This is a genomic window from Streptomyces sp. NPDC030296 (genome assembly GCF_055572815.1).
On the sequence record NZ_JBVICQ010000001.1, the window covers coordinates 842,289 to 942,230 of the forward strand.

Consider the following 99,942-nt stretch of genomic DNA (forward strand, 5'->3'; position numbering starts at 1 on the left):
TCTCACGGGCGTCGGATCGGACCACGAGATCTCCCCTTGCTAAGTGGAGAGCTCTCCACTACGTTATTCGGAGAGCTCTCCACTTACATTAGAGGGGCACCATGCACTACATCAAGCTCGGCACCACCGGCCTGGACGTGTCACCGATCGCCATCGGTGCCATGACCTACGGCGAACCCGACCGCGGGCACCCCGTCTGGTCCAAGGGCGAGGAGGAGGCCCGCCCGCTCATCAAGCACGCCCTGGAGGCGGGCATCAACTTCTTCGACACCGCGAACCTGTACTCCAACGGCTCCAGCGAGGAGATCCTCGGCCGCGCGCTGAAGGACTACGCCGACCGCGACGCCGTGGTCATCGCCACGAAACTGCGTCACCCGATGCGCCCGGGCCCGAACGGACGCGGACTGTCACGCAAGGCGATCATGACCGAGGTCGACCACTCCCTGCGCCGCCTCGGCACGGACTACATCGACCTCTACCAGATCCACCGCAACGACCACTCCACCCCCTGGGAGGAGACACTCCAGGCCCTCAGCGACCTCGTGCAGGGCGGCAAGGTCCGCTACCTCGGCGCCTCCTCCATGCACGCCTGGGAGTTCGCCAAGGCCCTCCACCTGCAGAAGCAGCACGGCTGGGCGCGGTTCGTGTCGATGCAGAACCACTACAACCTCCTCGCCCGCGAAGAGGAACGGGAGATGATCCCGCTGTGCCTGGACGAAGGCGTCGGCACCCTCATCTGGTCGCCGCTGGCCCGCGGCCGCCTGGCCCGGGCCTGGGACGACGCCCGCTCCACCCAACGCTCCGAAACCGACGGCGCCTACGCCGATCTGCTCTACACGCCCGCGCAGGAAGCGTCCAACAAGGCGATCATCGACGCGGTCGGCCAGGTGGCGGACGCGCACGGCGCGAGCCGCGCCCAGATCGCGCTCGCCTGGCTGCGCCGCCGGCCGGTCGTCACCGCGCCCCTGGTCGGCGCCGGCTCCATCCGCCAGATCGACCAGGCCGTGGCCTCCCTCGACATCCACCTCACCGACGACGAGGTGCGTGCCCTGGAAGCCCCGTACACCCCGCGCCACGACTGGCAGGGCGTCTCCGACGAAGCCGAGCTGGAGGCCATCCGCCGGCGCATCCCCGGAATGGCCCTGTCATGAACACCATCGTCCGCTCCGGCCCGGCCGCCCGCGCCGGGGGCCTCCTCATCCTGCTCGGCCCGCTGGTGTCCTGGCTGGCGGAGTTCGTCACCGCCGCCGCATGGCAGGACCCGCCGTACTCGCCCTTCCACAACTGGGTCAGCCACCTCGGACTGACCGGCCCGCCCCAGACCGCGTTCGGGCAAGTCGCCCACTCACCCCTCGGCGCCGTCATGAACACCGGCTGGGTGGTCTACGGCATCCTCCTGGCCGTCGGCGCGTTCCTCGTGTTCGACCCGCGCAAGGGCGTCCGCCCGACCATCATCGTGATACTCGCCGTCCTGGCGGGCGCCGGAGTCGGCCTGGTCGGCATCTTCCAAGGCTCCAACGCCAACGTGGACAACGGCCTGATCGCCCTCCACACCCTCGGTGCGCAGACCGTCATGCTCGCCGGCAACGTCATGGCGATCGCCGTCGGAGCCAACGGCGCACGTATCGGCCTCAGCCGACGCCGCTCGACCGCGAGCATCGCCTTGGGCACCGCGGGCCTGATCGCCTTCCCAGTCTTCATGGCCGACGCCCTCACCGGCTGGATGTGGAACATCGGCCTGCTCGAACGCGCCGTCATCTACCCGATCATGATCGGCCACGCCCTCCTCGCCAGCAGCATCGCCGCCCGACGACTGCCCGTGACACCCCCACCCACCCCCCTTCCCGCAGGATGAAGGCTGGGCCGCAGGCCCATGCCTCCAGAGGCGCGGGGAACTGCGCGATCGGCCCCCACCCACCCGCACCCGCCAACGAACACGAGCGCCCCGAGCTATGAGGCCGAGCCCACCTCGTAGGCGCCCGCGCCCGCCCCCTCCCCCCGTCCCCTCCCCCCACTCCCCGACGGCCGCAGCGTCCCCAGCGTGGACGTACACGCCACCCGGGGCAGCAGCAGTCGCCAGAAGCGGGACAGGGAGTCCCCGGTGAGCCACCGCGGATCGTGCCGGCCGAGGGATTCGAGGCCGGCGGTCGCGGCGACGACCACCGCGGCCGCGTCCTCCGCGGAGACCCCGTGCGCGAGCGCCCCCTCCATATCGGCCTTGGCCAGCACTTCCTCCACCCACTCCTGCCAGGCCCGACGCAACCCGGCGCCGGAGCGCACCTGGCCGACCCCGTCGCCGAGGTCGAACCCGGCGCGCAGCACGGCGTCATGGCCGAGCGCCCGCACGAGGGCGTAGGTGGCGTCGATGAGGGACTGCAACGCGTCGCCGGAGTCCTGGGTGGTGATCCGGCCCAGTCGCAGGGCCGCCGCCTGACCGACCGCGTCGGCGAGGTCCGCTTTGCTGGCGAAGTGGAAGTGCAGCGCGCCACTGCTGACCCCGGCCCTGGCGCTGATCATGGACAGGGACGCCGTTTCGAAGCCTTCCCGGTCGAACAGCTCGGCGGCGGACTCGATGAGCGCGTTACGCGTGCGCACCGCGCGCTCCTGTTTGGCCATGGGGCGCTCCGTTATCACGCAGGGGAACCAGGTGGACCGACGCTCGGGACGCCCCCGCGGGCCAGCAAGCCCTTCCCTCACCCGAGGAGATTATCAAACCGTCTTCGCGGTTTCTAGATGCCCCCTGAAATGAGCCGACTGTAGGTGCACACCCCATGACGTTATGTATACGGAACCCGGCCCCGACCCGCACCGAATTCGTCACCTCTCCTCAGGAACCGTCGACAAGCCACACATCGGCACACAGACCACCAGTGCCCAGACAACACACACGACAACACACACGACAGCGCGCACGACGGACACGACGACGCCCCGCGGCCGAATCGGCCGCGGGGCGGGTTCATCACTCTGCGTCAACACCCCGTGGGGGGCGACGGTTCACTCGGGGCGGAGCACCACCGGGACGGAGGCGTAGCCGTTGATCAGGAAGCTCGGCACCGGTGCCAGCTCCCCGACGGGACGGGTGAGCCGCATGTCGGGGAACCGCTCGAAGAGGCCCGCGAGGCCGATGGTGACCTCCATCCTGCCGAGCGCGGCACCGAGGCAGCGGTGCACCCCGTGGCCGTAGGCGAGCAGGTCGCGGTCGGTGCGCAGGACGTCGAAGTCCGCGGCGTCCTCCCCGTGCAGTTCGGGCTCCAGCCCGCCCGCCGCGAAGTTGACGATGATGGCGTCGCCCTTCTTGATGGTGACGCCGTCCAGGTCGATGTCCTCGACGGCGAAACGCATCGGAGAGTAGGCGCCGGGGGTGTGCGTGCGCGCCGCCTCGTCGACCGCGTCCTCCCAGGTGGCGCGGCCGGCGCGGATGTGGGCGAGCTGGTCGGGGTGGGTGAGCAGCGCGGCGACGGCGTTGGCGAGGAGCGTACGGGCGCTGTCCTGGCCGCCGGTGAGCACGAGGAAGAGGGTACCGAGGAGTTCTTCCTCGCTGAGCCGGTTGCCGTCGTCGCGGGCCTCGATGAGCAGGGAGGTCAGGTCGTCGCCGGGCTCCGCGCGCTTGGCCGCCACGAGGGCGGACAGCAGGCCGAACGCCCGCATCCGGGCCGCCTCCATCTCCTCGGCACTGACCGTGGTGCTGAACACCGTGTGCATCGCCGCGGACAGGGCGTCGGTGTCGGCCCCCCGGGCGACCCCGAAGAGTTCACAGATCACCCGCATCGGCAGCAGCTTGGCGTAGGTGTCCCGGAGGTCCACCTCCTGGCCGGCGGGCAGGGCCGCGAGGTCGTCGAGCAGCTCCGTGGTGAGTCGCTCGACCCGGGGCCTCATGGCCTCGGTGCGCCGACCGGTGAAGGCGTGCGCCACCAGGCGGCGCAGCCGGGTGTGTTCGGGCCCGTAGGCGAACAGCATGTTCTTGTTGGCCACCCAGGGGTACAGCGGCCAGTCGGCCGTGATGCGCCCCTCGATGAAGTCCGGCCAGTGCTGCCGGGCGTCCTTGGACACCCGTGGGTCGGTCAGCAGCTTCTCGACGTTGCGCTGCCGCAGCACCGCCCAGGCGACGACCCCGCCCGGCAGCTCCACCTCGACCGCCGGTCCCCGCTCCCGCAGCATCGCGGATTCCCCGGGGAGGTCGGTCCCGGAGGCGTCGAGGGCGTACGGGCAGGCAGTTGCTTGCATCTGGTGCACTCCGTCCAGTCGGTTTCGGGCCGTCAGCGGCCCTGTCCAGTGCGTGCGCACGGAAGGGACCGGGTCCCTTCTCCATCTCCCCCTTGATGGACCGGTGACGGACTGCCCGTGGGGCGGACGCCTCTCAGACCGACGCGGGTTGCCCCGCCTCGCGCAGTTTCAGGGCGGCCTCGTAGACCCTCTCCCCGCGGTCCGGCGAGAAGTCGAGCCGTACGAGCACGGCGGGGACCGCGATGGAGGTCATCAGATGGCGATACAGGTCCATCACCCGGTCCGTCATGTCCGCGTGCCCGGTCATGATCTTCGAGAGCATCTGCACCCCGGTGAAGGCGCCGACGAACATCCGCGCGACCGCGTCGACGTCGATGTGGGGCAGCACTTCCCCGCTTTGTTTCGCCTTCCCAAGGAGGTCTACGTTGTGATCGATCCAGCCCTGCATGGGGATCCTGCGGTCCAGGCCGTCACCCGGCGCCACCTGGTCGACGGTGAGCCGGATACTGCCTCGGACCATCGGGTCCCCCTTCGCGAGCAGATACGCGAGCACCAGCGTCTCGTCGAGCCCCTGCTGCAGCACCAGATCCTGGGGCGGCGCCGGGGGCACCGACGCGAGCTGGTTGGCGAGCACCGCCTGCGCCAACTCCTCCTTGGAGGAGAAGTGGAAGTACAGCGCGCCCTTGGTCACCCCGGAGCGCTTGAGGATCTCGGAGATCGTGGCCGCGTCGTACCCGACCTCGTCGAAAACCTCAGCCGCTGCGAGGAGAATCTTCTCCCGCGTCCTGATCGCTCGTTCCTGCTGCGCCACCACACACCTCCAAGCACCCCCCGACGAGCGTAAAAAAACCGTCAGGTTCGTATGCTAGCACCGGTAACACTCCGTAGGCAGTGTGCGCGACAAGAGCGGCGGATCACCGGTGGACTCGATGGCCGCCACTCCCTCGAAACCAACCGGCGAGGGGAACAATAAAACCGGTGGCCCGGTTTTTCAACCCCTCGGCCCCACCAGGTGCCAGACCCGCCGAACCTCCGCCCCCGGCCGCAAAAGGGCACGTCATAGGTGGAATATCAGCTTCAGCTCGCCGCCCCGGCAAACCTGACGCCCTCACGCCGCGTCTCACCACGTGGACATGAAGAACCCGTAAACCAGCCAAAGCAGTCTTGAATAAAAACCGGTTGGTCCGTATCTTCTTGGCTTGCGTTCCCATCAACAGGGTTCCAAAACAGGGGGAAGAGGTCTTGACCATGGCCTTGCTGACGTTCCACAAGAATGCCTCTGGTAGCAGAGACGCAGAAGAAACCGACCCCGTTGCCCAGTCGCCGGCCGCCACTGACCATTTCGGCCCGCACTCGCTCACCACCGCGGATCTGGCCCATCTCCTCTTCGACCGGCAGAACCGCGGCAGGGTGCACGAGCCCTGGCGCAAGCTGATCCGCACCGAGGCGTTCTCCCGCCGTCGTGATCTCGCTCCCCTCACCCGGACCGAGCTCTCCTACGACCGTCTCCAACTGGTCAACGCGGCGGTCGACAACCCGGAGTCCCTCGCCTCTGACCCGGCGCGCCTGGCCGCGCTGCACGAGTGGACGGGGTTCGTCGACAGCGGGCTGTGCACCTTGTCGAGCATTCACTACAACTTGTTCCTGGGCAGCATCCTCGACCACGACGGCTATGGGCGGAACCTGTCCGACTTCACGACGCTGCGCCGCACGGGCACGTTCCTCTGCACGGAGCTGGCCCATGGCAACGATGCCGCCGCTCTGGAGACCACGGCGACCTTCGATCCGTCGACCGGCGGTTTCGTCCTGCACACCCCCACTCCCGGCGCCCGGAAGTTCATGCCGAACACCAGCCTGACCGGCGGCCCCAAGAGCGCGGTGGTCGCCGCCCGGTTGATCGTCGGCGGTGAGGACCGGGGTGTCTTCCTCTTCCTCACCCCGCTGAGCGACGAGAAGGGCCACCTGCCGGGCGTCGAGGTGCGGGCGCTCCCGGAGCGGGCGGGCAGCCCGGTGGACCACTGCCTCACCTCGTTCGATCAGGTGCGCCTGGACCGGGCGGCACTCCTGGAGGCCGAGCACGGCCAACTGGCCCCGGACGGCACCCTCGACAGCAATGTGGGCAACCGGCGCAAGCGGTTCCTGCGTTCGATCGGCCGGGTCACCACGGGGAAGCTGTGCATGAGCGCCGCGGCCGTCGGCGCCTCCCGCACCGCGCTGGCCATCGCGGTCCGGCACGCCCACCTGCGTCACATCAGCGGCCCGCGGGTGGGCGACCGCGTCCCGCTGGTCGCCCACCGCAGCCACCACGGGCGCCTGCTGAACGCGCTCGCCCAGACCTACGCCATGACGTTCCTGCACCGCGAGGCCGTGACCCGGTGGACCGAGCACACCGCCGCGGACCGGGACGACGCGGAGCGTCTGGTGGCCGTCGCCAAGGGCTGGATCACCTGGCAGGCCCGTGACGTGATGACCGAGTGCCGGGAACGCTGCGGAGCGCAGGGCCTGTTCGCGGTCAACGCCCTGGCCGGCCTGCAGGCGGACAACGAGGGCACCATCACCGCGGAGGGCGACAACCTGGTGATCTGGGTGAAGGCCGCCGCGGAGATGGTCCTCGGGCACCGCACCGACACGGCCGAGAAGACCGAGACCCCCGCCACGGACGGCGACCTCGACGACGTGGACTTCCTGCGCGGCCTGCTCGCCGCCGCCGAGTCGCTGTGGCGGGCACGCGCCCGCGTCGCCCTGCGCGAGGGCCCGTCCGGCAACCCGGTCGCGCGCTGGAACGGCGCCAGCGAGGCCGCGCTCACCATGGTCGCGGCGCACGCCGAGACCCGGGCCGCCGACGCCCTGCGGGCGGCGGCCGAGCAGGCCGCGGACCCCACCGCCCGCTTCCTCCTGGACGGCCTGTGCCGGCTGTTCCTGCTGCGCCGGATCCGCCAGCACACCGGTGACCTGCTGGCCGAGGGACATCTGACCGTACGGCACGTGCGTGAGCTCCCGCAGGCCGTCGACGCCGTCATCGCCGCCCTGGCGCCGCACATGACGACTCTGGTCGAGGCGTTCGACATCCCCGACGAGGTCCTGTCGGCCATACCCCTCGCGAACGGCTCCTCGATCGTCGACGACGCCGCGCCCCTGCCGGCCCTCGCGGGCTGACCGGCCGAGGCAAGGCCCCCGCGGCCACGGGCACCCGGCTGCACGCCCGAACCCGAGCCCGCGACACCCCACCGCAGTCGCACCACACGCGTATCGCACACGCTCGAAGCGCACCACAGCTCACAGAGATCACCCCGTCGACCGTCACTGAGCGGCGCACGGCGACCACGAACCGACCGTGGTCCAGCGGCCGTGCCCGTCCGGAACGGTCTGGGGACGCACCCACTCCTGCCAGTTGTCCGGCAGGGAGGAGAGGACCGCGGGGCGGATCCACGCGGACCAGTCGGTCCACCCGTACGACAGCGAGGTGACGGCGGGGCGCGGGCGGCGGATCGGGTACCCGGCGCCCCGGGCCGCCTCGGGGAGCCGGCCGCCCGTCGCCGCGGCCGGCTTCCCCGCGGCGAACACGACGACGCGGAGCACCACGAACCGCCCGACGCCGGCCAGCGCGCTCGCGCCGAGGTAGACGGCCTGCTCCACGAGGACACCGGGGGCGGAGTGCACGAGGTGCAGGACGGCCATGGCCGCGCAGGTCACGCCGTACGCGGCGGCCGCCGACCCGGCCGACTGGAGGTGCTCCCGCCGTCCGGCCCGGCGCCCGGCGCCGAAGGTGAAGCGGGCGTGGAGCTCGGTGGCCAGGACGGTCGACACGACCGTCACGACCGCGTTCGCCACGGCCCACGGCAACAGCACGGCCAGCAGCGCGACGGCCCCGCTGGACAGGACGCCGACTCCGCCGCCACACGCGACGAACCGCACGAACGAGGAGAACGCCCGGGAGGACTCGGGGAGTTGGCGCGTCATGTGCTCCGTCTGCTCCATCACGAACCTTCCGTCCCCTCATGGCGGCCCACCGTGTACGTACGGCGTGCGTCGTTGAGAACAGCGTACGTGAAGGCGAACACTGTTCGCAAGGGGGTACGGTGTGCCGCAGGCGGTCGATCTGCCCGCCTGCGGACACATGACAACGGGGTTCGCTAAAAGGAGACTTGGACCAGGAGACTTGAACGGGGTCGCACTCGGGCACCCGCGTTCATTCGGGAAGGTCGTGTCGATCAGGCTTCCCGCGTGGAGGCGAGGTGAAGGAAAACAGTAGAGGGCGTGTGGGCTGCCCTGTTACGGTCCGGAGGCCGGCCGCGGGACTTCGGTGCGACTTCCGGAAAATGCCATTTCAGCACTGATTCGCAGTTCGTGCCCCCATTCCCCGGCCGGCATCCGCACTCTTGAGGAAAGAACGGGATGGATTCGTACGGGGACCTCGTCGCAGCCGACGATGTACTGCTCTTCGTCAACGCGGCAACCACCTCCACCGGCCAACGTGAATTCCACAGCGACGAGGGCGAGCAGCGGCTGTCCTTGGGCTTCCTCCATGCATACATGCTGGGTAACTACCGTGACCTGTACGCCGGAGTGCTTGCGCTCGACATCAACGACTACAACGCGGTCCTCATCATCAGACAGTTGCTGGAGACCACCCGTGAGGCCACTGCCGACCAGCGTCGCAGCGAGGGCCGACTGATCGCGTGCCGTCTGGCGACGCTGCCGCCGCAACGCGTGTACGGGCTGTTCAATGCCTTACGCCGGGCCGGGGTGAACAACCGTCGCACGCGCGCGATCATGCGTGACTGGCTGTCCGCCCGCCCGGACCTGGCGTTCGATGCCGTGAAGTACCGCAGCGGCCTCAAGCGAGCCCTTCGCCACGCACACCTGGTCCCTGCCACCGAAGAGCTGGGGGCGTTCGTCTTTGCGCCGCTGTCCCGCAAGCACTACGCGACTCCTCTCTTGGAGACGTGGCGCCGCGCGCACTACGAGCAGGCCGCCCTGTACGAGCTGCCCTATACGGCTGCCGAGGGCTTCGCCGCCAAGCACAAGATCCCCCGAAAGGTTTTCCTGGAGCGCATAGCCCCGCGGATGACCCGCCAGGAGACCTTGCGGTTGCAGGAGTCCGCGCGCAAGAGCGGGATCGCGGGAGTACAGGCAGACCTGTCCCGGATGCCGCTGACCCGGTTGGCGACCTATGTGCTTTCGCTGCCGGTCGAGGACCGCCTGCGCCGACGTGCCGAGCTGACCCACGCCCTGGAATCGGCCGCCGACCGGGCGGCCGGCCGCCACCGGGGGAGCTGGGGCAAGGTCACCGCCGTCCTGGACGACAGCTTTTCCGCCTTCGGTTCGGTTCACAAGCGTCGTCGACCGCTGGCCGTGGCACTGGCCTGCCACTATCTGCTCGCGGCTCTTTCCGGCACCTACACCGCGCTGTGGACGTCCGGGCGGACCGACGCACTGCTGACCCGCCCGTACGGGCCGACGCCGTTGGGCCGGCGGATCCTCGACGCGCTGGACACCACACCGTCCAGATTGGTGATCGTTTCCGACGGATGGGACAACGCACCTCCTGGCCTGGCCGCCGAGGTGCTGCGCATCTGGCGCACTCGGCTCGACCCCAAGCGTCGCACCAGCATCGTCCATCTCAACCCCGTCTACGACGCGGCCGATTTCGACGTACGTCGGCTGTCCCCGACGGTGCCCACCGCGGGTATCCGTGACGCCGAGGACCTTCCCGCGCTGGTGGAACTCGCCCAGTTCGCGGAAGGCCGGACCGGCCTGGCCGAACTGGTCACGTACATGAACACCCGTGCCGCTCACATGCTGAGCGGACACCAGCAGGAGCAGGCGCGATGACCACACTGGACCTGACCGGCCTGACCGCCCGCCCCTCACAGGTCTGGGGTGCCGTCCGTCTGGTGCCGCTCGTACGTGACGAACCTATCGCCGACCTCCGCCTGCGGCCTCAGCTCTACGGCGGTGCGACCGGTCTGGTCGAGGTCGGCCCACGCGCCGTCTATACCTCCTACATCCCCCATGGATTCGTCGCCACATGGACTGACGACGGCACGCCGGCAGCCGCCTACGGCACCCAGCTTTCCACTGACGGCAAGGCGGCGCCCGCCGCCACCATGGGCCTGCACATCCACCGCAGGATGGCCCGCCGCCAGGCCAGAGACCGGCTGCGGTTCCTCCCCATGCACCTGGCAATGGAAGGCTACCTGGCACTGCACTTCGGCGGCCCCTCCATCGCCTGGGAGGAGTGGTCGCAGCGTGCGATCAGCCGAGGGCTCTCCCCGCGCGTCGAGGAAGCCTATGTGGGTGCCGAAGTAAGCGGACTCGCCGACGCACTGCGCATCTTCGAGATCCACCCCGATCAATGCGGTGTGATGGTCTACGTCGCCGACGCACTCGCGTCCGCCTTCGTGGTCCCGCATCCCGACGACTACCGCGCCCTCCACCCCACACTCCTGCAGGACATGTACGGCGACCTGATCTACACCTACGCCATGCTGATGCCACCGGTACGTGATTTCCGGGCCCGCATCTCCGACTCGCAGATCCGCTCCCTGGCCCACCTGCGCACGGCAGTTGCCGAGCAGGAACATGCTTGGACGGATTTTCACGACACAACCATGGCGGCCGGCCTGCTGGAGCACGCGTATACCTGGCAGACGGTCTACCAAATGCGGGGCTTCACGCTCTCCCGCTTCTTGCCGCAGTTCCGTCCTCAGCAGGAGAACCACATCGGTGAAACCATCACCGACCACAAGGGCAGGATCGCCTACCTCAAGACGTTTCGTCTGTCGGAGACCCAGGTCCGTCGCGGTCACCTTCTCAGCAGGCTTGCCGCCAACGACTGGCACCTGGCGAACACCGCACACGAACTTGGCATCGAGGGCTATCAGCTGGGGATACGCCTGGCGTCTGTCGGCTTCGATTTCCTGCTCCGCCAGGACATTATGGATGGATACCGCAAGCAAGCACGAACCCGGACCGGCTGAGCGCCTGATCGGTACGCCCGCCCCGGCGTCGACTCGCTCGCCCGGCACGTGGCGGAGCGCGGCCCCTCACGCGACGTCCCCGCCCACCTCGAACCACATCAGCTTGCCCCCGCCCCACCCAAGGCTCCCGCCCTCCAACGGCCAGCACCCCCACCGGTCCGCGCACTGCCGGACGAGGAAGAGACCCCGCCCGTGCTCGACATCCGCCGCCGGCGGCGAGGGCACGCGGGGGCTGACACCCACCTCGCCGAACGAGGGCGGCACGTACGGGCTCCCGTTTCACACGAAGACGCGCAGCCGCCCGCCGTGCAGGGCGACCAGCCGCACCGACGAGGGCCCCTTCGTGTGCCGGTACGCGTTTCCGACCAGTCGTACGCCCGTGCCATGGAGCGCAGCTTGTCGGCGCTTCCCGCGCTGCTGCAGACCACCGATCACGCCCGAGCCCTCTTCCGGGCGGTGGTGCCGCCGATGCGGCAGTACGAGATCGAGCACCGGCTCACGTACCGGATCAAGCGGCAGGGCATCATGCACCGCGACAGCCCGCCCCCGTACACCGCGATCATCCACGAGACCGCTCTGCGCATGGGCTTCGGCGGCCCCGCCGTCACACGCGGCCAGCTCAAGCACCTGTTGGAGATGAGCGAACTGCCCCCGGCACCATCCTCACCACAAGCCCAGTGCCGTTCGGTCACCTCATACGCGCGCTCAAAGCAGCCGATCAGACTCAGACGTGAATACGTCCGGATAGGGTCGGGCGATGCCCAGTCTGATACGGCTGCATGCCGGCCGCGCCCCGGCGGTCCTGGCCTTCGAGTTGGCGAACCGCGCCTACTTCGCCGCCTCGATCCCCGACCGCGGTGACGACTTCTTCGACCGGTTCACCGACAGGTACGACGCCTTGTTGGCCGAGCAGGAGACCGGCGCCTGTGCCTTCTACGCGCTCGTCGACGAGGACGGCTCCGTGCTCGGCAGGTTCAACCTGTACGACCTGGAGGACGGCACCGCCAGACTCGGGTACCGGGTCGCGGAGCGGGCCGCCGGCCGCGGTGTGGCGACCGCGGCCGTCCGGGAGCTGTGCCGGATCGCGACAGTGACGCACGGCCTGCGTGAACTGCGGGCGGCCACCTCCCACCAGAATGCCGCCTCCCGAAGAGTCCTGATCAAGGCCGGGTTCGTTCCGGTCGGCCCCGCCGACCCGGCCGATCTCGGCGGCGACTCAGGCACCTGGTACCGGCATGACCTCCAGCCATGGACCGTGAACTGACTCGCCCGCTGTCGCTCGCCGGGCGCGTCAGCCCGACGCCTCCCCCACGTAGCTCAGCTTGTCCGTGCCGCCGCCGTCCTCCCAGGTGATGACGACGTCGTTGCCGGAGCGGCGGACCGTGGCGAAGGTGATGTCCTTGTCGTCCACGTTCTCCGAGGCCATCGGCCGCAGCGCCATGCGGAAGTTGTTCTCGTCGCGGTACTTGCCGACACCCGTCAGGATGCCCTTGCCGCCGACCATGTCGATGTACGACAGCGGGTGCTGGCCCTGGAGGTCGCCGGAGGACTGCTCCTTGCCGATCGTCAGGGTGCGCGCCTCGTCGTCCTGCCACTGGCCCTCGACGCCCGTGCGAGGCGCCGTGGACGCGTCGCCGCCGGCGTCGGTGTCCTCGGGGGTCGGGGAGTACTCCTCGGTGGGCTCGGAGGTGGGCGTCTTCGACTCGTCGGCCCGCGCCGACACGCTCTGCCGGGGCTTGGCCGCGGTGTCGTCGCCGTCGTCGGAGGTGAGCAGGAAGATCCCGCCGCCGATCACCGCGAGGGCGGCCACCGCGGCGACCACGATCAGCGCGATCTTGCCGCCGTTGCCGCCCGAGGGCGGAGGGGGCGGATAGCCGCCGTACTGCTGACCGTAGTTCGGCGCGCCGGGCGCACCCGGCATACCCGGCGCGCCGTAGGGCGGCTGAGCCGCGCCGTACGGCTGCTGCGGGGCGGTCGTGTAGGGGTTCGGCGGGGGGCCGGGGTGACCGGGAGCCTGACCGGACGCCCCCGGCGGGGTCCCGTACGGCCCCGGGTACGGCGGTTGCTGCGGCTGCTGGGCCCCGTAACCGTCGTACGGCGGCTGGCCGGGAGGCTGAGTCATCGGCGGGTGTCACTCCTCGGGTCGCTTCGGCGAGGCAAGGAACGCCTGCCTCCAGCGAGCCCAACATCCATCACCAGCTCAGTCGTACGCAAGTGCGTATCCCGGTTGGTTACGGGGTCACTACATGACCGGACGGGGCGGCCACGATGTCGCCGCCCCCGGGGGCGGTCAATGCCTGCGCGCGCCCCGACCGGCCCGGCGGCCGCCGTTCGGCCACAGTCTCGGCGGGCGGCGGGCCGCCAGGTCCTCCGCCCAGCCGAAGGCGACGACACAGCCGACGATCAGCACCCAGGTGAGGGCCAGCACGGGCCAGACGCTCTCCAGGAGCCAGGGCACGTTCTGTTCGAGGACCACCACCGACCACAGCCGGTCCCACTGGGTCGCGGCGACGAGGATGCACGTGTTGTGCCACAGATAGATCGTCACCGCACGGGAGTTGAGGAAGGTGATCACCCCGTCCCAGCGGCGCAGTCGGCGCGGCCACTCGGACCACGACGGGCTGAGGTGGAGCAGCAGCGCCACCGTGCCGAGGGACCACAGCGCCTGGGCGAACGGCATGGAGTCCAGGTCGTTGCCGTTGCCGAAGTCGTGGTTCAGGGCGTACCAGAGGCCCGTCAGGGCCACGGCCGGGGCGACGGAGGGGACGATGTAGCGGGGCAGACGCCTGAGGATGCCCTCCTGGTGGGCCATGCCGAGGATCCAGCACGCGCCGAAGGTGCTGAAGTCCGTGAGCCCCGACGCGAACCGCTCGCCGGGCAGGGACAGATAGCCCAGTTCGAGCACGGCCGACAGGGCGACCGGGAAGAGGAGCGTCACCACGGGCACCGCCCTCAACGCGCGCAGCAGCACCGGGGACAGGACGACGTACCAGAGGTAGGCGCGGACGTACCAGAGGGGCCCGGCGAGTTCCACGGCCCAGTCGGCGCCGATGAAGCCGTGCGCGCCGGGCAGGCCCTCGGCGTACGGGGGGTCGCTGATCGGGAGGATCCAGAACGTGAGGTGGGACCACCACCACGCGGGATGCCCCTCCGCGTCGGGCGCCCAGCCCTGCGCCACCATGCCGGTCACACCGATCACGCCCAGCAGCCAGACGGGCGGCAGCAGTCGGCGCAGCCGGCCCTTGACGACCTGGAGGGCCGGACGCTTCAGCGAGCGGGCCATCAGGTTGCCGGCCAGCGCGAACATCACGCCCATGGAGGGGAAGACCAGCGGCAGCCAGGCCCAGCCGGTGAGGTGGTAGAGGACCACGCGGAAGATGGCGAGGGCCCGCAGGAAGTCGAAGTAGCGGTCGCGGGCGGGCGCGGGCGGCGCCTTCGGGGTCTCCTCCGTCGTGGTCTGCGTCAGGGTGCTCATCCGACCGGGCTCCCCTCGCGCGGCTTGGTCCCGGCGTCGGGCGCGCTCGTCCCGCCGGTTCCGCCGGGATCACCCGGCAGTCCCACCGCGCCGGTGCGCCGCAGCTTCTGCCAGCGCAGCCGGCCGCCGGTCAGGGCGGTGATCCACGACTGGAGCAGGACGACGTACATCAGCTGGCGGTAGAGGAGTTGTTGCAGCGGCAGGGAGATCAGATGGGTCATGCGTTCCTTGTCGAGGTGGAAGGCGTACGCCGCGCACACGGCCTGGACGGCCAGGACGCCGAACCACGCGCCGATCGTCTTCTCCGTCGGCCCGAACACCAGCCCGTACAGGAGGAACACGTCGATGAGCGGGGCCAGCAGGGGCGCGACCACCATGAACAGCGACACCAGCGGCAGGCCCACCCGCCCGAAGCGGCCCGAGGGGCCCCGTTCGAACAGGGCCTTGCGGTGCTTCCAGATCGCCTGCATGGTGCCGTAGCACCAGCGGTAGCGCTGTGACCACAGCTGCTGCACGGATTCCGGGGCCTCGGTCCAGGCGCGGGCCTTCTCCGCGTAGACGACGTGCCAGCCGTCGCGGTGCATGGCCATGGTGATGTCGGTGTCCTCGGCGAGGGTGTCCTCGCTCATGCCGCCGACCCGTTCGAGGGCCTCGCGGCGGAAGGCGCCGACGGCGCCGGGGATGGTGGGCATGCAGCGCAGGACGTCGTACATGCGGCGGTCGAGGTTGAAGCCCATCACGTACTCGATGTGCTGCCAGGCGCCGATGAGGGTGTCGCGGTTGCCGACCTTCGCGTTGCCGGCGACGGCGCCGACGCGCGGGTCGGCGAACGGCTGGACCAGTTCGCGGACGGTGGACGGTTCGAAGACCGTGTCGCCGTCCATCATCACGATCAGGTCGTGCCGGGCGTTGGCGATGCCCCGGTTGAGGGCGGCGGGCTTGCCCGCGTTGAGCTGCCGCACGACCCGCACGTCGGGCAGGTCCCGGCTCAGCTCCTCGACGATCCGGGCGGTGCCGTCGCTGGACCCGTCGTCGATGACGAGGACCTCGATGGGATGGTCGCTGGCCACCAGCGAACGGACGGTCTTCTCGATGCACTTGGCCTCGTTGTAGGCGGGGACGAGGACGGACACCGGTTCGGTGACGGGGCCGTCGGGGCCCCAGCGGAAGTTCCTGCGGCGGACCTTGCGGGCGTGGCACACCGACAGGATGAGCATCAGGCCGAAGCGGGTGAGGACGAGGACGCCGACGACCGAGAGGGCCACGACGAGGATGCCCGTGATCCGCTCGGACGCCTGGACGAGCGCCACCCACGCCTTGCCCTTCCACAGGCCGACCCCGGTGACCTCGGTGTGCGCGCTGGGCGCGTCGAGCGCCCCGGTGAGGGTGTGGAACGCGTAACCCTGGTCGCGCAGCCCGACGATGAACCGGTCTAGCGCGGCGACGGTCTGCGAGCGGTCGCCGCCGGAGTCGTGCATCAGCACGACCGCGCCCTCGCCGCGCTTCGGTGTGGCCCGGCGGATGATCTCGTCGACGCCGGGCCTGCTCCAGTCCTCGCTGTCGGTGTCGCTGACGACGGTGATGTAGCCGCGGCTGCCGATGTACTGCGTCACCGGCCAGGACCGGTTGTCCATACGGCCCGAGAACGACGAGTACGGGGGCCGGAACAGCGAGGTCCGGATGCCCGCGGCGCCCGCGAGCGCCATCTGGTTCTGGGACAGCTCCCAGTCGATGCGGCCCTTGGACTGGAGCGAGAGATCGGGGTGGTTGAAGGTGTGCAGCCCGATCTCGTGGCCCTCGTCGACCATGCGCCGCACCAGGTCCGGGTAGCGCGAGGCCATGGTGCCGGTGATGAAGAAGACGGCGTGCGCGTCGTGCTTCCTCAGCACGTCGAGGACCTTGGGCGTCCACACGGGGTCGGGGCCGTCGTCGAAGGTGAGGACCACCTCGCGGTCGGGTACGTCGAGGCTGGCCGCACGGCCCGAGCGGGTGTCGATCACCGGCCCGCCGTCGAGGATCCGTTTCGGCACGCGGTCGTTCGACACGGGCGGACGGACCCGGTGGTCGGCGAGGATCTCGCTGTGCACGTAGCCGCGCAGCATCAGCATCGCCATCAGGGCGACGAGGAACAGGCACGGCAGGATGTGACGGAGCGGCAGCCGCACGGTCCGGCGCTTCGGTGAGCGCTTCGACGAGCCCTTCGGCGGGCGCTTCGACAAGCCGTTCGACGAGTTCTTCGACGAGTCCTTCGGCCGGCCCTTCGGGGGGCTTACGGCCGTGCCGTCGGCGGCCTCGGGCGAACGGGGTGTGCGGGTACGGCGCTCGGCGGCGGCACGCGAAGGTGTGCCGCCGCGCCTGAAGCGGGTCATTATGCGGGGGTCTCCGAGGTCTGCGGGGCCTGCGGGCTCTCCGGTGCCGCGGTGGCGGGCTCGACCGGTGCCGGGGTCGGCGGACCGCCGGCGACGGTGTCCGTGCCGGATCCCGGGCCGGGAGCGGGGCCGCCGGACTCGGAGGGTGTGGGCGTCGGGGTGGGTGTGGGGCTGGAGCCGCCGCCCGCCGGCTGGGACGCGGAGACCGAGGGCTCGGGCTCCTTCACACCGGTGGTCGGCTTCGGCCGCGGGCCGGCGCTCGCGCCGCCGCTGGGCCGGGCACTCGCGGAGGCCTCCGGGACCTTCTTCTTCCCGTCGTCGCGGGCGTCGCCGCGGGCGTCGCCGCGGCCCGGCGCGGGCGCCACTCCCGGGGAGACCGACCCGGCGCTCGGCGGCGGCACGACCCCCTCGGCGGTGTCGGCGACATCGGCCGACGCGGCCGGCTGCGGCGGGGTGTCCACCTTGTCCGCCGGTGCCTCGTCCTTCTGCATGGGCATCGGCAGCCAGGGCGCGTCCGAGTTGCCCGACACCAGCGTGCCGACGATGACGACGGCGTACGCGGCGCAGACGGTGCCGACCGCGATGCCGAGCTTGCGGTAGCGGTTGCGGCGGCGCCCCGACTCGTCGACGAAGACCGGCCCGTCGGGCTGGCCCCCGGCGGCCTTGTCCGGGTTCTTGCCCGCATGCCTGCCCGGACCGTCCAGTTCCCGTCCGACGCCGTCGAGTTGAATGGTCACCTCGTGCGGGTCGTGGGTGCGGCCGGGCTGGTCGGGCTGCTCCCAGGGGGACGCCACGGTGCCCGGCCGGCCTGCCTCGCGCCCGGCGGCGCCGGGTTGCCGGGGCACACCGGCGAAGGCGGTCGACGGCCGGGGCACGGATCCCGTTCTGCCGACGGCCTCGGGCCACACCACCTCGTCACCGGTGGCGCCGGTCCGGGCGAACGGGTCGGTACCGAGGGCACCCTCGACGTCACCACGGTGTTCGTCACGGCTGTCACCGTCGGACCGCTCCGGCTGGGTGCCTTTCGGCCAGTTCTCCACGTGCACGCGCTTCCCCCCACGGGTTGCGGATGCGTGTTCGATGCCGGACTCTCGCACTTTTCCGTACCGGACCGGGCCCCCACCCGATCCGGGGCGCCCCGCCCATCACACGCACCCGGGGGCCCGAATGTAGGGGACGGGAGAGATGTGACATCTGTGCTATCAGATGAAACTCATCATGATGAGTGCATCTGTAGCCGGAATCCACCCGTCCTCCGGATATGAAAGCCATACTTCCGCGCCCGCTCGTTCGGTGGCGGCCCGCCGCAGGGCATCGAGCCCCGGGTGCGTGAACCCCTTCCGCCACACCAGCGAGACGGGGGACAGCGGGACGGGGTCGACGAGCGGCCGCAGCACACTGCGCGGCATGGGCGGGAAGTCCACCACCGCCAGCACGGGCGTCCGCGTCTTGGCCATGACCCGCGCGAACTCCTCCTCGCCCACCACCAGGGGCGCCGCGGGCGCGATCTCGATCCCCCGCCCCGCGAACAGCTGCCGCGCCAGCTCCGTCCACTCCGGCGTACGGGGATTGCCGGCACCCGCGTACACGGTCTCGCCCCTCAGCTCCGCCAGCGGCACGGCGTCCAGCGCGGCCAGCCGGTGGTCCTCGGGCAGGATCACCGCCATCGGCTCGTACCGCACGGGCTGTTGTTCCAGCCGGGCCCGCACCGCCGGGTCCAGCCCCGCGAACCTGCCGAACGACACGTCCAGCCGCCCGGCGAGGATCTCGGCGGCGGCGTACGTGAGCCCGCTCTCGTACCGCGCCAGCAACTCCACGTCGGGCACCAGCTCCCGCGCCCGCCGCAACACCCGTACGCCGGTGGCGAGCCCCGGCGAGTTCAGGTCCACCAGCAACGGCCGGGCCTGCCGGAACGCCCCCACGAGCGCGTCCTGCGCCTCCAGCACGCGCCGCGCGTGCGGCACCAGCCGCTCCCCGTCGGGCGTCAGCGCCACCTGCCGGGTCGTCCGCACGAACAACTCCACGCCCAGCTCCCGCTCCAGCCGCCGCACATCCCGGCTGAGCGCCTGCTGGGCGACGTAGAGCCGGGCGGCGGCCCGGGTGAAGTGCAGCTCGTCGACGACAGCGAGAAAGGCACGCAGCAGCCGCGGCGCGACGGCATCGGAAGCGAGGGACATCCGCCGAACTTACAACCAGGGTGCGTGAATCACCACGGAGTAGGTGTTGGACGGTGGATCAAGAACGAAAGCAGGCTTGATCCCATGCCAGCCGACGTCCACCCCCGCCGACCCAAGGGGCGCGGGGAACTGCGCGACCAGCCGCAACACGCCCGAACCCGCCGACGCAGCGACACGCCCACCCCCTCAGGCGCGCCCGAACCCACCCGCGCCCTCTCCTACCGCCACCTCTTCCACATCCCCGGCACCCGTGCCTTCACCCTCGGCGCCCTCCTCGCCCGCCTCCCCATGGGCATGTTCAGCGTGAGCGCGATCCTGATGATCGCCCCCGCCCGCGACTCCTACGCCCTCGCCGGCGCCGTCGTCGCCACCGGCCTCGCCGCCACCGCCCTGGTCGCTCCCCTCACCGCCCGCCTCGTCGACCGCCACGGCCAGGCCCGGGTCGCCGTCCCGGCCACCGCCCTCGCCCTCCTCGGCGGCCTCTCCCTGACCGCCTGCGTCCACTGGGACGCCCCGGCCTGGACCCTCTTCGCCTCCTACGCCGCCACCGCCACCGTCCCCAACACCGGCGGCATGGCCCGCGCCCGCTGGGCCCACCTCCTGAAGGACGACCCGGCGGCCCTGCACACCGCGAACTCCTTCGAACAGGCCGCGGACGAACTGTGCTTCATGGTCGGCCCCGTCATCGCCGCGTTCCTGTGCACCTCCCTGTTCCCCGAGGCCGGCACCCTGTTCGGCGGCATCGTCGTCCTGACCGGCGTCCTGGTCTTCGCCGCCCAGCGCGCCACCGAGCCGCCGCCGAGCGGCCGTACGGCCGCCCGGTCCCCCGTCCGGGCCCCCGGCGTCCCCGCCCTCCTCGCCGTCTTCCTCGCCATGGGCGCCGTCTTCGGCTCTCTGGAGGTCGTCACGGTCGCCCACGCCGACGCGCACGGCGACGCCGCCGCGGCGGGTCTGATCCTCGGCCTCCAGGCGGCCGGCTCCTGCGTCGCGGGCCTGGCGTTCGGCGCGATACGGGTGACCCGTTCCGCCGACCGCCGCTTCCCGCTCTGCCTGGCCGCCATGACGGCCCTGATGACCCTGCCGTGGCTCACCGCCTCGTCCACCGGCTCGCTCCTCCCCCTCGCCCCCGCCCTCCTGGTGGCCGGCATGGCCACCGCGCCCACCATGGTCACGGCGATGTCCCTGATCCAGGAGCGCACCCCCGAGGGCCAGTTGAACGAGGGCATGACCCTCGCGGTCACCGGACTCCTCGGCGGCATCGCGGGCGGTTCCGCGCTCGGCGGCTGGATGGTGGACCACGGCCCGGGCCCGGCCACCACCGGCTTCGCCGTGCCGGCGGCCGCCGCCGCCCTTGCCCTGCTGCTGTCCCTGGCCGCGTCCAACCGGCGCCCGACCGTTTTCCGCACACCCCATTGACGTGTCCACGTCCCGCCCTTACCTTCGCCCGTCGAAGCGCTTCGCCGCGGAGGGGGGCGACGTGACGTTCACCGTCGTACGGGAGGGGAACGTCCTGCGGGCCTCCTGCGGTGACCCGAGGGCCCCGTGGGCGGACGGGCGGGAGGTCCGGGCGGCGTCCGGCACGGGCTTCCTGACGTTGGACGTGGAGCCGGGCCCGGAAGGCGGGGGATCGCGGTGACGGTGAAGATCACGGATGTGGCGCGGCACGCGGGGGTCTCCCCCAGCACCGTGTCGTACGCGCTGAGCGGGAAGCGCCCGATCTCCGCGGAGACCAGGGCACGGGTGGAGGCGTCCATCCGTGAGCTGGGCTACCGCCCGCACGCCGGTGCCCGCGCCCTGGCCAGCAGCAAGTCGAACGTGCTGGCGATGGTGGTGCCGTTGCGGGCCGGGATCCATGTGCCGGTGGTGATGGGCTTCGCGGTGTCGGTGGTGACGTCGGCCCGCGCGCACGACCACGATGTGCTGCTGCTGACCCAGGAGGAGGGCGAGGAGGGGCTGCGCCGGGTCGCGGACACGGCCCTCGTCGACGCGCTGATCGTGATGGACGTCCAACTCCACGACCCACGGCTGCCGTTGCTGCGCACCCTGGACCGTCCTTCCGTGCTGATCGGCTTCCCCGCCTCGGCGGACGGGCTGACCTGCATCGACCTGGACTTCCGGGCGGCGGGCGAGTTGTGCGTGGACCATCTGGCCGGCCTGGGCCACCGGACCGTGGCCCTGATCGGCTCGCCGCCCGAGGTGTACGTCCGTCGGACGTCGTTCGCGCAGCGGGTCCTCCAGGGCTTCACGGCCGCCGCCACCCGCCACGGCATGACGTCCACGGTCCACCCGTGCGAGGCCACGCCCGCGGCGGCCCGCGAGGTCGCCGAGCGGCTGCTGCGCGAACACCCCGCCCTCACCGGCGTGGTGGTCCACAACGAGGCCGTTCTGGACCCTCTGTTGGACGCCTTCGAGCACCTCGGTCTCCGTGTCCCGGCCGACCTCTCGATCACGGCCCTGTGTCCCGAGGACCTGGCCACGTCGCCGCGTGTCCCCCTCACGTCGGTCGCCGTCCCGTCGACCGAGCTGGGCGAGCAGGCCGTGGCCCTGCTGATGAGGAAGCTCGACGGCGCCCCCGTCCCCGAGGCCACCCTGCTCCCCGCCCGCCTGACCCCACGGGCGAGCACGGCCCGCCGGCCGGCGGGCTGAGGGGCGGGCCGGGAGCCGACGGCTCGGGCGAACGACGCAGCGGGGCCCGGTGGTCTGGTCGACCACCGGGCCCCGCTGTTCATGCGTCACATGGGAATTGTGGAGATGGCGGGAATCGAACCCGCGTCCAACGGTGCGGAACCAGGGCTTCTCCGTGTGCAGTTCGCTATGAGTTTCTCAGCCCCGGCGATCACGCGAACAAGTCGCCGACGGGCTCAGTCACTGTTTGATTTCCCTCTTCACCCCGTGACCGGGATCAAGGTTTAGTCCCCTAGCTGATGCCAGGATCCGGGTCGGGAACAGCCCCGGGCTGACACTCCCTTTAAGTGAGAGGCTCGGTCTCGCTACCTGAGATCAGGCGGCGAGAGCGAAGCGCTGCTCGGGAGAATCGCTCTTAACAGTGGCGATTATTTTTTTCGGCCTGTGGTTTACGAGATCATGGCCGCTTCCTCGACACGCTTCCCCTGCTTCGACATCCGCTGTCGAAACCGATCATCCCCATGTTGTGTTTTCAACCCCTCCGAGGAGGGCGCTCGCACCCGCTGTGAGGTGCGGATGCCATCGTACGTGACCAACGCGAGCGCATGCCACCGTATTCCCGGCGGCCACGCGCGCGTCACCCCGGCTACGCCCGCTGCTTGCGCTTCGCCGCGGCGATGGCGCGGTCCGACTCCCGCCGGTCCTGCTTCTCCCGCAGGGTCTGCCGCTTGTCGTACTCCTTCTTGCCTCGGGCGAGCGCGATCTCCGCCTTGGCGCGGCCGTCCTTGAAGTACAAGGAGAGCGGCACGATCGTGTGCCCCGTCTCCTGTGCCTTGGACTCCAGCTTGTCGATCTCCTCGCGGTGCAGCAGCAGCTTCCGCTTGCGGCGCGCGGAGTGGTTGGTCCAGCTGCCCTGGTGGTACTCCGGGATGTGCGCGTTGTGCAGCCACGCCTCTCCCCGGTCGATCTGGACGAAGCCGTCGGTCAGCGAGGTCCGGCCCTCACGCAGCGACTTGACCTCGGTGCCGGTCAGGACGAGCCCGGCCTCGTAGGTGTCGATGATGGCGTAGTCGTGGCGGGCCTTCTTGTTCTGGGCGACGATCTTGCGCTTGCCGCCCTTCTCGCCGTCCCTCGCCTTGGCGGCCGCCCCGCCCTGCTTGGGCTGCGACTCCTTGGGTACGTACATTCCCTTGCTCATAGTGCCGTCCATTTTCGCACTACGCGGGGGTGCCGGGGAAAGCCGATTACTCGTACTCGCCGAGCCCGCTCAGCACCGTCTCCGCCCGCTGGAGGGCGTCGTCGTCGGCGTCCAGGTCGGGCGTGATGCCCCGGCCGTCGACACCGCGGCCGGAGGGGGTGCGGTAGTGGCCGACGGTCAGCTCGGCGACGGACCCGTCGGGGAGGCGGCTCGGCATCTGCACGGAGCCCTTGCCGAAGGTGCGGGAGCCCACGACCACCGCGCGGCCGCGGTCCTGGAGCGCTCCGGTGAGCAGTTCGGCCGCGCTCATCGTGCCGCCGTCGACGAGCGCGACCAGCGGTCTGGTGCTGTCGCCGCCGGCGTCCGCGTGCAGGGCGCGCTGTTCGCCGTTGACGTCGTAGGTGGCGACGAGGCCGCCGTCGAGGAAGGCGGAGGAGGCGGTGACGGCCTCGGCGACCAGGCCGCCGGAGTTGCCGCGGAGGTCGAGCACGAACCCGGTCGCGTCGGCGGCCTGCTCGACGGCCGCGCGCACCATGTCTCCCGAACCCTTGGTGAACGCGTCGACCTTGATCACGGTGATCCCGTCGGCAAGGCTGCTGACGGTGACGTCCTCGGTGGAGAGACGGGCCCTGCGCAGGGTCTCCTGCCAGGTCCGGGTGCCACGTTGCAGGCCCAGCGACACCTTCGTACCGGCGGCGGCGTCCTCGGCGGTGTCTTCTCCCCCGTCGATCGCGTCGCCGCGCAGTAAGGAGACGACGTCCGTGACGGGGCGGCCGTCGACCTTCTCGCCGTCGACGCTGACGAGCCGGTCCCCGGCGCGGATCCCGGCGCCGGCGGCGGGCGAGCCGTCCTGGACGCGGGTGATCTCGACCCGGCCGTCGCGCCGCAACCGCGCCCACAGCCCGACGCCGGTGTACTCGCCGTCGAGGGCCTCCTGGAACTCCTCGTACTCGCCCTCGGAGTAGACCGCGCCCCAGCGGTCGCCGCTGCGGCTGACGGCCCGCTCGGCGGCCTCCAGGGGGGAGGTGCCCTCGGCCATGGCCTCGGCGGCGGCCTCGGCGACGTCCTGCTGCCGGGCGGCCGGGGCGGAGCGTGGTGCGCCGGAGGCGTCGTCCTTGCGGTAGGGGTCCTCGAAGGAGCCGGTCGCGGTGCCGGTGGCGAGCACGCTCGCGAAGACCAATGTCAGGGCCGCCCCGCGGCGGATGCGGCGGGGCTGGGAGAACAGGTCGCGGCCTGACATGTCGGCGAGTCTAGGACAACGGGAGGGGCCGTAGCGGTCCTTGCCGGTACGGCCCCATTGGCGTGCGTCACACCATCAGATATGCCGTGACGTGCGGCACACTTTCTTCCCGTCCGGTCACACCAGGTTGTACTCGGCGGCCTTGGCGAGGTTCACCGCGTACGCGCCCCACATGCCCCTGGCGAAGAGCCGGTTGGACTTGTCGGTGATGGGGTGCTTCTGCCAGACCGCCTTGGGACCGTGGGCCGACACGTCGAGGACGAGGTAGCCGTTCCTCTTCACCAGCTTGAAGGTGATGATCTTGCCGGCCCCCTCCAGGTGCCCGGGGAGGGACTTGAGGGTGAAGTAGGTCTTGCCGACCGCGGTGACGCGCACCGGGTTGCAGTCCTTGACCATCTTCAGACAGATCTTCTGATTCTTCTTGACCGTCTTCGGCATGCCCTTGATCGGGAACACACCGTTCATGATCTTGTTCATCTTCTTGAACGACACCTCGGCGGGCGTCGTCTTGCGGATGACCCGGTATGTGTAGTGGTACTTGTACTCGCCGCCCTTCGCGGCGACAGCCGGAGCCGTCGCCGCGGCCGGAGCGGCCGGAGCGGCCGGCGCGGCCGAGGCGGGTACGGCCGGCAGCAGCAGGGCCGCCCCGATGGCGGCCGCCACCGCCGTACCGGCCATCCGCTTGCCTGCGCCCCCGTTGAGTGCGTGCATGATCGCTCGTTCCCCTCGTTCACTGTCATTGCTTCCGGGAACCGGAGGTCCACCGGAAGCGCGATCGGTCGGAACGAGCTTAACGATCAAGATTCGCGCAGGTAATGGCGATCGTGTCCCTGAATCGTCATGATCGCGCAACGGGCGTCAGACCCGGAGGTACTTCCGCAACGCAACGAACGCGGCCATGGCCGGCATGAGCAGTCCGATCGCCAGGACCAGCGGCAGCTTGGTCAGCACGACGTCCCAGCCGATGAAGTTGACCAGCGGGATCTTCTCCGCGAGCCACTGGTCGACCAGGAAGTACTTGCCACCGACGATCAGCGTCCCGGCGAAGCCCGCGCCGATCAGGCCCGCGATCGCGGCCTCCATGATGAACGGCGCCTGGATGTAGAAGCCCGACGCGCCCACGAGCCGCATGATGCCGATCTCCCGCCGACGGCTGAACGCGGAGACCCGCACCGTGTTGACGATCAGCAGCAGCGCCACGACCAGCATCAGACCCATCACCCCGAGCGCCGCGACGTTCATGCCGCCGAGCAGGTTGAACAGGTTCTCCAGCACGTCCCGCTGGTCCTCGACCGACTGGACACCGGCCCGCCCGGAGAACGCGGTGTCGATCACCTTGTACTTCTCCGGGTCCTTCAGCTTGATCCGGTACGACTCCTGCATCTGGTCCGGGGTGAGCGAGGCGGCCAGCGGGGAGTCCTTGAACTGCTCCTTGTAGTGCTTGTAGGCCTGGTCCGCCGACTCGTAGTAGACCTGCTCGACGATGTCGAGCTTGCCCAGGTCGCTCTTGATCTGCTGCTTCTGCTCCGAGGTGACGGCGCCCTTGGAGCAGTTGGCGTCCGCCTCCGCGTCCGCCTTGTTGCACAGGAAGATCGACACCTGGACCTTGTCGTACCAGTAGCCCTTCATCGAGCTGACCTGGTCCCGCATCAGCAGGGAGCCGCCGAACAGGGCGAGGGAGAGGGCCACCGAGATGACGACCGCGAAAGTCATCGTGAGATTGCGGCGGAGACCCACACCGATCTCCGACAGGACGAACTGCGCGCGCATGGCGTCTGGTCAAGCCTTTCCGTGGACGGTCGTCGAGCAGTGGTCAGTGCTGGTAGCCGTAGACGCCGCGCGCCTGGTCGCGGACGAGACGGCCCTTCTCCAGCTCGATGACGCGCTTGCGCATCTGGTCCACGATGTTCTGGTCGTGGGTGGCCATGACCACGGTCGTACCCGTCCGGTTGATCCGGTCGAGCAGCTTCATGATGCCGACGGAGGTCTGCGGGTCGAGGTTGCCGGTGGGCTCGTCGGCGATCAGCAGCTTGGGCCGGTTCACGAAGGCCCGCGCGATGGCGACGCGCTGCTGCTCACCACCGGACAGCTCGCCCGGCATCCGCTCCTCCTTGCCGCCGAGGCCGACCAGCTCCAGAACCTGCGGCACGGACTTGCGGATCTCGCCGCGCGACTTCCCGATGACCTCCTGCGCGAAGGCGACGTTCTCGCCGACCGTCTTGTTCGGCAGCAGCCGGAAGTCCTGGAACACCGTCCCCAGCTGGCGGCGCATCTGCGGCACCTTCCAGTTGGACAGCCGCGCGAGATCCTTGCCCAGCACATGCACCTGACCCTGGCTGCACCGCTCCTCGCGGAGGATCAGCCGCAGGAAGGTGGACTTTCCGGAGCCGGAGGACCCCACGAGGAACACGAACTCGCCCTTCTCGACCTCCAGGGACACATCCCTGAGGGCGGGGCGGGTCTGCTTCGGGTAGACCTTGGACACGTTGTCGAATCGGATCACGGATGCACCACAGGCCGTCGGGGAATGGATGGTCGAGACTGTACCGCTACCCGTCCTCGTGAGGGGCGCGGGGAACTGCGCGAGCGACCTCGGCGATCCCGGCGCCGTGCGACGAACGGCACCCGCCCCTTTTCCGGGCGCCCGCGCACGCACCGGGGGAACCTGGCACAGTGGAGGAGAAGGGGACCGGCGAATCAGCGGAACGCACCGGTTCCGCGAAGCGTTGAGGTGTGTGTGAGGCCATTGCAAGGAGGGCGAGGCGCATGACGTACGACCGGTTGGTGTGCGCGAACTGCGCGTCGCCCGTCGCCGAGGGCCGCTGCCATGTGTGCCGGGCCAGTCGCGAGCGGCTCCAGCAGGAGAATCCGTTCGCGGGCCTGAGCCCGATGACCCTGATCGCCCTCCTGGCGATCCTGATAACGGCTCTGGCGCTGCTCGCGCACCAGACGACGGCCTAGGGCGACGACAGCGGACACATGAGTGACCGGCGGGTACGCCCCGCCGGCGCGATCGGACACGACGAAGGCCCGGGGCTTGTCGCCCCGGGCCTTCGAACGTGCGGGGTGCCGTGCGTGATCGCGAGGGATCAGGCCGCGGCGCCGCGACCGCCCATCAGGCGGGGCAGCAGGCGGAAGCCGATACCGCCGACGATCATCGTGGCGGCGCCGACCAGCAGGAACGTGGTCTCGGCGGCACCCGTCTCGGCCAGCTCACCGCTGCCGGCGCCCTGAGCCTCGGCCTCGGAACCGGTGTCGGTCAGTTGCGAGGAGCCCTCTTCCTGGACGACCTCGTCGTTGCCGCCGTCGGGCTCGGTCCCGCCGGAGGTGGCGTCACCGCCGCCGGTGGTGGAGGAACCGCCACCCGAGGTGGAGTCACCACCGGTGGAGCTGTTGCCACCGGAGTTGCCGTTGCCACCGGTGGAGCTGTTGCCACCGGAGTTGCCGTTGCCACCCGAGTTGCTGTTACCGCCCGAGTTGCCGTTGCCACCCGAGTTGCCGTTACCGCCGGAGTTGCCGTTACCGCCCGAGTTGCCGTTGCCACCGTCGGTGCCGGTCGTCCCGGTCGTGCCGGTCGTCCCGGTCGTGCCCGTGGTACCCGTCGTGCCCGTGGTACCAGTCGTGCCGGTGTCACCGGTCGTGCCCGTGGTGCCCGTCGTACCGGTGGTGCCCGTGTCCCCGGTCGTACCGGTGGTGCCGGTCGTGCCCGTGGTGCCGGTGTCACCCGTGGTGCCGGTGTCACCCGTCGTACCGGCGGTGCCAGTGGTGCCCTGCGTGGCACCGATGGACGTGCCGTCCGTGTCACCCTCGGTGTCGACCGAGACACCGACGTCGGCGGAGACGCCGTTGCCGGTGTTGACGCCGATACCGACGCCGAGGTCGAGCGCGGAAGCGGCACCTGCGGCGGTCAGCGACGCGCCGGCGGCGATCACGGCACCCGCGGCTATTCGCGCCACGCGGATCCGCGTCTTCTTCGTCATATGGCTGCTACCCCCAGTAGCTCATCAGTAAATGGAGCAGCGCCCGGGGCCGCGATCAGCGGGGGCAGTCGGTAGCCTGCAAGATCCCCCGGTTCACATGCGTCCCAGTAATGCGCATGCCACGCGTCAGCCTTCCCAGTTTTCGAAGCAACGTCAAGGTCGTTGCGTACGCGATGTCCTGTTCATCGGGTTTGACCGCGGGAACGTCGTGTGAGTGTGACGTAAAACCCAGACATCCCCCTACAGAGAAGGCAACTGCCATCGCGTGGATGGCAGTTGCCTTATCGACAAAGCGCTGAGATTGTCCGGGACTTGGGGCGTGGCCGCGTCCCTTACTTCTCCTGCTGCTTGCGCCAGCGAATTCCGGCCTCGAGGAAGCCGTCGATCTCACCGTTGAACACGGCCTCGGGGTTGCCGACTTCGAAGTTGTTCCGCAGGTCCTTGACCATCTGGTACGGGTGCAGCACGTACGAACGCATCTGGTTGCCCCAGGAGTTGCCGCCGTCGCCCTTGAGGGCGTCCATCTTGGCCTGCTCCTCCTGCCGACGGCGCTCCAGCAGCTTGGCCTGGAGGACGTTCATCGCGGTCGCCTTGTTCTGGATCTGCGAGCGCTCGTTCTGGCAGGAGACGACGATGCCGGTGGGGATGTGGGTGAGGCGCACCGCCGAGTCGGTGGTGTTGACACCCTGGCCGCCGGGGCCGGACGACCGGTACACGTCCACGCGCAGTTCGGACTCGTCGATCTCGATGTGGTCGGTCTGCTCGACCACGGGGAGGATCTCGACGCCCGCGAAGGAGGTCTGGCGGCGGCCCTGGTTGTCGAAGGGCGAGATCCGCACGAGGCGGTGCGTGCCCTGCTCGACGGAGAGGGTGCCGTAGGCGTAGGGGACCTGCACGGCGAAGGTGGTCGACTTGATGCCGGCCTCTTCGGCGTACGAGGTCTCGTAGACCTCCGTCTTGTAGCCGTGCTGCTCGGCCCAGCGCAGATACATCCGCTGGAGCTTCTCCGCGAAGTCGGCGGCGTCGACGCCACCGGCCTCGGCGCGGATGTTGACGAGCGCCTCACGGGAGTCGTACTCGCCGGAGAGGAGCGTGCGGACCTCCATCTCGTCGAGGGCCTTCTTCACGGAGGCGAGCTCCGCCTCGGCCTCGGCGCGGGTGTCCGGGTCGTCCTCCTCCTCGGCCATCTCGAAGAGGACACCGAGGTCGTCGATACGACCACGGAGCGTGTCCGCCTTCCTGACCTCGGCCTGGAGGTGGCTCAGCTTGCTGGTGATCTTCTGCGCCTCGTCCGGGTTGTCCCACAGGGACGGCGCGGCCGCCTGCTCCTCGAGCACGGCGATCTCTGCCCTCAGCTTGTCGAGGTCCAAAACGGCCTCGATCGACTCCATGGTCGACGAGAGGGACTTCAGCTCTTCGGATACATCGACGACTGCCACGCCCCCAGCGTAACGGCTACGGCAACGTATCCCTCCCGGGTGGTTGCGAGCGCCTGTGAGCTCGGGGGTGCGCGGTTCGTCGGCGGGTGCGGGTGGGTGGGGGTTGTCCGCGCAGTTCCCCGCGCCCCTGAGAAGCGACCGGGGCTGCGCCCCGTGCCTTTCAGGATGACGGGCGGGCCGCAGGCCCGTTCCCTTCAGGGGCGCGGGGAACGGCGCGACCAGCCACACACACCCGCGGACGCCCCACCACAGCGGCCCCCGAGCTATTGGGCGCCCGGTCAGGGAGAACCCGGCGCTGAGTTCTTCGTGTCGGACGGCGCCCCGCGCTCCTCGTCCCCGGAGGTGACCGCCCACGTCCCCACTCCCACCGCGGCGATCAGCGCGACCGCCGCCGCGCCGAGTGTGATCCGGCGGCGGCGGGCGGTCGCCCGGTTCCGTGCGGACCCCGGCCGGGGCGCCCCCGCCGCCCGGGGCACCCGCGCGGTCCCGTGCGCACCCCCGGCCAGCTCGTCGGGCGCCGGCACCCGCATCGACGTGTGGGTGTCCCGGTTGGAGTCCGGCTTCGCGCCCGGCACCAGCGGCACGGCACCCCGCCGCACCCGGTCCCGGGGGGCGGCGGCCTCCGCCGGCGCCTCCTCGTACGCGTCCTGCGTCTCCGTGCCCGGCTCGTCGACGTCCAGCGGCGGCATCCCGGCCAGCAGCGGCAGCTGCTCCCGCAGCCGGGCCGCCAGCTCCGACGCCCGCAGTCGGGAGGCCGGGGCCTTGGCCAGGCACTGCACGAGCAGCTGCCACAGCTCCTCGGGGATGCCGGGCAGGGGGACGACGGTCTCGGTCACATGGCGGCGCAGCACCGCCCCCGGGTGGCCCCCGCCGAACGGGGTGAAGCCCGCCAGCAGCTCGTACAGGACCGTCGCGAGGGCGTAGATGTCCACGGCCGCCCTGGGCGGCAGGCCCTCGACGATCTCCGGCGCGAGATAGTCCGGCGTTCCGATGATCTTCGTGGCGCGGGTGCGCCGCGGCGAGTCGATCAGCTTCGCGACGCCGAAGTCGGTCAGCAGGGCGGGGTGGGAGCCGCCGGGGCCGAGCGGGCCCTGCATGTCCAGCAGCACGTTCTCCGGCTTGACGTCGCGGTGCACGATGCCGGCCGCGTGGGCCGCCGCGAGGCCGTCGGCCACGTCGGCCACGATGGCGACGGCCGCCTCGGGGGCCATACGGCGCTCCCGGTCCAGCCGGGTGCGCAGATCGGTGCCCCGGACGAGGTCCATGACGAGGGCGAGGTCGTTGCCGTCGACGACGAGGTCGCGCACGGACACCACGTTCGGGTGGTCGAGACCCAGCAGCGCCGTGCGCTCCTGGACGAAGCGGCTGACGAGCTCCTGGTCGGACGAGAGGTCCTCGCGCAGCAGCTTGATGGCGACGGGGCCCTCGGGACCCTCACCCAGCCACACCGTGCCGGCGCTGCCCCGCCCCAGAATCTGGTTCGCGGTGTACCGGCTTCCGATCTTCCGTCCCAAGACTGCTCCTACAGGCCGCGTGTTGGCGACAAAGCTACGCGCCCCGGGAGCCAACCTTCACCGCCGAGGCGGAAATCACCCCTCAGATGTCGACAAATCCCCAACACCGGCACCGCGCGGGCCAGTCGTCGCCCTCGCGGTCGTCACGGTCGTCGCCTACGCGGTCGTCGCCGCCGCGGTCGTCACTGGCCGGAACCGGATCCTCCGGAACCGGAGCCCGAGTCGCCCAGCTCGCCGATCCACTTGGTCGCCGTGTCGAACCAGTCCTTCAGCTGCTCCCAGTAACCCTTGCCCGTGCCGATCCACCCCTGGAGCGGGGTGAACTCCCAGATCAGCCAGCCCCCGACGAAGAGCAGGACGATCATGAAGAGGCAGCCCTTGAGGCAGCCGAGCCCCGGGATCCGCATGGGGTTGGCGCTGCGCTGACGCGGCTCGCGTGGCGGCCTCGGCTCCCGCTGCGGGCGCGGCGCGGGCTGCTGCGGCTGCGGGGCGGGCGCGTACCGCTGCGGCTGCTGGCGCTGCGGGGCGGGGGCGTACGGCTGGTGCTGCTGCGGTTGGCCGTAGCCGGGGGCGGGCTGCTGGGGGCGGCGCTGCTGGCGCTGCTGCCCGCGCGGCGGCTGCTGCGGCTGCGGGGGCTGCTGCGGCCGCTGGGCCTGCCGCTGGGGGCGGCGGCGCAGCGGGTCCTCGCCGGGGTCGAGGTACTGGATCTGGGTCTGTTCGTTGCGGTCGCGGGCCGCGCGCAGCTGGTTCTGCCAGGGGTGCGGCTCCTCCGGTCGCGGCCCGGCCGGGTCGTGCGGCGGCACGGGCGGCATGACGGAGGTCGGGTCGGCCCCGCCGGTCTGCGGGAGGACGGCGGTGGGGTCGGCCGCGCCCGCGGGCTGGTTGCCGGGACCCGAGGTGTGCGGGAGCACGCTGGTCGCCGCGTTCGGGTCGTACGCGCCGGCGCCGTGCGGCAGCACCTGGGTCGCGTCGGACGAGCCGAACGGCTCCGGGGCGCCACCCGGTACCGGCGCGGGGGCCGGGTCGGGGAGGAGGAGGTGGCCGACGCCCTCGGCGGCGGCGATCTGGAGGGAGTTGGCGTGCACTCCGACGCCCTCGGCGACGACGCGGAGCGCGCGGGCGAGGTTGACGGCGCTGGGCCGTTCGTCGGGGTTCTTGCGCAGACAGCGCTCAATGACCGTCCACAGCGGGTCGGGGACGGTGGAGGGGCGGCGCGGCTCGGCACTGAGGTGCTGGTGCAGCACTTCGAGGGCGCTCTGGCCGGCGAACGGCGGACGCCCGGTGACCAGCTCGTACAGCAGGATGCCGGCGCCGTAGATGTCGACGGCGGAGGTCTGCGGGCGGCCCTCGGCGGACTCGGGGGCGACGTACGCGGGCGTGCCGACGAACTCGCTGGTGCGGGTCAGCCCCGGGGAGTCGGCGAGGCGGGCGATGCCGAAGTCGGTCAGCATCGGGTGCATCTGGCCCGCGTCCTGCTGGAGCAGCACGTTGGCGGGCTTGAGGTCGCGGTGGACGACGCCGTCGGTGTGGCTGGCGGCGAGCGCGTCGGCGATCTGCGCGGTGAGCAGCGCGGCGGCGACGGGCGTGAACGGGCCGTTCTCGCGCAGGTAGCGGTGCAGGTCCGGGCCGTCGATCAGGTCCATGACGAGGGCCAGGAGATCGCCCTCGACGACGAGGTCGCGCACCCGGACGATGTTCGGGTGGGTGAGCCTGAGGAGGACGGAGCGCTCCCGCAGGAACCGCATCACGATGTCCGGGTCGCCGGCGAGCTCCTCCTTGAGGACCTTGATCGCCACGGTCTCCCCGGGGTGGCCCGGCACGGCCGCCTCGGCGCCCGCCGTCTCCCGCTGGCGGGCGCGCCAGACGGTGCCTGTGGCGCCGCGTCCAAGCGGCTCCTCCAGGAGGTACTTGCTCCCTACCGGCCGCACGTCATGCGCTCCCTGCTGCTTGCTTGCCCGACCCTGTCCCGCGGGTGTTCCGACCCACTGTAGTGCGGCCATCCCGGGACCAGGGGTCCTGTCGTCCTGTGCCTGCTGTGGCTTGCTGTGGCTTGCTCAATGTTCCCTGCCGTCCCGCGTACGCGGATACGTACGGGTTCCCCCGCACGTTCGATGGAAAGACGCTCTCCCCAGGCGCTCGGTTGCCCAAATCGGGCATGGGACAGACGTGACCGATCTCAAGTGATCAATTGGCGGGCACTGGTCAGGCACTTTTGGGGGCAGAGCCGACCAATCAAGATCACTTGGCGCCGGGCGGCGGGCGTGTTGTCGGCGGCAGGTGCGAGGATGCCTCCAGTACTGGCCGACGTGCCCGTGAGCGGTGGGGGAAGTCTGCGGTGGGGACCGCGCAGTCTCGTCCTCGTCGTCGCGGGTGCCCGCGCGGAAGGGACCGCAGACGGCGATGCAGATCCGGCTGACCGTCGTAGACCCGCTGGGACCGACCTCGGAGCCGCGAGGACGCGCCACGGCCTGCGACGTGCTGGTCACGGCGCCCGCGGGGACGGCGCTCGCCGCCGTGGCGTCGGGCCTCGCCTCCGCGGTCGGGGACGGCGGCGCCGCGCAGCCGGAGCGCGGCCGGGAGGCGGGCGGCCAGGTCGTGCTGTACGCGGGCGCCGAGCGCCTCGACGTCCAGCGCTGCACCCTCGGCGAGCCGCCCCTGATCGACGGCGCCGTGCTCTCCCTCGGCGCCCCCTCCGAGCCGGGCCCCGAGGTCGACGAGGCCGCCGCCCAGCTGCATGTCGTGGCCGGACCCGATGCCGGCGGTGTCCATCTGCTGCACGGCGGCAAGATCCACATCGGCCGCTCCTCCGACGCCGACGTCCCCCTGGACGACCCCGACGTCTCCCGCCTCCACTGCGCGGTCACCCTCTCCTCCGACGGCCGCGTCACCGTCGTCGACCTCGGCTCCACCAACGGCACCACGCTCGACGGCGAGCAGGTCGGCGACCGCCCCGTCCGCCTCACGCCGGGCGCGCTGCTGCGGATCGGCGAGTCGGCCCTCCGCCTGGCCTCCTCCTCCGGCACCCGCGGCGTCGCGACCACACCCGACGGCGAGGGCCACGTCCGCGTGACCGTGGCGGCCGAGGGCGGCACGGGCCACGGGGGTGTTTCCGGAGGCGCTTCCGGGGGTGACGGCACGGCGGAGGCGGCACGGGCCGCCGGGCAGCAGCGTACGGAGCAGAGGACGGAGCAGAGGCTGGTGCCCGGGCAGGGCGGGGCACCGGGGATCGAGCGGGCGGCGGGAGCGGCGGGGTTCGCGGGCGGGTCCGGGTCCTGGTCCGGCGGCCGGGATGCGGGGCAGGAGGGCGTGGGCGGGGGCTTCGGCGGCTCCCACGGCCCTGACGCTTCCCCGGGTGCCGGCGGCTCCGGGTCCCGGGGCGGTCCCGGGGACTCACGCGCGTCGCACCGGCCAGGCGGCCATGACGGTCCGGGCGGCGGGAGCGGCGCCGTCGACCTGCCGGGTCAGCGGGGGTACGGCGAACCCGACGACCTCCCCGGGTCCGGTGCATACGGCGGACCCGGTGCACCCGGCGCTTCCGGCGCACCTGGCGCTTCCGGCGCACCCGGTGACCTCGGTGAGGGCGCCGACACGCTGGGACCCGCCGGTTCCGGCACCCGTAAGGGCACGCCCCTGCGGGGCACGGACGTACCGCGCGGGGTGCGCAAGCGGGGCGGGTTCGGGGCCTGGGCTCGACGGCTGGCCGGGGGACGCGGGCAGACGGGGGCGGAGCACGACCCGTACGAGTACGACACGGAGTACGACGAGGACGAGCGCGGCGCCCTGGCGTCGCTGCTCCCCGCCGGGGGCGCGCGGCTGCCGGAGACCTGGCCGGACCCCGCCGCGCTGCTGCTGACCGCGCTGGGCCCGGGGCCCCGGCTGTGGGAGCGGGGGCCGGGCCACCCGGAGGCGCTGTCGGTGCGGCTGGGCACGGCCGACCGGGCCACGCCGGACGGCTCGGGTCTGCTGCCGGCGGTGCCCGTGACCACCGGGCTGCGTGAGGTCGGCGCGCTCGGGCTGGCCGGGCCGCGCCCGCGTCTGATGGGCCTGGCCCGTGCCGTCGTGGCCCAGCTCGCGGCGCTGCACTCCCCCGACACCCTCGAACTGACCCTGATCAGCGCCGACCGCTCCCGCCCCGCTGAGGAGCGCACGGCCGACTGGTCCTGGCTCGGCTGGCTCCCCCATCTGCGCCCCGCCCACGGCCAGGACTGCCGTCTTCTGCTCGCCTACGACCGCGAACAGGCCACGGCCCGGCTGGACGAGCTGCTGCGCCGTCTGGAGGACCACGCGGCGGACATGGCGGGCGAGCCGGGCACGGCGGGCCTCACAGGCCCCGGCGCCGACGGCGTGCCCGGCGGACGCCCCGCCCGACGGCCCTCGTGGGCCAAGGACGACCGGGCGGCCGGCGGCTTCCCGGGGCCGTACACGGTGGTGGTCGTCGACGGGGACCCCGGCGGTGCCGATGTGCGGGAGGCCGTGGTGCGGCTGGCGCAGGACGGGCCGGCCGCCGGGATCCATGTGGTGTGCCTCGCCGAGGCGGAGGCCGCGTCGCCCGCCTCGCCGGTGACGGAGACGTACGGGGCGGCCTGCGCGATCTCGCCCGCGTTCCGCGCGTGCGGGGCCGTCGCCCTGCTGAGCGGGGACGTCGCCACGGCGTTGCGGCTGCTGCGTGTCGCGCCGGCGCAGACCGCCGCGAGCGCCCCCGTCGGCGGCGTCGCGGCTCAGGCCCCGGCGTCGGCGCGGGGCGGGTCCGTGCGAGGTGGGGCCGAGCGCCTCGATCCGGTGGAGCACGCGCGCGGGGGCGGGGGGCGGCCCGGCTCCGAAGCCGTGCCGAGCCGTTCCCGTTCCGAGCGCCCCGGTGATCCGGGCCAGGCCGGCCGTCCGGCCCGCCCCGAACACTCCGGCCGTACCGGCGGGGCGGACTCCGGTTCCACGGGCCGTACGCACCCGCACATCGACCTCACGGGGGCCGTGGGGGCGGTCGGGGCCGTGGCGGACGAGCGCGCGCGACCCGGCGGCCACACCGACCGGCCCTCGCCCGACCCGAACCCGCCGGGACTGCTCAACCACGGCACGGTGGCCACGCTGGACGCGGTGTCCGCGGCGTGGGCGGAGCGGTTCGCGCGGGCGCTGGCGCCCCTGCGCACGGACGGTTCGGCCGGGGACCGCCAGACGCGCGTGTCGGCACCGTTGCCGCAGTCGGCCAGGCTGCTGGACGAGTTGGGGCTGGCGCGGGCCACCCCGGCGTCACTGATGGCCCGTTGGGCGGACGCCGCCGACGACACGACGGCGCTCGGCGGCCGGGCCTGGGCCGTGCTCGGCGCGGGACCGCGCGGGCCGGTGTCCGTGGACCTCGTGGCCGAGGGCCCGCATCTGCTGATCGAGGGGCCCGTGGGCAGCGGCCGTACGGAGTTGCTGCGGTCCGTCGCCGCCTCCCTCGCCGCCGCCGAGCGGCCCGACCGGCTGGGCATCGCCCTGGTGGACGGGCGGGACGGGAGCGGCGGCGGGGCTGCCGGGCGCGGCGGGGAGGGGCTGGGCGTCTGTACGGACCTGCCGCACGTGGGCACGCATCTCATGGCCAACGACCCGGTCCGGATGCGGGAGTTCGCGCAGTCGCTGAGCGCCGAGCTGAAACGGCGGTCGGAGCTGCTGGGCGGGCTCGGCTTCGCGGAGTGGCACACCCGGCGTGAGGTGGCGGGCCGGATCGTCCCCCAGCGTTCGGCGAGGTCGGTCTCCCGGTCCGCGCCGGGCACGCCGGGTTCCCCGGCGGCGGCCGGGGCGGCGGGCGGCGGCCAGGACGGCGCCGGGTCACCCGGCCGCGGGCCGACGGGCGCCGGGACCACCGGCGGTGGCATGGCCGGTGGTGGCGCGACCGGGAGCAGCGGCCCGGCCGGTGGCGGTGGCCTCGCCGATCGGGTGTCGGCCGCCGGGGGTGCCGCGGATCTCGACTCGTCGTCCAGTTCCACGCTGCGGCTGCGGCCGGGCGCGGGGCGCAGGGCCGCCGAGCAGGACGGGCAGCCGGGTGGGAGGGGCACCGAGCTGCCTCGGCTCGTCGTGATCGTCGACGACCTCGACGCGCTGCTGTCACCGCCGCTGGGTTCCACGGGCCGGCCGGCCGCCGGATCGGTCGTACGGGCGTTGGAGGCCGTGGCCCGGGAGGGCGAGCGGCTCGGGGTGCATCTCGTGGCCGCCGGTGCGGGGGGCCGGATCGGCGAGAGCGAGCTGGGGCGGGCGGCCGGGGGCCGGATCGTCCTCAGCGCGCCGCTGCCGGGGCCGGAGGAACCGTCGCCCGGCCGGGGCGAGTTGGTCACGCAGGGGCGTACGGCCCCCATCCCGTTCCAGGCGGGCCGGGTGACGGGGCGCATCCCCCGCACGGCGACCCTGCGGCCCACCGTCGTCCCCGTCGACTGGGCCCGCATGGGCGACCCGCCCACCCGCCGCCCCGTCCGCGAACTGGGCAACGGCCCCACGGACCTGGCCCTCCTCGCCAGCGCCCTCGACCGCGCGGCGAAAGAGGTGTCGGCGACGGAGGTTCCGTCCCTGCTGTAGTCCTCGGGGCCAAGGGACGCGTCCCCAAGGGGCGCGGGGAACTGTGCGAGCAACCACGGCACCACCCGCGCCCGCCACTCGCCAGTCCCCTCTCCCCCCACGGCGATCAGGCGCCCGCCCCCTCCCCGACCCTACCCATGGTCACGACGCGGTCACGATCAGGGAGTTGAGGGGGCAGGCGCTCTTGCCGCCCCCTGGCGCGCGGCGTAGACCAGAGCGCACGGGACAGCGCTTCTACGTTCGACGACGCACGGAGAACGGGGTCAGTGATGCGCAGCACGCTTCGTACACGCAACGCGAGGACCGAGCACGACGCCTTAGCCGCACCCAGGTGCGAGTCCAGGTCCAGTTCCAGGTCCACGACCAGAGCTCTCGCCGCACTCGCCGCGGGCCTCCTCGCCGTCTCCCTCTCCGCCTGTGGCGGGGACGACGGCGGTGACGGCGACAAGGGGACCGGCGGTGACGGCGGCGGCAAGCCCACCGTCCAACTCCCCGAGCTCGACGGCCAGAAGCTGGAGGTCGCGGCCGTCTTCACCGGCCCGGAGCTGGACAACTTCCAGAAGGTGCTGGACGAGTTCGAGAAACGCACCGGCGCCACGGTGAGCTTCGTACCGACCGGCAACAACACCTCCACGTTCCTCGGTACGAAGATCGAGGGCGGCAAGCCACCGGACGTGGCGTTCCTGCCCCAGGTCGGCGTGCTGCACCAGTTCGCCGAGAAGGGCTGGATCAAACCGCTCGGCAGCGAGGCCCAGGCCCAGCTCGACAAGAACTTCTCGGACGGCTGGAAGGACCTGGGCGCGTACGAGGGCAAGCAGTACGGCGTGTACGCGAAGGCCGCCAACAAGTCCCTCGTCTGGTACAACAGCTCGGCCTTCGAGGCGGCCGGCGTCACCGAGGAGCCCAAGACCTGGGACGACTTCCTCAAGACGGCGCAGACGCTGTCCGACGCGGGCTCCCCGGCCGTCTCCATCGGCGGCGCCGACGGCTGGACGCTCACCGACTGGTTCGAGAACGTCTATCTCTCCCAGGCCGGCCCCGAGAAGTACGACCAGCTGGCCAAGCACGAGATCAAGTGGACGGACCCCTCCGTCAAGGAGGCCCTCACCACCCTCGCCGAACTGTGGGGCAAGGACGAACTGATCGCGGGCGGGGCGTCCGGCGCCCTCCAGACGGAGTACCCGAAGTCGATCACGCAGACGTTCAGCGGTGACACCCCGGCCGGCATGGTCTTCGAGGGCGACTTCGTGGCCGTCACCATCAACGGCGACACGGACGCGAAGATCGGCTCGGACGCCAAGGTCTTCCCGTTCCCGGCGGTCGGCGACGCCTCCCCGGTGGTCACCGGCGGCGACGCGGCGGTGGCGCTGAAGGACGGCAAGGGCGCGCAGGCGCTGCTCACCTTCCTCGCCTCGACCGACGCGGCGGAGATCTGGGCGGCGCAGGGCGGCTTCCTCTCCCCCAACAAGGAGATGGACCAAGCGACGTACAAGGACGACGTCACCCGGGAGATCGCCAAGGCGCTGCTCGCGGCGGGCGACGACTTCCGCTTCGACATGTCCGACCAGGCGCCCGCGGCGTTCGGCGGCACCCAGGGCGTCGGCGAGTGGAAGGACCTCCAGGACTTCCTGAAGAACCCCGACGACGTGGCCGGCGCCCAGAAGAAGCTGGAGACGGACGCGGCCAAGGCCTACGGGAACGGCTGACGCCGTCATGCCGTCCGCCGTGGCGAAGACGGCGGGGGGTGCCGGCGCACTGCCGACGCCCCCCGCCGCACCGCGCAAGAGCGTGACGGGCACCCGGCTGTGGGTGGCGGTGCTGTTCCTGCTGCCCGCGCTGGTGCTGCTCGGCGCGCTCGTGGTCTACCCGATCGGGTACTCGGTCTGGCGGAGCCTGTTCGACGCCAGCGGCTCGGGCTTCGTCGGCCTCGACAACTACGCGGAGATCTTCACCGACGACGCCACCCTCGTCGCCGTCCGCAACACCGCGATCTGGGTGGCGGTGGCCCCGGCCCTGGTCACCGCACTCGGTCTGATCTTCGCGGTGCTGACAGAACGGGTGCGCTGGGGAACGGCGTTCAAGCTGATCGTCTTCATGCCGATGGCGATCTCGATGCTGGCCGCGGGCATCATCTTCCGGCTGGTGTACGAGCAGGACCCGGACCAGGGGGTCGCGAACGCGGTCGTGACATCCGTGCACGACGTGTTCGCCGACGAGTCCGTGTATCCGAAGGCGCGCCCCAACGCCCAGGTCAGCGATCTGCGGCCGTCCGGCGGCGGGTCGTTCACCACGGAGGGCGCCGTCCGCGCGGGCACCCCGGCGCTGCTGCCGCTGGTCGGGATCGCGCCGAACCGGCTGCCGGGCGACCCCGAGGACGCGAAGGCACCCAGCGGGAGCGGTGTCACCGGGACCGTCTGGCTGGACTTCCGGCTCGGCGGCGGCGGTGAGAAGGGCGCCGTCGACCGGGGCGAGAAGGCGCTGGAGGGCGTCAAGGTGGAGGCGGTGAAGGACGGGAAGGTCGTCGCCACCGCGACCAGCGGCGCCGACGGCACGTTCCGTCTGCCCGAGTCGGCCGACGGAGCACGGCTGCGGCTGCCGGGCTCGAACTTCGCGGCGCCGTACAACGGCATCGACTGGCTCGGCCCGACCCTGGTCACACCGGCCGTCATCGGCTCGTACGTCTGGATGTGGGCCGGTTTCGCGATGGTGCTGATCGCGGCCGGGCTCGCCGGGGTCGACCGGAACCTGCTGGAGGCGGCGCGGGTGGACGGGGCGAACGAGTGGCAGGTGTTCCGCCGGATCACGGTGCCGCTGCTCGCGCCGGTCCTGGTCGTCGTCCTCGTCACGCTGATGATCAACGTGATGAAGATCTTCGACCTCGTCTACATCATCGCGCCGCAGCCGACCCAGGACGAGGCCAACGTGCTCGCCCTGCAGCTGTACTTGGCGTCGTACGGCGGCGGGGGCGACTTCGGGCTGGGCAGCGCGATCGGTGTGGTGCTGCTGTTGCTCGTGCTTCCGGTGATGTGGGTCAACATCCGGCGACTGCGGAAGGAGCGCCAGCGGTGACCGCCCTCGAAAGCCCGGCCCCGGCGCCGGCCCCGAAGAACCCCGCGGGCGCGGAGCCCGTACGAGCCAGGCGCTCGCTCGCCGCCCGGGTGGCGAGCGGTGCGGCGGGGGGCGCGCTGCGGATCTTCCTGCTGCTGGTGGCACTGTTCTGGCTGGTGCCGACGTTCGGTCTGCTGGTGTCGTCGTTCCGCGACCCGACCGACATCGCCGAGTCGGGCTGGTGGAAGGTGTTCTCGGCGCCCGCCCAACTCACCACGAAGAGTTACGAGTCGCTCCTGGAGAACGACGGGATCACCGACGCGCTGTTCAACACGGTCTGGATCACGGTCCCGGCGACCCTGCTCGTCGTCCTGATCGGCGCGATGGCCGGATACGCCTTCGCGTGGATGGACTTCAAGGGCCGGGACTGGTGGTTCATGGTCGTGGTGGGGCTGCTGGTGGTGCCGGTGCAGGTGGCGCTGATCCCGCTGTCCGGGCTCTTCCGGGACCTCGGGATCTTCGGCGACATCATCGGTGTCGTCCTGTTCCACGTGGGCTTCGGACTGCCGTTCGCGATCTTCCTGCTGCGGAACTTCTTCGCGGAGATCCCGCGCGAACTGCTGGAGGCGGCGCGGCTGGACGGGGCGGGCGAGGTGCGGCTGTTCGCGACGGTGGTCCTGCCGCTGGCCGCCCCCGCGCTCGCGTCCCTCGGGATCTTCCAGTTCCTTTGGGTGTGGAACGACATGCTGGTCGCGCTGGTCTTCTCCAGCTCCGGCTCCCAGCCGCTGACGGTGGCGCTCCAGCAGCAGGTACGGCAGTTCGGCAGCAACATCGAGGTGCTCGCGCCGGGCGCGTTCATCTCGATGGTGATCCCGCTGGCCGTGTTCTTCGCGTTCCAGAAGCAGTTCGTGTCGGGGGTGATGGCGGGGGCGGTGAAGTAAGGGGTCGGGCGCGTCAGGAGTGGGGGCCAGGGGCTTCATCATGAAAAGCACGGGACGCGGCCCCGGGCGCTTTTCAGGGGCGCGGGGCTGTGACATGTGCGGCTCCGCCGCGTGGGCGCGAACAACCCCCACTCAGCCGCAGCCGAAAGACGACGCACAACCCCGTTCGCACCGACGCGCCCCCCGCCCCCGCAGTATTCCCCCGTATGGAACACGCACCGTAACCAAATCATCCCATCGGCCGTTTCCGGGCAGTATGACCGCGCCGACCCATGGATGTCCTCCTTGCCCAGGTTCAGTGTCATCGTCCCCGCGTACAAGGTTCAGGCATACCTGCACGAATGCCTGGATTCCGTGCTGTCCCAGTCCTTCACCGACCTCGAACTGATCGTCGTCGACGACGCCTCCCCCGACGGCTGCGGGGCGATCGCCGACGAGGTCGCGGCCCGTGACCCCCGCGTCCGACGCCCCGTACGGCTGCGGGAGAACGCCGGGCCGGGTACCGCCCGCAACAAGGGGACGGAGCTCGCCAGGGGCGACTACCTCCTCTTCCTCGACGGCGACGACACGCTCGCACCGGACGCGCTCCAGTCGATCGCCGACCGCGTCAAGGAGACCGGGGAACCGGATGTCCTCGTCCATGACTTCACCGGTACGACCTGGGCGGGGCTGCCCGTCCGCGCCGCGCACGACCACCGGCTCACCGAGGCGGGCTCGGCGCCGTTCCGCCTCGACGACCGCCCCGGTCTGCTGAACGTCCGCCCGGCAGCGTGGAACAAGGCGTACCGGCGGGAGTTCGTGGAAAACCATGGCTTCCGTTTCCCGCCCGGGATCCACGAGGACACGGTGTGGACGTATCAGGTGCTGATGGCCGCCGAGTCCGTCGCCACGCTCGACCGGGTCTGCGTCCATGTCCGCAGGCGCCGCCACGGCGGTCTCCTCGACCGGACCACGCGCGCGCACTTCGACGTGTTCGAGCAGTACGACCGGCTGTTCGCGTACGTCGCCGAGCGGCCGGAACTGGCCGTGTGGCGTCCGCTGCTGTTCCGCCGCATGGTCGACCACCTCACCGCGGTGTTCTCCCGGCGCGACCTGCTCCCGCGCGCCGCGCGCGCCGAGTTCCTGCGCACCGTCCGCGCGTACTGCGCCCGCTACCGCACCCCGGGCGCCCCGCTGCGCGCCCGCGCGCGGCTCCGGCATCTGCTGCTGCGACTGGGCAGCCCCCGTCTGTACGGGGCGCTGGGGGCGACGGCCCGCGCGGGCCGGGGCGCCGCCGGACTGGCGCGGGGCCTGGGCCGGCTGGTCCGGGGCGGCGGGCTCCGTCTGCACTACCGGGTCCAGCGGCTGCTGCCGCTGCGGGCCGACCGGGCGGTGTTCGCCGCGTACGACGGCCGCGGCTACGTGTGCAACCCGGCGGCGCTGGAGAACGCGTTCCGCACGTTCGTGCCGGGCATGCGCACCTCGTGGGTGGCGCGGCCGGAGCACCACCACACGCTGCCGGTGGCGACCCGGCGGGTACGGCCCGGCTCGATGGCGTACTGGACGGCGCTGGCCCGCTCCACGTACCTCGTCAGCAACGTCGACTTCGACCGTCGGCTGGTCAAGCGGGACGGGCAGGTGCTGGTGCAGACCCGGCACGGCACCCCGCTCAAGCAGATGGGGCTCGACCTCCAGGACCGTCCGGCGGCCGCGCGCGGCACGGACTTCGAGGCGGCGCTGCGGGACAGCGACCGGTGGGACTACGTCCTGTCCGGCAACCGCCACTCCACACTCGTCTGGGAGCGGGTCCACCCGTCCCCGTACACGACCCTCGAGTACGGTGCGCCGCGCAACGACGTGCTGTTGCGGGCCACCTCCGCGGACGTGGCGCGGATCCGCGAGCATCTGGGGATCCCGGAGGGCGCGGTCGCCCTGCTGTACGCGCCCACGCACCGCGACTACCGCCACTCGCAGCGCGCCCACCTGGACCTGGAGCGGGTGCTGCGCAAGCTCGGGCCGCGCTTCGTGGTCCTCGCCCGCGCGCACCACGCGTACGACGCGCCGCTGACGGACCTCGCGCACGGGCGGCTGCTGGACGTCACCGGGTATCCGAGCGTCGAGGGCCTGTGCCTGGCGTCCGACGCGCTCGTCACGGACTACTCGTCCCTGATGTTCGACTACGCCAACCTCGACCGGCCGATCGTGATCCACGCCGAGGACTGGGAGGCGTACGAGGCGGCGCGGGGCACGTACTTCGATCTGCGGTCGTTCCCGCCGGGCGCGGTGGCGCGCAGCGAGGACGAGCTGATCGACATCTTCGCGACGGGGCACTGGCAGGGGTCTCGGTCGGCGCAGCTGCGGGCGGCGTTCCGGGAGCGCTTCTGCCAGTTCGACGACGGGAGGGCGGCGGAGCGGGTGGTACGCCGGGTCGTGCTCGGAGAGGCGGAGGTCCTCCCGATCGTGCCGCTCGACGAACGCCGGCCCGCCCCGTCGGCGACGGCCGGCCGGGAGGCGCCGCCCCTGGCGTCCGTACCGGGCCAGTCCCGGTCGGGGGCGGACGACCCCTTGCGCGCCTAGGGGTCGCGTCCGGTTCGTCGACGAGTGCGGGCGGGTGGGGCCGTCGGAAAGCACGGGGCGCAGCCCCGGTCGCTTTTCAGGGGCGCGGGGAACTGCGCGGACAACCCCCACTCACCCGCACCCGCCAACGAACCCCCCGGCCCCTACCCACCAGGCGCCCCCCGATCCCGACCCCGAAAGGACAGAATGCCCCGCTTCAGTGTCATCGTCCCCGTGTTCAAGGTCCGGGGCTTCCTGCGCGAGTGCCTCGACTCAGTGCTGGAGCAGTCGTACCGGGACCTGGAGGTCATCGCCGTCGACGACTGCTCTCCGGACGGCAGCGGTGACATCCTCGACGCGTACGCCGCCCGCGACCCGCGCGTGCGGGTGCTGCACCTGCCGGCGAACGTGGGCCTCGGGCGCGCCCGCAACGCGGGCCTGCCGTACGCCACCGGGGACTTCGTGCTCTTCCTCGACAGCGACGACACCTTCACCCCTGGTGCGCTGCGCGCGCTGGCCGACCGGCTGGACGAGGCAGGCGACCCGGATGTGCTGGTCTTCGACTACGCCCGCACGTACTGGTGGGGCGGCACGCGCCGCAACTCCCTCGCGCATGTGCTGAAGGACGTGGGGGCCGGCACGTTCACGGTCGCCGAGCACCCGGAGATCCTCGAACTGCTGATGGTGGTGTGGAACAAGGCGTACCGGCGGGAGTTCGTGGAGGCGCACGGCTTCCGGTTCCCACCGGGCTACTACGAGGACACGCCGTGGACGTTCCCGGTGCTGCTGAGCGCTCGGCGGATCGCGACCCTGGACCGGATCTGCGTGGCGTACCGGCAGCGGCGGCAGGGCAACATCCTGTCCACCACGAGCCGCCGGCACTTCGATGTGCACGACCAGTACGAGCGGGTCTTCACGTTCCTGCACGCGCGGCCGGAGCTGACGCACTGGCGGCCGTTCCTGCGGCACAAGATGGCGGAGCACTGCCTGGACATCCTCGCCAAGCCGGACCGGGTGCCGGCACGGGACAAGGGCGAGTTCTTCCGGCGGACGGCCGGGCTGTACCGGAAGTACCGCACGCCGGACGAGGCGCCGGTGGCCCCCGAGTTCCGCGTTCTGGAGGGCAGTTGGGCGGCCTGCCGGGTCCGGCGGCAGGCCGCCCGGCTCCGTACGGCGCTGACCGCGCGCGGGGAGCGGGTGCGGGCGGCGGGTGCCGAGCGGATCCGGCGGAGCCGGTCGCTGGTGCACGAACGGCTGCCGCTGGACCCGCGGCTCGCGCTGTACTCGGCGTTCTCCCACCGGGGCATGCTCGGTGACCCGGCTGCGGTCTACCGGGCCGCGCGTGAGCTGGCCCCGCACATCCGGGGCGTGTGGGTGGTGCGGCCCGAGCTGGTGGGGACGCTGCCGGTGGGCGTCGAGTACGTGACGCCGGGCTCGCCCGAGTTCCTGCGGCTGGCCGCGCGGGCCACGTTCTTCGTCAACAACGTGAACTGGCCGTCCACCCCGCGCAGGCGGCCGGGCAGCGTGTACATCCACACCCATCAGGGCACGCCCCTGAAGTACATGGCCGCAGATCTGCCGCCCAAGCCGGGGGCACGGCTCGGGGTGGACGTGCCGCGGATGCTGCGCCGGGCCGACCGCTGGGACTACAGCCTGGTCGCCAACCGGCACTCGGAGCTGGTGTGGAGCAGGGCGTACCCGTGCGGGTTCGTGTCGCTGCGCACCGGCAGCCCGCGCAACGACGTGCTGGTGAACGCCGGGCCGGACAGCGGCGCGGCGGTCCGGGAGCGGCTCGGTATCCCGGCGGACCACACGGTCGTGCTGTACGCGCCCTCGCCGCGCGACTACCGGCGGGGCGGGCACGTCGAGCGTTTCGACCTGGCCCGGTTCGCGGAGGACCTGCGCCGGAGCCTGGGCGAACGCCACACCCTCGTCGTGCGGCTGCATCCGTCGCTCGCGGACGGGCCGGCGCGCGGGTTCGGGCTCGCGGAGCTGCACCGGCGGGGCGTGCTGGTGGACGCGACGGACGAGCCGCACGTCGAGGAGGTGATGCTCGCCTCCGACGCCCTGGTCACGGACTACTCGGCCCTGATGTTCGACTACGCCAACCTGGACCGGCCGATCGTGATCCACGCGGACGACTGGGGGGCGTTCACGGCCAGCCGGGGCGCGTACCTCGACATCACCGCCGAGGGCCCCGGCCATGTGTCCCGTTCGTACCGTGAGCTTGCCCGGCTGTTCGACTCGGGACAGTGGCGGGACGCGGAGTCGGCGCGGCTGCGGGCGGCGTTCCGGGAGCGGTACTGCGAGTTCGACGACGGCAAGGCCGCCGAGCGGGTGGTGCGGACGGTGATGCTGGAGGAGGTGGTGGCGACGGTGCCCGCCCGGAGCGCTCCCCGCGCCTCGTCCCTCGTCTCGTCATGAGTGAGCGCGCGTTCACGATCGGAGGGCGCGTGTCCACAGTCGGGGGGCGCGCCTTCACGGTGAGGGCGTGTACGTGGGTGGTGCTGCCGGCCGTGGGCTTCGCACTGTGCCAGCTCACGGCCGTCACCGGGCGCGCCGCGCTCACTCGATGTGGTGACGGCCCGCTAAGCGGATGACCTGATCCGGGAAGGGACGGCAAATGCCCTGCACCGGATCCGGTTCCGTCTCCCTGGACGGCGGCGCCCACCCCCGGCGCCGCCTCCGCGGCGCACTCGGGGCCACCGCGCTCCGCGGCGGCCGCACCCGTCTGACCCGGCGGCCGAGCCCGTACGTCGTGCTGGGCGGGCTGTTCTGGCTGGTGATGACCCTGGCGTACTGGCGGGTGCCGCTGTGCTGCGACTCCGGCCAGCACGCGGCGGTGATCGAACGCCTCCGCTGGGATCTGTGGCATCCGGCCCACCCGACGGCCGACCTGCCGGGCGCCGGCAGCCCGTACTACTCCCCGTACACGGTCGTCCAGGGCGTCCTCGCCCGGCTGACCGGCCTGAGCGGCTGGGCGCTGGTGAAGCTGGCCGGGCCGCTGAACCTGCTGGTGCTGCTCACCGGGGTCGGCCGGTTCATCCGGGTGCTGACGCCCCGGCCGTGGGCGCCGGTCCTCGCACTGCTGTTCATGACGGTGCTGTGGGGCACCGAGCGGATCGTGTGGAGCGGCTACCTCGGGCTGATGTCGATGACGACGAACCTCGGCTATCCGTCGACGTTCGCGATCGGTCTGACGTTCTGGGCGTGGGCGTGGACGAGTGCACGCGCGCGGGGCGGCGGTCTGCCGCGCGGGGTGCGGTACGTCGGCCCGAGCGGCCTCGGGAGCGCCTGGGCGTACGCGGGACTGGGCGCGCTGTACGGGCTGATCGTGCTGACGGACCCGATCACGGCCGTGGCCGCGCCGGCCGGGGCCGTCGCCGTGGTGGCGGCGTGGCAGCGCGGCTGGTGGGGGCCGGTGGTGGGGCGCTGGGCGCTGACGGGCGCGGTCGCCCTGGCGGTCGCGGTGGCGTGGCCGTACTACAGCGTCCTGCCGCCGGCCGGGAACACGAGCGTGGACGACATGCACCGACCGCTGTACACGGACATGGGCGGGCATCTGTGGCTGGCGCTGCTGGGGCTGCCGGCGCTGTGGGCGCGGGCGCGCAGAGCGCCGCGGGATCCGCTGGTGCTGATGTTCGGGGCGCAGTGCCTGTTGGTGGCGTACGGCTGGGTCAGCGGGCACCACACGTGCGGCCGGATCCTGGGGCTCGCCGCGGTGCCCCCGCAGTTCGCCCTGGCGGTGGAGCTGGCGGCGCCCCGGCCGTGGGGGTGGGGGCGGCGGGTGCTGGGCGCGGTGGCCGCCGCGGGGGTCTGCGTGGGGTTCCTGACCGTGCAGGCGGGGGCGGTCGTCCCCCGGTCACTGGACCCGGTCGGCTTCGCGCAGCCGCCGCGCTGGCCCGCGTACGCGTGGGCGGCGCGGCATGTGCGCGCGGGCGAGGTGCTGATCACCGACGGGTACTTCGCGGGGCACGCGATGGCCGGGTACGGGGTGAACATGGCGGCGCCCACCTGGCCCGACCCGGCGCTGGACGAGGCGGAGCGCGCGCGGCGGCACGCGGACGTCCGGGCGTATCTGGACCCGGCGGCCACGCGCGCGGAGCGCACGGAGATCGCCCGGCGGTACGGGGTGAGGTGGCTGCTGCTCACCCGGTGGCGCGAGGCGCCTCGGGAGGCGGTGGTCGTGGACTTCAGTCCGCGGACCGGGGAGGTGCTGGCGCGGATCCCTCCGTAGGGTGCGGATCGCTCCGTAGGGTGCGGATCGCTCCGTAGGGGTGGTGCGGAGCGATCCGCGCGCGACGCGCGACGGCCCGCGCGGCGACGGGCTACTCGATGACGAGCTCGACCGGGATGTTGTTGCGCGTGGCGTTGGAGTAGGGGCAGACCTGGTGGGCCTGCTCGACGAGCTTGCGGCCGGTGGCCTCGTCGACGCTGTCCGGGAGCTCGACGCGGAGGGTGGCCTTGAGGGCGAAGCCCTCGCCCTGCTTGCCTATGCCGACCTCGGCGGTCACGGCGGCCTCGCTGACGTCGACCTTGGCGGCGCGGCCGACCAGGCCGAGGGCGCTGGCGAAGCAGGCGGCGTAGCCCGCGGCGAACAGCTGCTCCGGGTTGGTGCCCTGGCCGTTGCCGCCCAGCTCCACCGGGAGGGCCAGGTCGAGGTCGAGCTTGCCGTCGTTGGTGACAGCGCGGCCCTCGCGGCCGTGGGTGGCGGTGGCGACAGCGGTGTAGAGCGCGTCCATGGGAAACCCATCCCTTTCACAGTTCACGTCACGTCCGGCGATCCGTCCGACCGCCGATCACGGCCCCAAGTAGAGCACACAATTCAATTGGGCACAACTAAATGGTGGGCGGCACGGTACCCTGGGGGCATGACCAGCGCCATTCCATTTCCCGAGGGGGTCTCCGAGGAGGAGTTCCTCCGCCTGGACCGGCAGATCTGCTTCTCCCTGCACGCCGCCTCGCGCGCCTTCAACGGCGTCTACCGGGTGGTCCTCAAGGAACTGGGGATCACCTACCCGCAGTACCTGGTGATGCTGGTGCTGTGGGAGCAGGGCGAACTGCCCGTCAAGAAGCTCGGCGAGTATCTGCGGCTCGACTCCGGGACCCTGTCCCCGCTGCTGAAGCGCCTGGAGACCGCCGGTCTCGTCCGGCGGGAGCGCAGCGCCCGCGACGAGCGGTCCGTCGAGGTGCGGCTGACCGAGGAGGGCACCGCCTTGCGGGAGCGCGCCCTGGCCGTGCCGCGCCGGATCTTCTCCGCGACCACGTTCGACGTCGACGAGATCCGCGACCTGCGCGACCGCCTGGACCGCCTCACCGCCGCCCTGGACGAGGCGGCACTCCAGGAGCCCACGGCCCGCTGACGCACCCTCCACCGGCGAGCCCTGTCAACGGACGCCGGAGGACCGCCCTAAGACGCCGGAGGACCGCCCTCGGACGCGGAGGGGCCGCCCTCGGGCACGGAGAGGCCTCCCTCGAGCACGGAAGACCGCCCTCGGGCACGGAGGCGCCACCCTCGCGCGCGGAGGAGCCGCCGTCGGGCGAGAAGCACCGCTCCCGGGTGCCGACATACTGCCCATCGGTCGGTCTTGACCATTCTTGGTGGCCTTCGACGGCGTATCGCCGCTTTCCCGGCTTTCGCGCGCCTTACGATCCGCCCGATGAGACCTCTCACCGTCGGCTGGCTCGCCACCCGCGCCCTGATGCTGTGGCTGCTCGCGCACAACCACCTCGGCCCGCTCGGCGAGGGCGGGGTCGCGCGCGAGGTGCACCAGCTGTACGCCCGCTGGTACGGCGTCCTCGCGACCGGCACGTACCCGTCGGGGGACCGGCTGTGGCAGTACCCGCCGGGCGCGGGCCCGGTGCTCCTCTCCCCCGGGCTGCTGCCGGGGCTGACGTACTTCCAGGCGTTCGTGGCCCTGACCCTCGTGGCGGACCTGGTCGTCACCGTGGCCCTCCTGCGCGCGGGACTTCGCCCCGGGCGCAGTCTGCGCGGCGCGGCCCTGTGGACGGCGGCCCTGCCGCTGCTGATGTTCCTGCCCCTGGTGCGCTACGACGTGCAGGCCACCGCCTTCGCCGTCGTCGCCCTGCTCGCCCTGTCCCGCTCCACGCGCGCGTGCGGGGCGCTGGCGGCGGCGGGCGCACTGGTGAAGGTGTGGCCGGCGCTGACGCTGATCGGCATGCCGGGGGGTCGTACGACGCGGGAGGCGTGGACGGCGGCGGTCGTCACGGCGGGGGTGCTGCTGGGGGTGCTGGCCGCGCTGTTCAGGGATCCGTTCGACTTCCTGCGGCAGCAGGGCGGACGGGGCGTGCAGATCGAGTCGCTGGGCGGCACGGCCCTGGGGCTCGCACGCCGGGCGGGCTGGCCGGGGACCGTGCGCCATCGCTACGGCTCGCTGGAGTTCGTAGGGCCGTACGTGCCGTCGGTGGCCGCGGCACTGCTGGGGCTCACGGTGCTGGCGCTCGGCGCGCTGCTGCTGTGGCGGACGCGGGCCCGCCGCTGGTCGCCGGCGACGCCGTACGACGCCGCCCTGGCCGCCGTGCTGCTGTTCACGGTGACCAGCCGGGTCATCAGCCCCCAGTACCTGGTGTGGCTGCTCGGCCTGGCCGCCGTGTGCCTGACCTCGCGGCACACCACCCAGCGGCCGGTGGCGGTCCTGCTCGTGGCGGCGACGGCCCTCACCACCGTGGTCTATCCGGTGCTCTACGACGACGTGGTCGCCTCCACCTGGCGGGGCTGTCTGCTGATGGTGGCGCGCAACGGGCTGCTGGCGATCGCGGCGGGCCTGTCGTTCGTCCGGCTTTGGCGGGGTACCACCGGGAATCCCCACCCGGTCGTCACGAACGGCACCGACGATCCGACGGAATCCCACACGTCCGAACGGAACCCCGACTCCACGCGAACCATCTTCCCCACGGGGCCGCGAAGTCCCCATTAAGGGAAGATTGCACACAAACCTCTATAGGTTCGGGGCAACGATGCTTCTTCAGCAGGCGCAGGTCACCGTCGTCGTCATCGGGTACGACGACGCCGCTCATGTGGCGGACGCGGTGCGCTCGGCGCTCGCCCAGGGACCGGCCGTGCACGAGGTGATCGCGGTCGACGACTGCTCGACGGACGGCAGCGGCGACCTGCTGGAGGAACTGGCCGCCGCCGAACCCCGCCTGAGGGTCGTCCGGCGCGGCACCAACAGCGGCGGCTGCGGCACCCCGCGCAACGACGGCCTGGACGCCGCGACCGCCCCGTACGTGATGTTCCTGGACAGTGACGACGTGCTGCCGCCGGGTGCCGTGACCGCGCTGCTGGACGCGGCCATGGAGGACGACGCGCCGGTGGCGGCCGGACTGTGCGTCCGCAGGGAGCTGCCCTCGGGGCGCGAGACGCCCTGGCAGCCCGAGGTATACGCCCGGCGCGCGCTGGTCACCCATCCGGCCCGACGCGAGCGCCTCGTCCACGACACGCTCTGCGTCAACAAGCTGTACCGGACCACCTTCCTGCGCGACCACGGCATCCGCTTCCCCGAGGGACGCTTCCGGTACGAGGACTTCGTGTTCGTCGCGCGCGTGCTGGCCGCCGGGCCGCGCGTCGCCCTCGTCCCCGACCCCGTGTACGTGTGGCAGGTCCGCCGTTCGGCGGCCCGGCTCTCGCTCTCCCTCGACCGCGCCGACATCGCCAACTGGCGGGCCCGCATCCAGGCCGACCGGCTGTCGTACGACATCTTCCTCGGCGCCGGCGAGAAGCGCCTCGCGCGGGCCACCCGGACCCGCTTCCTCGACCACTCGCTGCGCATGTACGCGCGCGAGCTGGACCTGCGCGGCGCGCACTACCGGCGCGAATGGTGGGACCTCACCCGCGCGTACCTGAGCTGCTTCGACGAGGGCGACTTCACGCCGGCGCCCGCGCCCGGCCGCGTCGTCGCCCGGGTGATCCTCGCCGCCGAGGAACCGCGTGACCTGGGCCGCCTCAAGGAGATGGCGGCCCGACCGGCGCGGCTCAACCCGCCGTACGCGCGCGCGGACGACGGCACGCCCGTCTGGTCGGCGGACCTGCCCCAGGTGGAGCTGGAGCACCTCCTCGTACGCCCCGTGCACCTGCTGCCGGCCGCCGTCGACGCGGAACTGCGGCCACGCGCGCGGGGCACCGTCCTCCGGCTGCGCCTGCACGAGCTGTACGGGCGGATGGCGGACGCGGGCCCCGAGACGGTGGAGGTGGAGTTCGTCGAGCGGGACGACGGCCGCGTGGGCCTCGCCCGCACGGTGCCCCTCACAGCCTGCCCCGAGGCCGAGCACTGGGCGGCGGAGGTCCCGCTGGACCTGGCGGCGCTGGGCAGCGGCACCTGGGACCTGCGGCTGAGTCTGCTGTTCCAGGACGGCAGCCGGCGCGAGACCACCGCCCACGCGGTCGCGGGCGCCGGACTGCTGCGCCGTCGCGCGCTCCCGAGCACCCGGCACGGAGTGCTCCTGGTGCAGCCGTACGCGACCCACGCGGGGGCGCTCGCGCTGCGGCTCGCACCCGGTTGGCGCGGATTCACCGAGGTGGTGCGCCGTCGCCTCAAGCGCCTGCTTCACTGATGGCCGACCTGGTCACACCCGCGACGTCACCCGACGCGCGCGGCTTCACCCCTGGCAGGACCCCGCGGGTCCATCGACGAGAGGACAGTCGTCCATGACCTGGCTGATCACCGGTGGCGCCGGATACATCGGAGCCCATGTGGTGCGCGCGATGCTCGACGCGGGCGAGGAGGCCGTCGTCTACGACGACCTGTCCACGGGGATCGCCGAACGGGTGCCGGAGGGTGTGCCGTTGGAGGTCGGCTCGACCCTGGACGGGGAGCGTCTGGCGCGGGTGATCCGCGGTCACGGCGTCACCGGCGTCGTGCACCTCGCGGCGAAGAAGCAGGTGGGCGAGTCCGTCGAACGGCCCCTGCACTACTACCGGGAGAACGTCGAGGGCCTGCGCACCCTGCTCGGCGCGGTCACGGACGCCGGTGTCCGGTCGTTCGTGTTCTCGTCCTCGGCGGCCGTGTACGGCATGCCCGACGTGGACCTGGTCACGGAGGACACGCCCTGCGCGCCCATGAGCCCGTACGGCGAGACGAAGCTGGTCGGGGAGTGGCTGGTGCGGGCCACGGGCCGGGCGACGGGCCTGTCCACGGCGTCGCTGCGCTACTTCAACGTCGCCGGGGCGGCGGCGCCCGCCCTGGCCGACACGGGCGTGTTCAACCTCGTCCCCATGGTGTTCGAGAAGCTCACCGAGGGGGCCGCGCCGCGGATCTTCGGCGCCGACTACCCCACCCCCGACGGCACCTGCGTCCGCGACTACATCCACGTCGTCGACCTGGCCGAGGCGCATGTGGCCACCGCCCGGCGGCTGCGGGAGGCCCCCGGCACCGACCTCACCCTCAACATCGGCCGCGGCGAGGGCGTCTCGGTACGGGAGATGATCGACCGGATCACCGCCCACACCGGCCACACCCTGTCCCCGGTCGTCGTGGACCGGCGTCCGGGCGACCCTGCCCGCGTCGTCGCCTCGGCGGACCGCATCGCCAGCGAACTGGGCTGGAAGGCCCGCCACGGAGTCGACGAGATGATCGCCTCCGCGTGGGAGGGGTGGGGGCACCACCACCCTGCCCGGTGAGGGAGGCGCCACCGCCACCGCCCCGTGCCCGTGCCAGTGCCCCTGGCCGCAGCCTTGCCCGTGCCCGTGAGGCACTCACCACATTGGCGTTGCGCTCGTAACCGCCCCTTTGGTACCAACGATTGACGTGCGCGCCCGTGCGACGGCCGTGAAGTCCCGCTCTCCGGTGGGAACCGAACGATGCCGGTTGCGCGTGTGTACTGAGGGAAGCGAACGTTACGGGGGTAACGACGATGCCGGCTTGGGACATCGATCCGGTCAACGTGCAGAGCACGCTGAACTCGACCGGTGAGGCGGCGGGCGGTCTGGAGAAGGCCGCCAACTCACTGGTGACGAACATGGCGAGCGCGGCCGAGTCGGCCGGAACGGCCGTGCCCGGGGGGCAGTTCAGCGGCCCCATGATCGGACCGGTCGCCGCCGGCACCCCGCGTGTGCCGGTCGGCCCGGTCGCGGCGGCGCTGAGCAAGTACCTGGAGGAACGGCAGAACAAGCTGGCGTTCATGGCGCAGCGGACCATCGACTCCGTGCAGGGCGCCGCCAAGGCCACCAACGCCTACGTCACCGGTGACCTGGACATGGCCGCCCAGCACCAGGCCAACGCGCTCAAGGCGACGGTGGTGCCCCCGCCGCCCGGCGTCGGCGGCGACGGCGGGCAGGGGCCGAAGTGAGCGACGACATCCCCGTCATCCCGGAGGAAGTCCCCGAGTTCACCGGCAACCTGGAGCTGCTGGACCAGCACATCAGCGGCATCCGGTCGGCCGGGACCTCGCTGAAGGACTCGGGCTCGGCGATCGACACCCGCTTCGGCGGCCTGTCGGCGTACTACAAGGCGCCGGAGGCGGACCAGCTGTTCGCGACGACGGCGCCGGTCGCGGCGAAGGGCGAGGAGTTCTCCACCGAGCTGGGGACCGTGGCCTCCGCCCTCGACGACTACGCGGCGGCGGTCGGGCCCCTCAAGCAGAAGTTCGAGCAGCTCCGCCGGGACGCCATCGCCTTCCGCGCGAAGATCGCGGACGATGACGAGTGGCGTGCCGACGGCGACCTCGTCGAGGAGAACAACAACCGCCGTTCGGACATCAACGCCGCCTACGCCGCGTTCCAGGCGGCCGAGCGCGACTGCTACAACAAGATCGTCGCGCTGGTGGGCGGGGAGCCGCTGGTCGTCAACGACGGCTCGAACAAAGAGAACATGTACGGCTACCGGGGCGAGGACCTCGACCACGCCGGCGGTCTGCCCTGGGGCGACCCGGTGGAGGAGTCCAACCCCTGGTACTACATCCACGAACACGTCTGGGACTTCGCCGTCGGCTTCGTCGTGGACGGCGTCTGGGGCACCATCAAGGGCCTGGGCACCCTCGTCGGCTTCAACGGCTGGGACGCGGCCGGCCAGGCATGGACCGGCCTGGGCAAGCTCCTGACCGGCATCGCGATCACCGCGACACCGCTGGGCGCCGCGTACTGGCTCACGCCGGCCGACAAGCTGCCCTCCTGGCTGCGCGACTCCCGCACGGCGGTCGTGGAGACCGGCAAGGCGCTGATCGCCTACGACGAGTGGGGCAAGAACCCCTCGCGCGCGGCCGGAGCGGTCACCTTCAACGTCGTCACCACCATCTTCACCGGCGGAGCCGGCGGCGCCGTCTCCGGCGCCGGCAAGGCGGGCGCCATCGCCAAGGCGATCTCCTTCGCCGGCAAGGCCGGCAGGATCGTCGACCCGATGACGTACATCACCAAGGGCGTCGGCGCGACCGCGGTGAAGATCAGCGACGTCATGGCCAGCCTGCGCGGCATCACCGACGGCACCCACATCCGCCTCGGCGAGGGCACCTACCGCATCGCCGACACCCCGAACCTGACGGACGAGCTCCCCGCGGGCCTGACCCCCGAGAACAGCGTCCGCATGGAAACCCCCAAGGGCGAGGTCGTCTACCTCGACACCAAGACCCTGGTCATGCACAACGCCGACGGCACCGTGCGCGAATCCCTGGACGGCATCAAGCACGAGGGGACGGCGGCGGAGCGGGGCGCCGACGTCCGCGGGCCACAGCCCGAACTGGTGGGGGCCGGGGCGAAGACGGGTGACGGCACGGCGAGCGTGGGCCGGGGCGGGGACGTCCTCGGCGGCTCCGGGCGGGCCGGGAACGACGGTCTGCCGGGCGGTCGCGCGGATCACCTTCCGGGCGGCCGAGCCGACGACCTGGGACGCGGCCCGTCCGGGAGCCACGAGACGCCGGGCGGCGGCCACGCGGAGACCCCGCGCGGCGGCCACGGCGACGGACCCGGCGGCGGTGGCCACGGCGACGGCCCCGGTGGAGGCGACGGCCCCGGCGGTGGAGGCGACGGTCCCGGTGGAGGCGACGGTCCCGGCGGTGGCGACGGTCCCGGCGGTGGCGACGGTCCCGGCGGTGGCGACGGTCCCGGCGGTGGCGACGGTCCCGGCGGTGGGGACGGTCCCGGCCGCCCCGACTTCAGCGAGGGCGACGCGACGCCCTCCCCGCGCACCGGCAGCATGACACCGGACCAGGAAGCCGCGGTCGTGGACCAGCTCGGCAAGGCGAAGATGCAGGCGCACGACCAGCAGCGTCTGCTCGTCCAGCTGCGCAAGAGCGACTACGGCTCGGGGATCGCCGAACACATCGCCCGCGGCAACCTCGCGGACCTTCCCGGATACGGCGACCTGCTCGCCCAGTGCAAGCAGGGCGACATGACCCCCGCCGTCTACATGGCCATGGAGCACACGACGGAGCTGCAGGCACGCGGGCACAAGAACCTGGCGCTGGAGCTGAAGGACCCGGACGCCAAGCTGGACCTGGACGTTCTGATCAAGTCCGGGGACCAGATCGAGTACGGCGTCCAGCTCAAGGACGTGCAGTCGGTGTCCGGCATCAACTCCGCGGCCAAGAAGATCGCCGCCAAGCAGCTCGCCGGGCCCATCGCGGGCCAGAAGGTGGCGATCCTCGACATCCACGATCTGAAGGCCAACGTCACGGATGACATCCTGAGGCGCGTCGAGGGGCACGCGAGGCGCAGCAACGCCACCTTCGAGTTGCGGTTCGAGGACGGCTCCATCACCCTCCCCGCCAACGGTCCGGTCTACCCGTAAGGAACACTCATGTCGTCTCTGCTGCGCGCTCCGCGGGAGTGCGCGTCCTGGAGCTGGGAGCTCGATGACTACGCGCCTCCCGGCCTGGAATCGGCGCTGTCGGTGGCGGCCCGGATGTCCGGTGTCCTGCGCGAGCACGGTCTGCTGGTCCCGGGCGCCCTCGAATGGCACTGGTACGTGGACGGCGTCGGAGGCATCGGGGTCACCACGCGGCTGTCGCTCCAGGGTCCGCTCGACGACCCCGCCCTGCCCGGGTGCCTCCTGGCGACCCGTCCCGTCGGTTTCCCCGACGCCCAGGTGGCCGACCTCCTGGTCTCGGGCCACGGCACCTGGCTCGACGCGGTGGGCGAGGAGCGGCGCGAGCACCGCCTGGTCGAGCTGACCGTCTCGCCCGACCCGCTGGGGCTCTCCGCCGACCTGGCCGTCCACCACGACATCTGGGGTCACTTCGACTTCCGCGGCTTCCCGCACCCGGACGTCGAGAAGCACAACGCCCCCCGCCTTGCCGCGGCCCTCCAAGCTCTGGACACGCTGCTGGGTGTGGCGGCGGAGCCCGGTGAGCCGACCTACTTCGGCCGTGCCGAGGGCCACGGCATCAAGACGCCCGACATCATCGACGGCCGCGGCCCGGACCTGACGGACCTGCTGTGACCGGCGCACGGTGACCGGTGGTGCGGTGAGGAACCTCGCGGGTGCCTGGCTCGGCGGGGCGAGCTTCGTCGGGGCCCGCCTCGCCGGCGCGGACCTCTACCGGGCCGACGCCCAGGACGCCGACTTCTCCGGGGCGGACCTGTCGTGCGCGTCGCTCGTACGGACCGTCCTGGACGGAGCCGTGCTGCGGGGCGCGGTTCTCGACGGCGCGGACCTGGTGAAGGCGTCCCTGTGCGACGCGGACGCCACGGGTGCCTCGTTTCGTGGCACCCGCTTCATGGGCGCGTCGCTGCTGGACGTGGACCTGCGCGGCGCCGATCTGTCCTACGCCGTGCTCCGCGAGAACTCCTTCAGGGTGACCTTGGACCACGACACGAAGGTCGAAGGGCTCTCGGGGACGGTCTTCGGCCCGGTCCGCCTGGTCGACGGGCAGGGCAGCGCGGGCCGGGAGGTCGCCGGGGCGGAGCTGGAGGAATGGGTGCGCGACCGGGGCGGGGACATCCGCGTGCTGCCCCTGCCGGGGACACCCACTCGGCCCGGCCCCGCTCGTCGTACGGCGCCCACAGTCACGGGCACCCCGCCGACCGATGCCAATGGGATCCCGCAATGACTCCGGTACCACGAATCGACATCGACGACCCCGAGGTCGACATGGATGACGAGCAACGTCTGCTGTATCGGGGGCGCCCCTTCACCGGAGAAGTCGAAGAGCGCTCCGGCGGTGTAGTCATGAGTCTGGACTCGTACGTCGACGGCTTCCAGGACGGTCCCAGCCGCGAGTGGTACAAGGACGGCACCCTTCGCTCCGAGGCGACGGCACGCATGGGGCGCCCGGTCGGAGTCGCCAGAGAATGGCACCCCGACGGCACACTCGCCGCGGAACAGGTGTTCGCAGAAAACGGCCTGACCATGCTGCAGGACTTCCACTGGGACGAAAACGGGCAGCCCACCAGGAGGTGGCGCCAGGAATCTGAATGACCCCTCCGCGCCAGACCGATCCCAAGGACATGCTGTGCTCACCACCCCTCGACGCGCTGTGGAGGAACTCTCGGCGGCGCTCACCCGGCGCTGACCGCGCGGCTGTGAATATCCGCTTGCCCGGGCTCGCCACTCGGGTCAAGGTCGTCGGCAGCCGGGGAGGCGGAGAGGAAGAACATGCGGACCGACGACATAGACCACGAGCTCATCGAGGCGGCGGCCCACGTCGCCCGCACTCGTTGTCAGGGCGACAACCACACCATGGCCGCGGCGGCCCGCGCCCGGGACGGGCGGATCGTCACCGCGGTGAACGCCTACCACTTCACGGGCGGCCCCTGCGCCGAGCTGGTCCTCATCGGCGCGGCGGCCTCCCAGGGCGCCTACGAGCTGGACACGATCGTCGCCGTCGGGGACCGGGACCGTGGGGTCGTGCCCCCGTGCGGCCGGTGCCGTCAGGTTCTGCTCGACTACTTCCCCACCCTCAAGGTCATCGTCGGCCGAGCCGACCGCCTCCGCGCCGTCCCCGTCACCGCCCTGCTCCCGGAGAGCTACATCTGGGCCGACCACCAGCTCGACACCGACTAGCCGGCTTCCCCCGGCCTTCAGGGCAACGAGGATCGCCGGGCCGCGCACCTGAGGAACGGCCACCAAGGCCAGGGCCCCAAGGGGCGCGGGGAACTGCGCGACCAGCCCCACACGGCCGCGGAGACCCACACGGCTGAGCCACCCTCCCTCCGAGCCGCTCGGCCCCCAGCCCCCGGTAACCCCTACAACGCCCGCAACGCCGCCGCAGTGGCTCTCGTCAGCCCCTCCAGATACCCCTTCGGCAGCTTCGGCGTGCGCACCACCACCGACCGCCAGTACAGCGGGCCGGAGATCAGATCCAGCGCCAGGTTCTCGTCGACGCCCTCGCGCACCTCGCCCCGCGCGACCGCCGCCGCGACGATGCCCGTGGCGACGCTCTGCTGCCCCTCGCTCAGCGCCTTCTGCATGGCCTCGGCGATGTCGGGGTTGCGGGCGGCCTCGGCCTGAAGGTCGGGGATGATCTGGCCGGCCACGGGGTGCCGCAGGGCGCGCGACGTGACCTCGTAGAGCAGCCGGAGGTCGCCTTCCAGGGAACCCGTGTCCGGCGTCGGCAGCCCCTGGACCGCCACGGCCGACACGAGGTCGAGCACGAGGTGCAGCTTGGAGCGCCAGCGGCGGTACACCGCCGTCTTGCCGACGCCCGCGCGCCGCGCGATCCCCTCGATGGACATCCGGGCGTAGCCGACGGCCGCCAGCTCCTCGAACACCGCCGCCCTGATCGCCTCGGTCACGTCCTCACGGAGCACGGCCGCCCCGGCGGGCGCCCGGCGGCGCGGCCGGGGCGGCGGCTGGGCCCCGGATGGGTCGGCGTTCGTCGTCATGCCGACCAGCATAGGGGCGTCACGACGAAACGGTTGCGTTCCGACGTCCGATCGGCTTACGCTCACGTAACGACGATACGGTCCCGTCCCGACGTAAGGGTCGGGCAAGAGAATCACCGAGAAAAGTAAGAGCGGCACCCGCCCCGTCGCCCCGCCCCGCCCCGTCGCCCGCCCCCACCTAGCGAAAGCAGCGGATGTGAGCCAGGTCCTCGACACACCGCCCCCGGCCGATACCGGCACCCCGGCCGACACCGGCACCCCGGCCACCACCGGCGTCCCGACCGCCGCCGGCGCCCCGGCCCCCGCCGAGACCCCGACCGAGACCCCCGCGCAGCTCGCCGCGCGCCACGGCCTCACCGTCAGCGGGGCCCGTCCCTCCCTGGGCGCGTACGTACGGCAGCTGTGGGCGCGGCGGCACTTCATCACGGCCTTCGCCACGGCGAAGCTCACCGCGCAGTACAGCCAGGCGAAGCTCGGCCAGATCTGGCAGATCGCCAACCCGCTGCTCAACGCGGCCGTGTACTACTTCATCTTCGGCGTCCTGATGGGCACGAAGCACGGCGTCCCGGACTACGTGCCGTTCCTTGTGACCGGCGTGTTCGTGTGGACGTTCACCCAGAGCTCGATCATGGCCGGCACCCGGGCGATATCCGGCAGTCTCGGCCTGGTCCGCGCCCTGCACTTCCCCCGGGCCTCGCTGCCCGTGTCGTACTGCCTCCAGCAGCTCCAGCAACTGCTGTTCTCCATGGCCGCGTTGGCCGTGATCCTGCTGGCCTTCGGCGTTCCGGTCACCCTGTCCTGGCTGCTGATCGTGCCCGCTCTGGCCCTGCAGTTCGTGTTCAACGCCGGTGTCGCGATGGCCATGGCCCGCATCGGCGCCAAGACCCCCGACATCTCCCAGCTGATGCCGTTCGTGCTGCGCACGTGGATGTACGCGTCGGGCGTGATGTTCAGCATCGACAGGATCCTCGCCGACCGCGACCTGCCGTACGCCGTGCACCTGCTGCTGGAGTACAACCCGGCCGCGCTCTACATCGACCTCATGCGGTTCGCGCTCATCGACAGCTTCGAGGGCGGCCAACTCCCCCACCACGTCTGGGCGGTCGCCGCGGGCTGGGCGCTCGTCGCGGGCGTCGGCGGATTCATCTACTTCTGGAAGGCTGAGGAGACCTACGGCCGTGGCTGACACCAACACCCTCCCGGGCACACGGCGGGACACGCCGGGCGCCACCGACGCGCCTGCCCCCACCTCCGGGCACGAGCACGCCCCCGCCGTCGTGGACGAGCCCGTCCCCACCGTCGTCGTCGACGGCGTCGACATCGTCTACCGGGTCAACGGCACGGGGGCCGGGCGCGGCAGCGCCACGGCCGCGCTGAACCGCATGCTCCGGCGGAAGAAGAGCGAGAAGGCGGCCGGTGTGCGCAAGGTGCACGCCGTGCGGAACGTGTCCTTCACCGCGTACCGGGGCGAGGCCATCGGGCTCATCGGCACCAACGGGTCCGGGAAGTCGACGCTACTCAAGGCGGTGGCGGGGCTGCTGCCGGTGGAGAACGGCCGGATCTACACCGACGGCCAGCCCTCCCTGCTCGGGGTGAACGCCGCACTGATGAACGACCTCACCGGCGAGCGCAACGTGTACCTCGGCGGGCTCGCGATGGGGATGTCCCGTGAGCAGGTCCGTGAGCGGTACCAGGAGATCGTCGACTTCTCCGGCATCAACGAGAAGGGCGACTTCATCACGCTGCCGATGCGGACGTATTCCTCCGGCATGGCGGCGCGGCTCCGGTTCTCCATCGCCGCGGCCAAGGACCACGACGTGCTGCTGATCGACGAGGCGCTGGCGACGGGCGACCGGTCGTTCCAGAAGCGGTCCGAGGCGCGCATCCGTGAGCTGCGCAAGCACGCCGGGACCGTTTTCCTGGTCAGCCACAACAACAAGTCGATCCGGGACACCTGCGACCGGGTGCTGTGGCTGGAGCGCGGCGAGCTGCGGATGGACGGGCCGACGGACGAGGTGCTGAAGGAGTACGAGAAGTTCACCGGCGGCAAGAAGTAACCGCCTGACCACCGCCCCTTCCGGCCCGGCCCTCAACAGCGCGGGCCCCAACAGCCCGGCCTCCTCCGGTCCGCCCGCCGTCACCTCTCCAGGAACGCGAAGAGATTCTCCCACCTGTCCACGATCTCGGCCGTCCCGTAACGCCGTACGTTCTCCCTCGCCCGGTCGCCCATACGGTCCCGCAGCGCCTTGTCCGACATCAGCAGGTCCAGCTTGCGGGCCAGTTCGGCGGTGTTGCCGGGCCGGGCCAGCAGGCCGTCCTCGCCGTCGGCGACGATCTCGTGGACGCCGGGCGCGCAGTCGAACGCGGCGCACGGCACGGCCATCGCCATCGCTTCCATGAGGGCGAGCGGGAAGCCCTCGCCCCGCGAGGAGAGCGCGAAGACGGATGCCTCCCTCAGGGCGGCCGGGACGTCGGCGGTACGGCCCATCCAGGCCACCGAGTCGTCGAGGCCGAGTGCCGTGCACTGCTTGCGCAGGAGCTCCTCGTCCTCGCCGGACCCATAGATCCGCAGGGTCCAGTCGGGGTGGGCCGGGGCGACCTCCGCCCAGGTGTCGAGGAGCATGTCGACACCCTTCTCGTCGCTCAGCCGGCCGATGCTGACGACGGCCTTCCCGGTGCGCGGCGAGGGCACGTCGGGCAGCCAGGGCACGGCGTTCGGCATGAACGAGGCGTTGTTCATGCCCTCGCCGATCCACAGGTCGGCGTCCTCACGGGTGAGGACGAGCATGCGGTCGACGTCCGCGTAGTACTTCAGGACGCGGCGGAAGCGGGAGCTGGCCTTCGCGGTCTCGTACGACTCGTGGCTCATGCCGATGACGGTCAGTCCGCGGGTGTCGGCGAGCCGCACCCACTCCATCGCCCACACCTGGGTGACGACGACGACCGCTCCCGGGCGGGCAGCGCCGAAGATCCGGGTCAGCCGGGCGGCCCGCTCCCGCATGCTCGCGTCCCGCGCCCGGCCGGGGGCGGGCGGCTGGCCGTCGTACAGCCTGGTCGTGGGGTAGGGGAGGTCTCCGAGGTCGTGCGGGTCCTCCGGTGTGGCGACGCCGATGACGTGGACGCGGTGGCCCCGCTCGGTGAACAGCCGGGCCATCTGGTGGGTCCAGCTGGTCACCCCGCCCAGTTCGTCGACGCTGTTGGCGACGAGGAAGATGTCCCGCCGCCCGTCCCGCTGCCCGGTCACTTGCGCCTCCAGTCGGAGAAGAACTCGTCGACGATCCGCCGCGCGGCCGTGCCCTTGTCGTACTCGCCGAAGGCGGCCGTGAACCGCTCCCTCGCGGCCGCGTACTTCACCGACTGCTCCTCCAGCGAGGAGCCCGCGAGGACGGCGTGCAGCTCGTCCTCCGTGCGGACCACCGGCCCGGGTGCCCGTTCCATCAGGTCGAAGTAGGTGCCGCGGCCCTCGTGCACGTACGCGTCGTAGTCGTACGTGAAGAACAGCATCGGACGGTCCAGGAGCGCGTAGTCGAACATCACCGACGAGTAGTCCGTGATCAGCGCGTCCGCGAGGGTGAGCAGGGGCGTCACGTCGTGGTGGCCGGACACGTCGACGACGCGGCCCCGTACGGAGGGCGGGAGCACGACGTGGTTGAGGTAGTGGGCGCGGACGAGGAGGACGTACTCGTCGCCGAAGGTCTCCGCGAAGCGCTCCACGTCGAACGGCAGCGCGAACCGCTTCTGCCCCGACTGGCGGAACGTCGGCGCGTACAGCAGGACCTTCTTGTCGGCGGGGATGCCCAACTCGGCTGCCAGGGGCGGGCGTTCGGTGGCGCCCCGGGCCTGGACGAGGACGTCGTTGCGGGGGTAGCCCACCCGTAGCAGAGCCTTCTCGCGGAGGCGGAACGCCTTGGCGAGGGTGCGCACGTCGTGCTCGGAGCGGATGAGGAAGCGGTCGAAGCGGTCCAGGGTGCGCTGCTGCTCCGCCTGCGCGGCACGGGACTTGAGCTTCCAGCTCGGCTCGTCGAAGCCCATGCGCTTGAGGGCGGAGCCGTGCCAGGTCTGGAGGTACGTCGTGCCGGGCCGCTTGGTCAGCTTCAGCGGGTAGCTCTGGTTGTCGATCCAGAACTCGGCGCGGGCCAGCGCCCTGAGGTAGGGCAGGGACCAGCGGCGTACGAGGGTCGCGTCGGAGGGGAAGCCGTCCGGGCGTCCCGCGTACGACCACACCGCCTCGAAGTCGAGGCCCTGGCGGCGCATCTCCTCGTAGATCGCCCGGGGGCTGTCGCTGTACTGCCGGCCGAGGTGGCTCTCGAAGACGACCAGGCGCCGGCGCCGCGGCAGCCGCAGGAACGCCTCGTGATAAAGGCGGATTTTGGTGTCCCCGGAGGTGGCCTTCTTGCGCAGTGACTTGGCCTTGCGGTAGCCGGTCTTGGCCAGTCGCCCGGGGGTGCCGCGCAGGCCGCGGACGACGAGGTCGTTGGTCTTCTTGTCCGGGACCAGCCGGAAGGCGAGGTGGCCGCGGGCGGAGATGTGCGGCTCGACCCGGTCGGCGACCAGCCGGGTCAGGCGGGGGCGGACCGGCAGTTGCCCGCTCGCGAGGCCCGGTTCCGCGGCGGTGAGCCGCGTCGACGTCCGCTCGCCGTCGACACCGAGATGGAGGCGGACGTCCCACACGGCGTCCACGATGCCGAGCGGCCGCAGGACCTTCTCGATGTCGGCGGTGGCCTCCCACGACACGTACGGGCCCTCGTGCCGTACGGCGGCCACCGGCACCCGGAAGGTCCGGAAGCGGACGCCGGGGCGGCGGGCGTAGAACTCCAGCTCGGCGGTGAGCCGGGCGCCGGGCGGGATGACCCCGAGGGGGTTGGTGACACGGCCGGCGAGCCGGACGACTCCGCCGCGCCCCGGCCGGGAGTACTCGGTCAGCTCGTTGCGCAGGAACATCTTCCCGACCGGCCGTGCGTGGTAGCCGAGTTCGGTGACGTCCAGGATCCGCCGCGCGAAGGTGTCCTCCTCGATGTGCTCGGCACACCAGTAGATCCGCCCGTCGCGCTCGGCCATCGGGGCGGACACCTTGTCGCGGTTGGTGAGGGTGTCCACGGCGGGCAGCAGGTTGTCCCAGTCGCGCTCGCGCAGCAGATAGGCGCAGATCGCGTGGATGGGCTCGACCTCGTCGTACGCGGCCGGGTCGATCGACACCAGATAGGCGTTGGCCAGCGCGGCGAACTCCTGGCGGTAGGCGGCGTCCCGGAACGGCAGATCGCGCAGGTGCAGCACCAGGTCGTGCTTGAGGAACTTGACGTCCTTGGCGAACTTCAGCTCCGGCAGCCCCCGGTCGGCGAGGAGCCGGTCGACCCTGCGGTGGATCTCCATGCGGTGCGCGAAATTGGCGATCTCGGCCCGCCGGTTGCTGATCGACTCGGCGCCGGGCCGCTCGACGACGTTCCAGTCGTAGACCCGGTTGGGGATGAGCGTGATCCGGCGGGCGGCCGCGTACACCTGGGCGGAGAAGAACAGGTCCTCGTAGTGGATGCCGACGGGGAACTCCAGGCCGCCCCCGACCAGGAAGTCACGCCGGTAGCACTTGTTGGTCGACAGGGTGTCGTACACCAGCAGGTCGGGCAGCTCGGAGACGGAGTCGAGCGTCCGTGTGCGGGAGTACAGCCACGGATACCACTTGACCTCCTTCTTCGTACGGGTGTCCACGTGCACGCGGACGCACAGCCCGGAGACGAGGTCGGCGCCGGTCGTCTCGGCCGCCTCCAGCATGTTCCGGCAGGCGTTGCGCTCCAGGACGTCGTCGCTGTCGAGGAACATGACGTACGCGCCGCGGGCCCGCCGGATGCCCTCGTTGCGGGGCGCGCCGCAGCCGCCGCTGTTCTCCGGGAGCCGGTACGCCCGTACGCGGTCGGGGTGGCGGGCGGCGAGCCGGGCGGCCACCTCGTACGAACCGTCCGAGCTGTGGTCGTCGACGATCACGACCTCGACGCCGCGCAGCGTCTGCTCCAGGACCGACCGGACGGCCGTGGGCAGCCTGGCCTCGTCGTTGTAGACGATGACGACGACGGACACGGCCGGCCCGGCGGGTACGGCAGGCCCGGCTGTCGCTGATTGCGGCTGCTGCTCCACGTTCACCCCAAACATCATGCTTTGTTCCCTCTATAAGGCATCGCGCCGTTGAGGGCCACTCAGGTAGAGGCCATGGGAGGTACCCGGGTTGCGTCCGGGGCGGGGTGGGGCCGCGTCCCCCGCGATACCCTCCGAGGGGACGTGGGAGCGGGAGCAGAGGGGGCCGGTCGATGCGCGGGGTGGTGCCTGGGCCGCTGCGGGCGGACGATCCGCGGGAGATCTCCGGGTACCCGCTGTACGCCAGGATCGGCGAGGGCGGCATGGGCACCGTGTACCTCTCCCGCAGCCGGGGCGGCCAGCCGGTCGCCCTGAAGTTGGTCCGTCCGGAGTACGCCGACAGCCCGGCCTTCCGGGAGCGCTTCGCCCGCGAGGTGGCCGCCGGCCGCCGGGTCTCCGGCTACCACCTGGTGCCGATCGTCGACCACGACGCGGCGGCGCGACGCCCCTGGCTGGCCACGCGCTACGTACCGGGCGTCCCGCTCGGCGAGGCCCTGGACACCCACGGCCCGCTGCCGATGCCGACGGTGCTGCAGCTGCTGGCCTGCGCCGCCCACGCGCTGGACGCCGTGCACACCGCCGGGGTCATCCACCGCGACATCAAGCCCGCCAACCTGCTCCTCGCCACCGACGGGCCCTGGCTGCTCGACTTCGGCATCGCACGGGCCGCGGGCGCCGCCACCCTCACCACCGCCGGCCGCCTCATCGGCACCCCGCACTACATGTCCCCCGAGCACGCGCTGGGCCGCCGGGTCACCTCAGCGTCGGACGTGTTCGCCCTCGGTCTGGTCGCCGCGATCGCCGCCACCGGACGCCACCCGTACGGCCGGGGCAACCCGCTCGCCATCGCGACGCGCATCGCCGCGACCGACGTCGACCCGCCCGCCCTCGACGGCATCGACCGGCCCCTGCTCGACGTGATCCGCCGCTGCCTCACCGCCGACCCCGTCGCCCGCCCCTCGGCCGCCGACATCGCCGAGCACTGCGCGGGAGCGGCCCGCAGGGACGTCCGCGACTTCACCGGCTGGCTCCCCGCGCCCTTCGCGACGTCGGTGGCCATCATCGAGACGGCGTTCCACACCCTGTCGCTCACCGAGGCCCCGACGGCTCCGGTCCCCCCGAGCCTGGCGGACGCCCCGACGGCCCGCAGGCTCCCGGCGACGGCGCCGATCACGATGCGGGACGAGGAATGGCAGCGCCGGGTACGCCGCGAACCCTAGACGCTTCTACGGCACCACGTACCGGTACCCACACGGAACCGTAACGCCAGCTCCAGGTGTCGTAAGTGCCGTATAAGCTTCGGATCCGCTTCAAGTGCCCGCACGCGGCACAGGAGTTCGGCACCGTACCGGGGGAGGCTCCCATTACCACCAGCACTGGCGACATCCTGAGCCCTCTGGGACCGCAGGACCCACGAGAGACCGCCGGCTACCACCTGCAGGCCCGCATCGGCGAGGGCGGCATGGGCACGGTCTATCTGTCGCACACCCGCGGCGGCCAGCCGGTCGCCCTGAAGGTCATCCGCCGGGAGTACGGCCAGGACGCGGACTTCCGCCGCCGCTTCGAGCAGGAGGTACAGGCCGCCCGCCGCGTCCAGGGCTACCACATCGTCCCGGTCGTCGACCACGACACCACCGGCGAACTGCCCTGGCTGGCCTCCGCGTTCATCGCCGGCATCCCCCTGCACGACGCCCTCGTCGCGTTCGGGCCGCTGCCGCTGCCCGCCGTCTTCCAGCTGGTCGGCTGCGCGGCCCGCGCCCTGACGTCGATCCACGCGGCCGGTGTCATCCACCGCGACCTCAAGCCCAGCAACATCCTGCTGGGCACCCAGGGCCCGTACGTCATCGACTTCGGTATCGCCCGCGCCGCCGACGCCACCCAACTGACGCAGTCAGGCGGCCTGATCGGCACCCCGCAGTACATGTCCCCGGAGCACGCGCTGGGTGAGCGGGTCACCCCGGCGACCGATGTGTTCTCCCTCGGTCTGATCGCGGCGGTCGCCGCCACCGGCCGCCACCCGTACGGCGACGGCGGCGCCATCACGATCGCCGCGCAGATCGCCAACACCGCTCAGCGTCCGCCGCAACTCGACGGGTTCGACGAGCAGTTGCGTCCCCTGCTGGAGCGCTGCCTGACCGCCGACCCGGCCGAGCGCATCGGCACGGAGGAACTGGCGGCGCTCTGCCAGGAGTTGGCGGGCCGCGGCCTCAGCGACTTCAACGGCTGGCTGCCGGAGCCGCTCACCGCCGAGATCGCCCGGCGCGAGCAGTCCGCGCGGACCCCGCCGCAGCCGACGGCGCCGCAGATGCCCACGGCACCCCCGACCGCACCTCCGGTCACCGCTCCCCCGACGGCGCCCCCGGCGACCGCGCCTCCGGCCACGGCCCCGCCGCACGCCCCGGCGGCGGGCACCACCCAGGGAGTACCGCAGGCGACCCCCCTGGCAGGCTTCGGCCCCGCCGCCCAGGGCCCGGCCCCGGGCTACGGCTACCCGCAGCCCGCCGCCCAGACGTACAACCTCACCCCGCCGGCCCCCACCCCGGCCCCGACGCCACCCAAGAAGAGCCGCCGGGGTCTGAAGGCGGGCCTCATCGCCCTCGTCCTCGTCCTGGCGGTCGGCTCGGGCGCGGCGGCCGCGGTGTATCTGATGAACGGGAAGGACGACGACAAGAACTCCAGCAACACGGCGAACGGCGGCGACAAGGCCAAGAACGAGGAGACAGACAAGCCGAGCCCGACGCCGACCGAGTCGGAGACGGGAGACTCGGGCGGAACCACGCCCGACCCGACCGAGTCGACCACCGACGTGCCCGCGAACGCCACGTTCAGCAAGCTCTTCGAGGACAAGGCGATGAGCGTGCTGAGCCCCGGCAGCCTGGAGACCACCTACGTGGACCTCGACGGCCCCAAGGTCGACCCGTCCAACTACATGAGCGTCGAGGTCCAGGAGTTCTCCGCGACGTCCCGCGACCTCACCTTCACCCAGCCCATGGGCAAGGCGAACGGCAGCACCCCCGAGGAGTGCCTGGCCGGAGCGGAGCAGAACCCCTTCACCGAGACGTTGAGCGGCGACTCCATCAACCGGGACGACGAGATCGTCAAGGGCGACCGCCTCTGCACGGTCACCGGCGAGGGCAACCTCGCGATGTGGACGATCACCCAGGTCGAGGCCCCCAGTGACCTCGACTACCTGCCCGACCTCAAGGGCACGGTCACCGTCTGGGAGATCCACCGCTGACACGACGCGAGGGGGCGCCTCCGGGTTCCGAGGAACCCGGAGGCGCCCCCTCGCCGTGCTCCTACGAGTGCGTGCGCAGCAGGGTGCGCATCGTGCGCATGGCCACCGACAGGTTGGCCAGGTCGAACGCGTCGGAGCCCTGGATCTCCTCCAGCGTCGTCCGGGCCCGGCCCAGGATCGGCGCGTTCTTCTGCTCCCACACCTTGAACCGCTGCTCCGGCGTGGACGAGCCGTTGCCGGCGGACAGCACGTCCGCGGTGAGGGAGGCGTGCGCCGCGTACAGGTCCTCGCGGATCGCCGCACGGGCCATGGACTGCCAGCGGTCGGCGCGCGGCAGCTCGATGATGCGGTCCATGAGCTGGGTGATGCGCAGCCGGTCGGCGAGGTCGTAGTACACCTCGGCGACCTCCATCGGCGTCCGGCCGACCCGGTCGGCGACGGCGACGATGTCGAGGGTCGGAAACGCCGAGGAGAAGCCCGCCACGCGGGTGGCCAGTTCCTCGGGGACTCCGGCGCCGGCCAGCTCGTCGTAGATCTGCTGGTACCACTCCAGGTCCGCGCCGCGCAGCAGCTTGGGCAGCTCGCCCCAGACGAGGTCCACGCCGTCCTTGAAGAAGGCGATGGTCTCGGTCAGTTGCAGCGGCTGCGGCCGGTTGTTGAGCAGCCAGCGCGTACCGCGCTCGACGAGGCGGCGGGAGTGCAGCCGGATCCGGGTCTGGACGGCCGCGTCGACCTTGTTGTCCAGGCCCTCGACCGCGTCCCACACCGCGCCCGACCCGAAGATCGCGCGGGACGCGGTCTGCGCCCGGACGATCTCCTCCAGCGAGGCCCCGGTCTCCTCCCGCAGCCGGTGCAGGAAGCTCGTCCCGCCCGTGTTGACGGTGTCGTTGACGAGCAGGGTGGTGACGATCTCCCGGCTCAGCGGGTGGCTGTCGATGTGCTCGGAGAACTGCTGGCGCAGCGCGGTCGGGAAGTACGTGTGCAGCAGGGTGCGCAGGTACGGGTCGTCCGGCAGCGAGGTGTGCAGCAGCTCCTCGGCGACGGTGATCTTCGTGTACGCGAGGAGGACGGCCGTCTCCGGGCCGGTGAGACCGTGCCCGGCGTTCAGCCGCTCGCGGATCTGCCGGTCGGTGGGCAGGAACTCCAGCGCCCGGTCGAGGTGGCCCTCCCTGACCAGGTGGCGCATGAAGCGCTGCTGGGCGTGGAGCATGTCCTTGGACTGGGCGAGGGCGTTGGCGATGGCCGTGTTCTGCGCGTAGTTGTTGCGCAGGACCAGCCGGCCGACCTCGTCGGTCATCTCGGCGAGCAGCTTGTTGCGCTGCTTGACGGTCATGTCGCCCTCGGCGACCAGGCCGTTGAGCAGGATCTTGATGTTCACCTCGTGGTCGGAGGTGTCCACGCCCGCGCTGTTGTCGATGGCGTCGGTGTTGACCCGTCCGCCGTTCTGCGCGAACTCGATCCGGCCGAGCTGGGTCAGGCCGAGGTTGCCGCCCTCGCCGACCACCTGCACCCGCAGGTCCCGTCCGTCGACGCGGATGGCGTCGTTGGCCTTGTCGCCGACGTCGGCGTGGGACTCGGTGCTCGACTTGACGTACGTGCCGATGCCGCCGTTCCACAGCAGGTCGACGGGGGCCTTGAGGATCGCCTTCATCAGGTCGGCCGGGGTCATCTTGGAGATCTTCTCCTCGATGCCCAGGGCGTCCCGGATGTGGCCGTTGATCGGGATGGCCTTGGCTGTGCGCGGGAAGACGCCGCCACCGGTGGAGATCAGGTCGGCGTCGTAGTCCTCCCAGCTGGAGCGCGGGAGTTCGAAGATGCGGCGCCGCTCGGCGTACGAGGTGGCGGCGTCCGGGTTGGGGTCGATGAAGATGTGCCGGTGGTCGAAGGCGGCGACCAGGCGGATGTGCTCGCTGAGCAGCATGCCGTTGCCGAACACGTCACCGGACATGTCGCCGATGCCGACGACGGTGAAGTCCTCGCTCTGGGTGTCGACGCCCAGCTCCCGGAAGTGCCGCTTGACGGACTCCCAGGCGCCGCGGGCGGTGATGCCCATGCCCTTGTGGTCGTAGCCGGCGCTGCCGCCGGAGGCGAAGGCGTCCCCGAGCCAGAAGTTGTACGACTCGGCGACCTCGTTGGCGATGTCGGAGAAGGTCGCGGTGCCCTTGTCTGCGGCGACGACGAGATAGGTGTCGTCCTCGTCGTGCCGGACGACGTCGGCGGGCGGGACGACCTCCCCGGCGACCATGTTGTCGGTGATGTCGAGCAGCGCGGAGATGAAGGTCCGGTAGCTGCGGATGCCCTCGGCGAGCCAGGCGTCGCGGTCCACCGACGGGTCGGGCAGCTGCTTGGCGACGAAGCCGCCCTTGGCGCCGACCGGCACGATCACGGTGTTCTTGACCATCTGCGCCTTGACCAGGCCCAGGATCTCCGTGCGGAAGTCCTCACGCCGGTCGGACCAGCGCAGACCGCCGCGGGCGACCTTCCCGAACCGCAGGTGCACGCCCTCGACGCGCGGCGAGTACACCCAGATCTCGAACGCCGGGCGCGGCGCCGGCAGGTCGGGGATGGCCTGCGGGTCGAACTTCATGGAGACGTAGTCGTGCGGCTTGCCGCCCGCCGCCTCCTGGAAGAAGTTGGTGCGCAGTGTCGCCTTGATGACGGTGAGGAAGGACCGCAGGATGCGGTCCTCGTCGAGGGAGGCCACCTGGTCGAGCGCGGCGTCGACCTCTTCGAGGAGCGCGTCGACGATCTCGCGTCCGGCCCGCTGCCGGTCGGGCGACATCCGCGCCTCGAACAGCGACACGAGCAACCGGGTGGTGTGGACGTTGTTGCGGAGGGTGTCCTCCATGTAGTCCTGGCTGAAGGTGGACCCGGCCTGCCGCAGGTACTTGGCGTACGCGCGCAGCACCATGGCCTGCCGCCAGGTGAGCCCGGCGCTCAGCACCAGGGCGTTGAACCCGTCGTTCTCGGCCTGCCCGGTCCAGGTGGCGGCGAACGCCTCCTGCACCCGTTCGCGGGCGTCGCCGCCGAGGAAGTCGCCGGCCGCCGACCGGGGCATGCGCAGCCCGAAGTCGTAGATCCAGGCGGTCGTACGGTCCTCGCGGCGCAGCTCGTAGGGACGCTCGTCGATGACCTCGACGCCGAGCCGGTTGAGGACCGGCAGCACCGCGGAGAGCGAGACCGAGCCGCCCTTGCGGTAGATCTTGAAGCGCCGTTCGTCGGGCGCGGCGCCCACGGGCTCGTACAGGCTGAGCGCGAAGTCCTCCTCCTCGCCGAGCTGCTCGATGTTGACGAGGTCGGCGACGGCGGAGCGGGGGCTGTGGTCGGCCTTGTAGCCCTCGGGGAAGGCGTTGTGGTAGCGGCGCAGCAGCTCGGCGGCGCGTTCCTCGCCCAGTTCGGCGTTGAGCGCCTCACCGAAGCCGTCGGCCCACGAGCGGGCGGCCTCCACCAGGCGGGCCTCGACGCGCTCCTTGTCGGCGTCGGTCAGCTGGGGCAGTTCGGTGCCCTGCGGGACGCGGACCACGAAGTGCAGCCGGGAGAGGATCGATTCGGTGTTCCAGGCGGTGAAGTCGACGCTGGTGCCGCCGAGTTCCTCCTTGAGGATGTCGATGATCCGCAGCCGTACACCGGTGGTGTACCGGTCGCGCGGCAGGTAGACGAGGGCGGAGTAGTAGCGCCCGTACTCGTCCTGCCGCAGGTAGAGCCGCAGCCGTCGGCGTTCCTGGAGGTAGAGCACGGAGGTGACGATGGACCGCAGCTCGTCGGCGGGCGTCTGGAACAGCTCGTCACGCGGGTAGGTCTCCAGGATCTGGAGCAGGTCGCGTCCGTCGTGGCTGTTGGGCGAGAACCCGGCGCCCCTGAGGACCTCGTCGACCTTGCGGCGGACGACGGGGACGCGGCGGACGGACTCGGTGTAGGCGGCCGAGGAGAACAGTCCGAGGAACCGTCGCTCACCGACGACGTTCCCCTCGCTGTCGAACTTCTTCACGCCCACGTAGTCGAGGTAGGACGGCCGGTGGACGGTGGCGCGACTGTTGGCCTTGGTGAGGATGAGGAGCTTGTGCTCGCGGGCCTTGGCGCGGGCGTCGGCGGGCAGCCGATCGAAGGAGGAGCTGACGGGGTGCTGGTCGGGCCCGGCGTGGTGCGGGTCGGCCCGCAGGATCCCGAGCCCGGTCCCCGGCACGGCGGCGAGCGTGTCGTCGGAACGCAGTTCGTACTCGCGGTAGCCGAGGAAGGTGAAGTGGTCGTCGGCGAGCCAGCGCAGCAGTTCGCGGGCCTCCTCCACCTCCTGGTCGCGCAGGTCGTCGGCGGTGGGTTCGGTGGGCAGTCCCTCGGCGATCCGCAGCGCCGCGTCCCGCATCTTCTCCCAGTCCTCGACGGCCTCCCGCACGTCGGACAGCACCCGCAGCAGGTCGTTGGTGATCTGCTTCAGGTCGCCCCGGTCGGTCTCGCGGTCGATCTCGACATGGATCCAGGACTCGATGTGCGCGTCGTGCGGAAGCGCCTCGCCGGCGGCCACGGCCGCCGCGGCGGCGGCGACGGCGGACGGCTCGCTGACCAGCTCGACGAGCTTGCCGGTCACATCGCGGCGGACGACGACCTGCGGGTGGATGACGACGTGGATGCCCCGTCCCTGCCGTGACAGCTCATTGGTCACGGAGTCGACGAGGAAGGGCATGTCGTCGGTGACGACCTCGACGACGGAGTGGCTGCAGGTCCAGCCGTTCTCCTCCACGGTCGGGGTGTGCACCCTCACGTTGGCCGTGCCCTGAGGGCGGTTCTCGGCCAGTCGGTAGTGGGAGTAGGCGGCTCCGAAGACGTCGACCGGGTCACGGCCGCTCAGGTCCTCCGGGGCGGTGTGCAGGTAGTAGCGCTGGAGGAACGCGAGCACGGTGTCGTGGTCCGGGGTGTCCGGTGCACCCGCGGCACTCTCGCTCGTCGTCCCAGTCGGTAGGTGCCCCCCGACCGGGCTGTTCTCAGCTACCCGGGCGGCCCTCTCGAGCAACTCGGCCTTGGCTTCGTCCAGCTTGGTCTGCATTGTCCTCTGGCTCCTGTCGCGCGCCGTTGCGTGACGTAGAAGGAAGTACGGCCTCGGCCCCTCCGACGCGACGGCACAACACGGGGTGTCCGGTCTGCTTCGACGCTATGCCGCGGGGTGAGATGAGCGGGAGGGAATCGGCCATTCTGGCCACCGAACAGGGGTGTGACGCTGCTCTCGGCGCCGGCCCGGTGACGTCGTTCGGCACCCCGGGGGCTTTCAGAAGCCCCGCCCGCCCGCAAGGACCAGCGACCGCCGCCCGGTCACGGATGTCCTCCGTGCTCACCGGGCGCGGGGCAGGGACGACGACGTCCCCGCGAACTATCGCGCTGATCACGCCACTAAGGCTATCGCTCCTTACAGGCCCCCCGTCATGAGCCGTATGTGTACAAAACCGGGGCCAGAACTTTGACATTCCACACAGAGACAACCACCCGACCTCCACACTCGCCCCGCCCACCCGAGCATACTCCCGCTCAACTGTGCCTCCCGGGCAGGGCGCGGCCAGGGTTTCTCCCGTGGGAGGGGCCCGACCCGGGTTCGGGCCGGACGCCGGGTGACCGGAATGCGCCGGGTGACGGGTCGAGGCGACAATCGGAGGGTGAGGCTGCCGCCAAGCAGGTGGCGAAGGCCCGCGTCGGCACCGCACCGCCGCACACCCCCTTGGCAAACCGTTCCTAAACACTGAGCGGGAGTGGGTCCTGTTGCCAGAACTCATGCTCAGCCGGGCACCCCGAACGGTGTTGGGTGTCCTGGTCGCCCGCGTTCGCTCCGCGTCCGGCGCGCACGGATCCTGTCCGTGGTCCGGGAACGCGGGGGCGGGTTCCCTCACGCCCCGGGACGCCCGGTGGGGCCTGGACGGTCCGATGCCCCGCACGATCGCTCCGGTCGTGTGGGGGCGGTGCCGTCCGTCGCCGGACCGGGTGTCCCAGGGCGCGCCTGCCGATCGCCACGGCGGCCGCGTCGTGGCGGGTGGTTTTCCTTGTCTTGCTGGTGAGGGGTTGTTGCCAGTGCTGGGCGCCCCAGCGGCTGGTGTAGGCGGGATCGACGGCGACGACGGGAATGCCGAGTCCGGCCGCCATCGACACCAGCCGGGCCCGCAGCCTGGCCACGGGCATACCGGAGACCAGCCTGCGGAACCGCTTGCGGCGGCCGTGCTTCTCACGAGTCGTCTCGCCGGTGAAGTCGAGGTCCTCGACGGCGATGGCGAGGTGATGCCGGCGGGCCCAGTGCAGCAGGCGGATCAGGGCATGCCTGACCTGGGCGTCACGGTGAGCGGCGCTGCCCGTCAGGTCGTAGCCGAACCGTCTGGGGGCACCGAGCGGGTTGCCGTGAGCGTCGAGCCGCCAGGCGGCCAGGTGGTCGGCGTTGGTGTCGACCCCCACCAGGCCACCCGCGCGGACCGCGGCCAGCGGCACGGTCTGCACCAGCGGGTTGGTCCAGGAGGCGGTCAGGTACCAGCGGCCGCGGGCGGGGTCCTCGTGGATGCGGTAGGCCACGGCCCGGTTCGCGCTGACGCGGTCGGCCCACTGCTCACCCCGGTGCGCGAACCTCACGCGGGCGGCGAGGACATAGCGGCCGTGCGGGGCGTTCGCCAGATGCACGAGCGGCGCGGGGAGTCTGAGGGAGACCTCGCCGTCGGGGGTGACGCGGATGGTCTCGTTGCCGAAGCGCTTGCCGGACTCGCCGTCGGCCTGCAGGAAACGCCGCTCCCCCTGCCACCGGATACGCCACTGCTCCTCGGTGAGCTGCGCGGCATCCAGGTGGTGGCGGGTGGTCAGCAACTGCTTCCCGCCCCGCACCACGTGCACGCGCCCGGCCTCCCAGTCCGCCCGAACGGCTTGGAGCCGGTCGGTGAGCACGTGCAGACGGCGCGCCTTCGCATGCCACTCCCGCCTGCTCGCATAACCCCCCGGAGCGCGCTTGCCGCCCTTCTCGCCCAACGGCAGCGACAACCGGTGCGTGATCGTGCGCACCCCCGCTTCCAGCTGCTGGATGTGCGCGAGCTGACTCCGCCGGGCCAGCGCCCACTGATCATGCGTGGCCTTCGTGATCGAACCGGCCCAGCGGGAGGACGACACCGCCGTCACAGCCCGCTTGCGCTCGGCCCACCCCTCTGCGTCATGGTCCAGCCCCACCGCGCAGCGGACCTTCAGATCCCGCGAGGCCAGCGCGCCCAGATGATCCCCCATCAGACGAAGAACGTGCTTGTCCTCCGCCGTCAGCTGCCTGAGCCGGTTACGCACCGCCACACCCGACGGGCCCACGGCGACGAAGGTCGCCGCCAACTCCCGCAACCCACCCATCCCCGATCACGCCCAGCGTCCCTGCACCGGCCGAACCCTCACCACGCTCCTCAACGACCCACACGGGCGAAGGTCACATATTCGACCGAAGAACCTTCGTTCACCCCCATGAGGCCACGCGGGAAGCAGTCCGGGCACTCATTGATACGCGGCAGAGCATGCTTGTGCGCAGTCAACCCTGAACAGTTCACACCCCCACCCTGGATGCACGTTGCCCAGGACACCCCGACGAGACGAACCACCACGAGGCCGAGGGGAACCCGCCATGACAGCCAAGATCCTCATCATCACCGGTGACGCGGCCGAGTCACTGGAGGTCCTGTACCCCTACCAGCGCCTGCGGGAAGAGGGCTACGAGGTCCACATCGCCGCCCCCAGCCGCAAGCAGCTCCGCTTCGTCGTCCATGACTTCGAGCCCGGTTACGACACCTACACGGAGAAACCGGGGTACACGTGGCCGGCGGACCTGGCCTTCTCCGAGGTCGACCCCGGCCAGTACGTCGCCCTCGTCATCCCCGGCGGCCGGGCCCCGGAGTACCTCCGCAACGACCCGGAGCTGCGCAAGATCCTCAAGTCGTTCTTCGACACGGACAAGCCGGTCGCCCAGATCTGCCACGGGCCGCTGCTCACCGCCGCCGTGGACGCGCTCCACGGGCGCCGCGTCACGGCGTACCCCGCGCTGGAGCTCGACATGCAGTCGGCGGGGGCGACCTTCCAGGACACCGAGACCGTGATCGACGGCACCCTGGTCTCCGCGCGCGCGTGGCCGGACCACCCGAGCTGGATGCGCGAGTTCCTGAAGGTCCTGCGGACGAAGGCCCCGGCGACCTGAGGGTGACGGGGGGCAGGAGCCGGGGGCGCCGAGCGGGCGCTCATCCGAACCGGTGGCGCCCTGGGTCGGTGGTCGTCCGGGTCGGCGACGCGCTACGCCGCCAGCCGCTCGGCCTCCATGACGGCCTCCTCCAAGGTGTCCACCACGGGCACCCCGGGCACGGTCTCCAGACTCGCCCGGCTGTGGGACCCCCCGGTGTAGAGGACGGCCCGCGCCCCGACGTGCCGGGCGGCGACGGCGTCGTCCGCGGCGTCCCCGATCACGACGGTCCGCTCCGGCTCCACCCCGACGAGCCTGCGCAGGTGCCGCACCATGTGCTCGGCCTTGCTGCCCCCGGACGGCCCCCGCCGCCCGTCGACCCGGATGAAGTGCGGCTCGATCCCGAATCCCCGTACCAGCGGCACGAGTTCCTCGTGCACGTACATGCTGAGGATCGACTGGCTGTGCCCCTCGGACCGCCAGTCGGCGAGCAGCGTGGGCACCCCGTCGGTGAGCCCGCACGCGACCCGGTGCTCGGCGTAGTACCGATGGAAGACGGCGTCCATGGCGTCCCACTCCTCATCGGTGGGCAGCCGCCCGATCAGCCGCTCGTAGAACTTCGGCACCGGCACGCAGTACAGCTCCCGGTACCGCTCCAAGGTGAGCGGCTCGATCCCCAGCTCGGCGAACGCCGCGTTCGTCGCCCCGATGATCGCCTCGTTGTCATGGAACAACGTGCCGTTCCAGTCCCAGACGATGTGCGCCCCAGCGCCGTACTTCCCCATAGCGAAAAAACTACCCCTCACCACTGACAACGCACCGTGACCTTGAGTACGCACCCCGCAAACGCGTACGCATCACCGGCCGCGCCGCGTCGGAGTCACTCCCCGAGCCCCACAAGGTTCGGGATCTCCTGCGTCGCGTACCACAGCAGCTCGTGGTCGTCCGCGCCGTCGACGATGAACTGGGCGTCGTCGTCGCCCTGGTCCGCCGCCCCGAGCGCGTCCGCCGCCTCGGCCACCTCGGCCTCGGCCTCCGCCGAGTCGACGTGCACGGCCGCCGCCTTGGACAGCGGCACCGGCCCCGCGACCCGCACCTCGCCGAGCGCCGTCGGGTCGAGCCCCCGGTCGGGATCGGCGACCGCGTCCCGGTCGGCCACGTCCACCGCCACGACGACCCGGCGCCGGGCGGCACCCGGCTCCACGGCGACCAGCCGCAACGACGCGAGCGCGGCGCGGTTCAGGGCGGCGTACTCCAACTCCTCGATGTCGTCGGACAGGTACCACTCGCGCAGCGCCGGCGTGACGGCGTACGCGACGAACGGCCCCTCCCCCAACTGCCCCGTCTTGTACGCCTCGGCGAGCCCGGGAAGGGTCAGGGGGACGTAGACGCGCATGGCAGGCCGCTTTCGTAGTCGTGTTCGCTGTCAAGGCTCCGCGGAGGGCTCCGACGAGGGGTCCACCCCCGCCGGGAACGATCCGTACCCCGCGGGGATCACTCCCGCACCCCGGAAGGCACCCGGGGCGGTACGAGGAGTCGGTCCCGACGGTCCTTCAGGATACGTGCGGCGTCCCCTTTCGAGCCCCCGCCCACCCCTCCCGCCCCGTCCACACCGCACCCACCGCCTCACCCGGCCCGCCCCCGCCGCGACGGGCCGGAACCCTGCCCTCATCACTCTGATAGGTGAACATTCCGGGTCCTCCGCCGCTTCGCCGCCGTTCCTTGCGGCGCCGACCTCCCGCCTCGTACAAGATCCCCAACGCGAAGTTACCGAGTGGTACCAGCGGCTCACCGACTCCGAGGAACGGGATCCCGATGAACAAGGTCATGACCAGGACCCAGCGCCGCCCCGGCACCCGCCCGCCCGTACGCCACGACACCCGCCGCCCCGGCCGCACCCCCGCCCGCACGACACCGGGCGGCGGCCGGTCCACGGCACGCGACGGCCGTGTGCCGACCGCCGCGCGGGACACGGCCGCCGCCCTCCTCCCCCAGGTCCTCACCGCTCCCGCCGCCCAGCGGCCCCGCCCCACCGACCGCTTCGCGGACCTCCTCCTGGCCGTCCTGAGCGGCCGCCGCCCCGTCCACAGCATGCTGCGCCACACCGCGAGCCGCGCCTACGACGAACTGGCCTGGCTCGCCGAACGAGGCCCCCTGCGCGCCGTCCACGGCGCGGACCCGGTCATCCGCGACATCGGCTACTACGTGGCCGCTCCCGGCGCACTGGAGGTCTTCGCCCGCGTCGGCGCGGGCGACCGCCTCAGCGCCATGGCCTTCCGCCTGGAACACGGCCCGGACCACCGCTGGCGCTGCACAGCGGTGGAACTGGGCGGCCCCAGGCGCCCCCACGCGGACGACTGACCCCCGTCCACCGGGCCGTCCCGCTGAAGGCCGGGCCGCAGGCCCGAGCCTTCAGGGGCGCGGGGAACCGCGCGAGAAGCCACACACCACCCGCACCCGCCGACGAACCCGCACCCGCACCCACCCCCGCGCGCACAGAAGGGCCGGGCACCCGAAGATGCCCGGCCCTTCCTTGCCTCACGGTCTGCGGCCTACCGCCTCACCGCCCACAAGCGCCGACGTCGGCGCCACGGGCCCACGCCCGTTCACCTGTACGCCGGGCGGCGCCGCGGCCTCGTACCGCCGGCCTCGCTCCCCGCGGAGCGGCCCGCTACTTCTTGCGTCGGCGGCCGCCCGCCCTGCCCTGCTGCTTGCGGCGCTCCGCGCGGGTGAGGCCGTCGGCCTCGGAGCGGATCGGCTCGTCCTCGGGGAGGTCACCCTCGACGATGCCGCCCTCGCCGTCGACGGTCGGCGCGGAGAAGTGCAGACGGTCCCGGCGCTGCGGGGCCTCCAGCCCCTTCGCCCGGATCTCCGGCCGCGACGCACCCGCCTGGGCCGGCACCGCGTCGCCCTTGTCGAGGGACGGCTTGGCGTCCTCGACCGGGACCTCCTCGACCTGCTGCTCGACCTGGACCTCCAGGTTGAACAGGTAGCCGACGGACTCCTCCTTGATGCCCTCCATCATCGCGGTGAACATGTCGAAGCCCTCGCGCTGGTACTCGACCAGCGGGTCCTTCTGGGCCATCGCGCGCAGGCCGATGCCCTCCTGGAGGTAGTCCATCTCGTAGAGGTGCTCACGCCACTTGCGGTCCAGGACGGAGAGGACCACCCGGCGCTCCAGCTCACGCATGATCTCGGAGCCGAGCTGCTCCTCACGCGCCCGGTACTGCTCGTAGATGTCGTCCTTGATGGACTCGGCGATGAACTCGGGGGTCAGCCCGGCCCGGTCGCCGGCCGCCTCCTCCAGCTCCTCGATGGTGACCTTCACCGGGTAGAGCTGCTTGAACGCGCCCCACAGCCGGTCGAGGTCCCACTCCTCGGCGAAGCCCTCGGCGGTCTCCGCGGCGATGTACGCGTCGATCGTGTCGTCCATGAAGTGCTGGATCTGCTCGTGCAGGTCCTCGCCCTCCAGGACGCGGCGGCGCTCGCCGTAGATGACCTCGCGCTGCCGGTTGAGGACCTCGTCGTACTTGAGGACGTTCTTCCGGGTCTCGAAGTTCTGCTGCTCGACCTGCGACTGGGCGGACGCGATCGCGCGGGTGACCATCTTGTTCTCGATCGGCACGTCGTCCGGCACGTTCGCCATGGACATCACACGCTCGACCATCTGCGCCTTGAACAGGCGCATCAGGTCGTCACCGAGGGAGAGGTAGAAGCGGGACTCGCCCGGGTCGCCCTGACGGCCGGAACGACCGCGCAGCTGGTTGTCGATACGGCGGGACTCGTGCCGCTCGGTGCCGAGGACGTAGAGACCGCCGAGGGCCTCGACCTCCTCCTTCTCCGCCTTGACCGCCGCCTCGGCCTTCGCGAGGGCCTCGGGCAGGGCCGCGGCCCACTCCTCGATGTGCTCCTCGGGGTCGAGCCCGCGCTGGCGCAGCTCCGCCTCGGCGAGGTCCTCGGGGTTGCCGCCGAGCTTGATGTCCGTACCGCGGCCGGCCATGTTGGTGGCCACGGTCACGGCGCCCTTGCGGCCGGCCTGGGCGACGATGATCGCCTCGCGGTCGTGCTGCTTGGCGTTCAGCACCTCGTGCTGGACACCGCGCTTGCTGAGCTGCTGGGAGAGGTACTCGGACTTCTCGACCGACGTCGTACCGACGAGGATCGGCTGGCCCTTCTCGTGCTTCTCGACGATGTCGTCGACGACCGCCTCGAACTTGGCGACCTCGGTGCGGTAGATCAGGTCGGACTGGTCCTTGCGGACCATCGGCCGGTTCGTCGGGATCGGGACCACGCCGAGCTTGTAGATCTGGTGGAACTCGGCGGCCTCGGTCATGGCCGTACCGGTCATGCCGGACAGGCCGGGCTGCTCCTTGCCGTTGTGGTCGTGGCGCTTGTAGAGGCGGAAGAAGTTCTGGAGGGTGATCGTGGCGAGCGTCTGGTTCTCGTCCTTGATCGGCACCCCTTCCTTCGCCTCGATCGCCTGGTGCATGCCCTCGTTGTAGCGGCGGCCGGCGAGGATACGGCCGGTGTGCTCGTCCACGATCATGACCTCGCCGTCGATGACGACGTAGTCCTTGTCCTTCTTGAAGAGCTCCTTCGCCTTGATGGCGTTGTTCAGGTAGCCCACCAGCGGCGTGTTGACCGACTCGTAGAGGTTGTCGATGCCCAGCCAGTCCTCGACCTTGGCGACACCTGACTCGTGGATGGCGACCGTGCGCTTCTTCTCGTCGACCTCGTAGTCGCCGGTCTCCTCGATGCCCTTGAGGGGGTTGCCGGGCTCGCCCTTCTTCAGGCGCGTCACCAGCTTGGCGAAGTCGCCGTACCACTTGGTGGCCTGGTCGGCGGGACCGGAGATGATCAGCGGCGTACGGGCCTCGTCGACGAGGATGGAGTCGACCTCGTCGACGATCGCGAAGTTGTGGCCGCGCTGGACGAGCTCGTCCTTGGACCACGCCATGTTGTCGCGGAGGTAGTCGAAGCCGAACTCGTTGTTCGTGCCGTACGTGATGTCGCAGTTGTACTGCTCGCGACGCTGGGCCGGCGTCATGTTGGCGAGGATGCAGCCGACGGTCAGGCCCAGGAACTTGTGGACGCGCCCCATCATCTCGGAGTCGCGCTCGGCCAGGTAGTCGTTGACCGTGATGAGGTGGACGCCCTTGCCGGACAGCGCGTTCAGATACGCGGGCAGGGTGCCGACGAGGGTCTTGCCCTCACCGGTCTTCATCTCGGCCACGTAGCCGAGGTGGAGGGCGGCGCCACCCATGATCTGCACGTCGTAGTGACGCTGGCCGAGAGCGCGCTTGGCGGCCTCGCGGACGGTGGCGAACGCCTCGGGGAGCAGGTCGTCCAGGCTCTCACCGTCGGCGTACCGCTGCTTGTACTCATCGGTGAGGGCCCGCAGCTCGGCGTCGGAGAGGTCGACGAAGTCCTCTTCGATGGAGTTGACCTGGTCCGCGATGCGGTGCAGCTTGCGCAGGATCTTGCCTTCGCCTGCACGCATGATCTTCGAGAGGACGGACACGGGGGTTTGTCTCCTTGCCGGTCGGGCCTGGGACGGTCGGTTTCAATGACAGATTCAAATCACAGCTTGAGCAACGGCCATCGTAAGCGAGGACCCCGCCGTGCCGGGAGGTCTGGCCCCGACAGCCACTAGGACAACGGGCGGGCGTAGCCGATGGTGCCGCGTTCCGCCCACGAAATGCACGAATTGTGACCGCCTCGCCCGTCCCGCGTCACGGGCCCGTTCACGGAACGGGCGCAAATGAGATGGCGCCCTTCCGCCGCCCCGAGCACAATCGCCCGATGGACCCCGTCACCCTGACCACCGAGCGCCTGCTGCTGCGCACCGTGGACGCGCGCGACACCGACACGGTGTACGCCGCCGCGCAGGACCCGGACATCCAGCGCTGGACCACGATCCCCTCGCCGTATCTGCGCGAGCACGCGGTGGCCTTCGTGGAGCACGCGGTCCCCGAGGGCTGGGTCAACGCCTCCATGTTCACCTTCGGGGTCTTCCTTCCCTCCGGGGTGCTGACGGGCATGCTCGGCATCACCATGCGGTCGCCCGGCACCGCCGAGATCGGCTTCTGGACGGCCAAGGAGCACCGCCGCAACGGCTACGTCACCGAGGCGACCCGGGTCGCCGCCCGCTGGGCGTTCACCGCGCTCGCCGTCGACCGCCTCGAATGGCGCGCCGAGGTCGGCAACACCGCGTCCCGCGCGGTCGCCGAGAACACCGGCTTCACCGTGGAGGGCACCCTCCGCTCCGCCCTCAACAACAACGGCACCCTCCGCGACTGCTGGGTGGGCTCCCTCCTGCCCTCCGACCTGAGCCTCCCCTCCAGGTCCCCCTACCTACCGGCCCCGCGCTGACGCCCGGCCGCCCCGGTCACGCCGCGTCCCACCGCTGGTTCTCCCAGCCCAGCCCCGCTTACAGCCGGACAGAACAGCCGCAGGACAGCCCAGCAGGACGTCAGTCAGTGCCCGAGTCACGGCCACCGGAACCTGAGTATCAGCATCAATGTCAGTGCCCTGGCCTACCCTGCGGACCATGACACCCCTGCCGCCCCCCACGACCGAACTCACCGCGGACGAGGCCCGCCGCATCGCCCTGCGGGCCCAGGGTTTCCTCGGCGCCCCCGACCGCAGGGCCGGCGTCCGCGGTGTGCTCCGCCACCTGGGCGCGGTCCAGCTCGACACCATCTCGGTCCTCGCCCGCTCCCACGAGCTCGTCCCGTACGCCCGTCTCGGCGCCATAGGCCGCACCACGGTCGACAGGGCGTACTGGGCCACCGCCCCCGACGGCGCCCCGGCGCGCCCGCACGCCTTCGAGTACTGGTCCCACGCCGCCTGCATCCTCCCCATCGAGGAGTGGCCCCACTTCGCGTTCCGCCGCCGCGCCTACCGCGCCCGCCCCCAGTGGGGGCATGAACTGCCCGACGGCGCCTACGACCGCGTCATCAAACAGCTCCGCGACGAGGGCCCCCTCACCGCCACGGAACTGGGCGGCGCGAAGCGCACCAGCGAGTGGTGGGACTGGTCCGGCGAGAAGGTCGCCGTCGAACGGGCCCTGATGTACGGCGAGGTGGTCTGTGTGGAGCGCCGCGGCTGGAAGCGGGTGTACGACCTCGCCGAGCGCGCCGTCCCCACCGAGCTGCTCCATGACGAGTTGGACGACACCGAGTGCCTGCGCCGACTGGTCCGCCTGGCCGGTCAGGCCCTGGGGGTGGGCACGCGCGCGGACATCGCCGACTACCACCGCCTCAAGGGCGAGCAGTTCGACGCGGTGGTCGCCGACTCTGGCCTGGTCCCGGTGACGGTGGAGGGGTGGGCCAAGCCCGCCTGGGCCGATCCGGCGGCCCTGGCCACACCAGTGCGCGGCCGCCACCGCACGACGCTCCTGTCCCCCTTCGACTCCCTGATCTGGGAGCGGGCCCGCACGGAACGCGTCTTCGGTTTCACCCACCGTCTGGAGGCCTACGTCCCCAAGCAGAAGCGGGTGTACGGCTACTTCGCGATGCCGGTCCTGGCCGGCGGTCAGCTCGTGGGTCGTGTCGACCCGGCCCGTGACGGCCGCACCCTGGTCGCCAAGCAGGTCACTCTGAACGGCCCGAAGGCGGTCCCGGCGGTCGCCCAGGCCCTGCTGGAGGCGGCGAGTTGGGTGGACTGCACGAACGTCCGTGTGGAGCGGGTGGACGCCCCCGAGCTCCGCGACCGGCTGGTCGGGGAACTCACCCGCGCCCTGGACTGACCCGGGGTCAGCGGATCTCGAGGATCTTCTCCCGCATCGCGTACACCACGGCCTCCATCCTGGAGTGCAGCTGCAGCTTCTCCAGGATGTTCCGCACGTGGTTCTTCACGGTGTTCTCGGAGATGAACAACTCCTTGGCGATGTCCCGGTTGTTCATCCCGGTGGCCACGAGTTTGAGGACTTCCAGCTCCCGGTCCGTCAGCCGCGGCGCCGGCACGAGCCGGCGCTCGTCGGTCCGCTGGATCATCGACTTGAACTCGGTGAGCAGCTTCGACGCCATGGACGGGCTGATCTGCGACTGCCCGTCGGCGACGGCGCGGATCGCGGTGGCCACCTCGTCGGTGGAGATCTCCTTCAGGAGGTAGCCCGTCGCCCCGGCCTTGATCGCGTCGTAGAGGTCGGCCTCCTCGTCGCTGATCGTCAGCATGATGATCTTCGCGCTGGGGGCCACCTCCTTGATGGAGGTGCACGCCTCGATCCCTCCGCGCTTGGGCATGCGGACGTCCATCAGCACGATGTCGGGGAGCAGATCGGCCGCCTTGTCGACCGCCTCGGCCCCGTCGCCGGCCTCGCCGACGACCTGGATGTCCTCCTCGGCGGCCAGCACGATCTCCAGACCGCGGCGGAAGAGCGCGTGATCGTCGACGACAAGGACCCTGATGGGCTCCTTGCGGGAGCCCGCCGCGGGGCCCATGCCGACGGAACCCTCGTCGGCCGCCGCGTCTCGCATCGGTCCGAAGCTGCTGTCCGCCATCGTTCCTCCCCCTGAAGGCCGTGGCCTGTGTTTCTGTGCCATCGCCAACCCAAGGCAACGACCCGCCGGTTGGGGCCGGTTCGGCCATGATTTCATGCCGGGGCGACAGTGCGGTGACAGAGCGGGCCTCTGGGGGTCGCACACCGGTGCCCCTGGGGGCGCACGCGCGCTCCAGGGGCACCGGCTCCGCTGTCACCCGGCGCGGTCAGCCGCCGAGCGTGCCGCCCGCCGCGTTCGAGTGCGCCTCTGCGACCATCGGGTCCGTGCTGAGGTGGATGACGCCGTAGTCGTAGGCGTGCCGACGGTAGACGACGCTCGGTTCCTTGGTCTCGGAGTCGACGAACAGATAGAAGTCGTGCCCGACCAGCTCCATCTCGTAGAGCGCCTGGTCGAGGCTCATCGGGGACGCGACGTGGGTCTTCTCGCGGACGACGAGGGGGCCTTCGCCCTTCACTTCGAGCGAGCCGATCCGCTTGGTGGGTACGCCGTCGGCCTCTTCCTCCTCGACGACATATCCGTTGCCGTTGAGGGTCGCCACGCCCGGAACGTGGTCGGCGACCTCCGCGGCCGTGAGCCTGCGCGCGCCCCTGCGCGTGTAACGCTTGTCGTGCTGCTTGCGCAGCCGGGCCTCGAGCTTGTCCGCCGCCAGGTCGAGCGCCGCATACGGATCGCTCGCCGCTGCCTCCGCCCGGATCACCGGTCCGCGGGAGCGGAGCGTGATCTCCACTCGGTCACTGCGGTCGGCCTGTCGGGGGTTGGGCTCCTTGGACACCTCGACGTCGAGGCTGATCACCTTGCCGTCGAGCTTCTGGATCTTCTCCAGTTTCAGCTTCTCGGCCACGTGCTTGCGGAACCGCTCGGGCACCTCGGTCTTGCGGCCCTTGACGACGATGTCCACGCAGAACTCCGTTCCCGGATCGCTCCGCTCCACTGGCGGAGCATCTCCCTTGTGCACCAGGTTCCGGCTACTTCCGGAACCGCGGACTCGGTGACTCCACCTCCTCCTCCCCCGTGGACAAGATCTCCACCCCATCGCTGCGGGTGATTGCAGAAAACCCGCAGTACGGCATCCGGATATGTGGTGAACGGCCGGGGCCATTCCCTCACAACCGAACATATCTCGCCCGGACGGATGTCGTCACCCTCTACCGAGACGTACCTCCGTTCAGGTGAATTGACCCTCTCATTACCTGCAACGATGCAAGTTCTCCGTCAGTTCCGGTTTATGTGGAAAGCATCCGGCGGCGCGGCGACCACCGCCGCGCACAGCCCCTCACCTGCATGGTCGACCCCGTGCATTCCCCTGACACCTCGGATCCGGACCGCCTCCTGAACCGTTCGCCCAGCGTCTTTCCCGTCTGCCGCCGACGACACCACCCATCTGTCGTGCGCCGCCCGGATCGCGCGTGCCGCCTCGGCGAGCGAGGCCCCGGTGGTCATCAGGTCGTCGACGAGCACGACCCGGCCGCCGCCCAGCAGCGGGACGCCCCCGGCGGCCACCTCCAGGGCGCCCGCGAGGTTGTCCAGCCGCTGCCGGGAGTCCAGCCCCGCTTGATCGGCCACGGCACGCCGCTGCCGCAGCACCGCGAGCACCTGGGCCCGCGTCCCGGCGCGCCGCAGCACCCGGGCCGCCGAGAGCGCGATCCGCCGCGCCGGGTCGTGGCCTCGCGCCCGCACCGCCCGCCGCGCGGACGGCACCGGAACGAGCAGCACGTCCCCGCGTGGACCTCTCCCGCCACCTCCCGACGAGGCGCCACGCCCCGGCGGGAAGTCCTCGGCGCCCCGGCCCCACACCTCGCCCAGCCCGGCCCGTACGGCCCCCGCCAAGGCCGTACCTAGCGGTTCGGCGAGTGCCAGGGCGCCCCTCTCCTTGTGCGCGAGCAGCGCCGCCCGCACCGCGTCCTCGTACGGGGCCGCCGCGTGCACCTCGGGCAGCCCCACCGGTTCCGGCGCCGGTCGCACCCGGCTCGGTGCGGCCCCCATCAGGGCGGCGCGGCACTCCGGGCAGAGCACCTCGCGAGGCCTCCCACAGCCTCCGCACTCGGCCGGCAGCACCAGATCCGTGAGGTCCTGCCACCACGCCCGCATGCCCCCACTGTGCCAACGCGCACGGACCCGGGCCACCCCTGTGGAAAACCTCCTGTGGACAACGCCCCGCTCACCAACACGCTTGTCACCCACACGAGTTAGCGCCAGCCGCGGAACGCCCCGAGCACACCGCGGAACGGGATCGGCTGCCTGCGTCCGGCGCCCCGTGGCTCACCCCGGATAGACCGGAGCCGACCCCTCCTTGACCACCGTCTGCCACTGCTCCCCGGGGGCGAGCCGGACGATGCCGTCCGCCGAATGGGCGACCAGCGGCTCGCTCTCGTCCTCGGACGCCGCGATCTCCTCCACACCGGTCAACGCGAAAGGCGCCGGACCCGGCAACGTGGAGCCGTCGACCTGTACATACCGCGTCTGCTGCACGCCGCCGGACTCCCGGCCGACCACCACGAGCCGGCTGTCACCGGCCCACGACATGGCCGAGACGTCCTCGAGGTCCGGTGTCACGGACCGCGGATCGACGATGGAGACGGTGGTGCCGTCCGCGTCCGCGTCCCGCTCGACGCGCCCGATGGACAGCGACCTCTTGCCGTCCTTCTCCACGATCAGCGCCGCCCGTACCCCGTCGGCGGCCACGCGCACCGCCTCGATACGTCCGTCGAGCCCCGTCGTCCGCACCTCCAGCGGCTCGCCCTTGCCGTCCGCGAGGACCAGCAGGCGCGGCTTCTCGGGATCGCGGTCGGCCACCCACAGGTCGCCGCGGCCGTCCCAACTGGGCGTTGTCAGCCGGTCCTTGGCGGTGGCACCCGCGCTGCGCAGCACGGGGTCGCCGATGGCGCCGCCCGACGTCAGCGGCGCCACGTACAGCTCGCTCCCGTCGGCCGACACCCCGGCCGCCCGCTCCTGGTCGCGCGACACGGCGGCCGACCGCAGCTGCTTCGCCCCCTCACCGAGGTCGCCCGGCACGGGAGCCGGCGTGCTCTCCCCGGCGGACAGCCGTACGAGCCGGTGCTCGCCGTCGATGAAGTACTCGTACTCGATGCCCTTGCCGGGCCGGTTCGCCGCGTTTGTGTCGGTCACGTCCTCTCGGAACGCACACAGCTGCGCCCCGGTCGACCCCTGCAGCTCCACCTCGTCAATGCCGTTGGGCATGTAGTCCTGAAGCGTGAACAGCAGTTGCTCGGCCATCTCCTGGCACCGGCTCGCCGAGACCCGGTCGGCCTTCGCGTTGAGCGGCACGACCAGCCTGTTCTGCTCGTCGGGCGTCAGATGGGCGGTGCCCTTCCGCAGCGCCGTACCCGAGGGGAAGCTGGTCCGCGCGACCCAGTTCAGCCAGCGGGTGGGGCCGTTCAGCAGGTCCCGCACGATCTGCGTCACCGGGTCGACCTGGCTGCGCACGTACACCGGGTCGGCGACCCTGCCGGCCTCACCGGACTGCGCGGCGGTGGTGAAGTAGTACTTGTTGATCGACTTGTAGTTGCGCTCGAAGTCGGACCTGCCGAGCATCACGCCCTGTGGCAGCTTGTCGATGCGCCACTGCTCCTTGTCCTTCACCTTCACCTTCGTGAGGTGCACGGTCTCCTCGTACTCGCCGCTGGCCGGTGTGTACGCGTGCTGCCCGTCCACGCGGGCGACCTTCTCGCCGCTCAGCTCGTACCGGTACGAGGTGCTGTCCGGCTCGCTCCCCGTGACCTTCGTGAACGGGGTCGGCGCCTCCACGAGGACCGTGGTCGACCTGCCCGGGTCCCACGTCTTCAGCGCGCCACCGGTCAGGTACTTGCGGGCCGTCTCGTAGTTGGGGTCGTCGCTGGTCAGGGCCTCCAGGAAACCCTGCACGATCTCCAGGGGCTGGGCGTCCTCGGCGGGCGGCAGCGCGAAGACCCGCACCTGCGTGTCCTGCCGCGGGGTCGACTCGACCTCGCGCATGTCCCCGTTGTCCGGCATCGAGGCGCACCCCGCCAGCAGTACGGCACCGATGCCGACGTACGCCGTCGCCCGCATCGGACGCCCACGGCCGCGTTTCGCGCGGTCAGCGCCCACGGAATGCCTCCCCCTGCTTCTCCTGCTGCTGCCCGGAGCCGGCCTCGGAGAGCCGTTCCTCCGCCTGCCCGGCGTCCTCGCCGTTCCGCTGCGCGGGCGGCGCCGGGGGCGACACGCCGGGCCGGGACACCACGCGGGCGCCGTTGCCGGGCAGCGCCGTCGGATCGGCCGTGGGCACCTGACCACCGCCGGGCAGCGGCCCTATGGGCGCCCTGGTGACCCCGCGCTCCCCCGCCTGCACCGGCACCGTGGCGAGCTTGCCGCCGCCGCGCCGCACAGCACCGTCGCCGGCACCGCGGCCACGCCGGGAGTCCTTCGGTTCCAGGGGTATCGGGGAGCCGCGCAGCGGCTCGTCCGCCGTCCGCGGCAGGGTCAGCCGGAACTGGGACCCGCCACCGGGCTCGCCCCACGCCTGGAGCCAGCCACCGTGCAGACGGGCGTCCTCCAGGGCGATGGACAGACCCAGTCCCGTGCCGCCGGTGGTACGCGCGCGTGCCGGGTCGGCCCGCCAGAAACGGCTGAAGACCCGCGTGGCCTCGCCCGGCTTGAGCCCCACGCCGTAGTCGCGCACCGCGACCGCGACCGCTCCTCCCGCCGCCGCCAGCTTGACCACGACGTCCTTGCCCTCGCCGTGCTCCACCGCGTTGACCACGAGGTTCCGCAGCACCCGCTCCACCCGCCGGGCGTCGGCCTCGGCGACGACGGGCTGCTGGTCGCCGAGGACCCGTATCCGCGTCCCCTTGCGCTCGGCGAGCGGCTCGGCCCCGCTGACGACCTTCCGCACGACCTCGCGCAGGTCTATCGGCTCGGCCTCCAGAGCCGCCGCTCCCGCGTCGAACCGGCTGATCTCCAGCAGGTCCGCGAGCAGCGACTCGAACCGGTCCAGCTGGTCGGCGAGCAGCTCGGCGGACCGCGCGGTCACCGGGTCGAAGTCCACGCGCGCGTCATGGATGACGTCCGCCGCCATCCGTACGGTCGTCAGCGGGGTGCGCAGCTCGTGCGACACGTCGGAGACGAACCGGCGCTGCATCCGCGACAGGTCCTCCAGCTGGCTGATCTTCAGCTGCAGGTTCTGCGCCATCTTGTTGAAGGCCTCACCGAGACGCGCGATGTCGTCCTCGCCGCTGACCTTCATCCGCTCCTGCAGGCGCCCGGCGGACAACCGTTCGGCGATCCCCGCCGCCATCCGCACGGGCGTGACGACCTGACGCACCACGAGCCAGGCGATGGCCCCGAGCAGGACGACGACGAACAGCCCCGCCGTCGCCAGCGTGCCCTTGACCAGGCTGAGGGACTTCTCCTCCTGGGTGAGCGGGAAGAGGTAGTACAGCTGGAACGGCTTGCCGTTAGGGGCGTTGATCTGCTTGCCGATGATCAGCGCCGGCTGCGACTCCTGGCCGTTGGTGTAGAAGATCCGCGTGTAGCTCTGGACGGCGCTGGTGCCGTCGTCGACGCGATCGCGCAACGCCACGGGCACGCTGAGGTCCCAGGCCACTCCGCCGGAGACACGCGGCCCGAGCCCACCGGTCTCGCCGTCCGCGGAGGCCGGGCTGAGCGACACGACGTCGAACGCTCCCTGGCCGCCGCTGGACAGCGACTTCACCAGGTTGGTCGTCCACTCGACGACGTTCTGCACCCGGTCGCCGTTGTCCGTGCTCTCGTTCCCCGCCGCGCTCGCCGCGCTGTCGGACCGCTGCTGGGCCACCGTGAACCCGCCGGTGGCCTGGCTCTGCGAGGCCTTGACCTTGGCGTCCAGCAGCCCGTTGCGCACCTGGCCGATGACGACGAAGCCCAGCAGGAGCACCACGCTGAGCGACATCAGCAGGGTCGTGACGACGATCCTGAGCTGGATGTTGCGCCGCCACAGCCGCATCACGGGCAGCAGCGGACGGCGCACCCAGCGCATGAAGAGCCTCAGGACCGGGCTGCCCTGGACTCCGCCATGCAGCAGCCCGCCCTCGAGAAGACGCCCCCAGCGGGAACCCGACGCCTTCCGGCCGACAGGCCGCTCCGTGCGGGTCCCGGACTGACCGGGCGCCGAAGCGGCGCTGTCCCCGGGCATGTCAGCTGGGTCCTGCCTTGTATCCGACACCACGGACAGTCACCACGATCTCCGGCCGCTCCGGGTCCTTCTCGACCTTGGAACGCAGCCGCTGCACATGAACATTCACCAGACGGGTGTCCGCCGCATGGCGGTACCCCCAGACCTGCTCCAGCAGGACCTCTCGAGTGAACACCTGCCACGGCTTCCGCGCCAGCGCCACCAGAAGATCGAACTCCAGCGGCGTCAGCGCGATCGACTGCCCGTCCCGCTTCACGGAGTGCCCCGCCACGTCGATGACCAGGTCTCCTATGGCGAGCTGCTCCGGCGCCGGCTCCTCCGACCTCCGCAGCCGCGCCCGGATCCGGGCCACCAGCTCCTTCGGCTTGAACGGCTTCACGATGTAGTCGTCCGCGCCCGACTCCAGGCCCACGACCACATCCACGGTGTCGCTCTTCGCCGTGAGCATCACGATCGGCACCCCGGACTCCGCCCTGATCAGGCGGCACACCTCGATCCCGTCCCGGCCCGGCAGCATCAGATCGAGCAGCACCAGATCAGGTTTGACCTCACGGAACGCGGCCAGCGCCTTGTCGCCGTCGGCTACGAAAGACGGCTCAAAACCTTCACCACGCAGCACGATGCCGAGCATCTCGGCCAGTGCGGTGTCGTCGTCGACGACAAGGACTCGTCCCTTCATAAACGACATCATCCCATTAACTAAATCGTTACCTGTCGTGACCTGTCACACAGCTCCGCAAGCGCGCCAGCCGTCACCGGCGACACAGCCCCCTCCTCGGTGACGATCGCCGTCACCAACTCCGGCGGTGTCACATCGAACGCCGGGTTGTACGCCTGCGTCCCCAGGGGTGCCACCGGGATACCGCCTCCCGCCTCCGCTCCCGCCACCGGCACCTGAGGTGCTGTGATCTCCGTCACCTCATGACCCGCGCGCTGCTCCACCTCGATGGACGCCCCGTCCGGGGTGTCCGGATCCACGGTCGTGACCGGCGCCACCACGATGAACGGCACATGGTGGTACCGAGCGAGCACCGCGAGCGGATAGGTCCCCACCTTGTTCGCCACCGAACCGTCGGCGGCGATCCGGTCGGCCCCCACCAGCACCGCGTCGACCTCCCCGGCCGCGAACAGCGAGCCCGCCGCGTTGTCCGTGAGCAAGGTGTACGCCATCCCGTTGCGCGCCGCCTCGTACGCCGTGAGCCGGGCGCCCTGCAACAGCGGCCGCGTCTCGTCGACCCACAGCCTGCGCAGCCGCCCCACCCGGTGCGCCGCCAGCGCCACCGCGAACGCCGTGCCCTCACCGCCCGACACCAGCGCCCCGGTGTTGCAGTGCGTGAGCACCCGGTGCCCGCCGCCCGGCAGCAGCTCGTCGAGCAGCGCCAGCCCGTGCCCCGCCATCCGGGCGCTGGCCTCGGCGTCCTCCCGGTGCAACGCCCGCGCGGCGGCGAGCGCGGCACCCGCGGCCAGCTTCTGGTCACCGGTCCGACCGAGCTCGGCCCGGTACGCGCCCTGCGCGCGCCGCACCCCGACGGAGAGGTTCACCGCGGTCGGCCGAGCACCGGCCAGCGCCTCGGCGGCCTCCTCGACGGCGAAGCCCCGCGCGGCGGCGAGCGCGACGCCGTACGCCCCGGCGATGCCCAGCAGCGGCGCCCCGCGCACGGCGAGCGAACGTATCGCCTCGACCAGCGCGGACGCGTCCGTGCACACCAGCTCGACCTCTTCGGCCGGCAGTCTCGTCTGGTCCAGCAGGACCACGACAGGGCCTTCGGGTGGCTCCTCCCATCGGATCGCAGGGGTCTCGGTCGGCCGGGTGTCGTCGCCGGTTCGCGCGTACTGATCAGCCATGCGGCCAGTCTGCCCCGTATCCGACGGACAATTGAAGGTGCGCAGCCCGTACGGCCCCCCGTCCCTTCCTGGACACCGCGTGGCACGATGGGCGCCAACCTGCCGCCGCGACCGCGGACGAGCACCGTGAAGGAGCGACGATGAAGGACACTCCGGGCTGGGCCTCGCCCGGATCGACCCCCTCGGACGGTCAGGACTCGGGCCGGCAGGACACCCCGCAGCCGGCCGACCAGAGCGGCGCGGACCAGACGCAGCCGCCGTCCAAGTGGTCCAAGGAGCAGCCCCCGCCCGCCCAGTGGAGCAACCCGAACCCGCAGGGCCCCGGCCAGACCCCGCCACCACCGCAGCCCACCCCGGGCTGGGGCGGCCACCCCGGCGGCCCGTACCCCGGCCCCGGCGGCTACGGCCCGCCCGGCGCCTACGGAGCCCCCGGCGGCCATCCCGGCCACGGCACCCCCGGCTGGGGCGGCGGATGGGGCGGCCCCCCGCCCGCGGCCAAGCCCGGTGTGATCCCGCTGCGCCCCCTCGGCGTCGGTGAGATCCTCGACGGCGCGGTGTCCACCATGCGCACCCACTGGCGCACGGTCCTCGGGATCTCCCTGACCGTCGCCGTCGTCACCCAGATCGCGGTCATCCTGCTCCAGGGCCTCGTCCTCAACGACGCCGCGAACGCCGACGTCCTCAACGACCCCACCGCCACTCCCGGCGAGCTGAGCCGCGCCCTCGGCGAGACCCTGCTGAGCACCTCCGCCGTCCTGGTGATCTCCCTGCTCGGCACCATCATCGCGACGGCCCTGCTCACGACCGTGACCAGCCGAGCCGTCCTCGGCAAGAAGGTGACCACCGGCGAGGCCTGGCGGGACGCCCGCCCGCAGCTCCTCAGGCTCGGCGGCCTCACCCTCCTGCTGCCCCTGATCGCCGTGGTGATCATGACCGTCGGCATCCTGCCCGGCATCCTCCTCGTCGCCGGGGGCGCGGAAGGCGCGGGCGTGGTGCTCGCCGTGTTCGGCGGACTCGGCGGCTTCGTCCTCACCGTGTGGCTGGTGATCCGCTTCTCGCTCGCCTCGCCCGCGCTGATGCTGGAGAAGCAGGGCGTCCGCAAGTCCCTGGGCCGCTCCGTCAAGCTGGTGCGCGGCTCCTGGTGGCGCGTCCTCGGCATCCAGCTGCTGGGCGCGATCATCGCCTACGTCGTCGCGTCGATCGTCGTGATCCCCTTCGCCGTCCTCGGCACGGCCATGGACGGCGAGGGCTTCTCCGGCCTCCTCACCGGCGCCACCGAACTCGGCTGGACGTACCTCGTCATCAGCGGCGTCGGCTCGATCATCGGCTCCACGATCACCTTCCCGATCAGCGCCGGCGTCACCGTGCTCCTCTACATCGACCAGCGCATCCGCCGCGAGGCCCTCGACCTCGAACTGGCCCGCGCCGCCGGCGTCCAGGACTACGGCGGCAACGCCTCCGCCGCCACTCCCGGGAGCTGATGCGGTGAGACTCTCGGGGGGAGTTCTGACCGCCGTCCCCATCGGCTGGCGCTCGGCGGACGAACCACCGGTCACCCTCCCGCGCGACCCCGCGCGGGAGGCGGCCCGGCGCGAGCTGTCCAAGGGCATGTACCACGAGAACGACCCCAGTTGGTACGAGCGCGCCATGGACGCCTTCTGGGACTGGATCGACAAGCTGTTCGAAACGGCCTCCGCCGCCACCCCCGGCGGCGCGATCGGCCTCGTCGTCATCGTCCTGGCGGTCCTGGCCCTCGTCGGCGCCCTGTGGTGGCGCCTCGGCACCCCGCACCGCACCCCCGTCTCCTCCGCCCGCCTCTTCGACGACCGCCCCCGCAGCGCCGCCGAACACCGCGCGGCAGCCGAGGCACAGGCCGCCCAGGGCCACTGGAACCAGGCCGTCCAGGAACGCATGCGCGCGGTGGTCCGCTCCCTGGAGGAACGCGCCCTCCTCGATGTGCGCCCGGGCCGCACCGCCGACGAGGCCGCCTCCGAAGCCGGCCGTGTACTTCCCGCCCACGCGGACCGACTCCGCACCGCCGCCCGGGACTTCGACGACGTCACATACGGCGGCCGAGCCGCGGCCGGAGGAACGTACCGCCACCTCGCCGCCCTCGACGACGACCTGGAGCGCGCCAAGCCCGCCCTGGCCGGCAGCAGCGCCGACAGCACGACGAGCACGGCCCACCACAGCCGCCAGGGGGCCGCCGAATGACCACCGGGGCCACGCTCCCGAACACCTCGGCCTCGCCCACCGCCCGTCAACTGTGGGGTCACGCACGAGGTGTCGTCATCGCCTTCGTGATCCTCCTGACCGCGGCGATCGTCATCGCGGTCATCCGCTCCGGCGCCGAGCACGGCCGCCTCGACCCGCGATCCGCCGACCCCAACGGCAGCCGCGCGATCGAACAACTCCTCGACGACAACGGCGTGTCCACGCGCGTGGTCACCACCCTCGACGAGGCGACCGCCGCCGCGGCCCCCGACACGACTCTCCTGATCGCCGTCCCGGACCTGCTCACCGAGTCCCAGCAGCGCCGCCTGCGCACGGCGACCGTCTCGTCCGGCGGCCGTACGGTCCTCGTCGCCCCCGGCACCCCGTCCGTCGGCACCCTCGCCCCCGGCGTCACGGCCGACCCCGCCCCGAGCTTCGACTCCACACTCGCGCCCCGCTGCGACCTGCCCGCCGCGCGCCGTGCGGGCACCGCCGACCTCGGCGGCGTCCGCTACCAGGTCACCACCCGCGACGCCGACACCTGCTACCCCGAGAGCGGTCTGCCCAGCCTCGTACGCCTCCCGGCGGCCGAAGGGGGCGGCGACACCGTCGTCATCGGCGCTCCCGACATCCTCTACAACGACCGCCTCGACGAGCAGGGCAACGCCTCCCTCGCCCTCCAACTCCTCGGCTCGCGCCCCCATCTGGTCTGGTACCTCCCCTCTCTCTCCGACGACTCCGCCACCGACACCGGCGACCGCAGCTTCTTCGACCTGCTCCCCTCGGGCTGGCTCTGGGGCACCCTGCAACTGTTCGTCGCGGGTCTGATCGCCGCCCTCTGGCGGGCACGTCGACTGGGCCCCCTGGTGCCCGAGAAACTCCCCGTCGCGATCCGCGCCTCCGAGACCGTCGAAGGCCGCGCCCGCCTCTACCGCAAGGCCAACGCCCGTGACCGCGCGGCCGCCGCTCTTCGCTCCACCACCCGCACGCGCCTCGCCCCTCTCGTGGGTGTCCCCGTCTCCCGGGCGCACGCGCCCGAGGCCCTGCTCCCCGCCCTGTCCACCCACCTCCATGGCGACGGACAGACCCTGCACGTCCTCCTCTTCGGCCCGCCGCCCAGCGACGACACGGCCCTCATCGCCCTCACCGACCAACTCGACGCCCTCGAAAGAGAGGTACGCCGTTCATGATGGACCCGACCACTGACAACGCCGGGACCACCGGGGACCCGGGCTCCGCCCGTGCCTCCCTGGAGGCCCTGCGCGCCGAGATCGCCAAAGCCGTGGTCGGCCAGGACCCCGCCGTGACCGGCCTCGTCGTCGCCCTCCTCTGCCGCGGGCACGTCCTGCTGGAAGGAGTCCCCGGGGTCGCCAAAACGTTGCTCGTCCGCGCCCTCGCGTCCGCACTCGAGTTGGACACCAAGCGCGTCCAGTTCACCCCGGACCTGATGCCGAGCGACGTCACCGGCTCTCTCGTCTACGACACCCGCACCGCCGAGTTCTCCTTCCAGCCCGGCCCGGTCTTCACCAACCTCCTCCTCGCGGACGAGATCAACCGCACCCCGCCGAAGACCCAGTCCTCCCTCCTGGAGGCCATGGAGGAGCGCCAGGTCACGGTCGACGGCACTCCCCGCCCCCTCCCGGACCCGTTCCTGGTCGCCGCGACCCAGAACCCGGTCGAGTACGAGGGCACATATCCCCTGCCGGAAGCGCAACTGGACCGTTTTCTGCTCAAACTGACGGTTCCGCTCCCGTCCCGCCAGGACGAGATCGACGTCCTCACTCGGCACGCCGCCGGCTTCAACCCGCGCGACCTGCGCGCCGCCGGCGTACGCCCCGTAGCGAACGCCGCAGACCTCGAAGCCGCTCGCGCCGCCGTGGCCAAGACGACCGTGTCCCCCGAGATCACCGCCTACGTCGTCGACATCTGCCGTGCCACTCGCGAGTCGCCGTCCCTCACCCTGGGTGTCTCTCCCCGAGGCGCCACGGCCCTCCTCGCGGCGTCCCGCGCCTGGGCCTGGCTGACGGGCCGCGACTACGTCATCCCCGACGACGTCAAGGCGCTCGCGCTCCCGACCCTCCGCCACCGCATCCAGCTCCGTCCGGAGGCGGAGATGGAAGGCGTGACGGCCGACTCGGTCATCAACGCGATCCTCGCCCACGTCCCCGTTCCCCGCTGATGGCCCCCACCGGACGCGCCGCACTCCTCGCGGCCCTCGGCACCCTCCCGGTGGGCATCTGGGAGCCCAGTTGGACGGGCATCCTCGCGGTGGACGCCCCACTGGCGCTCGCGTGCGCCTGCGACTACGCCCTGGCCGCACCTGTGCGCCGTCTGGGTCTCACGCGCTCCGGGGACACGTCAGCGCGCCTCGGCGAAACCGCAGAAGTCACGCTGACGGTCACCAATCCCTCCAAGCGCCCCTTGCGCGCCCACCTCCGCGACGCCTGGCCTCCGAGCAGCTGGCTGCCCGGCAGCGAAGTGGCCGCCTCCCGCCACCGGCTCACCGTCCCGGCGGGCGAACGACGCCGCGTCACCACTCGGCTGCGCCCCACGCGCCGTGGCGACCGCCAGGCCGACAGGGTCACGATCCGCTCGTACGGTCCGCTGGGCCTGTTCACCCGCCAGGCCGGCCACAAGGTGCCCTGGACCGTGCGGGTCCTTCCTCCGTTCACGAGCCGCAAGCACCTGCCGTCCAAGCTGGCCCGTCTCCGCGAGCTGGACGGTCGCACCAGCGTCCTGACGCGGGGCGAGGGCACGGAGTTCGACAGCCTCCGCGAGTACATCCCCGGCGACGACACCCGCTCGATCGACTGGCGTGCCACGGCCCGCCAGTCCGCGGTGGCGGTACGCACGTGGCGCCCCGAACGCGACCGTCACATCCTGCTCGTCCTGGACACGGGCCGGACCTCGGCGGGCCGCGTGGGCGACATCCCCCGCCTCGACGCCTCGATGGACGCCGCCCTCCTCCTGGCCGCCCTCGCTTCCCGCGCAGGCGACCGCGTGGACCTCATGGCCTACGACCGCCGCGTCCGGGCCCTCGTCCAGGGGCGTTCGGCGGGCGACGTCCTGCCCTCCCTGGTCAACGCAATGGCCCCACTCGAACCGGAACTCGTCGAGACGGACGCCCGAGGTCTCACCGCCACCGCGCTGCGGACGGCGTCCCGCCGCGCCTTGATCGTCCTCCTGACGAGCCTGGACGCGGCCCCCATCGAAGAGGGCCTCCTCCCGGTCCTGTCCCGCCTCACCCAGCGCCACACGCTCCTGTTGGCCTCCGTCTCCGACCCGCATATCGCCCGCATGGCGAATGCGCGGGGCACCACGAACGCCGTCTACGAGGCGGCGGCAGCGGCCCAGGCCCAATCGGACCGCCACCGCACAGCCGAACAACTCCGTCGGCACGGTGTCACGGTGGTGGACGCGACCCCGGACAACCTGGCGCCGGCTTTGGCAGACGCCTACTTGGCCTTGAAGGCGGCTGGACGCCTGTAGTTCCCAAGGATGCCGTAAACGCAGAAAGGCCCACACCATAAGGTGTGGGCCTTTCCCAATATTTGTTCGGCGGCGTCCTACTCTCCCACAGGGTCCCCCCTGCAGTACCATCGGCGCTGTGAGGCTTAGCTTCCGGGTTCGGAATGTAACCGGGCGT

General features: G+C 71.6%; 75 protein-coding genes, 1 rRNA gene, 1 other RNA gene and 1 pseudogene (1 of these 78 cut by a window edge). 41 read left to right on the forward strand and 37 right to left on the reverse strand.

The window, feature by feature from the left end; translation table 11 throughout:
• Positions 1-25 carry the 5' end (the start) of a TetR/AcrR family transcriptional regulator gene (locus tag ACZ4Z3_RS03505; protein WP_468499443.1) on the reverse strand. The gene continues 518 nt to the left of window position 1, outside the view, so the window shows 25 of its 543 coding nt (coding positions 1-25); its start codon is at positions 23-25; the stop codon falls past the left edge of the window.
• Between the two features lie 76 nt (positions 26-101).
• Between ACZ4Z3_RS03505 and ACZ4Z3_RS03510 the strand changes: the two genes are divergently transcribed.
• Both ACZ4Z3_RS03510 and ACZ4Z3_RS03515 read left to right on the forward strand, forming a co-directional pair.
• A complete protein-coding gene (locus ACZ4Z3_RS03510) occupies positions 102-1,151 on the forward strand; it encodes an aldo/keto reductase (RefSeq protein ID WP_468499444.1) in 1,050 nt (349 codons plus the stop codon).
• Complete coding sequence (locus ACZ4Z3_RS03515; RefSeq protein ID WP_468499445.1) at positions 1,148-1,855, forward strand: DUF998 domain-containing protein; 708 nt, start codon at positions 1,148-1,150, stop codon at positions 1,853-1,855. Before ACZ4Z3_RS03510 ends, ACZ4Z3_RS03515 begins: the two co-directional genes overlap by 4 nt.
• 95 nt (positions 1,856-1,950) lie before the next feature.
• On the opposite strand, the gene ACZ4Z3_RS03520 is transcribed toward ACZ4Z3_RS03515, so the two are convergent.
• From ACZ4Z3_RS03520 to ACZ4Z3_RS03530, 3 genes are all read right to left on the reverse strand, one after another.
• A complete protein-coding gene (locus ACZ4Z3_RS03520; protein ID WP_468499446.1) occupies positions 1,951-2,595 on the reverse strand; it encodes a ScbR family autoregulator-binding transcription factor in 645 nt (214 codons plus the stop codon).
• Positions 2,596-2,997: 402 nt separating this feature from the next.
• Positions 2,998-4,227, reverse strand: a complete 1,230-nt coding sequence (locus ACZ4Z3_RS03525) for a cytochrome P450 family protein (RefSeq protein WP_468499447.1) — start codon at positions 4,225-4,227, stop codon at positions 2,998-3,000.
• A 133-nt stretch (positions 4,228-4,360) separates the two neighbouring features.
• Positions 4,361-5,038, reverse strand: coding sequence for a ScbR family autoregulator-binding transcription factor (locus ACZ4Z3_RS03530; RefSeq protein WP_055541442.1), 678 nt, complete (start codon positions 5,036-5,038; stop codon positions 4,361-4,363).
• A gap of 437 nt (positions 5,039-5,475) precedes the next feature.
• On the opposite strand from ACZ4Z3_RS03530, the gene ACZ4Z3_RS03535 reads away from it, so the two are divergent.
• A complete protein-coding gene (locus ACZ4Z3_RS03535; protein WP_468499448.1) occupies positions 5,476-7,383 on the forward strand; it encodes an acyl-CoA dehydrogenase family protein in 1,908 nt (635 codons plus the stop codon).
• A 144-nt stretch (positions 7,384-7,527) separates the two neighbouring features.
• Here ACZ4Z3_RS03535 and ACZ4Z3_RS03540 read toward each other — a convergent pair whose 3' ends face one another.
• Positions 7,528-8,208, reverse strand: coding sequence for a GtrA family protein (locus tag ACZ4Z3_RS03540; protein WP_468499449.1), 681 nt, complete (start codon positions 8,206-8,208; stop codon positions 7,528-7,530).
• A 414-nt stretch (positions 8,209-8,622) separates the two neighbouring features.
• Between ACZ4Z3_RS03540 and ACZ4Z3_RS03545 the strand changes: the two genes are divergently transcribed.
• From ACZ4Z3_RS03545 to ACZ4Z3_RS03560, 4 genes and pseudogenes are all read left to right on the forward strand, one after another.
• On the forward strand, positions 8,623-10,062 hold the full coding sequence (locus tag ACZ4Z3_RS03545) for a hypothetical protein (RefSeq protein ID WP_468499450.1): 1,440 nt from the start codon (positions 8,623-8,625) through the stop codon (positions 10,060-10,062).
• Positions 10,059-11,210, forward strand: coding sequence for an ARPP-2 domain-containing protein (locus ACZ4Z3_RS03550; protein ID WP_468499451.1), 1,152 nt, complete (start codon positions 10,059-10,061; stop codon positions 11,208-11,210). The genes ACZ4Z3_RS03545 and ACZ4Z3_RS03550 overlap by 4 nt, the downstream gene beginning before the upstream one ends.
• A 405-nt stretch (positions 11,211-11,615) precedes the next feature.
• A pseudogene (locus ACZ4Z3_RS03555) lies at positions 11,616-11,861 on the forward strand (Scr1 family TA system antitoxin-like transcriptional regulator); the annotation flags it as partial.
• Positions 11,862-11,967: 106 nt separating this feature from the next.
• Positions 11,968-12,474, forward strand: coding sequence for a GNAT family N-acetyltransferase (locus tag ACZ4Z3_RS03560; RefSeq protein WP_468499452.1), 507 nt, complete (start codon positions 11,968-11,970; stop codon positions 12,472-12,474).
• 27 nt (positions 12,475-12,501) lie between these two features.
• On the opposite strand, the gene ACZ4Z3_RS03565 is transcribed toward ACZ4Z3_RS03560, so the two are convergent.
• The 5 genes from ACZ4Z3_RS03565 to ACZ4Z3_RS03585 form a co-directional block, all read right to left on the reverse strand.
• Positions 12,502-13,332 (reverse strand): hypothetical protein, encoded by an 831-nt coding sequence (locus ACZ4Z3_RS03565; protein WP_468499453.1) that lies wholly within the window; start codon positions 13,330-13,332, stop codon positions 12,502-12,504.
• Between the two features lie 168 nt (positions 13,333-13,500).
• Positions 13,501-14,685, reverse strand: a complete 1,185-nt coding sequence (locus ACZ4Z3_RS03570) for an acyltransferase family protein (protein ID WP_468499454.1) — start codon at positions 14,683-14,685, stop codon at positions 13,501-13,503.
• Positions 14,682-16,799, reverse strand: coding sequence for a glycosyltransferase (locus tag ACZ4Z3_RS03575; RefSeq protein ID WP_468499539.1), 2,118 nt, complete (start codon positions 16,797-16,799; stop codon positions 14,682-14,684). Before ACZ4Z3_RS03575 ends, ACZ4Z3_RS03570 begins: the two co-directional genes overlap by 4 nt.
• A gap of 254 nt (positions 16,800-17,053) precedes the next feature.
• Positions 17,054-18,094, reverse strand: a complete 1,041-nt coding sequence (locus tag ACZ4Z3_RS03580; RefSeq protein ID WP_468499455.1) for a hypothetical protein — start codon at positions 18,092-18,094, stop codon at positions 17,054-17,056.
• 162 nt (positions 18,095-18,256) lie between these two features.
• Positions 18,257-19,231: a LysR family transcriptional regulator gene (locus ACZ4Z3_RS03585; RefSeq protein WP_468499456.1), complete on the reverse strand. Its 975-nt coding sequence runs from the start codon at positions 19,229-19,231 to the stop codon at positions 18,257-18,259.
• Positions 19,232-19,315: 84 nt separating this feature from the next.
• Here ACZ4Z3_RS03585 and ACZ4Z3_RS03590 point away from each other — a divergent pair, with 84 nt between their 5' ends.
• The 3 genes from ACZ4Z3_RS03590 (at position 19,316) to ACZ4Z3_RS03600 (ending at position 21,877) form a co-directional block, all read left to right on the forward strand.
• Positions 19,316-20,647: an MFS transporter gene (locus ACZ4Z3_RS03590; RefSeq protein WP_468499457.1), complete on the forward strand. Its 1,332-nt coding sequence runs from the start codon at positions 19,316-19,318 to the stop codon at positions 20,645-20,647.
• Between the two features lie 61 nt (positions 20,648-20,708).
• A complete protein-coding gene (locus tag ACZ4Z3_RS03595) occupies positions 20,709-20,867 on the forward strand; it encodes a hypothetical protein (RefSeq protein WP_468499458.1) in 159 nt (52 codons plus the stop codon).
• Entirely contained in the window at positions 20,864-21,877 is a 1,014-nt protein-coding gene (locus tag ACZ4Z3_RS03600; protein WP_468499459.1) for a LacI family DNA-binding transcriptional regulator, read from the forward strand. Before ACZ4Z3_RS03595 ends, ACZ4Z3_RS03600 begins: the two co-directional genes overlap by 4 nt.
• Positions 21,878-21,974: 97 nt before the next feature.
• Here the strand turns inward: ACZ4Z3_RS03600 and ssrA are convergent.
• From ssrA to ftsE, 6 genes are all read right to left on the reverse strand, one after another.
• Positions 21,975-22,377: a transfer-messenger RNA gene (gene ssrA, locus ACZ4Z3_RS03605) on the reverse strand.
• 125 nt (positions 22,378-22,502) lie between these two features.
• A complete protein-coding gene (gene smpB / locus ACZ4Z3_RS03610; RefSeq protein WP_055540000.1) occupies positions 22,503-23,042 on the reverse strand; it encodes an SsrA-binding protein SmpB in 540 nt (179 codons plus the stop codon).
• Positions 23,043-23,100: 58 nt separating this feature from the next.
• Positions 23,101-24,294, reverse strand: coding sequence for a S41 family peptidase (locus ACZ4Z3_RS03615; RefSeq protein ID WP_468499460.1), 1,194 nt, complete (start codon positions 24,292-24,294; stop codon positions 23,101-23,103).
• A gap of 117 nt (positions 24,295-24,411) precedes the next feature.
• Entirely contained in the window at positions 24,412-25,005 is a 594-nt protein-coding gene (locus ACZ4Z3_RS03620) for a hypothetical protein (protein WP_468499461.1), read from the reverse strand.
• 147 nt (positions 25,006-25,152) lie between these two features.
• Positions 25,153-26,064, reverse strand: a complete 912-nt coding sequence (gene ftsX, locus ACZ4Z3_RS03625) for a permease-like cell division protein FtsX (protein WP_055715569.1) — start codon at positions 26,062-26,064, stop codon at positions 25,153-25,155.
• 43 nt (positions 26,065-26,107) lie between these two features.
• Complete coding sequence (gene ftsE, locus ACZ4Z3_RS03630; protein WP_009320785.1) at positions 26,108-26,797, reverse strand: cell division ATP-binding protein FtsE; 690 nt, start codon at positions 26,795-26,797, stop codon at positions 26,108-26,110.
• A 263-nt stretch (positions 26,798-27,060) separates the two neighbouring features.
• On the opposite strand from ftsE, the gene ACZ4Z3_RS03635 reads away from it, so the two are divergent.
• Positions 27,061-27,255 carry a hypothetical protein gene (locus tag ACZ4Z3_RS03635; protein ID WP_055518486.1) on the forward strand — a complete coding sequence of 65 codons (195 nt, stop codon included), beginning with the start codon at positions 27,061-27,063 and terminating at the stop codon, positions 27,253-27,255.
• Positions 27,256-27,383: 128 nt separating this feature from the next.
• Here ACZ4Z3_RS03635 and ACZ4Z3_RS03640 read toward each other — a convergent pair whose 3' ends face one another.
• From ACZ4Z3_RS03640 to ACZ4Z3_RS03655, 4 genes are all read right to left on the reverse strand, one after another.
• The gene (locus ACZ4Z3_RS03640) at positions 27,384-28,274 is read right to left on the reverse strand and encodes a hypothetical protein (protein WP_468499462.1); all 891 of its coding nucleotides are present in this window, start codon (positions 28,272-28,274) and stop codon (positions 27,384-27,386) included.
• A 332-nt stretch (positions 28,275-28,606) separates the two neighbouring features.
• Positions 28,607-29,713, reverse strand: a complete 1,107-nt coding sequence (gene prfB / locus ACZ4Z3_RS03645; RefSeq protein WP_107464201.1) for a peptide chain release factor 2 — start codon at positions 29,711-29,713, stop codon at positions 28,607-28,609.
• Positions 29,714-29,991: 278 nt separating this feature from the next.
• Positions 29,992-31,227 carry a serine/threonine-protein kinase gene (locus tag ACZ4Z3_RS03650; RefSeq protein ID WP_468499463.1) on the reverse strand — a complete coding sequence of 412 codons (1,236 nt, stop codon included), beginning with the start codon at positions 31,225-31,227 and terminating at the stop codon, positions 29,992-29,994.
• Between the two features lie 182 nt (positions 31,228-31,409).
• A complete protein-coding gene (locus ACZ4Z3_RS03655) occupies positions 31,410-33,155 on the reverse strand; it encodes a serine/threonine-protein kinase (protein ID WP_468499464.1) in 1,746 nt (581 codons plus the stop codon).
• 472 nt (positions 33,156-33,627) lie between these two features.
• On the opposite strand from ACZ4Z3_RS03655, the gene ACZ4Z3_RS03660 reads away from it, so the two are divergent.
• The 7 genes from ACZ4Z3_RS03660 (at position 33,628) to ACZ4Z3_RS03690 (ending at position 48,534) form a co-directional block, all read left to right on the forward strand.
• The gene (locus tag ACZ4Z3_RS03660) at positions 33,628-37,773 is read left to right on the forward strand and encodes an FHA domain-containing protein (RefSeq protein ID WP_468499465.1); all 4,146 of its coding nucleotides are present in this window, start codon (positions 33,628-33,630) and stop codon (positions 37,771-37,773) included.
• 269 nt (positions 37,774-38,042) lie between these two features.
• Entirely contained in the window at positions 38,043-39,479 is a 1,437-nt protein-coding gene (locus ACZ4Z3_RS03665; protein WP_468499466.1) for an ABC transporter substrate-binding protein, read from the forward strand.
• Positions 39,480-39,486: 7 nt separating this feature from the next.
• Positions 39,487-40,842 (forward strand): carbohydrate ABC transporter permease, encoded by a 1,356-nt coding sequence (locus tag ACZ4Z3_RS03670; RefSeq protein WP_468499467.1) that lies wholly within the window; start codon positions 39,487-39,489, stop codon positions 40,840-40,842.
• Complete coding sequence (locus ACZ4Z3_RS03675) at positions 40,839-41,762, forward strand: carbohydrate ABC transporter permease (protein WP_468499468.1); 924 nt, start codon at positions 40,839-40,841, stop codon at positions 41,760-41,762. Before ACZ4Z3_RS03670 ends, ACZ4Z3_RS03675 begins: the two co-directional genes overlap by 4 nt.
• A 276-nt stretch (positions 41,763-42,038) precedes the next feature.
• The gene (locus tag ACZ4Z3_RS03680; RefSeq protein WP_468499469.1) at positions 42,039-44,318 is read left to right on the forward strand and encodes a bifunctional glycosyltransferase/CDP-glycerol:glycerophosphate glycerophosphotransferase; all 2,280 of its coding nucleotides are present in this window, start codon (positions 42,039-42,041) and stop codon (positions 44,316-44,318) included.
• Positions 44,319-44,504: 186 nt separating this feature from the next.
• Entirely contained in the window at positions 44,505-46,721 is a 2,217-nt protein-coding gene (locus tag ACZ4Z3_RS03685) for a bifunctional glycosyltransferase/CDP-glycerol:glycerophosphate glycerophosphotransferase (protein WP_468499470.1), read from the forward strand.
• Between the two features lie 199 nt (positions 46,722-46,920).
• Positions 46,921-48,534 carry a hypothetical protein gene (locus ACZ4Z3_RS03690; RefSeq protein ID WP_468499471.1) on the forward strand — a complete coding sequence of 538 codons (1,614 nt, stop codon included), beginning with the start codon at positions 46,921-46,923 and terminating at the stop codon, positions 48,532-48,534.
• Positions 48,535-48,625: 91 nt separating this feature from the next.
• Here ACZ4Z3_RS03690 and ACZ4Z3_RS03695 read toward each other — a convergent pair whose 3' ends face one another.
• The gene (locus ACZ4Z3_RS03695) at positions 48,626-49,039 is read right to left on the reverse strand and encodes an organic hydroperoxide resistance protein (protein ID WP_055516810.1); all 414 of its coding nucleotides are present in this window, start codon (positions 49,037-49,039) and stop codon (positions 48,626-48,628) included.
• A 129-nt stretch (positions 49,040-49,168) separates the two neighbouring features.
• Here ACZ4Z3_RS03695 and ACZ4Z3_RS03700 point away from each other — a divergent pair, with 129 nt between their 5' ends.
• From ACZ4Z3_RS03700 to ACZ4Z3_RS03745, 10 genes are all read left to right on the forward strand, one after another.
• On the forward strand, positions 49,169-49,660 hold the full coding sequence (locus tag ACZ4Z3_RS03700) for a MarR family winged helix-turn-helix transcriptional regulator (protein ID WP_468499472.1): 492 nt from the start codon (positions 49,169-49,171) through the stop codon (positions 49,658-49,660).
• A 297-nt stretch (positions 49,661-49,957) separates the two neighbouring features.
• A complete protein-coding gene (locus ACZ4Z3_RS03705; protein ID WP_468499473.1) occupies positions 49,958-51,235 on the forward strand; it encodes a glycosyltransferase 87 family protein in 1,278 nt (425 codons plus the stop codon).
• A 40-nt stretch (positions 51,236-51,275) separates the two neighbouring features.
• Complete coding sequence (locus ACZ4Z3_RS03710; protein WP_468499474.1) at positions 51,276-52,868, forward strand: glycosyltransferase family 2 protein; 1,593 nt, start codon at positions 51,276-51,278, stop codon at positions 52,866-52,868.
• Between the two features lie 94 nt (positions 52,869-52,962).
• Positions 52,963-53,934, forward strand: coding sequence for a UDP-glucose 4-epimerase GalE (galE, locus tag ACZ4Z3_RS03715; RefSeq protein WP_468499475.1), 972 nt, complete (start codon positions 52,963-52,965; stop codon positions 53,932-53,934).
• Positions 53,935-54,167: 233 nt separating this feature from the next.
• Positions 54,168-54,602 carry a DUF6507 family protein gene (locus ACZ4Z3_RS03720; protein ID WP_055516803.1) on the forward strand — a complete coding sequence of 145 codons (435 nt, stop codon included), beginning with the start codon at positions 54,168-54,170 and terminating at the stop codon, positions 54,600-54,602.
• Positions 54,599-57,034 (forward strand): hypothetical protein, encoded by a 2,436-nt coding sequence (locus ACZ4Z3_RS03725; protein WP_468499476.1) that lies wholly within the window; start codon positions 54,599-54,601, stop codon positions 57,032-57,034. The genes ACZ4Z3_RS03720 and ACZ4Z3_RS03725 overlap by 4 nt, the downstream gene beginning before the upstream one ends.
• 9 nt (positions 57,035-57,043) lie before the next feature.
• Entirely contained in the window at positions 57,044-57,685 is a 642-nt protein-coding gene (locus ACZ4Z3_RS03730) for a hypothetical protein (RefSeq protein WP_468499477.1), read from the forward strand.
• A gap of 25 nt (positions 57,686-57,710) precedes the next feature.
• On the forward strand, positions 57,711-58,295 hold the full coding sequence (locus tag ACZ4Z3_RS03735) for a pentapeptide repeat-containing protein (RefSeq protein WP_468499478.1): 585 nt from the start codon (positions 57,711-57,713) through the stop codon (positions 58,293-58,295).
• Positions 58,292-58,663, forward strand: coding sequence for a toxin-antitoxin system YwqK family antitoxin (locus tag ACZ4Z3_RS03740; protein WP_468499479.1), 372 nt, complete (start codon positions 58,292-58,294; stop codon positions 58,661-58,663). Before ACZ4Z3_RS03735 ends, ACZ4Z3_RS03740 begins: the two co-directional genes overlap by 4 nt.
• Positions 58,664-58,840: 177 nt before the next feature.
• Positions 58,841-59,248, forward strand: a complete 408-nt coding sequence (locus ACZ4Z3_RS03745; protein ID WP_468499480.1) for a cytidine/deoxycytidylate deaminase family protein — start codon at positions 58,841-58,843, stop codon at positions 59,246-59,248.
• A 182-nt stretch (positions 59,249-59,430) separates the two neighbouring features.
• Here the strand turns inward: ACZ4Z3_RS03745 and ACZ4Z3_RS03750 are convergent, their stop codons facing one another.
• On the reverse strand, positions 59,431-60,069 hold the full coding sequence (locus ACZ4Z3_RS03750) for a TetR/AcrR family transcriptional regulator (RefSeq protein WP_359694884.1): 639 nt from the start codon (positions 60,067-60,069) through the stop codon (positions 59,431-59,433).
• Between the two features lie 196 nt (positions 60,070-60,265).
• Between ACZ4Z3_RS03750 and ACZ4Z3_RS03755 the strand changes: the two genes are divergently transcribed.
• Both ACZ4Z3_RS03755 and ACZ4Z3_RS03760 read left to right on the forward strand, forming a co-directional pair.
• Positions 60,266-61,255 (forward strand): ABC transporter permease, encoded by a 990-nt coding sequence (locus ACZ4Z3_RS03755; RefSeq protein ID WP_468499481.1) that lies wholly within the window; start codon positions 60,266-60,268, stop codon positions 61,253-61,255.
• Positions 61,248-62,126, forward strand: a complete 879-nt coding sequence (locus ACZ4Z3_RS03760) for an ABC transporter ATP-binding protein (RefSeq protein WP_468499482.1) — start codon at positions 61,248-61,250, stop codon at positions 62,124-62,126. Before ACZ4Z3_RS03755 ends, ACZ4Z3_RS03760 begins: the two co-directional genes overlap by 8 nt.
• An 80-nt stretch (positions 62,127-62,206) precedes the next feature.
• On the opposite strand, the gene ACZ4Z3_RS03765 is transcribed toward ACZ4Z3_RS03760, so the two are convergent.
• A complete protein-coding gene (locus tag ACZ4Z3_RS03765) occupies positions 62,207-63,313 on the reverse strand; it encodes a glycosyltransferase (RefSeq protein ID WP_468499483.1) in 1,107 nt (368 codons plus the stop codon).
• Entirely contained in the window at positions 63,310-66,213 is a 2,904-nt protein-coding gene (locus ACZ4Z3_RS03770) for a bifunctional glycosyltransferase/CDP-glycerol:glycerophosphate glycerophosphotransferase (protein ID WP_468499484.1), read from the reverse strand. The genes ACZ4Z3_RS03765 and ACZ4Z3_RS03770 overlap by 4 nt, the downstream gene beginning before the upstream one ends.
• Before the next feature lie 152 nt (positions 66,214-66,365).
• On the opposite strand from ACZ4Z3_RS03770, the gene ACZ4Z3_RS03775 reads away from it, so the two are divergent.
• The gene (locus ACZ4Z3_RS03775; RefSeq protein ID WP_468499485.1) at positions 66,366-67,412 is read left to right on the forward strand and encodes a serine/threonine-protein kinase; all 1,047 of its coding nucleotides are present in this window, start codon (positions 66,366-66,368) and stop codon (positions 67,410-67,412) included.
• A 242-nt stretch (positions 67,413-67,654) separates the two neighbouring features.
• The gene (locus ACZ4Z3_RS03780; RefSeq protein WP_468499540.1) at positions 67,655-69,430 is read left to right on the forward strand and encodes a serine/threonine-protein kinase; all 1,776 of its coding nucleotides are present in this window, start codon (positions 67,655-67,657) and stop codon (positions 69,428-69,430) included.
• A 61-nt stretch (positions 69,431-69,491) separates the two neighbouring features.
• Here the strand turns inward: ACZ4Z3_RS03780 and ACZ4Z3_RS03785 are convergent, their stop codons facing one another.
• Together ACZ4Z3_RS03785 and ACZ4Z3_RS03790 are read right to left on the reverse strand one after the other, a co-directional pair.
• On the reverse strand, positions 69,492-74,468 hold the full coding sequence (locus ACZ4Z3_RS03785; RefSeq protein WP_468499486.1) for an NAD-glutamate dehydrogenase: 4,977 nt from the start codon (positions 74,466-74,468) through the stop codon (positions 69,492-69,494).
• A 677-nt stretch (positions 74,469-75,145) separates the two neighbouring features.
• Positions 75,146-76,774: an IS200/IS605 family accessory protein TnpB-related protein gene (locus ACZ4Z3_RS03790; protein ID WP_468499487.1), complete on the reverse strand. Its 1,629-nt coding sequence runs from the start codon at positions 76,772-76,774 to the stop codon at positions 75,146-75,148.
• Positions 76,775-77,039: 265 nt separating this feature from the next.
• Here ACZ4Z3_RS03790 and ACZ4Z3_RS03795 point away from each other — a divergent pair, with 265 nt between their 5' ends.
• The gene (locus ACZ4Z3_RS03795; protein ID WP_468499488.1) at positions 77,040-77,606 is read left to right on the forward strand and encodes a DJ-1/PfpI family protein; all 567 of its coding nucleotides are present in this window, start codon (positions 77,040-77,042) and stop codon (positions 77,604-77,606) included.
• A 92-nt stretch (positions 77,607-77,698) separates the two neighbouring features.
• Here ACZ4Z3_RS03795 and ACZ4Z3_RS03800 read toward each other — a convergent pair whose 3' ends face one another.
• Both ACZ4Z3_RS03800 and ACZ4Z3_RS03805 read right to left on the reverse strand, forming a co-directional pair.
• Positions 77,699-78,370, reverse strand: a complete 672-nt coding sequence (locus ACZ4Z3_RS03800) for an HAD family hydrolase (protein WP_468499489.1) — start codon at positions 78,368-78,370, stop codon at positions 77,699-77,701.
• Between the two features lie 95 nt (positions 78,371-78,465).
• A complete protein-coding gene (locus ACZ4Z3_RS03805; protein ID WP_468499490.1) occupies positions 78,466-78,981 on the reverse strand; it encodes a DUF6912 family protein in 516 nt (171 codons plus the stop codon).
• Positions 78,982-79,400: 419 nt separating this feature from the next.
• Here ACZ4Z3_RS03805 and ACZ4Z3_RS03810 point away from each other — a divergent pair, with 419 nt between their 5' ends.
• On the forward strand, positions 79,401-79,946 hold the full coding sequence (locus ACZ4Z3_RS03810; protein WP_468499491.1) for an Rv3235 family protein: 546 nt from the start codon (positions 79,401-79,403) through the stop codon (positions 79,944-79,946).
• A 310-nt stretch (positions 79,947-80,256) separates the two neighbouring features.
• Here the strand turns inward: ACZ4Z3_RS03810 and secA are convergent, their stop codons facing one another.
• Positions 80,257-83,106, reverse strand: a complete 2,850-nt coding sequence (gene secA / locus ACZ4Z3_RS03815) for a preprotein translocase subunit SecA (protein ID WP_468499492.1) — start codon at positions 83,104-83,106, stop codon at positions 80,257-80,259.
• A gap of 281 nt (positions 83,107-83,387) precedes the next feature.
• Here secA and ACZ4Z3_RS03820 point away from each other — a divergent pair, with 281 nt between their 5' ends.
• Together ACZ4Z3_RS03820 and ACZ4Z3_RS03825 are read left to right on the forward strand one after the other, a co-directional pair.
• The gene (locus ACZ4Z3_RS03820) at positions 83,388-83,957 is read left to right on the forward strand and encodes a GNAT family N-acetyltransferase (RefSeq protein WP_468499493.1); all 570 of its coding nucleotides are present in this window, start codon (positions 83,388-83,390) and stop codon (positions 83,955-83,957) included.
• Positions 83,958-84,135: 178 nt separating this feature from the next.
• Positions 84,136-85,335, forward strand: a complete 1,200-nt coding sequence (locus ACZ4Z3_RS03825; protein WP_468499494.1) for a winged helix-turn-helix domain-containing protein — start codon at positions 84,136-84,138, stop codon at positions 85,333-85,335.
• Between the two features lie 7 nt (positions 85,336-85,342).
• Here ACZ4Z3_RS03825 and ACZ4Z3_RS03830 read toward each other — a convergent pair whose 3' ends face one another.
• The 7 genes from ACZ4Z3_RS03830 to mtnA form a co-directional block, all read right to left on the reverse strand.
• A complete protein-coding gene (locus ACZ4Z3_RS03830; protein WP_055520708.1) occupies positions 85,343-86,089 on the reverse strand; it encodes a response regulator in 747 nt (248 codons plus the stop codon).
• Between the two features lie 205 nt (positions 86,090-86,294).
• Complete coding sequence (gene hpf, locus ACZ4Z3_RS03835; RefSeq protein WP_468499495.1) at positions 86,295-86,987, reverse strand: ribosome hibernation-promoting factor, HPF/YfiA family; 693 nt, start codon at positions 86,985-86,987, stop codon at positions 86,295-86,297.
• A 314-nt stretch (positions 86,988-87,301) separates the two neighbouring features.
• Complete coding sequence (locus ACZ4Z3_RS03840) at positions 87,302-88,177, reverse strand: ComF family protein (protein WP_468499496.1); 876 nt, start codon at positions 88,175-88,177, stop codon at positions 87,302-87,304.
• 171 nt (positions 88,178-88,348) lie between these two features.
• The gene (locus ACZ4Z3_RS03845; protein WP_468499497.1) at positions 88,349-90,175 is read right to left on the reverse strand and encodes an LpqB family beta-propeller domain-containing protein; all 1,827 of its coding nucleotides are present in this window, start codon (positions 90,173-90,175) and stop codon (positions 88,349-88,351) included.
• A complete protein-coding gene (gene mtrB, locus ACZ4Z3_RS03850; protein WP_468499498.1) occupies positions 90,165-92,237 on the reverse strand; it encodes an MtrAB system histidine kinase MtrB in 2,073 nt (690 codons plus the stop codon). Before mtrB ends, ACZ4Z3_RS03845 begins: the two co-directional genes overlap by 11 nt.
• A gap of 1 nt (position 92,238) precedes the next feature.
• Positions 92,239-92,928, reverse strand: a complete 690-nt coding sequence (mtrA, locus tag ACZ4Z3_RS03855; protein WP_206187907.1) for an MtrAB system response regulator MtrA — start codon at positions 92,926-92,928, stop codon at positions 92,239-92,241.
• Between the two features lie 8 nt (positions 92,929-92,936).
• Entirely contained in the window at positions 92,937-94,082 is a 1,146-nt protein-coding gene (mtnA, locus tag ACZ4Z3_RS03860; protein WP_468499499.1) for an S-methyl-5-thioribose-1-phosphate isomerase, read from the reverse strand.
• A gap of 140 nt (positions 94,083-94,222) precedes the next feature.
• Here mtnA and ACZ4Z3_RS03865 point away from each other — a divergent pair, with 140 nt between their 5' ends.
• Genes ACZ4Z3_RS03865 through ACZ4Z3_RS03885 form a run of 5 tightly spaced genes read left to right on the forward strand, consistent with a single transcriptional unit; the run spans position 94,223 to position 99,785 of the window.
• A complete protein-coding gene (locus ACZ4Z3_RS03865) occupies positions 94,223-95,563 on the forward strand; it encodes a DUF7847 domain-containing protein (RefSeq protein ID WP_468499500.1) in 1,341 nt (446 codons plus the stop codon).
• Positions 95,564-95,567: 4 nt separating this feature from the next.
• Positions 95,568-96,296, forward strand: coding sequence for a DUF4129 domain-containing protein (locus ACZ4Z3_RS03870; protein ID WP_468499501.1), 729 nt, complete (start codon positions 95,568-95,570; stop codon positions 96,294-96,296).
• Positions 96,293-97,486 (forward strand): DUF4350 domain-containing protein, encoded by a 1,194-nt coding sequence (locus ACZ4Z3_RS03875; RefSeq protein WP_468499502.1) that lies wholly within the window; start codon positions 96,293-96,295, stop codon positions 97,484-97,486. The genes ACZ4Z3_RS03870 and ACZ4Z3_RS03875 overlap by 4 nt, the downstream gene beginning before the upstream one ends.
• Positions 97,486-98,475, forward strand: a complete 990-nt coding sequence (locus ACZ4Z3_RS03880; RefSeq protein ID WP_468499541.1) for an AAA family ATPase — start codon at positions 97,486-97,488, stop codon at positions 98,473-98,475. The genes ACZ4Z3_RS03875 and ACZ4Z3_RS03880 overlap by 1 nt, the downstream gene beginning before the upstream one ends.
• Positions 98,475-99,785 carry a DUF58 domain-containing protein gene (locus tag ACZ4Z3_RS03885; RefSeq protein WP_468499503.1) on the forward strand — a complete coding sequence of 437 codons (1,311 nt, stop codon included), beginning with the start codon at positions 98,475-98,477 and terminating at the stop codon, positions 99,783-99,785. Before ACZ4Z3_RS03880 ends, ACZ4Z3_RS03885 begins: the two co-directional genes overlap by 1 nt.
• A gap of 64 nt (positions 99,786-99,849) precedes the next feature.
• Here the strand turns inward: ACZ4Z3_RS03885 and rrf are convergent.
• A 5S ribosomal RNA gene (gene rrf / locus ACZ4Z3_RS03890) occupies positions 99,850-99,942 on the reverse strand; the annotation flags it as partial.

What these genes read in the sequence shown, in the direction of transcription:
- mtnA (WP_468499499.1), bottom strand. Translation starts at nt 94,082, where the DNA reads ATGGCTGATCAGTACGCGCGAACCGGCGACGACACCCGGCCGACCGAG.
- ACZ4Z3_RS03535 (WP_468499448.1), top strand. Translation starts at nt 5,476, where the DNA reads ATGGCCTTGCTGACGTTCCACAAGAATGCCTCTGGTAGCAGAGACGCA.
- ACZ4Z3_RS03780 (WP_468499540.1), top strand. Translation starts at nt 67,655, where the DNA reads ATGGGCACGGTCTATCTGTCGCACACCCGCGGCGGCCAGCCGGTCGCC.
- ACZ4Z3_RS03510 (WP_468499444.1), top strand. Translation starts at nt 102, where the DNA reads ATGCACTACATCAAGCTCGGCACCACCGGCCTGGACGTGTCACCGATC.
- ACZ4Z3_RS03695 (WP_055516810.1), bottom strand. Translation starts at nt 49,039, where the DNA reads ATGGACGCGCTCTACACCGCTGTCGCCACCGCCACCCACGGCCGCGAG.
- ACZ4Z3_RS03805 (WP_468499490.1), bottom strand. Translation starts at nt 78,981, where the DNA reads ATGCGCGTCTACGTCCCCCTGACCCTTCCCGGGCTCGCCGAGGCGTAC.
- mtrB (WP_468499498.1), bottom strand. Translation starts at nt 92,237, where the DNA reads ATGCCCGGGGACAGCGCCGCTTCGGCGCCCGGTCAGTCCGGGACCCGC.
- ACZ4Z3_RS03575 (WP_468499539.1), bottom strand. Translation starts at nt 16,799, where the DNA reads ATGGCGATGCTGATGCTGCGCGGCTACGTGCACAGCGAGATCCTCGCC.
- ACZ4Z3_RS03750 (WP_359694884.1), bottom strand. Translation starts at nt 60,069, where the DNA reads ATGACGACGAACGCCGACCCATCCGGGGCCCAGCCGCCGCCCCGGCCG.
- ACZ4Z3_RS03800 (WP_468499489.1), bottom strand. Translation starts at nt 78,370, where the DNA reads ATGGGGAAGTACGGCGCTGGGGCGCACATCGTCTGGGACTGGAACGGC.
- ACZ4Z3_RS03690 (WP_468499471.1), top strand. Translation starts at nt 46,921, where the DNA reads ATGCCCTGCACCGGATCCGGTTCCGTCTCCCTGGACGGCGGCGCCCAC.
- ACZ4Z3_RS03825 (WP_468499494.1), top strand. Translation starts at nt 84,136, where the DNA reads ATGACACCCCTGCCGCCCCCCACGACCGAACTCACCGCGGACGAGGCC.
- mtrA (WP_206187907.1), bottom strand. Translation starts at nt 92,928, where the DNA reads ATGATGTCGTTTATGAAGGGACGAGTCCTTGTCGTCGACGACGACACC.
- ACZ4Z3_RS03790 (WP_468499487.1), bottom strand. Translation starts at nt 76,774, where the DNA reads ATGGGTGGGTTGCGGGAGTTGGCGGCGACCTTCGTCGCCGTGGGCCCG.
- ACZ4Z3_RS03795 (WP_468499488.1), top strand. Translation starts at nt 77,040, where the DNA reads ATGACAGCCAAGATCCTCATCATCACCGGTGACGCGGCCGAGTCACTG.
- ACZ4Z3_RS03745 (WP_468499480.1), top strand. Translation starts at nt 58,841, where the DNA reads ATGCGGACCGACGACATAGACCACGAGCTCATCGAGGCGGCGGCCCAC.
- ACZ4Z3_RS03810 (WP_468499491.1), top strand. Translation starts at nt 79,401, where the DNA reads ATGAACAAGGTCATGACCAGGACCCAGCGCCGCCCCGGCACCCGCCCG.
- ACZ4Z3_RS03730 (WP_468499477.1), top strand. Translation starts at nt 57,044, where the DNA reads ATGTCGTCTCTGCTGCGCGCTCCGCGGGAGTGCGCGTCCTGGAGCTGG.
- ACZ4Z3_RS03590 (WP_468499457.1), top strand. Translation starts at nt 19,316, where the DNA reads ATGCCAGCCGACGTCCACCCCCGCCGACCCAAGGGGCGCGGGGAACTG.
- ACZ4Z3_RS03865 (WP_468499500.1), top strand. Translation starts at nt 94,223, where the DNA reads ATGAAGGACACTCCGGGCTGGGCCTCGCCCGGATCGACCCCCTCGGAC.
- ACZ4Z3_RS03785 (WP_468499486.1), bottom strand. Translation starts at nt 74,468, where the DNA reads ATGCAGACCAAGCTGGACGAAGCCAAGGCCGAGTTGCTCGAGAGGGCC.
- ACZ4Z3_RS03700 (WP_468499472.1), top strand. Translation starts at nt 49,169, where the DNA reads ATGACCAGCGCCATTCCATTTCCCGAGGGGGTCTCCGAGGAGGAGTTC.
- smpB (WP_055540000.1), bottom strand. Translation starts at nt 23,042, where the DNA reads ATGTACGTACCCAAGGAGTCGCAGCCCAAGCAGGGCGGGGCGGCCGCC.
- ACZ4Z3_RS03775 (WP_468499485.1), top strand. Translation starts at nt 66,366, where the DNA reads ATGCGCGGGGTGGTGCCTGGGCCGCTGCGGGCGGACGATCCGCGGGAG.
- ACZ4Z3_RS03565 (WP_468499453.1), bottom strand. Translation starts at nt 13,332, where the DNA reads ATGACTCAGCCTCCCGGCCAGCCGCCGTACGACGGTTACGGGGCCCAG.
- ACZ4Z3_RS03885 (WP_468499503.1), top strand. Translation starts at nt 98,475, where the DNA reads ATGGCCCCCACCGGACGCGCCGCACTCCTCGCGGCCCTCGGCACCCTC.
- ACZ4Z3_RS03875 (WP_468499502.1), top strand. Translation starts at nt 96,293, where the DNA reads ATGACCACCGGGGCCACGCTCCCGAACACCTCGGCCTCGCCCACCGCC.
- ACZ4Z3_RS03820 (WP_468499493.1), top strand. Translation starts at nt 83,388, where the DNA reads ATGGACCCCGTCACCCTGACCACCGAGCGCCTGCTGCTGCGCACCGTG.
- ACZ4Z3_RS03705 (WP_468499473.1), top strand. Translation starts at nt 49,958, where the DNA reads ATGAGACCTCTCACCGTCGGCTGGCTCGCCACCCGCGCCCTGATGCTG.
- ACZ4Z3_RS03665 (WP_468499466.1), top strand. Translation starts at nt 38,043, where the DNA reads ATGCGCAGCACGCTTCGTACACGCAACGCGAGGACCGAGCACGACGCC.
- ACZ4Z3_RS03585 (WP_468499456.1), bottom strand. Translation starts at nt 19,231, where the DNA reads ATGTCCCTCGCTTCCGATGCCGTCGCGCCGCGGCTGCTGCGTGCCTTT.
- ACZ4Z3_RS03680 (WP_468499469.1), top strand. Translation starts at nt 42,039, where the DNA reads ATGTCCTCCTTGCCCAGGTTCAGTGTCATCGTCCCCGCGTACAAGGTT.
- ACZ4Z3_RS03830 (WP_055520708.1), bottom strand. Translation starts at nt 86,089, where the DNA reads ATGGCGGACAGCAGCTTCGGACCGATGCGAGACGCGGCGGCCGACGAG.
- ACZ4Z3_RS03615 (WP_468499460.1), bottom strand. Translation starts at nt 24,294, where the DNA reads ATGTCAGGCCGCGACCTGTTCTCCCAGCCCCGCCGCATCCGCCGCGGG.
- ACZ4Z3_RS03570 (WP_468499454.1), bottom strand. Translation starts at nt 14,685, where the DNA reads ATGAGCACCCTGACGCAGACCACGACGGAGGAGACCCCGAAGGCGCCG.
- galE (WP_468499475.1), top strand. Translation starts at nt 52,963, where the DNA reads ATGACCTGGCTGATCACCGGTGGCGCCGGATACATCGGAGCCCATGTG.
- ftsX (WP_055715569.1), bottom strand. Translation starts at nt 26,064, where the DNA reads ATGCGCGCGCAGTTCGTCCTGTCGGAGATCGGTGTGGGTCTCCGCCGC.
- ACZ4Z3_RS03770 (WP_468499484.1), bottom strand. Translation starts at nt 66,213, where the DNA reads ATGATGTTTGGGGTGAACGTGGAGCAGCAGCCGCAATCAGCGACAGCC.
- ACZ4Z3_RS03620 (WP_468499461.1), bottom strand. Translation starts at nt 25,005, where the DNA reads ATGCACGCACTCAACGGGGGCGCAGGCAAGCGGATGGCCGGTACGGCG.
- ACZ4Z3_RS03720 (WP_055516803.1), top strand. Translation starts at nt 54,168, where the DNA reads ATGCCGGCTTGGGACATCGATCCGGTCAACGTGCAGAGCACGCTGAAC.
- ACZ4Z3_RS03740 (WP_468499479.1), top strand. Translation starts at nt 58,292, where the DNA reads ATGACTCCGGTACCACGAATCGACATCGACGACCCCGAGGTCGACATG.
- ACZ4Z3_RS03550 (WP_468499451.1), top strand. Translation starts at nt 10,059, where the DNA reads ATGACCACACTGGACCTGACCGGCCTGACCGCCCGCCCCTCACAGGTC.
- ACZ4Z3_RS03640 (WP_468499462.1), bottom strand. Translation starts at nt 28,274, where the DNA reads ATGACGAAGAAGACGCGGATCCGCGTGGCGCGAATAGCCGCGGGTGCC.
- ACZ4Z3_RS03525 (WP_468499447.1), bottom strand. Translation starts at nt 4,227, where the DNA reads ATGCAAGCAACTGCCTGCCCGTACGCCCTCGACGCCTCCGGGACCGAC.
- ACZ4Z3_RS03840 (WP_468499496.1), bottom strand. Translation starts at nt 88,177, where the DNA reads ATGCGGGCGTGGTGGCAGGACCTCACGGATCTGGTGCTGCCGGCCGAG.
- ACZ4Z3_RS03710 (WP_468499474.1), top strand. Translation starts at nt 51,276, where the DNA reads ATGCTTCTTCAGCAGGCGCAGGTCACCGTCGTCGTCATCGGGTACGAC.
- ACZ4Z3_RS03670 (WP_468499467.1), top strand. Translation starts at nt 39,487, where the DNA reads ATGCCGTCCGCCGTGGCGAAGACGGCGGGGGGTGCCGGCGCACTGCCG.
- ACZ4Z3_RS03660 (WP_468499465.1), top strand. Translation starts at nt 33,628, where the DNA reads ATGCAGATCCGGCTGACCGTCGTAGACCCGCTGGGACCGACCTCGGAG.
- ACZ4Z3_RS03515 (WP_468499445.1), top strand. Translation starts at nt 1,148, where the DNA reads ATGAACACCATCGTCCGCTCCGGCCCGGCCGCCCGCGCCGGGGGCCTC.
- ACZ4Z3_RS03545 (WP_468499450.1), top strand. Translation starts at nt 8,623, where the DNA reads ATGGATTCGTACGGGGACCTCGTCGCAGCCGACGATGTACTGCTCTTC.
- ACZ4Z3_RS03560 (WP_468499452.1), top strand. Translation starts at nt 11,968, where the DNA reads ATGCCCAGTCTGATACGGCTGCATGCCGGCCGCGCCCCGGCGGTCCTG.
- ACZ4Z3_RS03635 (WP_055518486.1), top strand. Translation starts at nt 27,061, where the DNA reads ATGACGTACGACCGGTTGGTGTGCGCGAACTGCGCGTCGCCCGTCGCC.
- ACZ4Z3_RS03685 (WP_468499470.1), top strand. Translation starts at nt 44,505, where the DNA reads ATGCCCCGCTTCAGTGTCATCGTCCCCGTGTTCAAGGTCCGGGGCTTC.
- ACZ4Z3_RS03880 (WP_468499541.1), top strand. Translation starts at nt 97,486, where the DNA reads ATGGACCCGACCACTGACAACGCCGGGACCACCGGGGACCCGGGCTCC.